This window comes from Pseudomonas sp. VA159-2, assembly GCF_024126635.1.
GTDB classification, from domain to species: domain Bacteria; phylum Pseudomonadota; class Gammaproteobacteria; order Pseudomonadales; family Pseudomonadaceae; genus Aquipseudomonas; species Aquipseudomonas muyukensis.
This window is the reverse complement of record NZ_JAMYBV010000003.1, coordinates 1-113,723: the sequence shown is the minus strand read 5'-3', so window position 1 is coordinate 113,723 and position 113,723 is coordinate 1. Positions and strand designations below refer to the sequence as shown.

General features: G+C 63.7%; 106 protein-coding genes (1 of these 106 running past the window's edge). 68 read left to right on the top strand and 38 right to left on the bottom strand.

Annotated elements, in window-relative coordinates; all coding sequences use genetic code 11:
- Positions 1-201, top strand: the 3' portion of a protein-coding gene (locus tag NJG22_RS04135; protein WP_253092792.1) for an NADPH:quinone reductase. The gene continues 777 nt to the left of window position 1, outside the view; 201 of the gene's 978 nt are visible here — the last part of the coding sequence; its start codon lies beyond the left edge, outside the window; it ends in the stop codon at positions 199-201.
- A 118-nt stretch (positions 202-319) separates the two neighbouring features.
- On the opposite strand, the gene NJG22_RS04130 is transcribed toward NJG22_RS04135, so the two are convergent.
- The gene (locus NJG22_RS04130) at positions 320-877 is read right to left on the bottom strand and encodes an L-threonylcarbamoyladenylate synthase (RefSeq protein WP_253092791.1); all 558 of its coding nucleotides are present in this window, start codon (positions 875-877) and stop codon (positions 320-322) included.
- A 39-nt stretch (positions 878-916) separates the two neighbouring features.
- Positions 917-2,014: a DNA-processing protein DprA gene (gene dprA / locus NJG22_RS04125; RefSeq protein WP_253092789.1), complete on the bottom strand. Its 1,098-nt coding sequence runs from the start codon at positions 2,012-2,014 to the stop codon at positions 917-919.
- Between the two features lie 207 nt (positions 2,015-2,221).
- Between dprA and def the strand changes: the two genes are divergently transcribed.
- The 5 genes from def to NJG22_RS04100 are packed head-to-tail and all read left to right on the top strand — an operon-like array spanning position 2,222 to position 6,744.
- The gene (def, locus tag NJG22_RS04120; RefSeq protein WP_038707094.1) at positions 2,222-2,728 is read left to right on the top strand and encodes a peptide deformylase; all 507 of its coding nucleotides are present in this window, start codon (positions 2,222-2,224) and stop codon (positions 2,726-2,728) included.
- A 60-nt stretch (positions 2,729-2,788) separates the two neighbouring features.
- Positions 2,789-3,721 (top strand): methionyl-tRNA formyltransferase, encoded by a 933-nt coding sequence (gene fmt, locus NJG22_RS04115; RefSeq protein WP_253092787.1) that lies wholly within the window; start codon positions 2,789-2,791, stop codon positions 3,719-3,721.
- Positions 3,718-5,028, top strand: coding sequence for a 16S rRNA (cytosine(967)-C(5))-methyltransferase RsmB (gene rsmB / locus NJG22_RS04110; protein WP_253092780.1), 1,311 nt, complete (start codon positions 3,718-3,720; stop codon positions 5,026-5,028). Before fmt ends, rsmB begins: the two co-directional genes overlap by 4 nt.
- A gap of 22 nt (positions 5,029-5,050) precedes the next feature.
- On the top strand, positions 5,051-6,424 hold the full coding sequence (gene trkA, locus NJG22_RS04105; protein ID WP_217851576.1) for a Trk system potassium transporter TrkA: 1,374 nt from the start codon (positions 5,051-5,053) through the stop codon (positions 6,422-6,424).
- Between the two features lie 11 nt (positions 6,425-6,435).
- Positions 6,436-6,744, top strand: coding sequence for a tetratricopeptide repeat protein (locus NJG22_RS04100; protein ID WP_253092778.1), 309 nt, complete (start codon positions 6,436-6,438; stop codon positions 6,742-6,744).
- 116 nt (positions 6,745-6,860) lie between these two features.
- Here NJG22_RS04100 and NJG22_RS04095 read toward each other — a convergent pair whose 3' ends face one another.
- Both NJG22_RS04095 and NJG22_RS04090 read right to left on the bottom strand, forming a co-directional pair.
- A complete protein-coding gene (locus NJG22_RS04095; protein ID WP_253092777.1) occupies positions 6,861-7,748 on the bottom strand; it encodes a lysophospholipid acyltransferase in 888 nt (295 codons plus the stop codon).
- 41 nt (positions 7,749-7,789) lie between these two features.
- A complete protein-coding gene (locus tag NJG22_RS04090; protein WP_253092774.1) occupies positions 7,790-8,341 on the bottom strand; it encodes a DNA-3-methyladenine glycosylase I in 552 nt (183 codons plus the stop codon).
- An 84-nt stretch (positions 8,342-8,425) separates the two neighbouring features.
- On the opposite strand from NJG22_RS04090, the gene glyQ reads away from it, so the two are divergent.
- The 4 genes from glyQ (at position 8,426) to NJG22_RS04070 (ending at position 12,793) form a co-directional block, all read left to right on the top strand.
- Positions 8,426-9,373 (top strand): glycine--tRNA ligase subunit alpha, encoded by a 948-nt coding sequence (glyQ, locus tag NJG22_RS04085; protein WP_011531473.1) that lies wholly within the window; start codon positions 8,426-8,428, stop codon positions 9,371-9,373.
- Positions 9,370-11,424: a glycine--tRNA ligase subunit beta gene (gene glyS, locus NJG22_RS04080; RefSeq protein WP_253092772.1), complete on the top strand. Its 2,055-nt coding sequence runs from the start codon at positions 9,370-9,372 to the stop codon at positions 11,422-11,424. Before glyQ ends, glyS begins: the two co-directional genes overlap by 4 nt.
- Positions 11,425-11,428: 4 nt before the next feature.
- Complete coding sequence (gmhB, locus tag NJG22_RS04075; protein WP_253092770.1) at positions 11,429-11,956, top strand: D-glycero-beta-D-manno-heptose 1,7-bisphosphate 7-phosphatase; 528 nt, start codon at positions 11,429-11,431, stop codon at positions 11,954-11,956.
- Between the two features lie 66 nt (positions 11,957-12,022).
- Positions 12,023-12,793 (top strand): lysophospholipid acyltransferase family protein, encoded by a 771-nt coding sequence (locus tag NJG22_RS04070; protein ID WP_253092768.1) that lies wholly within the window; start codon positions 12,023-12,025, stop codon positions 12,791-12,793.
- 192 nt (positions 12,794-12,985) lie between these two features.
- On the opposite strand, the gene NJG22_RS04065 is transcribed toward NJG22_RS04070, so the two are convergent.
- Positions 12,986-14,605, bottom strand: a complete 1,620-nt coding sequence (locus tag NJG22_RS04065; protein WP_253092766.1) for an MFS transporter — start codon at positions 14,603-14,605, stop codon at positions 12,986-12,988.
- A 97-nt stretch (positions 14,606-14,702) separates the two neighbouring features.
- Complete coding sequence (locus tag NJG22_RS04060) at positions 14,703-16,352, bottom strand: GMC family oxidoreductase N-terminal domain-containing protein (protein ID WP_253092763.1); 1,650 nt, start codon at positions 16,350-16,352, stop codon at positions 14,703-14,705.
- A 154-nt stretch (positions 16,353-16,506) separates the two neighbouring features.
- On the opposite strand from NJG22_RS04060, the gene NJG22_RS04055 reads away from it, so the two are divergent.
- Positions 16,507-17,394: a LysR family transcriptional regulator gene (locus tag NJG22_RS04055; RefSeq protein ID WP_253092761.1), complete on the top strand. Its 888-nt coding sequence runs from the start codon at positions 16,507-16,509 to the stop codon at positions 17,392-17,394.
- Here the strand turns inward: NJG22_RS04055 and NJG22_RS04050 are convergent.
- From NJG22_RS04050 to NJG22_RS04040, 3 genes are read right to left on the bottom strand one after another with little or no spacing between them, the layout of a single operon-like run.
- Entirely contained in the window at positions 17,383-18,201 is an 819-nt protein-coding gene (locus NJG22_RS04050; protein ID WP_253092759.1) for a sulfite exporter TauE/SafE family protein, read from the bottom strand. The genes NJG22_RS04055 and NJG22_RS04050 overlap by 12 nt on opposite strands.
- Positions 18,198-19,478 (bottom strand): FAD/NAD(P)-binding oxidoreductase, encoded by a 1,281-nt coding sequence (locus tag NJG22_RS04045; protein WP_253092757.1) that lies wholly within the window; start codon positions 19,476-19,478, stop codon positions 18,198-18,200. Before NJG22_RS04045 ends, NJG22_RS04050 begins: the two co-directional genes overlap by 4 nt.
- Positions 19,479-19,519: 41 nt before the next feature.
- Positions 19,520-20,404: an MBL fold metallo-hydrolase gene (locus NJG22_RS04040; protein WP_253092755.1), complete on the bottom strand. Its 885-nt coding sequence runs from the start codon at positions 20,402-20,404 to the stop codon at positions 19,520-19,522.
- 246 nt (positions 20,405-20,650) lie between these two features.
- Here NJG22_RS04040 and NJG22_RS04035 point away from each other — a divergent pair, with 246 nt between their 5' ends.
- The gene (locus tag NJG22_RS04035) at positions 20,651-21,952 is read left to right on the top strand and encodes a sigma 54-interacting transcriptional regulator (protein ID WP_253092753.1); all 1,302 of its coding nucleotides are present in this window, start codon (positions 20,651-20,653) and stop codon (positions 21,950-21,952) included.
- A gap of 78 nt (positions 21,953-22,030) precedes the next feature.
- Here NJG22_RS04035 and gyrB read toward each other — a convergent pair whose 3' ends face one another.
- Genes gyrB through dnaA form a run of 4 tightly spaced genes read right to left on the bottom strand, consistent with a single transcriptional unit; the run spans position 22,031 to position 28,241 of the window.
- A complete protein-coding gene (gene gyrB / locus NJG22_RS04030) occupies positions 22,031-24,451 on the bottom strand; it encodes a DNA topoisomerase (ATP-hydrolyzing) subunit B (protein WP_253092751.1) in 2,421 nt (806 codons plus the stop codon).
- Positions 24,452-24,455: 4 nt separating this feature from the next.
- Positions 24,456-25,559, bottom strand: a complete 1,104-nt coding sequence (gene recF, locus NJG22_RS04025; RefSeq protein ID WP_217851602.1) for a DNA replication/repair protein RecF — start codon at positions 25,557-25,559, stop codon at positions 24,456-24,458.
- 14 nt (positions 25,560-25,573) lie between these two features.
- Complete coding sequence (dnaN, locus tag NJG22_RS04020; RefSeq protein ID WP_134689112.1) at positions 25,574-26,677, bottom strand: DNA polymerase III subunit beta; 1,104 nt, start codon at positions 26,675-26,677, stop codon at positions 25,574-25,576.
- Positions 26,678-26,717: 40 nt separating this feature from the next.
- A complete protein-coding gene (dnaA, locus tag NJG22_RS04015; RefSeq protein ID WP_253092748.1) occupies positions 26,718-28,241 on the bottom strand; it encodes a chromosomal replication initiator protein DnaA in 1,524 nt (507 codons plus the stop codon).
- 579 nt (positions 28,242-28,820) lie between these two features.
- Here dnaA and rpmH point away from each other — a divergent pair.
- The 25 genes from rpmH to hcnC all read left to right on the top strand — a co-directional run bounded on the left by rpmH (position 28,821) and on the right by hcnC (position 52,817).
- The gene (gene rpmH / locus NJG22_RS04010) at positions 28,821-28,955 is read left to right on the top strand and encodes a 50S ribosomal protein L34 (RefSeq protein ID WP_003253163.1); all 135 of its coding nucleotides are present in this window, start codon (positions 28,821-28,823) and stop codon (positions 28,953-28,955) included.
- 13 nt (positions 28,956-28,968) lie between these two features.
- On the top strand, positions 28,969-29,373 hold the full coding sequence (gene rnpA / locus NJG22_RS04005) for a ribonuclease P protein component (protein ID WP_134689227.1): 405 nt from the start codon (positions 28,969-28,971) through the stop codon (positions 29,371-29,373).
- Entirely contained in the window at positions 29,366-29,611 is a 246-nt protein-coding gene (gene yidD, locus NJG22_RS04000) for a membrane protein insertion efficiency factor YidD (protein WP_011536514.1), read from the top strand. The genes rnpA and yidD overlap by 8 nt, the downstream gene beginning before the upstream one ends.
- Before the next feature lie 2 nt (positions 29,612-29,613).
- Complete coding sequence (gene yidC / locus NJG22_RS03995; protein ID WP_253092746.1) at positions 29,614-31,299, top strand: membrane protein insertase YidC; 1,686 nt, start codon at positions 29,614-29,616, stop codon at positions 31,297-31,299.
- Between the two features lie 87 nt (positions 31,300-31,386).
- The gene (gene mnmE / locus NJG22_RS03990) at positions 31,387-32,757 is read left to right on the top strand and encodes a tRNA uridine-5-carboxymethylaminomethyl(34) synthesis GTPase MnmE (protein ID WP_253092744.1); all 1,371 of its coding nucleotides are present in this window, start codon (positions 31,387-31,389) and stop codon (positions 32,755-32,757) included.
- A 503-nt stretch (positions 32,758-33,260) separates the two neighbouring features.
- Entirely contained in the window at positions 33,261-35,153 is a 1,893-nt protein-coding gene (gene mnmG / locus NJG22_RS03985) for a tRNA uridine-5-carboxymethylaminomethyl(34) synthesis enzyme MnmG (protein ID WP_253092742.1), read from the top strand.
- Entirely contained in the window at positions 35,150-35,800 is a 651-nt protein-coding gene (gene rsmG / locus NJG22_RS03980; protein ID WP_253092740.1) for a 16S rRNA (guanine(527)-N(7))-methyltransferase RsmG, read from the top strand. Before mnmG ends, rsmG begins: the two co-directional genes overlap by 4 nt.
- A gap of 18 nt (positions 35,801-35,818) precedes the next feature.
- Positions 35,819-36,610 (top strand): ParA family protein, encoded by a 792-nt coding sequence (locus NJG22_RS03975; RefSeq protein ID WP_217851613.1) that lies wholly within the window; start codon positions 35,819-35,821, stop codon positions 36,608-36,610.
- Between the two features lie 9 nt (positions 36,611-36,619).
- Complete coding sequence (locus NJG22_RS03970) at positions 36,620-37,492, top strand: ParB/RepB/Spo0J family partition protein (protein WP_134689119.1); 873 nt, start codon at positions 36,620-36,622, stop codon at positions 37,490-37,492.
- Between the two features lie 149 nt (positions 37,493-37,641).
- A complete protein-coding gene (locus tag NJG22_RS03965; RefSeq protein ID WP_008092225.1) occupies positions 37,642-38,049 on the top strand; it encodes a F0F1 ATP synthase subunit I in 408 nt (135 codons plus the stop codon).
- Between the two features lie 16 nt (positions 38,050-38,065).
- The gene (gene atpB, locus NJG22_RS03960; RefSeq protein WP_253092738.1) at positions 38,066-38,935 is read left to right on the top strand and encodes a F0F1 ATP synthase subunit A; all 870 of its coding nucleotides are present in this window, start codon (positions 38,066-38,068) and stop codon (positions 38,933-38,935) included.
- A gap of 144 nt (positions 38,936-39,079) precedes the next feature.
- Positions 39,080-39,337, top strand: coding sequence for a F0F1 ATP synthase subunit C (gene atpE / locus NJG22_RS03955; RefSeq protein WP_003097235.1), 258 nt, complete (start codon positions 39,080-39,082; stop codon positions 39,335-39,337).
- A 58-nt stretch (positions 39,338-39,395) separates the two neighbouring features.
- The gene (locus NJG22_RS03950) at positions 39,396-39,866 is read left to right on the top strand and encodes a F0F1 ATP synthase subunit B (RefSeq protein ID WP_023383136.1); all 471 of its coding nucleotides are present in this window, start codon (positions 39,396-39,398) and stop codon (positions 39,864-39,866) included.
- Between the two features lie 12 nt (positions 39,867-39,878).
- On the top strand, positions 39,879-40,415 hold the full coding sequence (locus tag NJG22_RS03945; protein ID WP_023628561.1) for a F0F1 ATP synthase subunit delta: 537 nt from the start codon (positions 39,879-39,881) through the stop codon (positions 40,413-40,415).
- 21 nt (positions 40,416-40,436) lie between these two features.
- Positions 40,437-41,981 (top strand): F0F1 ATP synthase subunit alpha, encoded by a 1,545-nt coding sequence (gene atpA, locus NJG22_RS03940; RefSeq protein ID WP_038707082.1) that lies wholly within the window; start codon positions 40,437-40,439, stop codon positions 41,979-41,981.
- 48 nt (positions 41,982-42,029) lie between these two features.
- On the top strand, positions 42,030-42,890 hold the full coding sequence (gene atpG, locus NJG22_RS03935) for a F0F1 ATP synthase subunit gamma (RefSeq protein ID WP_028690020.1): 861 nt from the start codon (positions 42,030-42,032) through the stop codon (positions 42,888-42,890).
- 27 nt (positions 42,891-42,917) lie between these two features.
- Positions 42,918-44,294: a F0F1 ATP synthase subunit beta gene (gene atpD / locus NJG22_RS03930; RefSeq protein WP_028690019.1), complete on the top strand. Its 1,377-nt coding sequence runs from the start codon at positions 42,918-42,920 to the stop codon at positions 44,292-44,294.
- Positions 44,295-44,338: 44 nt separating this feature from the next.
- The gene (locus tag NJG22_RS03925) at positions 44,339-44,758 is read left to right on the top strand and encodes a F0F1 ATP synthase subunit epsilon (RefSeq protein ID WP_011536500.1); all 420 of its coding nucleotides are present in this window, start codon (positions 44,339-44,341) and stop codon (positions 44,756-44,758) included.
- Positions 44,759-44,882: 124 nt separating this feature from the next.
- A complete protein-coding gene (gene glmU, locus NJG22_RS03920; RefSeq protein ID WP_253092736.1) occupies positions 44,883-46,250 on the top strand; it encodes a bifunctional UDP-N-acetylglucosamine diphosphorylase/glucosamine-1-phosphate N-acetyltransferase GlmU in 1,368 nt (455 codons plus the stop codon).
- A gap of 310 nt (positions 46,251-46,560) precedes the next feature.
- Complete coding sequence (locus NJG22_RS03915; RefSeq protein WP_253092734.1) at positions 46,561-47,328, top strand: DeoR family transcriptional regulator; 768 nt, start codon at positions 46,561-46,563, stop codon at positions 47,326-47,328.
- A 12-nt stretch (positions 47,329-47,340) separates the two neighbouring features.
- The gene (gene glmS / locus NJG22_RS03910; protein ID WP_253092732.1) at positions 47,341-49,176 is read left to right on the top strand and encodes a glutamine--fructose-6-phosphate transaminase (isomerizing); all 1,836 of its coding nucleotides are present in this window, start codon (positions 47,341-47,343) and stop codon (positions 49,174-49,176) included.
- Positions 49,177-49,262: 86 nt separating this feature from the next.
- Positions 49,263-49,724 (top strand): hypothetical protein, encoded by a 462-nt coding sequence (locus NJG22_RS03905; protein ID WP_253092730.1) that lies wholly within the window; start codon positions 49,263-49,265, stop codon positions 49,722-49,724.
- A gap of 134 nt (positions 49,725-49,858) precedes the next feature.
- Complete coding sequence (gene hcnA / locus NJG22_RS03900; RefSeq protein ID WP_253092728.1) at positions 49,859-50,173, top strand: cyanide-forming glycine dehydrogenase subunit HcnA; 315 nt, start codon at positions 49,859-49,861, stop codon at positions 50,171-50,173.
- On the top strand, positions 50,170-51,564 hold the full coding sequence (gene hcnB, locus NJG22_RS03895) for a cyanide-forming glycine dehydrogenase subunit HcnB (RefSeq protein WP_253092726.1): 1,395 nt from the start codon (positions 50,170-50,172) through the stop codon (positions 51,562-51,564). The genes hcnA and hcnB overlap by 4 nt, the downstream gene beginning before the upstream one ends.
- Positions 51,565-51,566: 2 nt before the next feature.
- The gene (hcnC, locus tag NJG22_RS03890) at positions 51,567-52,817 is read left to right on the top strand and encodes a cyanide-forming glycine dehydrogenase subunit HcnC (protein WP_253092723.1); all 1,251 of its coding nucleotides are present in this window, start codon (positions 51,567-51,569) and stop codon (positions 52,815-52,817) included.
- A 68-nt stretch (positions 52,818-52,885) separates the two neighbouring features.
- Here hcnC and lpdA read toward each other — a convergent pair whose 3' ends face one another.
- Positions 52,886-54,286: a dihydrolipoyl dehydrogenase gene (gene lpdA, locus NJG22_RS03885; protein WP_253092721.1), complete on the bottom strand. Its 1,401-nt coding sequence runs from the start codon at positions 54,284-54,286 to the stop codon at positions 52,886-52,888.
- A gap of 210 nt (positions 54,287-54,496) precedes the next feature.
- Between lpdA and cfaB the strand changes: the two genes are divergently transcribed.
- Positions 54,497-55,681 carry a C17 cyclopropane fatty acid synthase CfaB gene (cfaB, locus tag NJG22_RS03880; RefSeq protein ID WP_253092719.1) on the top strand — a complete coding sequence of 395 codons (1,185 nt, stop codon included), beginning with the start codon at positions 54,497-54,499 and terminating at the stop codon, positions 55,679-55,681.
- Positions 55,682-55,684: 3 nt separating this feature from the next.
- On the opposite strand, the gene cls is transcribed toward cfaB, so the two are convergent.
- Entirely contained in the window at positions 55,685-57,124 is a 1,440-nt protein-coding gene (cls, locus tag NJG22_RS03875) for a cardiolipin synthase (RefSeq protein ID WP_253092717.1), read from the bottom strand.
- 128 nt (positions 57,125-57,252) lie between these two features.
- Between cls and NJG22_RS03870 the strand changes: the two genes are divergently transcribed.
- Positions 57,253-57,780, top strand: coding sequence for a DUF3617 domain-containing protein (locus tag NJG22_RS03870; protein WP_253092715.1), 528 nt, complete (start codon positions 57,253-57,255; stop codon positions 57,778-57,780).
- A 5-nt stretch (positions 57,781-57,785) separates the two neighbouring features.
- Here the strand turns inward: NJG22_RS03870 and folE2 are convergent, their stop codons facing one another.
- Together folE2 and NJG22_RS03860 are read right to left on the bottom strand one after the other, a co-directional pair.
- On the bottom strand, positions 57,786-58,682 hold the full coding sequence (gene folE2 / locus NJG22_RS03865; protein WP_253092713.1) for a GTP cyclohydrolase FolE2: 897 nt from the start codon (positions 58,680-58,682) through the stop codon (positions 57,786-57,788).
- A 20-nt stretch (positions 58,683-58,702) separates the two neighbouring features.
- Positions 58,703-59,080 (bottom strand): glutamine synthetase, encoded by a 378-nt coding sequence (locus tag NJG22_RS03860; protein ID WP_253092711.1) that lies wholly within the window; start codon positions 59,078-59,080, stop codon positions 58,703-58,705.
- A 109-nt stretch (positions 59,081-59,189) separates the two neighbouring features.
- Here NJG22_RS03860 and zigA point away from each other — a divergent pair, with 109 nt between their 5' ends.
- The 3 genes from zigA (at position 59,190) to NJG22_RS03845 (ending at position 62,054) form a co-directional block, all read left to right on the top strand.
- A complete protein-coding gene (gene zigA, locus NJG22_RS03855; protein WP_253092709.1) occupies positions 59,190-60,398 on the top strand; it encodes a zinc metallochaperone GTPase ZigA in 1,209 nt (402 codons plus the stop codon).
- Positions 60,395-61,015 carry a DUF1826 domain-containing protein gene (locus NJG22_RS03850; protein WP_253092707.1) on the top strand — a complete coding sequence of 207 codons (621 nt, stop codon included), beginning with the start codon at positions 60,395-60,397 and terminating at the stop codon, positions 61,013-61,015. The genes zigA and NJG22_RS03850 overlap by 4 nt, the downstream gene beginning before the upstream one ends.
- 70 nt (positions 61,016-61,085) lie before the next feature.
- On the top strand, positions 61,086-62,054 hold the full coding sequence (locus NJG22_RS03845) for a CobW family GTP-binding protein (protein WP_253092705.1): 969 nt from the start codon (positions 61,086-61,088) through the stop codon (positions 62,052-62,054).
- On the opposite strand, the gene NJG22_RS03840 is transcribed toward NJG22_RS03845, so the two are convergent.
- Positions 62,055-62,447 (bottom strand): DUF3301 domain-containing protein, encoded by a 393-nt coding sequence (locus NJG22_RS03840; protein WP_217851641.1) that lies wholly within the window; start codon positions 62,445-62,447, stop codon positions 62,055-62,057. It abuts the gene before it with no gap.
- A gap of 120 nt (positions 62,448-62,567) precedes the next feature.
- Here NJG22_RS03840 and pdxY point away from each other — a divergent pair, with 120 nt between their 5' ends.
- Complete coding sequence (gene pdxY, locus NJG22_RS03835) at positions 62,568-63,440, top strand: pyridoxal kinase PdxY (protein WP_253092703.1); 873 nt, start codon at positions 62,568-62,570, stop codon at positions 63,438-63,440.
- An 84-nt stretch (positions 63,441-63,524) separates the two neighbouring features.
- On the opposite strand, the gene NJG22_RS03830 is transcribed toward pdxY, so the two are convergent.
- Positions 63,525-64,010 carry an acyl-CoA thioesterase gene (locus NJG22_RS03830; protein WP_023629682.1) on the bottom strand — a complete coding sequence of 162 codons (486 nt, stop codon included), beginning with the start codon at positions 64,008-64,010 and terminating at the stop codon, positions 63,525-63,527.
- A 486-nt stretch (positions 64,011-64,496) separates the two neighbouring features.
- Here NJG22_RS03830 and NJG22_RS03825 point away from each other — a divergent pair, with 486 nt between their 5' ends.
- A complete protein-coding gene (locus NJG22_RS03825) occupies positions 64,497-66,254 on the top strand; it encodes a cation:proton antiporter (protein WP_253092701.1) in 1,758 nt (585 codons plus the stop codon).
- A 168-nt stretch (positions 66,255-66,422) separates the two neighbouring features.
- Here NJG22_RS03825 and NJG22_RS03820 read toward each other — a convergent pair whose 3' ends face one another.
- The 3 genes from NJG22_RS03820 to uvrD form a co-directional block, all read right to left on the bottom strand.
- Positions 66,423-66,830, bottom strand: coding sequence for an SMI1/KNR4 family protein (locus tag NJG22_RS03820; protein WP_253092699.1), 408 nt, complete (start codon positions 66,828-66,830; stop codon positions 66,423-66,425).
- A 113-nt stretch (positions 66,831-66,943) separates the two neighbouring features.
- Positions 66,944-67,792, bottom strand: a complete 849-nt coding sequence (locus NJG22_RS03815; RefSeq protein ID WP_134689142.1) for a TIM44-like domain-containing protein — start codon at positions 67,790-67,792, stop codon at positions 66,944-66,946.
- 310 nt (positions 67,793-68,102) lie between these two features.
- The gene (gene uvrD, locus NJG22_RS03810) at positions 68,103-70,286 is read right to left on the bottom strand and encodes a DNA helicase II (RefSeq protein WP_253092697.1); all 2,184 of its coding nucleotides are present in this window, start codon (positions 70,284-70,286) and stop codon (positions 68,103-68,105) included.
- Positions 70,287-70,525: 239 nt separating this feature from the next.
- Here uvrD and NJG22_RS03805 point away from each other — a divergent pair, with 239 nt between their 5' ends.
- A complete protein-coding gene (locus NJG22_RS03805; protein ID WP_253092695.1) occupies positions 70,526-73,402 on the top strand; it encodes an EAL domain-containing protein in 2,877 nt (958 codons plus the stop codon).
- On the opposite strand, the gene zwf is transcribed toward NJG22_RS03805, so the two are convergent.
- Positions 73,399-74,841: a glucose-6-phosphate dehydrogenase gene (gene zwf, locus NJG22_RS03800; protein ID WP_253092693.1), complete on the bottom strand. Its 1,443-nt coding sequence runs from the start codon at positions 74,839-74,841 to the stop codon at positions 73,399-73,401. The two genes, NJG22_RS03805 and zwf, sit on opposite strands and share 4 nt — an antisense overlap.
- A gap of 103 nt (positions 74,842-74,944) precedes the next feature.
- On the opposite strand from zwf, the gene hexR reads away from it, so the two are divergent.
- The gene (hexR, locus tag NJG22_RS03795) at positions 74,945-75,811 is read left to right on the top strand and encodes a transcriptional regulator HexR (RefSeq protein ID WP_023630201.1); all 867 of its coding nucleotides are present in this window, start codon (positions 74,945-74,947) and stop codon (positions 75,809-75,811) included.
- A 98-nt stretch (positions 75,812-75,909) separates the two neighbouring features.
- Complete coding sequence (locus tag NJG22_RS03790) at positions 75,910-76,128, top strand: PA3496 family putative envelope integrity protein (RefSeq protein ID WP_253092692.1); 219 nt, start codon at positions 75,910-75,912, stop codon at positions 76,126-76,128.
- Here NJG22_RS03790 and NJG22_RS03785 read toward each other — a convergent pair.
- Positions 76,070-77,017, bottom strand: coding sequence for a LysR family transcriptional regulator (locus NJG22_RS03785; RefSeq protein ID WP_253093084.1), 948 nt, complete (start codon positions 77,015-77,017; stop codon positions 76,070-76,072). The two genes, NJG22_RS03790 and NJG22_RS03785, sit on opposite strands and share 59 nt — an antisense overlap.
- A gap of 204 nt (positions 77,018-77,221) precedes the next feature.
- Here NJG22_RS03785 and NJG22_RS03780 point away from each other — a divergent pair, with 204 nt between their 5' ends.
- Together NJG22_RS03780 and oadA are read left to right on the top strand one after the other, a co-directional pair.
- The gene (locus NJG22_RS03780) at positions 77,222-78,637 is read left to right on the top strand and encodes an acetyl-CoA carboxylase biotin carboxylase subunit (protein WP_253092690.1); all 1,416 of its coding nucleotides are present in this window, start codon (positions 77,222-77,224) and stop codon (positions 78,635-78,637) included.
- 11 nt (positions 78,638-78,648) lie between these two features.
- The gene (gene oadA / locus NJG22_RS03775; RefSeq protein ID WP_253092688.1) at positions 78,649-80,457 is read left to right on the top strand and encodes a sodium-extruding oxaloacetate decarboxylase subunit alpha; all 1,809 of its coding nucleotides are present in this window, start codon (positions 78,649-78,651) and stop codon (positions 80,455-80,457) included.
- 145 nt (positions 80,458-80,602) lie between these two features.
- Here the strand turns inward: oadA and NJG22_RS03770 are convergent, their stop codons facing one another.
- The 3 genes from NJG22_RS03770 to NJG22_RS03760 are packed head-to-tail and all read right to left on the bottom strand — an operon-like array spanning position 80,603 to position 82,370.
- On the bottom strand, positions 80,603-81,274 hold the full coding sequence (locus NJG22_RS03770) for a GNAT family protein (protein WP_253092686.1): 672 nt from the start codon (positions 81,272-81,274) through the stop codon (positions 80,603-80,605).
- A gap of 7 nt (positions 81,275-81,281) precedes the next feature.
- Entirely contained in the window at positions 81,282-81,728 is a 447-nt protein-coding gene (locus NJG22_RS03765; RefSeq protein ID WP_253092684.1) for a GNAT family N-acetyltransferase, read from the bottom strand.
- Between the two features lie 12 nt (positions 81,729-81,740).
- Positions 81,741-82,370 carry an FMN-binding negative transcriptional regulator gene (locus NJG22_RS03760; RefSeq protein ID WP_253092682.1) on the bottom strand — a complete coding sequence of 210 codons (630 nt, stop codon included), beginning with the start codon at positions 82,368-82,370 and terminating at the stop codon, positions 81,741-81,743.
- Between the two features lie 90 nt (positions 82,371-82,460).
- Here NJG22_RS03760 and NJG22_RS03755 point away from each other — a divergent pair, with 90 nt between their 5' ends.
- Entirely contained in the window at positions 82,461-83,978 is a 1,518-nt protein-coding gene (locus NJG22_RS03755) for a PLP-dependent aminotransferase family protein (RefSeq protein WP_253092681.1), read from the top strand.
- Between the two features lie 74 nt (positions 83,979-84,052).
- On the opposite strand, the gene NJG22_RS03750 is transcribed toward NJG22_RS03755, so the two are convergent.
- The 4 genes from NJG22_RS03750 to aspA form a co-directional block, all read right to left on the bottom strand.
- Positions 84,053-85,156, bottom strand: coding sequence for a polyamine ABC transporter substrate-binding protein (locus NJG22_RS03750; RefSeq protein WP_253092679.1), 1,104 nt, complete (start codon positions 85,154-85,156; stop codon positions 84,053-84,055).
- Positions 85,157-85,158: 2 nt separating this feature from the next.
- Positions 85,159-86,199 (bottom strand): histone deacetylase family protein, encoded by a 1,041-nt coding sequence (locus NJG22_RS03745; protein WP_253092677.1) that lies wholly within the window; start codon positions 86,197-86,199, stop codon positions 85,159-85,161.
- A 150-nt stretch (positions 86,200-86,349) separates the two neighbouring features.
- Positions 86,350-87,342, bottom strand: coding sequence for an AraC family transcriptional regulator (locus NJG22_RS03740; RefSeq protein WP_253092675.1), 993 nt, complete (start codon positions 87,340-87,342; stop codon positions 86,350-86,352).
- 307 nt (positions 87,343-87,649) lie between these two features.
- Positions 87,650-89,074, bottom strand: a complete 1,425-nt coding sequence (aspA, locus tag NJG22_RS03735) for an aspartate ammonia-lyase (protein ID WP_134689158.1) — start codon at positions 89,072-89,074, stop codon at positions 87,650-87,652.
- Positions 89,075-89,255: 181 nt separating this feature from the next.
- Between aspA and NJG22_RS03730 the strand changes: the two genes are divergently transcribed.
- The 5 genes from NJG22_RS03730 (at position 89,256) to NJG22_RS03710 (ending at position 92,860) form a co-directional block, all read left to right on the top strand.
- Positions 89,256-90,185 carry a LysR substrate-binding domain-containing protein gene (locus NJG22_RS03730; protein WP_253092673.1) on the top strand — a complete coding sequence of 310 codons (930 nt, stop codon included), beginning with the start codon at positions 89,256-89,258 and terminating at the stop codon, positions 90,183-90,185.
- A gap of 171 nt (positions 90,186-90,356) precedes the next feature.
- Positions 90,357-90,848, top strand: coding sequence for a 5-(carboxyamino)imidazole ribonucleotide mutase (purE, locus tag NJG22_RS03725; protein ID WP_134689160.1), 492 nt, complete (start codon positions 90,357-90,359; stop codon positions 90,846-90,848).
- Positions 90,849-90,858: 10 nt separating this feature from the next.
- Positions 90,859-91,941, top strand: coding sequence for a 5-(carboxyamino)imidazole ribonucleotide synthase (locus NJG22_RS03720; protein ID WP_253092671.1), 1,083 nt, complete (start codon positions 90,859-90,861; stop codon positions 91,939-91,941).
- Between the two features lie 96 nt (positions 91,942-92,037).
- Positions 92,038-92,283 carry a GlsB/YeaQ/YmgE family stress response membrane protein gene (locus NJG22_RS03715; RefSeq protein ID WP_023629866.1) on the top strand — a complete coding sequence of 82 codons (246 nt, stop codon included), beginning with the start codon at positions 92,038-92,040 and terminating at the stop codon, positions 92,281-92,283.
- Between the two features lie 43 nt (positions 92,284-92,326).
- On the top strand, positions 92,327-92,860 hold the full coding sequence (locus tag NJG22_RS03710) for a DUF3299 domain-containing protein (RefSeq protein WP_253092668.1): 534 nt from the start codon (positions 92,327-92,329) through the stop codon (positions 92,858-92,860).
- Between the two features lie 118 nt (positions 92,861-92,978).
- Here NJG22_RS03710 and NJG22_RS03705 read toward each other — a convergent pair whose 3' ends face one another.
- Positions 92,979-93,875 (bottom strand): D-hexose-6-phosphate mutarotase, encoded by an 897-nt coding sequence (locus NJG22_RS03705; RefSeq protein ID WP_253092666.1) that lies wholly within the window; start codon positions 93,873-93,875, stop codon positions 92,979-92,981.
- Positions 93,876-93,948: 73 nt separating this feature from the next.
- Positions 93,949-94,347, bottom strand: coding sequence for an acyl-CoA thioesterase (locus NJG22_RS03700; protein ID WP_003253317.1), 399 nt, complete (start codon positions 94,345-94,347; stop codon positions 93,949-93,951).
- Between the two features lie 361 nt (positions 94,348-94,708).
- Here NJG22_RS03700 and NJG22_RS03695 point away from each other — a divergent pair, with 361 nt between their 5' ends.
- The 8 genes from NJG22_RS03695 to NJG22_RS03660 all read left to right on the top strand — a co-directional run bounded on the left by NJG22_RS03695 (position 94,709) and on the right by NJG22_RS03660 (position 105,272).
- Positions 94,709-95,998, top strand: coding sequence for an MFS transporter (locus NJG22_RS03695; protein ID WP_253092664.1), 1,290 nt, complete (start codon positions 94,709-94,711; stop codon positions 95,996-95,998).
- Positions 95,999-96,237: 239 nt separating this feature from the next.
- Positions 96,238-97,236 carry a phosphate ABC transporter substrate-binding protein PstS gene (locus NJG22_RS03690; RefSeq protein ID WP_134689165.1) on the top strand — a complete coding sequence of 333 codons (999 nt, stop codon included), beginning with the start codon at positions 96,238-96,240 and terminating at the stop codon, positions 97,234-97,236.
- 148 nt (positions 97,237-97,384) lie between these two features.
- Positions 97,385-99,673 (top strand): ABC transporter permease subunit, encoded by a 2,289-nt coding sequence (locus NJG22_RS03685; RefSeq protein ID WP_253092661.1) that lies wholly within the window; start codon positions 97,385-97,387, stop codon positions 99,671-99,673.
- 17 nt (positions 99,674-99,690) lie between these two features.
- Positions 99,691-101,361, top strand: a complete 1,671-nt coding sequence (pstA, locus tag NJG22_RS03680) for a phosphate ABC transporter permease PstA (RefSeq protein ID WP_253092659.1) — start codon at positions 99,691-99,693, stop codon at positions 101,359-101,361.
- A 72-nt stretch (positions 101,362-101,433) separates the two neighbouring features.
- Positions 101,434-102,267 carry a phosphate ABC transporter ATP-binding protein PstB gene (pstB, locus tag NJG22_RS03675; RefSeq protein WP_011536433.1) on the top strand — a complete coding sequence of 278 codons (834 nt, stop codon included), beginning with the start codon at positions 101,434-101,436 and terminating at the stop codon, positions 102,265-102,267.
- Positions 102,268-102,340: 73 nt separating this feature from the next.
- Positions 102,341-103,111, top strand: coding sequence for a phosphate signaling complex protein PhoU (gene phoU, locus NJG22_RS03670; protein WP_253092657.1), 771 nt, complete (start codon positions 102,341-102,343; stop codon positions 103,109-103,111).
- 163 nt (positions 103,112-103,274) lie between these two features.
- Positions 103,275-104,183, top strand: a complete 909-nt coding sequence (locus tag NJG22_RS03665; protein ID WP_134689169.1) for a response regulator — start codon at positions 103,275-103,277, stop codon at positions 104,181-104,183.
- A 189-nt stretch (positions 104,184-104,372) separates the two neighbouring features.
- The gene (locus NJG22_RS03660; protein ID WP_253092655.1) at positions 104,373-105,272 is read left to right on the top strand and encodes a M23 family metallopeptidase; all 900 of its coding nucleotides are present in this window, start codon (positions 104,373-104,375) and stop codon (positions 105,270-105,272) included.
- 61 nt (positions 105,273-105,333) lie between these two features.
- Here NJG22_RS03660 and NJG22_RS03655 read toward each other — a convergent pair whose 3' ends face one another.
- From NJG22_RS03655 to phoB, 3 genes are all read right to left on the bottom strand, one after another.
- Positions 105,334-106,674 (bottom strand): hemolysin family protein, encoded by a 1,341-nt coding sequence (locus NJG22_RS03655; RefSeq protein ID WP_217851694.1) that lies wholly within the window; start codon positions 106,672-106,674, stop codon positions 105,334-105,336.
- Positions 106,675-106,814: 140 nt separating this feature from the next.
- Complete coding sequence (phoR, locus tag NJG22_RS03650) at positions 106,815-108,086, bottom strand: phosphate regulon sensor histidine kinase PhoR (protein WP_253093083.1); 1,272 nt, start codon at positions 108,084-108,086, stop codon at positions 106,815-106,817.
- Between the two features lie 73 nt (positions 108,087-108,159).
- Positions 108,160-108,849, bottom strand: coding sequence for a phosphate regulon transcriptional regulator PhoB (gene phoB, locus NJG22_RS03645; RefSeq protein WP_003253341.1), 690 nt, complete (start codon positions 108,847-108,849; stop codon positions 108,160-108,162).
- A 175-nt stretch (positions 108,850-109,024) separates the two neighbouring features.
- Between phoB and NJG22_RS03640 the strand changes: the two genes are divergently transcribed.
- Positions 109,025-109,396 carry a hypothetical protein gene (locus NJG22_RS03640; protein ID WP_253092653.1) on the top strand — a complete coding sequence of 124 codons (372 nt, stop codon included), beginning with the start codon at positions 109,025-109,027 and terminating at the stop codon, positions 109,394-109,396.
- Positions 109,397-109,482: 86 nt separating this feature from the next.
- Here the strand turns inward: NJG22_RS03640 and ubiA are convergent, their stop codons facing one another.
- Both ubiA and NJG22_RS03630 read right to left on the bottom strand, forming a co-directional pair.
- A complete protein-coding gene (gene ubiA / locus NJG22_RS03635) occupies positions 109,483-110,373 on the bottom strand; it encodes a 4-hydroxybenzoate octaprenyltransferase (RefSeq protein WP_253092651.1) in 891 nt (296 codons plus the stop codon).
- Positions 110,373-110,930, bottom strand: coding sequence for a chorismate lyase (locus NJG22_RS03630; protein ID WP_253092649.1), 558 nt, complete (start codon positions 110,928-110,930; stop codon positions 110,373-110,375). The genes ubiA and NJG22_RS03630 overlap by 1 nt, the downstream gene beginning before the upstream one ends.
- Before the next feature lie 185 nt (positions 110,931-111,115).
- On the opposite strand from NJG22_RS03630, the gene NJG22_RS03625 reads away from it, so the two are divergent.
- From NJG22_RS03625 to NJG22_RS03610, 4 genes are all read left to right on the top strand, one after another.
- On the top strand, positions 111,116-111,283 hold the full coding sequence (locus tag NJG22_RS03625) for a rubredoxin (protein ID WP_028689962.1): 168 nt from the start codon (positions 111,116-111,118) through the stop codon (positions 111,281-111,283).
- 35 nt (positions 111,284-111,318) lie between these two features.
- A complete protein-coding gene (locus tag NJG22_RS03620; RefSeq protein ID WP_253092647.1) occupies positions 111,319-112,467 on the top strand; it encodes an FAD-dependent oxidoreductase in 1,149 nt (382 codons plus the stop codon).
- 188 nt (positions 112,468-112,655) lie between these two features.
- Entirely contained in the window at positions 112,656-112,952 is a 297-nt protein-coding gene (locus tag NJG22_RS03615) for an HU family DNA-binding protein (protein ID WP_253092645.1), read from the top strand.
- A 133-nt stretch (positions 112,953-113,085) separates the two neighbouring features.
- Complete coding sequence (locus NJG22_RS03610) at positions 113,086-113,460, top strand: helicase (protein ID WP_253092643.1); 375 nt, start codon at positions 113,086-113,088, stop codon at positions 113,458-113,460.
- Positions 113,461-113,723: the final 263 nt, after the last annotated feature.

Here is a 113,723-nt window from a genome sequence, read left to right as displayed (position 1 = left end):
TATGTCACCCGGCCAACACTGGGCAGCTATGCCAACAATGCCGAGAACACCCAGGCCATGGCCGATGACCTGTTCGCGACGATCGCCAGTGGCAAGCTGGTTGTGGATATCCAGCAGCGGTATCCGTTGAGCGAGGCGGCCAAGGCGCAGGCAGAGTTGTCGGCGCGGCGGACCGTTGGCTCGACTGTGCTTCTGCCTTGAGGCTCTGGGGCTGCTGCGCAGCCCTTTCGCGACACAAGGCCGCTCCTACAAGGGATCGCGATTGCCTGTAGGAGCGGCCTTGTGTCGCGAAACGAGGGCGAAGCCCTCGCCAGCGGTATCAACCCGGACGCACAACCTCGCCCGTCACCAGATTGCGAATCACGCTAGGGTTCTTGCGCCCACCCAGCGCCCCACCGAGCACCAGGTCCACCTGCCCATGGAAATACTGCTCCACCCGCAAGCGGCTCTTGGCCGCCGGGCGCCCGGCCGGGTTGCAGGAGGTGGAAATCAGCGGCCCCACCAGCGCGCACAGCTCGCGCACCTGCGGATGGTCGCTGACCCGCAGCGCCACGGTGTCGTGATGGCCGGTGACCCACTCGGGCAGCAGGTCCTGGTGCGGCACCAGCCAGGTATTCGGCCCAGGCCAAGTGGCCGCCATGCGGTCGATCCAGTCCTGGGGGAAATCCTCGAACAAAAAGTCGAACTGGCGAATGTTGTCGGCGATCAGGATCAGGCCTTTATCCACAGGCCGCGACTTGAGCGCCAGCAGGCGGTACACCGCGTCCTCGTTCCACGGGTCGCAGCCCAGGCCCCAGACCGCTTCCGTCGGATAGGCGATCACCGCACCCGCCTTCACCTCACGCGCGGCTTGTTGCACACGCCAACTGCTCACCATTTTCCGTCTCTCCGCATAAACGCCGTGTGCGCAGTGTACTTAGCCGGAACGGGCAAACCAACGCCCGGCTTCATTGCTCACCCGGCCTTCGAGCTCCAGCTCGGTGAGGCTGGCCAGCACCTCGGCCAACGGCTTGCCACTGCTGTGGGCCAGGCCCTCGCTGGTATGCGGCGCGGCATGCAGCAGGGCCAGCAGCGGATGCCGGGGATTACCCACAGGCGCCGGCGGCAGGTTCTGCCAGCCGCGCAAGCTGTCGAGGATCTGTTCCACGCTTTCCACCAGTAGCGCGCCGTCGCGGATCAGCTGGTGGCAGCCCTTGGCGCCGGGGTGGTGGATGGACCCGGGGATCGCATACACCTCCCGCCCTTGCTCGGCCGCCAGCCGCGCAGTGATCAGCGAACCGCTGGCAAGACTGGCCTCGACCACCAGCACGCCCAGCGACAGGCCGCTGATGATGCGGTTGCGCCGGGGGAAGTTGCCGGCCAGCGGCCCGGCATCCAGTGGGTACTCGGAAACCAGGGCGCTGCCCCTGTCGAGAATCGTCCTGGCCAACTCGCGATGGCGCTGTGGATAAAATTTTTGCAAACCCGTGCCGAGCACCGCGACAGTCTGCCCGCCGACCGTCAGCGCGCCCCGATGAGCGGCACCGTCGACGCCCACGGCAAGGCCGCTGGTGATGACGAATCCGGCCTGGGACAGACAACGGGAAAAGGCCCCTGCGGTATCCAGCGCCGGTGCTGAAGCACGCCTGCTGCCCACGATCGCCAGTTGCGGACGCTCCAACAAGGCGGGGTCGCCCGCGACGAACAACAGTGGCGGCGGGTCGTCGATTTCGCCCAGCAACGCCGGGTAGCCAGGCCGGTCCCACATCAGTAAATGCTGGCCCGGACGCTCTAGCCAGGCCATTGCAGCCAAAGCCCCGTCACGCACTTGCGCACTGCGCCGGGCATCTATACTGGCTGCCGACAGCCCCAGCGAACGCCACGCGCTGGCCGGTGCGCTGAGCGCCGACGAGGCACTGCCAAAGGCTTCGATCAGGGTGTGAAAGCGTCGCAAGCCAATATCCGGAAGACGATGCAGACGCAGTCGCGCTTCCAGTTCAGCTGGCGGACAAGGCGACGAATGGACAGTGCTCATGGGAATCTTCCTTGACCAAAACGGGGCCACTGGCGTGGCGCATCCTGTGGATAACTTTGTGGGTAATACTTTGAAAAGCTGTCCATGAAATGGCAGCTATCAAGCCCATAGAGACCCTAGTCGAGCTTTCCCAGGTGCCGAACGCCCCGATTCCCTTTATTATGTGTGCTCAGTTTTCAACCGACCGCACAGTGACTGCCTGACCCTATGGCCATCTTGAACATCCTCGAATTTCCAGACCCGCGCCTGCGTACCATTGCCAAACCGGTAACGGTGTTTGACGACGCCCTGCGCCAGTTGATCGACGACATGTTCGAAACCATGTACGAAGCCCCTGGCATCGGCCTGGCCGCGACCCAGGTCAACGTGCACCAGCAAGTGGTGGTGATGGACCTGAGCGAAGACCGCAGCGAACCGCGCGTCTTCATCAACCCCAGCGTCGAGGAGCTGACCCACGACATGGGCCAGTACCAGGAAGGCTGCCTGTCGGTGCCGGGCTTCTACGAGAACGTCGACCGCCCCCTGCGTGTGCGGGTCAAGGCCCAGGACCGCGACGGCAAGCCCTACGAACTGGAATGCGAAGGCCTGCTGGCCGTGTGCGTGCAGCACGAGTTCGATCACCTCAACGGCAAGCTGTTCGTCGACTACCTGTCGCAGCTCAAACGTGACCGGATCAAGAAAAAGCTGGAAAAGCAGCACCGCCAGCAAGCCTGATCCCCACCTTCCAGAAGGCTTGCTCCGGCAAGCCTTTTTCTTTTTTGCAGCGAGAACACCATGCGCATCGTCTTTGCTGGCACTCCAGAGTTTGCCGCCGAACACCTCAAGGCCCTGCTCGACAGCCCGTACGAGATCGTGGCCGTCTACACCCAGCCCGACCGCCCTGCCGGCCGTGGTCAGAAGCTCATGCCGAGCCCGGTCAAGCAGTTGGCCGTGGCCCATGACATCCCGGTGTTCCAGCCACCAACCCTGCGCAACGCCGACGCCCAGGCCGAACTGGCCGCGCTCAAGCCCGACCTGATGGTGGTGGTTGCCTACGGCCTGATCCTGCCGCAAGCGGTACTCGACATCCCGCGTCTGGGCTGCATCAACAGCCACGCATCCTTGCTGCCACGCTGGCGCGGTGCGGCGCCGATCCAGCGCGCCGTCGAAGCCGGCGACGCCGAAAGCGGCGTGACCGTGATGCGCATGGAAGCCGGCCTGGACACCGGCCCGATGCTGCTCAAGGTGGTCACCCCCATCAGTGCCGACGACACCGGCGGCAGCCTGCACGACCGCCTCGCCGAAATGGGCCCGCCTGCGGTGATCCAGGCCATCGCCGGCCTGGCCGACGGTTCGCTGCTAGGTGAAGTCCAGGACGATGCCCTGGCCACCTACGCGCACAAGCTGAACAAGGACGAAGCGCGCATCGACTGGAGCCGCCCGGCCGTCGAGCTGGAACGCCTGATCCGTGCCTTCAACCCCTGGCCGGTGTGCCACAGCACCCTGGACGGCGAAAGCGTGAAGGTACTCGCCGCCAACTTGTCCACAGCCCAGGGCGCCCCTGGCGAAATCCTGTCGGCCAGCAAAGATGGCCTGGTGGTCGCCTGCGGCGACCAGGCCCTGAGCCTGACCCGCCTGCAACTGCCGGGCGGCAAGGCCCTGAACTTCGCCGACCTGTTCAACAGCCGCCGCGAGAAATTCGCCAGTGGCAAGGTGCTCGGCCAATGAACCCGCGCCTGGCTGCCGCCCGTGCCTTGGCCGCTGTGCTCAGCGGCAAGGCTTCGCTGAACAGCTCGCTGCCGGCGCAGCTGGACAAGGTCGAGGAACGCGACCGTGGCCTGACCCAGGACCTGGCCTTCGGCACCGCCCGCTGGCAGCCGCGCCTGGACCTGCTGGCCGCGCAGCTGCTGCAAAAACCCTTCAAGGCCGCCGACGCCGATGTGCAGGCGCTGCTGCTGGTCGGCCTGTACCAGCTGTTCTACACCCGCATTCCGGCCCACGCGGCCATCGGCGAGACCGTCGGCTGTGCCGACAAGCTGAAAAAGCCTTGGGCCAAAGGCCTGCTCAACGCCGTGCTGCGCCGCGCCCAGCGCGAAGGCGAGGCACTGCTCGCCGGCATGGAACGCGACCCGGTGGTGCGCACCGCCCACCCGCGTTGGCTGCAAAAGTCGCTCAAAGCCTTCTGGCCGGAGCAGTGGGAAGCCATTTGCGCGGCCAACAACGCCCACCCGCCGATGATCCTGCGGGTCAACCGCCGCCATCACAGCCGCGATGCCTACCTGGCACTGCTGGCCGAGGCAGGCGTTGGCGCCAGCGCCTGCCAGTACAGCCGTGACGGTATCGTCCTGGGCGAAGCCTGCGACGTGCGCGGGCTGCCGGGCTTTGCCGAAGGCTGGGTCAGTGTCCAGGACGAAGCGGCGCAGCTGTCTGCCGACCTGCTCGAACTGGCCCCCGGCCAGCGCGTGCTCGACGCCTGCTGCGCCCCCGGCGGCAAGACCTGCCACCTGCTCGAAGCCGAACCGGGCCTGGCCCACATGACCGCCATCGACCTCGAGGCCAAGCGCCTGACCCGCGTGCGCGAGAACCTCGAGCGCCTGCAGCTGGATGCCGAACTGATCGCCTGCGACGCCCGCGACACCGCCAGCTGGTGGGACGGCAAGCCGTTCCAGCGCATCCTGCTCGACGCCCCGTGCTCGGCCACCGGCGTGATCCGCCGCCACCCGGACATCAAGCTGACCCGCCAGGCCGACGACATCCCGGCCCTGGCCACGCTGCAGGGCGAACTGCTCGATGCCCTGTGGCCAACGCTGGAGGTGGGCGGCATGCTGCTGTATGCCACCTGCTCGAGCCTGCCGACCGAGAACACCGAAGTGATCGACGCCTTCCTCGCCCGCACCCCCGGTGCCCGCGAGCTGGACCTGGCCACCGAAGCCGGCCTGCGCCAACCCCACGGCCGCCAGCTGTTGGCCCAGGAAGGCGGCCATGACGGTTTCTACTATGCCAAGCTGATCAAGATCGCCGCTTCACGCGGATAAGAACAAGGGTAGGGAGTAGCGGATGAAGATCATCATCCTCGGCGCAGGGCAGGTCGGCGGCACGCTGGCCGAGCACCTGGCCAGCGAAGCCAACGACATCACCGTGGTCGACACCGATGGCGAGCGCCTGCGCGACCTCGGCGACCGCCTGGACATCCGCACCGTGCAGGGCCGCGCCTCGCTGCCGACAGTGCTGCGCCAGGCCGGTGCCGACGACGCCGACATGCTGGTGGCGGTGACCAACAGCGACGAGACCAACATGGTCGCCTGCCAGGTGGCCTACTCGCTGTTCCACACCCCGACCAAGATCGCCCGGGTACGCGAATCGGCCTACCTGACCCGCGAGGAGTTGTTCGACAACGACCATATCCCGGTGGACGTGCTGATCAGCCCCGAGCAGGTGGTGACCAACTACATCAAGCGCCTGATCGAACACCCCGGCTCCTTGCAGGTGATCGACTTCGCCGAGGGCAAGGCCCAGCTGGTGGCGGTCCGGGCCTACTACGGCGGGCCGCTGGTAGGCCAGCAACTGCGCCAGATCCGCGCGCACATGCCCAACGTCGATACCCGCGTGGCGGCGATCTTCCGCCGCGACCGGCCGATCACCCCGCAAGGCGACACGGTGATCGAAGCCGACGACGAAGTGTTCTTCATTGCCGCGAAGAAGGACATCCGCGCGGTGATGGGCGAGCTGCGACGCATCGACGAGACCAACAAGCGCGTGGTCATCGCCGGGGGCGGGCAGATCGGCGAACGCCTGGCCGAGGCCATCGAGAGCCGCTACCAGGTGAAGATCATCGAGATGAACCCGGCCCGCTGCCGGCAGCTCTCCGACACCCTGGAAAGCACCGTGGTGCTGCAGGGCAGCGCGTCGGACAAGGACCTGATGCTCGAGGAGAACATCGCCGATGCCGATATCTTCCTGGCCCTGACCAACGACGACGAGGCCAACATCATGGCGTCGCTGCTGGCCAAGCGCCTGGGCGCGCGCAAGGTGATGACCATCATCAACAACCCGGCCTACGTCGACCTGGTACAGGGCGGCGACATCGACATCGCCATCAGCCCGCAGCTGGCCACCATCGGCACCTTGTTGGCCCACGTGCGCCGTGGCGACATCGTCAGCGTGCACTCCCTGCGCCGTGGCGCGGCCGAGGCCATCGAGGCGGTGGCCCACGGTGACTCGAAGTCGAGCAAGGTGGTGGGCAAGGCCATCGAGGACATCAACCTGCCGCCGGGCACGACCATCGGCGCGATCATTCGCGAGGACGAAGTGATGATCGCCCACGACGACACCGTGATCGAGTCGGGCGACCATGTGATCCTGTTCGTGGTGGACAAGAAGCATATTCGCGACGTGGAGAAGCTGTTCCACGTGGGCTTGAGTTTCTTCTAGGAGGGAAGGGCATGCGCGAATCGCTGGAGAAAATGCTGGCCAAGGGTGTGGACAACCCGCTGCTGAGGTTCGGCCTGGGCAAGGCCTGGCTGGACGAGGGCAATGGCGCCGAAGCGGCGCTGCACCTGGCAGCTTGTGTGCAGCAGGATCCGAAGTACTCGGCGGCCTGGAAGCTGCTGGGCAAGGCGTATCAGCTCAGCGGCGACCTGGCTGGCGCGCGCAAGGCCTGGGAGGAGGGGATCGTCGCGGCGCAGGCCCATGGCGACAAGCAGGCCGAGAAAGAGATGGCCGTTTTTCTCAAGAAGCTGAACAAGGCTTGAAATCGCCGGGGCTGCTTTGCAGCCCATCGCGACACAAGGCCGCTCCTACAGGAGATCGCGGTCACCTGTAGGAGCGGCCTTGTGTCGCGAAAGGGGCGCAAAGCGCCCCCAGGTCCTCAATACCAGCGCGGCTCGCCAGCCGGGCGCTTCTTGAAGCGCTTCATGCTCCACATGTACTGGCTCGGGTACTCGCGCACATAACGCTCGACCACCTGGCTCATGGCCGCCGCCGATTCATTCACGTCGGTGCTGTACATGGCCTCTGGCGCCGCCTCCAGGAACACCTTGAAGCCCGAGCCATCCGGCAAGCGCAGGGCATGCAGGAACACACCGACCGCCTTGCCGCCGGCGAGCATGTTCGGCACGAACTTGCTGGTCAGCGCCTGGGTGCCGAGGAACGGCACGAACACGCCGGCAGACTCCGCCGGCTCCGGGTCGGCCGGAATCCCTACCTGGCCGCCACGGCGCACTTCCTTGATCACGCTGAGGATGCCTTCCTTGGTCGACGGCGCCACGCGGTTGCCCATCTGCACCCGCTGCTCGCGCAGCAAGTCATCCACCGCCTTGAGCTTGGGTGGGCGGTAGAAGATGATCGGCTTGCACTGGTTGCAGTAGAAGTGATTGAGCACTTCCCAGTTGCCCAGGTGACTGGTGATGCCGACCACGCCCTTGCCCGAGGCCAGGGCCTGCTCCAGCACTTCCAGGCCGTGCACTTCCTTGACCAGGTCGAGCGAACGCTGCGGCGGCCAGATCCAGGCGCAGGCGCTCTCGACGAACGACTTGCCGATGTCCTTCAGCGCACGGCCGACCAGTTGCTCGCGCTCGGCCGGGTCCATCTGTGGGAAGCACTTGGCCAGGTTGATGCGCACGACATTGCGCGAGCCGTTGGGGATTTTCCACATCAGCCAGCCGATCCCGGCGCCGACGCGCTGCACAGCGCCCCAGGGCAGCTTGGCAAACAGGCGCAGCACCCCGACCATCAGGGCGCCCTTGAACTTTTCCACAGGCGAATTCCTTATTTCAGCAAGGCGCGCATTGTAACCTCTCAGCGCACCAAGGCGGCGTAGCGATCGCAATCGGTGGTGTGGTCCATGACCATGCCGGTGGCCTGCATGAAGGCGTAGCAGATGGTCGGCCCAACGAAGGTAAAGCCGGCTTTGCGCAGGGCCTTGCTCATGGCCTTGGCCTCGTCGGTGACCGCCGGGACCTCGCTGCGGCCAGTGAAATGGTTGATCTTCGGCGTGCCCCCGACGAACGACCACAGCCACTCGGCGGGGTTATCCACAGCCAGCCAGGCCTGCGCGTTGCGGCGCACGGCCTTGAGCTTGAGGCGGTTGCGGATGATGCCGGCGTCCTGCATGAGCGCCTCGATGCGCGCGTCGCTCAGGCCCGCCAGTTTCACCGGGTCGAAGTTGTCCAGCACCTGGCGATAGCGCTCGCGCTTTCTCAACACCGTGATCCATGACAACCCCGCCTGGAACCCTTCGAGCAAAAGCATCTCGAAGAGCAACGCCGGGTCGCGCTGCGGCGTTCCCCACTCATGGTCGTGATAGGCCTGATACAACGGATCGTCGGAACACCAAAAGCAGCGTGGCATAAGGCTCCAATAACGTAGAGGGCGAGGCGAATCGGGTTATACTCCCGCTCTTTACATCCGCATCCCCAGATACAGGTGAATTTCGTGAGCCAGCCTACGCCAGCCGTGCGTACCTTCCAAGACCTGATCCTCGCCCTGCAGAACTACTGGGCCGAGCAAGGTTGTGTGGTGCTTCAGCCCTACGATATGGAAGTAGGCGCCGGCACTTTCCACACCGCGACCTTCCTGCGCGCCGTGGGCCCAGAAACCTGGAACGCCGCCTATGTGCAGCCCAGCCGTCGCCCCGCCGACGGGCGGTATGGCGAAAACCCCAACCGCCTGCAGCACTACTACCAGTTCCAGGTGGTGCTCAAGCCGAACCCGGCCAACTTCCAGGAGCTGTACCTCGGCTCACTGAAAGCCATCGGCCTGGACCCGCTGGTTCACGATATCCGCTTCGTCGAAGACAACTGGGAATCGCCGACCCTCGGCGCCTGGGGCCTGGGCTGGGAAATCTGGCTGAACGGCATGGAGGTGACCCAGTTCACCTACTTCCAGCAGGTCGGCGGCATCGAGTGCTACCCGGTCACCGGTGAGATCACCTACGGCCTGGAGCGCCTGGCCATGTACCTGCAGGGCGTGGACTCGGTCTACGACCTGGTGTGGGCCGACGGTCCGTTCGGCAAGGTCACCTACGGCGACGTGTTCCACCAGAACGAAGTGGAGCAGTCGACCTACAACTTCGAGCACGCCAACGTCGAGAAGCTGTTCGAACTGTTCGACTTCTACGAAAGCGAAGCGAACCGCCTGATCAAGCTCGACCTGCCGCTGCCGACCTACGAAATGGTCCTGAAGGCCTCGCACACCTTCAACCTGCTGGACGCCCGCCGCGCCATCTCGGTAACCGAGCGCCAGCGCTACATCCTGCGCGTGCGTACCCTGGCCCGGGACGTGGCGCAAAGCTATCTGCAAGCCCGCGCGCGCCTGGGCTTCCCGATGGCGTCCCCCGAATTGCGTGACGAAGTGTTGGCTAAGCTGGAGGCTGCACAATGAGTGCTCAAGATTTCCTGGTTGAACTGGGCACCGAAGAGCTGCCGCCGAAGGCCCTCGCCTCGCTGGGCGACGCCTTCCTCGCCGGTATCGAGAAAGGCCTGCAGGCCGCTGGCCTGAACTACACCGGCAAGCAGGTCTACGCCGCGCCGCGCCGCCTGGCGGTATTGATCCGCCAGCTGGACGTGCAGCAGCCGGATCGCAGCATCAACATCGACGGCCCGCCCCTGCAGGCCGCATTCAACGCCGAAGGCCAACCGACCCAGGCGGCCCTGGGCTTCGCCAAGAAGTGCGGCGTGGAGCTGTCGGACATCGACCAGAGCGGCCCGAAGCTGCGCTTCTCCCAGCACATCCCGGGCAAGGCCACCAGCAGCCTGCTGCCAACCATCGTCGAAGACTCGCTCAACGACCTGCCGATCCCCAAGCGCATGCACTGGGGCGCCAGCCGCGAAGAGTTCGTGCGCCCAACCCAGTGGCTGGTGATGCTGCTGGGCGATCAGGTGGTCGACTGCACCATCCTCGCGCAGAAGGCCGGCCGTGAATCCCGTGGCCACCGCTTCCACCACCCGGAAAACGTACTCATCACCACCCCGGCCAACTACGTCGAGGACCTGCGCAAGGCCCACGTGCTGGCCGACTTCGCCGAGCGTCGCGAGCTGATCAGCAAGCGCACCGCGGAACTGGCCATGCAGCAGGAAGGCACGGCCATCGTGCCGCCGGCGTTGCTGGACGAAGTGACCGCGCTGGTCGAATGGCCGGTGCCGCTGGTGTGCTCGTTCGAGGAGCGTTTCCTCGAGGTGCCGCAGGAAGCCCTGATCACTACCATGCAGGACAACCAGAAGTACTTCTGCCTGCTGGACAGCGAAGGCAAGCTGCTGCCGCGCTTCATCACCGTGGCCAACGTCGAAAGCCGCGATCCGAAACAGATCGTCGAAGGTAACGAGAAGGTCGTGCGCCCGCGCCTGACCGACGCCGAGTTCTTCTTCAAGCAAGACAAGAAGCAGCCGCTGGAAAGCTTCAACGAGCGCCTGAAGAACGTGGTGTTCCAGGCACAACTGGGCACCGTGTTCGACAAGGCCGAGCGCGTCTCCAAGCTGGCCGCGTTCATTGCACCGCACCTCGGCGGCAGCGCCGCCAACGCCGGCCGTGCCGGTTTGTTGTCCAAGTGCGACCTGGCCTCGGAAATGGTCGGCGAATTCCCTGAGATGCAGGGTATTGCCGGCTACTACTACGCCCTCAACGATGGCGAGCCGCAAGACGTCGCCCTGGCGCTGAACGAGCAGTACATGCCGCGTGGCGCCGGTGCCGAGCTGCCGCAGACCCTTACCGGTGCTGCCGTGGCCATCGCCGACAAGCTCGACACCCTGGTCGGCATCTTCGGCATCGGCATGCTGCCCACCGGTAGCAAGGACCCGTATGCCCTGCGTCGCGCCGCCCTGGGCGTGCTGCGCATCCTGATCGAGAAACAGCTGGACCTGGACCTGACCGCCGCGGTCGAGTTCGCGGTCAAGCAGTTCGGTGCCAAGGTCAAGGCCGCCGGCCTGGCCGAGCAGGTGCTGGAGTTCATCTTCGACCGCCTGCGTGCGCGTTACGAAGACGAAGGCATCGACGTCGCCACCTACCTGTCGGTGCGTGCCCTCAAGCCCGGCTCGGCGCTGGACTTCGACCAGCGCGTGCAGGCCGTGCAGGCGTTCCGCAAGCTGCCGGAAGCCGAGGCCCTGGCCGCGGCGAACAAGCGCGTGTCGAACCTGCTGGGCAAGGCCGAAGGCGCCATCGCCGAGCAGGTCGAACCGAAGTACTTCGACAACGCCAACGAGTTCTCGCTGTACTCGGCCATCCAGCAGGCCGACCAGGCCGTGCAACCGATGGCCGCCGCGCGTCAGTACAACGAAGCGCTGGCTCGCCTGGCCGCGCTGCGCGATCCGGTCGACGCCTTCTTCGAGGCGGTGCTGGTGAACGCCGAGGACGCCAAGGTACGCGCCAACCGTTATGCCCTGCTCAGCCGCCTGCGCGGTCTGTTCCTGGGCGTGGCCGATATCTCGCTGCTGGGGTAAGCCGTTGAAACTGCTGATTCTTGATCGAGACGGAGTGATCAACCATGACTCCGACGCCTACATCAAGTCGCTGGAGGAGTGGATCCCCATTCCCGGCTCGATCGAGGCCATCGCGCAGTTGAGCAAGGCGGGCTGGACGGTGGCTGTTGCCACCAACCAGTCCGGCATTGCCCGTGGCTACTACCCGCTGGCGACCCTCGAGGCCATGCACGCGCGTCTGCGCGCGCTGGTGGCCGAGCAGGGTGGCGAGGTCGGTTTCATCGTGCATTGCCCGCACGGCCCGGACCAAGGCTGCGATTGCCGCAAGCCCAAGCCCGGCATGCTGCGGGCGATCGCCGAGCACTACCAGGTTCCCCTGGCCGGCGTGTGGTTCGTCGGCGACAGTAAAGGTGACCTGGAGGCGGCCCTGGCCGTCGATGCACAACCCGTGCTGGTAAAAACCGGCAAGGGCGAGCGAACCCTGGCAAAGGGCGTTCCGGAAACTACACTGATTTTCGACGATCTGGCAGCCATCGCCAGAGAACTTATTTAAAAGGGTGCGCCTTGACCGGCGCACTTTTCATTAGGCGGGCCATGCCCCGCAACGGTACATGCCACTATGTCGATCCTGCAGGCGATCAGAATCTTTCTTTTTTACCTGCTGTTGGGCACCAGTTCGCTGCTGTGGTGCTCGCTGAGCTTCTTCGTCGCGCCTTTCCTGCCGTTCCCCAAGCGCTACAAGTTCATCAATGTGTACTGGTGCCGCTGCGCATTGTTTCTGGTGCGTACGATCCTGGGCATCAACTACAAGATCACTGGCGCTGAGCATGTGCCGAAAGTGCCTTGCGTGATCCTGTCGAACCACCAGAGCACCTGGGAGACGTTCTTGCTCTCGGCGTACTTCTCGCCGCTGAGCCAGGTGCTCAAGCGCGAACTGCTGTACGTGCCGTTCTTTGGCTGGGCCATGGCGATGCTGCGGCCGATCGCCATCGACCGGAAGAACCCCAAGGAGGCCCTGCGCCAGGTCGCCAGCCAAGGCGACGAGTTGCTCAAGCAGGGCACCTGGGTGCTGATTTTCCCCGAAGGCACCCGCGTGCCCCACGGCCAGATCGGCAAGTTCTCCCGTGGCGGTACTGCGTTGGCGGTGAACGCCGGGCTGCCCGTGCTGCCGATCGCCCACAACGCCGGCAAGTTCTGGCCGCGCGAGGGCTGGGGCAAGCGCCCAGGCACCATCGAGGTGGTGATTGGCGAGCCGATGTACCCCGAAGGCACCGGGCCACGGGCCATCGCCGAGCTGAACGACCGTGCCCAGGCGTGGAACGAGGCGGCCCAACGGGCCATGGGCTCATTGCCGCCCGCGGCGGAAAAGCCGGAACAGCAGCGCGCCTGACGTTTTGTGGATAAGTTGTTAGTAATTTTTGGATTAAACGTCTCGATTGATAGCTAAGTGTTTGAATTAGCTATTTATTTCTCTGTATGACGTTTTTTCGAAAATCGTGCATAAGTTTTTTCGCGCGATAAAAAAACCGGCTTTTACGCCGGTTTTTTTTGTGGGCTCCCAGGTGATATCCCCAGCGCCACCTCACACCTTGTCGATATCCACATCCTTGGTCTCTTTCAGGCAGAAGATCCCCACCACCAGGCTCACCCCGGTGATCAGCACCGGGTACCACAGGCCGTAGAAGATATCCCCGGTGTACACCACCAGCGCGAACGATACCGTCGGCAGGAAGCCGCCGAACCAGCCATTGCCGATATGGTAGGGCAGGGACATCGAGGTGTAGCGAATGCGCGTGGGGAACAGCTCGACCATCACCGCCGCCAGTGGCCCGTAGGTCATGGTGGCGATCAGGATCATGGCGACGATCACCACCACCACCATCACCTGGTTGACGTGGGCCGGGTCAGCCTTGGCCGGGTAGCCGGCGGCATCGATGGCACTGCGCATGGCTGCTTCGTCGAAGCCACTGATGGTCTTGTCGCCAATGCTCACGCTGACCCCACTGCCGGCAGTCTCCACCGAACTGTAGGGCAGGCCCTGCTTGACCAGGAACGTCTTGACCTTGTCGCAAGGGCTGTCGAAACGCGCCTTGCCCACCGGGTCGAACTGGAAGGTGCAGCCTTGCGGGTCGGCGCTGACCACGATCGGTGCCTGGCGGCTGGCCGCGTCGATCTGCGGGTTGGCGTAGTGGCTCAGGGCCTTGAACATCGGGAAGTAGCACAGCGTCGCCAGCAACAGGCCGACCATCAGGATCGGCTTGCGCCCGATGCGGTCCGACAGCCAGCCGAAGAACACGAAGAACGGCGCGCCGATCACCACGCTGATGATCAGCAGGGTATTGGCCTGGGCCGGGTCCATCTTGAGCATCTGGGTCATGAAGAACAGCACGTAGAACTGCGCGGTGTAGAAGGTCACCGCCTGCCCGGCATTGATGCTGAACAACGCCGTGAGCACCACCTTGAGGTTCGGCCAGGAGGTGAAGGACTCGCGGATCGGCGACTTGCTCACCTTGCCCTGGGCCTTCATTTTCACGAAGGCCGGCGACTCGTGCATGCTCATGCGGATCCAGGTGGAAATCGCCAGCAGGAAGATCGAAAGCAGGAACGGCAGGCGCCAGCCCCAGGTCTCGAACTGATCGCCGCTGATGTAACGGCTGGCGAGCACCACGGTCAAAGACAACAGCAGGCCCAGGGTGGCGGTGGACTGGATGAAACCGGTGTGGAAACCGCGCTTGCCGGGTGGCGCGTGCTCGGCCACATAGGTGGCGGCGCCGCCGTATTCACCGCCCAGGGCCAGGCCCTGGAGCATGCGCAGCACCACGAGGATGATCGGCGCGGCGATACCGATGCTGGCGTAGGTAGGCAGCAGGCCGACCGCGAAGGTCGACAGGCCCATCAGCACGATGGTCACCAGGAAGGTGTACTTGCGCCCGATCATGTCACCCAGCCGGCCGAACACCAGCGCGCCGAACGGGCGCACCAGGAAGCCGGCGGCGAAGGCCATCAGGGCGAAGATGAAGGCGGTGGTGTCGTTGACCCCAGCGAAGAACTGCTTGCTGATCACCGCCGCCAGGGCGCCATAGAGAAAAAAGTCATACCACTCGAACACCGTCCCGAGGGATGAGGCGAAAATGATCTTGCGTTCCTCACGGCGGCTGTCGCGGGTGACCGCCGCACCTTGCTCCTGGATGTAGTCCGACATCGTTGCTGTCCTCGGCCCGTGGGCCACAGTGATTATTCTTGTTGTTCCACTGTCGGCGACCTCCGACCGCAGGTCGCCGGTGTTGCACACACCCGGGTCAGGGCGTCGGTATCGCGTTGCTGTCGCTGAGGTGGGTCTGTGTATGCGCGCCCTTGAGGATCAGTTGCGCCGCCTTCTCGGCGATCATCAACGTGGGTGAACAGGTATTGCCGGAGACGATCTGCGGCATGATCGAGGCGTCGGCCACGCGCAGCCCAGGGATGCCGTGCACGCGCAGCTGGCTGTCGACCACGTCGAGGGCGCCACCGCCCATGCGGCAGGTGCCCACCGGATGGAAGATGGTGGTCCCGATCTGCCCGGCGGCCTGGTGCAGGTCTGCTTCGCTGTGCAGGGCAGGGGCGGGCAGGTACTCACGGGGTTCGAAGGCGGCCAGGGCCGGCGCCTGGACGATGCGCCGGGTGAGGCGGATGGCGTCGGCGGCGACGCGCAGGTCCTCGGGGTCGCTGAGGTAGTTGGGGTCGATCAATGGCGCGGCGGCCATGTCCGCCGAGCGGATATCGATACGCCCGCGACTGGCCGGACGCAGGTTGCATACCGAGGCAGTGAAGGCCGGGAAGCGATGCAGCGGCTCGCCGAAGCGCTCCAGCGACAACGGCTGCACGTGGTACTGCAGGTTGGCGGTGGCCTGTTCCGGGCCTGAACGCACGAACGCGCCCAACTGGCTCGGCGCCATGGCCAGCGGGCCGCTGCGGTCGAAGGCGTAGCGTAGGCCCATGCCCAGTTTGCCCCACAGGCTGTTGGCCATCTGGTTGAGCGTGCGGGTGTTCTGGATCTGGTAGATCAGCCGCAGTTGCAGGTGGTCCTGCAGATTGCCACCCACGCCGGGCATGTCGTGACGCACCGCAATGCCCAGGCCTTCGAGCAACTTGCGCGGGCCGATGCCGGAGCGCTGCAGGATACCGGGCGAACCCACGGCGCCTGCGCACAGGATGATCTCGCGGCGGGCGCCGAACTCATGCCACGCGCCTTGCCAACGTGCCTTCACGGCATGGGCCCGGGTGTTGCTGAGCAGCACCTGGTCGACCTGCACGCCGGTCAGCACGGTCAAGTTGGGGCGCTGGCGGATAGGCCGCAGGAATGCCTTGGCCGAGTTCCAGCGCACACCGCTGCGCTGGTTGACCTGAAAGTATCCACACCCTGCGTTGTCGCCGGTGTTGAAGTCGGCAACCTTGGCGATGCCGCTCTGCTCGGCGGCATCGCGGAAAGCATCGAGGATCGGCCAGCTGTAGCGCTGCTGCTCGACCCGCCACTCGCCATCGGCGCCGTGACTGTCGCTGGCGCCGGCAAAGTGGTTTTCGCAGGCCTTGAACAGCGGTAGTACATCTTTCCAGGCCCAGCCGTCGTTGCCTTGCTCGGCCCAGCGATCATAGTCGGCGGCCTGGCCACGCATGTAGATCATGCCGTTGATCGATGAGCAGCCGCCCAGCACCTTGCCGCGCGGATAACCCAGGACACGCCCGTTCAGGCCGGGCTGGGCCTCGGTCTTTAAGCACCAGTCGGTGCGTGGGTTGCCGATGCAGTAGAGATAACCGACCGGGACGTGAATCCACGGGTAGTTGTCGCGGCCACCGGCCTCGAGCAGCAGGACGCGGCAGGCAGGGTCGGCGGACAAGCGGTTGGCCAGCAGGCATCCGGCAGGACCGGCACCCACGACCACGTAGTCGTAGACAGAATCGGCTGATGGCATGTGCAACCTCGCGCCTGATTATTATTCTTGTCCCGACCCATCTTATTGATTATTTTCGCCGGGGAAACACGAGATTTCGCGCAGCCGTTGTGCGTTTTAGCACAACGTTCCGACCCCATCGCGGGGCCTCAGAATGCCTGGACAAGGATGCTCGATGTTCGACTGGAACGATCTGCGGTTTTTCCTCGAGTTGCAGCGCAGCGGCCGCCTGCTGACCGCTGCCAAGCGACTTAACACCACCCACAGCACCGTGGCCCGGCATATCGAGAGCATCGAGAAGCACCTGGGCACCGCGCTGTTCGTCCAGCATGCCCAAGGCTACGAACTCACCCCCTCCGGCCAGGCCCTGCTCAAGCATGCCGAGGCCATGGAGAATACCGCGCTGCTGGCGCAGGAAGAGATCACCCAGGCCATCACCCCGCTGGGCAAGATCCGCCTGGGGGTCACCGAGGGCATCGGCATCATGTTCTTCACCCCGCGCATGAAGTCGCTGTTCCAACGCTACCCGGGGCTGGAGGTGGAGCTGGTGGCCGTGCCGCGTTTCGTCAGCATCCTCAACCGCGAAGCCGAGATCAGCATCCACCTGGAGCGCCCCGCTGCCGACCTGTTGATCACCCGCAAGCTCACCGACTATCGCCTGGCCTTGTACGCCAGCCAGGACTACCTGGACCGCGCACCACCACTGCACAGCCGCGAGGATCTGGCCCGGCACAGCTGGATCGGCTATGTCGACGACCTGCTATTCAGCCAGGAGCTGCTATTGCTCAACAGTTTTTGCCGGGCACCAAACGTGGTGTTTCGCAGCACCAGCGTGATCGCCCAGCAGCATGCCGCCCAGGCTGGGCTAGGTATCGCCGTGCTGCCCAACTACATGGCCGGGCACGACCCGAAGCTGGTGCGCGTGCTGCCCAGCGAAACCCTCCAGCGCAGCTACTGGATCTGCACCCGCCGCGAACTGCACAAGTCGGTACGCCTGCGGGTGGTGTGGGACTATCTGCTGGCGCTGTGCGCCGCCGAGCAGGCTGCGCTGCTAGCCGAGTAGCGCCTTGCCAGCCAGCAACACGGCAGCGCAGCAACCTGCAACCGCGAACAGCTGCTGCAGGCGTGGGCCGGCCAGCTTGCTGGCCAAGGGCCTGGCCAGCAACAGGCCGAGCACCGCACCCACGGCGAACGGCGTGCCGACCCACCAGTGCAGGACCCCGGCCACGCTGGCGCTGACCACACTGCCGGTGGACACCAGGGCGATCACCGCCAGCGAAGTGGCGACGATGCTTTTCATGTCCAGGTTGGTATAGCGGTTCAAGGCCGGGATGATGACGAAGCCACCCCCCACGCCCAGCAACCCCGACAACAACCCCGAGAGCATCCCGGTGAATGCCAGCGCCCGAGCGCAGGGCAGGGTCCAGCGCAGGCGCCCCTGCAACGGGTTGAGCACGCAGGGCATGATCTGCCGCTCGCCACAGGGCGGCTGCCCACGCAACTCGCGCGCGGCCTTGCACCAGATACGCCGGCAGGCGTAGACCAGCACAGCGGCGAAAACCAGCGCCAACGGTGTGTTGGGTAACTGGTGCGCCAACATCAGCCCGAGCGGCGCACAGGCGATGCCGATCAGCGCGATGAACAGTGCCGCCCGATAGCGCACCAAGCCTTGGCGCAGGCCGAGCAAAGCACCGACCGCAGCCGCCAGGCCCACGGCCAGCAAACCGATCGGCGCTGCCTCGACCATGCTCAGGCCAAGCCCGAACACCAGCAGCGGCACGGCGAGGATTCCACCGCCGGCACCGGTCAACGCCAGTACCGCGCCAATGATCGTCCCGAGACCGGCGCCCAGCAGTTGCTGTTCGATCACTGCGACGCCTCGACCAGCAAGGGTTGTGGCTTGGCCAACCATTCCCGGCCCTTGAGCATGGCCTTCCAGTACAGCGGTGGCAGGATCTGCGCCTTGAGCAACCAGGCCAGGCGGGTGGGCTTGCGGCCATCGAGCAACCAACGCGGGAAGCTCGGCGCGACCTTGCCGCCGTAGGTGAACTCGGCCAGGACGATCTTGCCGCGCTCCACGGTCAACGGGCAGGAGCCGTAGCCATCGTACTGGGCCAAGGTCGACAAGCGACCGAGCGCCACCAGTACATTGTTGGCCACCACTGGCGCCTGCTTGCGCGCCGCGGCGGCGGTCTTGGCATTGCTGGTATTGGCCACGTCGCCCAGCGCGTGGACATTGCCGAACTGGCGGTGGCGCAGGGTATGCGGGTCGACGTCCACCCAGCCGGCGGCATCGGCCAGTGGGCTGTGGCGGATGAAATCCGGCGCCACCTGTGGCGGTACCACGTGCAGCATGTCGAAGGTTTCGACGCGAGTCTCGCTGCTGCCGTCGGGGAGGGTACGGATGAACGTGGCGCGCTTGTTCGGACCATCCACCGCCGTCAGGCGATGCTGGTAGTTCAGGTCCACGCCGTACTTGTCGATGTAGCTCATCAGCGCCGGCACATAGTCGGGCACCCCGAACAGCACGGCACCGGCATTGAAGAAGCTGGCGCGCACGTTACCGAGATGGCCGTGGCGCAGCCAGTGGTCGCAGGACAGGTACAACGCCTTCTGCGGCGCGCCGGCGCATTTGATCGGCATCGGCGGCTGGGTGAACAGGGCCCGGCCTTGCTTGAGGTTCTGTACCAGTTGCCAGGTATAGGGCGCCAGGTCGTAGCGATAGTTGGAGGTGACGCCGTTGCGCCCGAGGGTTTCGCCGAGGCCTTCGATAGCCTGCCAATCCAGCTTCAACCCTGGGCAGACCACCAGTTGTTCATAGCTGACGGCGCGGCCATCGTCGAGGATGACCAATTGCCCTTGCGGGTCGAAGCCCTCGACCCGCGCCTTGATCCAGCGCACGCCGCGGGGCAGGGTGGCAGCCATGGTGTGGGCGGTGCTCGGGGCCTTGAACACGCCGGCACCGACCATGGTCCAGCCGGGTTGGTAGTAGTGCACCTCGGCGGGATCGATCAGGGCGATATCCAGCGACGGGTCGCGGGCTATCAGGCTCGAGGCGGTGGCGATACCAGCGGCACCGGCGCCGACAATCACCACCTTATGGTGGTCGGCACGGGAGGTATCGGTAGGGGGCAGCAGGGCAGGCATGGCAAGTGTTCCTTTGACTCTCGTTATGGGTGCAGCGTGGCTTACAACGTGTTCAGCGGAATTTTCAGGTAGCTCACGCCGTTCGCTTCGGGCTCGGGGAACTGCCCGCTGCGCATGTTGATCTGCACCGAGGGCAGGATCAGCACGGGCATGTCGAGGGTCTTGTCGCGGGCTTCGCGCATCTCGACGAAGCTGTCTTCGCTGACGCCTTCATGGATATGGATGTTGTTGGCGCGCTGTTCGGCCACGGTGGTCATGAACCGCAGCTCGCGGCCACCGGGCAAGTAGTCGTGGCACATGAACAGCCGGGTCTGGTCGGGGAAGGCGAGCAGACGACGGATCGAACGGTACAAGGTTCGCGCACTGGCGCCGGGGAAATCGCAGCGGGCGGTACCGTAGTCGGGCGTGAACAGCGTGTCACCGACGAATACCGCGATTTCACCTGCGTCCTCGACCATGTAGCTCATGCATGCGGGCGTGTGCCCAGGGGTATGCAGGGCACGGGCATGCAGGTTGCCGATGCGAAAGCCTTCTTCATCGACCAACAGCACATCGAACTGGCTACCATCGCGGGCGAAGCCAGGCTCGGCGTTGAACAGGGTGCCGAAGACTTTCTGCACCTGGGTGATCTGCGCACCGATGGCGATGCTGCCGCCAAGTTGCGCCTTGAGATAGGCCGCCGCCGACAGATGGTCGGCATGCACGTGGGTATCCAGAATCCACTGCACCTTGGCGCCCAACGCTTCGACCCGGGCAATCAGTTTGTCTGCCGAAACGGTGCAGGTACGCCCGGACTTGGGGTCGTAATCCAGCACGCTGTCGATCAGCGCGCACTGGCGGGTCTCGCCATCCATCACCAGGTAGCTGATGGTCGAGGTCGCTTTGTCGAAGAATTCTTCGACGTGAAGGTTGTTGCCGATGATCATTGCACTCTCCAGTTATCCACCGGGCCTCCTTGAAGGCATAGGCAGTGGAGATTGCTTTATCAAGATACATGCCATGCCTTTCCGATGACCGCCGCCCCCTGTAGGCGCGGCCTTGTGCCGCGATGGGCTGCGCAGCAGCCCCCGATCTGACAGCCGAGGGTGACAGTTGCTGGCAGACGACTGTCAGCCAATGGCAGTGTTTGGCAGTCCTTGCTACCCTCGCCAGGTCCTTCATCTGGTGCTGTCATGCTAGCTGCTCCCCATCCTGCGATCCTCGCACTGGTGTCTTACCTTGAACACGATGTGCTGCCCAGCATCGTGCTCGATACCGACTACAACATCCTCGCCGCCAACGCCGCCTACCGTCGCCAGTTCGGTAGCGAGGCACATGCGCCGATCGGCGAGAAGTGCCATCGGGTTTCGCACCACTATGCCGTGCCTTGCGACCAGGCCGGCGAACACTGCCCACTGCGCAAGTCACTGGACAGCAAGTTGCCCGAGCGCGTACTGCACATCCATCACACGCCGCGCGGTCCGGAACATGTGGACGTGGAACTGCGGCCGATCCTCGATGACCAGGGCAGGGTAGTGGCCTTTGTCGAACGCCTGACCAGCGTCACCCTGGCGTCCGCCCAGCCCCAGGAGCAAGGCCTGGTAGGGCGCGCTCCTGCGTTCAAGAGCGCGGTGGCCAGTTTGCAGCGAGCCGCTCCGGCGCAGATCCCGGTACTGCTGCAAGGTGAGTCGGGCACCGGCAAGGAGCTGTTCGCCCGGGCCTTGCACCTGGGTAGCCCCCGAGCCAACGGGCCGCTGGTGGTGGTCGACTGCACCGGGCTGACCGAATCGTTGTTCGAGAGCGAGTTGTTCGGCTACGAGAAGGGCGCCTTCACCGGTGCCACCCAGCGCAAGATCGGCCTGGCCGAGGCCGCTCACGGAGGTACCTTGTTCCTCGACGAAATCGGCGAGGTGCCACTAACCATGCAGGTGAAGTTACTGCGCCTGATCGAGTCTGGCAGCTTCCGCCCGGTGGGCAGCACCCGCACCGTTCATTCGGATTTCCGTCTGGTGTCGGCGACACACAAGCCATTGAAAGAGATGGCCAGCGAAGGGACCTTCCGGGAAGACCTGTATTACCGCATCAGCGGATTTCCGATTCGGCTGCCATCGTTGCGCGAGCGGGTCGAGGATTTGCCGTTGCTCTGTGAGAGCCTGTTACAGCGCATGGCGGGCAAACAAGCGCCCAAGGTGTCGAGCGAAGCGCTCAAACGTCTTGGTCTGCATACATTCCCAGGTAACATCCGTGAGCTGCGCAACATCCTCGAGCGCGCCCGGTTGTTCGCCGATGACGGTTTGATCCGGCCTGAGCATCTTCCCGAAGAGGTCTATTCAGTGGCCAAAACATCCGGCACACGCAGCCGTGGCATCAGCGAAATGGCCGACCTGGCCCACGCCCTGGAGACCTTCAAAGGCTCACGCAGTGAACTGGCCGAGTATTTGGGCATGAGCGAGCGCACGCTTTACCGTCGATTGAAAACACTTGGCTTGTCGTAGTTCCACGTGGAACATTCTTGCGGATGAAAAAAAAACCAACCCTTGCGGGTTGGTCTTTTTTGTACTGCCTGCAGCTGATCAGAAGTCCAGGTTGGACACCGACAACGCATTGCTTTCAATGAAGTCGCGACGTGGCTCAACCGCATCCCCCATCAGGGTGTTGAACAGCTGGTCAGCGGCAATGGCGTCTTCGATGGTCACCTTGAGCATACGGCGCACAGTCGGATCCATGGTGGTTTCCCACAGCTGGTCCGGGTTCATCTCACCCAGCCCTTTATAGCGCTGGATGGTATGACGCTTGGTGCTCTCGTTCATCAGCCAGTCCAAGCCTTCCTTGAACTCGGTGACCGCCTTGCGACGTTCGCCACGCTGCACGTAGGCGCCTTCGCCCAGCAGGGTGCCGAGCTTGGCTCCGAGGACGACCACGGAACGGTAATCGTTGCTGCCGAAGAACTCACGGTTGAAGGTGACGTAGCTGGCCAGGCCATGGGAGGTGATTTCCACTTCCGGCAGCCAGATATTGCGTTCCTTGTCTTCGCGCAGGCGGGCCACGTAGCTCAGGCCAGATTTCTGGCTGTTGTTCAGGCGCTCCTGGAACTTGTCCAGCCAGGCTTGCATGTCCGCCTGGTTGGCCAGTTGCTCCTGGGTGACTTCCGGCAGGTAGATGAAATGCTCGGTCAGCTCCTGCGGGTACAGGCGCGACAGGCGCTTGAGCGTCTTCATCACGTTGCGGAATTCATTGACCAACGCCTCGAGCTGAACGCCGGATACCGCGGGTGCCGACTCGTCCAGGTGCAGGCTGGCATCTTCCAGGGCCGACTGGGTCATGTATTCTTCCATGGCCTCGTCATCCTTGATGTACTGCTCCTGCTTGCCTTTCTTCACCTTGTACAGCGGTGGCTGGGCGATATAGATGTAGCCACGCTCGACCAGCTCTGGCAACTGACGGAAGAAGAAGGTCAGCAGCAGGGTACGGATGTGCGAACCGTCGACGTCAGCATCGGTCATGATGATGATGTTGTGATAACGCAGCTTGTCGATGTTGTACTCTTCGCGGCCGATGCCACAGCCCAGGGCAGTGATCAAGGTGCCGACCTCCTGGGAGGAGATCATCTTGTCGAAGCGTGCCTTCTCGACGTTGAGGATCTTGCCCTTCAGCGGCAGGATCGCCTGGGTGCGTCGGTTACGGCCTTGCTTGGCCGAACCACCCGCGGAGTCACCCTCCACCAGGTAGAGTTCGGAAAGAGCAGGGTCCTTCTCCTGGCAGTCGGCCAGCTTGCCCGGCAGGCCGGCGATGTCCAGCGCGCCTTTGCGGCGGGTCATCTCACGGGCCTTGCGCGCGGCTTCACGGGCACGAGCGGCATCGATCATCTTGCCGACCACGGCCTTGGCTTCGTTGGGGTTTTCCAACAGGAAGTCGGCGAAGTACTTGTTCATCTCCTGTTCCACGGCGGTCTTCACCTCCGAGGAAACCAGCTTGTCCTTGGTCTGCGAACTGAACTTCGGATCCGGCACCTTGACCGAAATGATCGCGGTCAGGCCTTCGCGGGCGTCGTCACCGGTGGTGGCAACCTTGTTCTTCTTGGCCAGGCCTTCCTGCTCGATGTAGCTGTTAAGGCTACGGGTCAGCGAGGAACGGAAGCCGACCAGGTGGGTACCACCGTCGCGCTGCGGAATGTTGTTGGTGAAGCACAGCAGGTTTTCGTTGAAGCTGTCGTTCCACTGCAGAGCAACCTCAACACCCACGCCATCGTCACGCTGGACATTGAAGTGGAAGACCTGGGAGTTGACCGGGGTCTTGTTGGTATTGAGGTATTCGACGAATGCGCGCAGGCCACCTTCGTAACGGAAGAACTCTTCCTTGCCGGAGCGCTCGTCCTTCAACAGGATGCCGACGCCGGAGTTCAGGAACGACAGCTCGCGAATACGCTTGGCGAGGATGTCCCAGCTGAAGTGAATATTCTTGAAGGTCTCGGCCGAAGGCTTGAAGTGGATGTGGGTACCGGTGGTTTCGCTATCACCCACCACCGCCATTGGCGCTTGTGGCACACCGTGCACGTAGGTCTGTTCCCAGATCTTGCCGCTACGGCGAACGGTGAGCACCAGTTTTTCGGACAGGGCGTTCACCACCGACACACCTACACCGTGCAGACCGCCGGATACCTTATAGGAGTTGTCGTCGAACTTACCGCCGGCGTGCAGCACGGTCATGATGACCTCGGCTGCGGAAACGCCTTCTTCTTTATGCACGTCGACCGGAATACCGCGGCCGTTGTCACGGACGCTGATGGATTCGTCCGGGTGAATGATGACGGTGATGTCATCGCAGTGCCCGGCCAGGGCTTCGTCGATCGAGTTGTCGACCACCTCGAACACCATGTGGTGCAGGCCGCTGCCGTCATCGGTGTCGCCAATGTACATGCCGGGACGTTTGCGTACGGCATCCAGCCCTTTCAGCACCTTGATGCTGGAGGAGTCGTACGTTTGATTTTCGCTCATGCCTTCACTCCCGATGGTCGTGGGTCTGGGTGATACGGCCTTGTTCCACGTGGAACAAGGCGACTGGCGTTTCCGTCTGCCAGCCTTCCCTCAGAAATTCGTGGTCTACACAGGTGATGAACACCTGGCAGTTCAATTCTTCTAGCAAGCGGCACAGGGCACGGCGATGCTGCTCGTCCAGTTCGGACGGCAAGTCATCCACCAGATAAATACACTGGCCGCGGCGAACCTGGCTGACCAGATGCCCTTGGGCAATTCGCAGGGCACACACCACCAGCTTTTGCTGGCCCCGCGAAAGAATGTCAGCTGCGTTGTTCGCGCCCAATCGCAGGCGTAGATCGGCGCGCTGGGGACCGGCCTGGGTATGGCCCATCTGCTGATCGCGAAGCAGGGAGGTGGCGAGGACTTCGTTGAGTTCCCGGTCCTTATCCCAGCCGCGGTAGTAGCTCAGGGTCAGCCCGTCCAGTTCGACCAGCTCGCTCAGGGTCTGCTCGAAGACGGGCTTCAAGGCCTTGATGTAGTTGCGACGGTATTCATCTATTTCCGCACTGGCGAGGCAAAGCTCCCGATCCCAGGCGGCTTGCGAAACGGCGTCCAGTGTACCATGCCGCAGCCACGAGTTCCGCTGCCGCAGGGCCTTCTGCAGGCGCTGCCAAGTGGCCATGAAGCGCGGTTCCACGTGGAACACCCCCCAATCGAGGAACTGGCGGCGTACCTTCGGCGCGCCTTCCAGCAGCCTGAAACTGTCCGGGTTGATCAGTTGCAGCGGCAGCATTTCGGCCAGTTGCGCGGCACTGCGCGCATTCTGGCCGTCAATGCGAATGGTGAACTCACCTTGCCGCTCCCGCGAAACCCCAAGATTGCTGGTGCCACCCTCGGCCAGTTCGACCTGGCCGAACACTGTGCAGGTCGGTTGCTCGTACTGGATGACTGGGTTCAAGCGGGTACTGCGGAACGAGCGCGCCAGCCCAAGCAGGTGCACGGCTTCGAGCACGCTGGTCTTGCCACTGCCGTTGGCGCCGTAAAGGATGTTGATGCGGGGGGAGGGTGAGAGGGTCACCGGGTGCAGGTTTCGCACCGCGGTGACCGAAAGACGTCGAAGGGACATGTCGCCTGCTTAGGTTACAGACGCATCGGCATGACAACGTAGGACGAGTCGTCATTGCCCGCTTCCTGCAGCAAGGCGCTGCTGTTGGAGTCAGACAGAATCAGGCGAACCTGTTCGGTGGTCATGACACCCAGCACGTCCAGCAGGTAGCTGACGTTGAAACCGATCTCCAGCGAGCTGCCGTTGTAGTCTACGCTGATCTCTTCTTCCGCTTCTTCCTGTTCCGGGTTGTTGGCCTGGATCTTCAGCTGGCCGGCGGCCAGCTGCAGGCGAATACCACGGTACTTCTCGTTGGACAGGATCGCGGTACGGCTGAACGCTTCGCGCAGGGCCTGGCGATCACCGATAACCAGCTTGTCACCGCCCTTGGGCAGGACGCGCTCGTAGTCTGGGAACTTGCCATCGACCAGCTTGGAGGTAAAGGTAAATTCACCGGTGGTCGCGCGGATGTGGTGCTGGCCCAGGACGATGCTGACCATGCCTTCCGGATCGGTGAGCAGGCGTGCCAGTTCAAGGATACCCTTGCGTGGCACGATGACCTGGTGACGATCCGCCTGGCCAATCGGCGCCTGCATGGCACACAGGGCCAGACGGTGACCGTCGGTGGCAACGGCGCGCAGGGTATCGGTGGACACCTCCAGCAGCATGCCGTTGAGGTAGTAACGCACGTCCTGCTGGGCCATGGCGAAGCTGGTGCGTTCGATGAGGCGACGCAGCTTGCTCTGTTCCAGGTTGCAGGTCAGCGAGCCTGGGCCTTCTTCCACAGTGGGGAAGTCATTGGCCGGCAGGGTCGACAGGGTGAAACGGCTGCGACCGGCCTTGACCAGCAGCTTCTGCTCGTCGACCTTGATGTCGATCAGCACGTCGCTGGGCAGGCTCTTGCAGATGTCCATCAGCTTGCGCGCCGGGACGGTGATCTCGCCTGGCTCCGCAGGCTCTTCCAGCTGGACGCGGCCAACCAGTTCGACTTCCAGGTCGGTACCGGTCAACGACAGTTGCTGGCCTTGCACGACCAGCAGCACGTTGGACAGTACCGGCAAGGTCTGGCGGCGCTCGACGACGCCGGCGACCAGTTGCAGGGGTTTCAACAGGGCTTCGCGTTGAATGGTGAAATGCATGGTCTAGTCCCTTGCCTTCAATAAGCTGCGCAGACGGCCATCAGGTCGTCAGCGTACGCAGCAGGTTCTTGTAGTCCTCGCGGATGTCCGCGTCGGATTCCTTCAATTCATTGATCTTGCGGCAGGCGTGCAGCACGGTGGTGTGGTCGCGGCCGCCAAACATGTCGCCGATTTCCGGCAAGCTGTGGTTGGTCAGCTCCTTGGACAACGCCATGGCCACCTGGCGCGGGCGCGCCACCGAGCGCGAACGGCGCTTGGACAGCAGATCGGCGATCTTGATCTTGTAGTACTCGGCCACGGTGCGCTGGATGTTATCCACACTGACCAGTTTGTCTTGCAGCGCCAGCAAGTCCTTTAGCGACTCGCGGATCAGCTCGATGGTGATGTCGCGGCCCATGAAATGCGAATGGGCGATCACCCGCTTCAGGGCGCCTTCCAGTTCACGCACGTTGGAGCGGATGCGCTGGGCGATGAAGAACGCGGCATCGTGCGGCAGCTCGACCTTGGCCTGGTCGGCCTTCTTCATCAAGATCGCCACGCGGGTTTCCAGCTCGGGCGGCTCGACTGCCACGGTCAGGCCCCAACCGAAGCGCGACTTCAGGCGTTCTTCCAGGCCTTCGATTTCCTTCGGATAGCGGTCACTGGTGAGAATCACCTGTTGGCCGCCTTCGAGCAGGGCGTTGAAGGTGTGGAAAAACTCTTCCTGGGAACGCTCCTTGCGGGCGAAGAACTGGATATCGTCGATCAGCAGCGCATCGACCGAACGGTAGAAGCGCTTGAACTCGTTGATGGCGTTGAGCTGCAAGGCCTTGACCATGTCGGCGACGAAGCGCTCCGAGTGCAGGTACACCACCTTGGCGTTCGGGTTCTTCTTCAGCAGGTGGTTGCCCACAGCGTGCATCAAGTGGGTCTTACCCAAACCGACACCGCCATAAAGGAACAGCGGGTTGTAGCCGTGCTTGGGGTTGTCGGCCACCTGCCAGGCGGCGGCGCGGGCCAGCTGGTTGGACTTACCCTCGACGAAGGTTTCGAAGGTGAAGGTGCGGTTCAGGTAGCTGGTGTGCTTGAGCGCGCCCTCGACCTGCACCGTGCGCTGCTCGCTGCGCCCGCCGGTGGTCGGCGTTGGCGCAGGTTCGGCCATGCTGTCGAAACTGTCGCGAGAGGTCGGTTCCTCGACGGCCTCGGCTACCTGCGCCGGCTCGGCCACCGGCGCGCTGACCGGCTCGACCGGGCGCGCGACCTGGGCGCTCTGCTGCGCCTGTTGCGCGGCAACCGCGGCGCTGACCGGGGCATTGGGTGCGGCACGTGCCGCCGAGCTGCGGCGGCTGCCTATTAATAAGGAAAGGGCGGGGGCAATACCGCTGCCTTGTTCGCCGAGCAGCTCAAGCAAACGGCCAAGGTACTTTTCATTGACCCAATCGAGAACGAAGCGGTTGGGCGCATAGACGCGCAACTCGTCGCCTTCGGCTTCGACCTGTAGCGGACGGATCCAGGTGTTGAATTGCTGGGCAGGCAGTTCATCGCGCAGAAGCTCCACGCACTGCTGCCAAAGTTCCACTGACACGGATATCCCCTGAGTTGAAAGCCGGATGAGGCAAAAACAAACCGCCATTGTACCGGGCACAGGGTTACTTATCCACACGTGGCGACGGCCACAGGCAGGGTAAAGACGCCAAAATCAGACGGGAATACCGTTTCAGCGTGTGAATAAGCTCTGTGGATAAACGCACCTGAGGGCTATGCACAACCCTGAGTTCAACCCTGTGGATAAAACGCTTGTGGATAAACAGCCTTTTGCTGCACAGGTTGTACCCATGCCCAGCACAGTCACAGCACCCGTTACCGACAAGGTTTTGAAACTCTGTACATAGCATGGATATTGGGCTTAGCCTGGTTATCCACAGAAGGTTATCCACCTAAACTCTTTAAGATCTTCAGAAAAGCTTTTTATATGCCTCTTTGTTTTTTTCAGTAACCGGTGTGTCCGATGATCCAGTGCCCACTGCACGGCATTGGCCCACTCGACCTTCCATAAGGAAAGGCTGGTTGGAAATTGACCTATTGCCTTGCTTTCTCTAGAATCGCCGATCTCTTAAAAAGGGGGCCCTTCCGGCCCGTTGTCGACCAACCCAGGTAACACGCCATGAAACGTACTTTCCAACCAAGCACCATCAAGCGCGCCCGCACCCACGGTTTCCGTGCCCGTATGGCTACCAAGAACGGCCGCGCCGTACTGTCGCGTCGTCGTGCCAAAGGCCGTAAGCGTCTGGCCATTTGATTTTCCGGCACAGGTGGTGAGTCAGGACTTCAGTCGGGAAAAGCGACTGCTTACACCCCGGCATTTCAAAGCGGTCTTCGACTCCCCAACCGGCAAGGTTCCAGGGAAAAACCTGCTTATCCTTGCCCGCGAGAACGGCCTCGATCACCCACGCCTCGGCCTGGTGATCGGCAAGAAAAGCGTCAAGCTCGCCGTTCAACGCAATCGCCTGAAACGCCTGATGCGCGATTCGTTCCGCCTGAACCAGCAGTTGTTGGCTGGTCTGGATATCGTGATCGTCGCGCGCAAGGGGTTGGGCGAAGTGGAAAACCCAGAATTGCACCAACACTTTGGCAAGCTCTGGAAGCGACTGGTTCGCAGTCGGCCCTCTCCAGCGGTCAATGCCGATACCGCAGGGGTAGACAGTCACGATGCGTAAACTGGCACTCGTTCCGATCCAGTTTTATCGTTACGCCATCAGTCCACTGATGGCCAGTCACTGTCGTTTCTATCCCAGCTGTTCCTGTTACGCCTATGAAGCCATCGAAAACCATGGCCTCTTGCGTGGTGGGTGGCTGGCCGTTCGTCGCCTGGGGCGTTGTCATCCGTGGAACGACGGCGGTTTCGATCCCGTTCCACCAGCTCCTTCCTCCCGAACTTCTTCGATAGCCGAGTAATCATGGATATTAAACGCACGATCCTGATCGTCGCCCTGGCAATCGTGTCCTATGTCATGGTCCTCAAGTGGAACCAGGACTATGGCCAGGCTGCCCTGCCGACTCAGCATGCTGCCGCCAGCAATGCCACTGCGTCCCTGCCGGACAGCGTGCCCGCCAGCAACAACGGCGCCAACGCCGATTTGCCGAGCGTCGATGCCCAAGCCGGCAACACTGGCGTGGCGCCAGCGCCCGTTGCGGTCAGCAAGGACCTGATCCAGGTCAAGACCGATGTCCTGAACCTGGCTATCGACCCGGTTGGCGGCGATATTGTCCAGCTGACCCTGCCTAAGTACCCACGCCGTCAGGACCATCCTGAAATTCCGTTCCAGTTGTTCGACAACGGCGGCGAGCGTGTCTACCTGGCCCAGAGCGGCCTGATCGGCAGCAACGGTCCGGACCGCGCCAGCGGCCGTCCGCTGTATGCCACCGAGCAGAAGAGCTACCAGCTGGCCGACGGGCAAAACCAACTGGTGGTCGAGCTGAAGTTCAGCGAAAACGGCGTCAACTACATCAAGCGCTTCAGCCTCAAGCGCGGCGAGTACGACCTGACCGTCAGCTACCTGATCGACAACCAGAGCGCTCAGGCCTGGAGCGGCAACATGTTTGCCCAGCTCAAGCGTGACGCCAGCTCCGATCCGTCGTCGAGCACCGCCACCGGCACTGCCACTTACCTGGGCGCGGCCCTGTGGACAGCTTCCGAGCCGTACAAGAAAGTGTCGATGAAGGACATGGACAAGGGCGGTCTGCAAGAAAACGTGTCCGGCGGCTGGGTCGCCTGGCTGCAGCACTACTTCGTCACCGCCTGGATTCCGAGCAAGTCGGACAACAACGCCGTCCAGACCCGCAAGGACAGCCAGGGCAACTACATCATCGGCTACACCGGCCCGGCCCTGAACGTGCCAGCCGGCGGCAAGGTCGAAACCAGCGCCATGCTGTATGCCGGCCCGAAGATTCAGTCCAAGCTCAAGGAGTTGTCCCCAGGCCTGGAGTTGACCGTCGACTACGGCTTCCTGTGGTTCATCGCCCAGCCGATCTTCTGGCTGCTGCAACATATCCACAGCCTGTTGGGTAACTGGGGCTGGTCGATCATTGTCCTGACCATGCTGATCAAGGGCCTGTTCTTCCCCCTCTCTGCCGCCAGCTACCGTTCGATGGCGCGCATGCGTGCCGTGGCGCCGAAACTGGCCCAGCTCAAGGAACGCTTCGGTGACGATCGCCAGAAGATGTCCCAGGCGATGATGGAGCTGTACAAGAAAGAGAAGATCAACCCGCTGGGCGGCTGCCTGCCGATCCTGGTACAGATGCCGGTGTTCCTGGCGCTGTACTGGGTACTGCTGGAAAGCGTAGAGATGCGCCAGGCCCCATGGATGCTGTGGATTACCGACCTGTCGATCAAGGATCCGTTCTTCATCCTGCCGATCATCATGGGCGCCACCATGTTCATCCAGCAGCGCCTGAACCCGACGCCGCCGGATCCGATGCAGGCCAAGGTGATGAAAATGATGCCTATCATCTTCACCTTCTTCTTCCTGTGGTTCCCGGCTGGCCTGGTGCTGTACTGGGTTGTGAACAACTGCCTGTCGATCGCGCAGCAGTGGTACATCACCCGTAGCATCGAAGCGGCGACCAAGAAAGCTGCCGCTTGACGGGCAACCCGGTTTGCCTGTGAATAAAAACGCCCCCTAGTGGGGCGTTTTTGCTATCTGACGAATTCGTTGTAGAGGCTTTCGAGCATGAACACTGTGCGTGACACCATTGCCGCCATCGCCACCGCCCAGGGCCGTGGCGGGGTCGGTATCGTTCGCTTGTCCGGGCCGTTGGCCAGCCAGGCCGGGCTGGCCATCACCGGCCGCACCTTGACCCCGCGACATGCCCACTATGGTCCGTTTCGCGATAGCGACGGCCTGGTCCTGGACGAAGGCATCGCGCTGTTTTTCCCAGGGCCGAACTCGTTCACCGGTGAGGACGTGCTCGAGCTACAGGGCCACGGCGGCCCGGTGGTGATGGACATGCTGCTGCAGCGTTGCCTGCAGCTGGGTTGCCGCTTGGCGCGCCCGGGCGAGTTCAGCGAGCGGGCGTTTCTCAATGACAAGCTCGACCTGGCCCAGGCCGAAGCCATCGCCGACCTGATCGAAGCCAGCTCCACCCAGGCCGCGCGCAATGCCTTGCGCTCGCTGCAAGGCGCGTTCTCCAAGCGTGTGCACAGCCTGACCGAGGCGTTGATCGCCCTGCGCATCTACGTCGAGGCGGCGATCGACTTCCCCGAGGAGGAAATCGACTTCCTCGCCGACGGCCATGTGCTGCGCATGCTCGACGAGGTGCGCGACGAACTGTCCGGCGTGCAGCGCGAGGCCGGGCAAGGTGCCTTGCTGCGTGACGGCATGACCGTGGTCATCGCCGGTCGGCCGAATGCCGGCAAGTCGAGCTTGCTCAACCAGTTGGCTGGGCGTGAGGCGGCGATCGTCACCGACATTGCCGGCACTACCCGGGACATCCTCCGCGAACATATCCACATCGATGGCATGCCGCTGCACGTGGTCGACACCGCAGGGCTGCGCGATACCGACGACCATGTGGAAAAGATCGGTGTCGAACGCGCCCTCAAAGCCATCGGCGAGGCCGATCGGGTGCTGTTGGTGGTGGATTCCACCGCGCCAGAAGCCAGCGATCCGTTCGCCCTATGGCCGGAATTTCTCGACCAGCGCCCGGACCTGGCCAAGGTCACGCTGATCCGTAACAAGGCTGACCTCAGCGGTGAGCGGGTGGGGATGGAGCAGAGCGACGACGGTCACGTGACCATTACCCTGAGTGCCCGCGACAGCGACATGGGCCTGGAACTGCTGCGTGACCACCTCAAGGCCTGCATGGGCTATGAACAGACCGCCGAAAGCAGTTTCAGCGCCCGCCGCCGACACCTGGAAGCACTGCGCCAGGCCTGTGAGCACCTCGAGCATGGTCGCGCGCAGTTGACCCTGGCGGGCGCCGGCGAGCTATTGGCAGAGGATCTGCGCCAGGCACAGCAGGCGTTGGGGGAAATCACCGGGGCGTTCAGCTCGGATGACCTGCTGGGCCGGATCTTCTCGAGCTTCTGTATCGGCAAGTAATCCACAATTTGCGAAAAAACCAAGGCCGCTCCTTCAGGAGCGGCTTTTTTTTGCCTGTGATTCGCTCACGCAGGGCGTGCTTACCTCGCGAATTCCATCAACAGATGCAATTTGATGCGTATAAGCTCTGTGGAAAACTCGCCTTCAGCTCCGTTGATAACCAGGCTTTTTTTCTGAGGACAACCCCGCCTGTTGATAACCATTACTTTCATCCACAGCTTACACGCGGTTATCCAGACCCCTCAGGCCTATTGGGACACAGGGTTATGAAACCTTGCAGGCACCACCATTATTGGGCTTAAAGCAGTTATCCACATGTGGATAGGTGCCTAAGAATAAACATAAAAACAAAGCTTTTTTAAATTTTTCCTCTTTGTTTTCTTTTACCTGCCATTCATCCACAGCCTGGTCAAATTTTGTTCAGAAGGTTTATCGAAGGGGGCTTAGCCCCTATACTGGTCCGCTTCCCTTCTCTATTCGCAAAAACAGGCACGAGGTGCGTGGTGGATTTCCCTTCCCGTTTTGAAGTGATCGTCATCGGCGGCGGCCATGCCGGTACCGAGGCTGCGCTTGCGTCCGCACGCATGGGTGTGAAGACCCTGTTGCTGACCCACAACGTGGAAACCCTCGGTCACATGAGTTGCAACCCGGCCATCGGTGGCATCGGCAAGAGCCACCTGGTCAAGGAAATCGATGCGCTCGGCGGCGCCATGGCGTTGGCCACCGACAAGAGCGGCATCCAGTTCCGCATCCTGAACAACCGCAAGGGGCCGGCGGTGCGCGCCACCCGTGCGCAGGCCGACCGCGCCATCTACAAGGCGGTGGTGCGCGAGATACTGGAAAACCAGCCGAACCTGTGGATATTCCAGCAATCCTGCGATGACCTGATCGTCGAGCAGGACCAGGTCAAGGGCGTGGTCACGCAAATGGGCCTGCGCTTCTTCGCCGACTCGGTGGTGTTGACCAGCGGCACCTTCCTCGGCGGGCTGATCCACATCGGTCTGCAGAACTACTCCGGTGGTCGCGCCGGCGATCCACCCGCCAACGCCCTGGCCAGCCGCATGCGTGAATTGCCGCTGCGCGTCGGCCGCCTGAAAACCGGCACGCCGCCGCGTATCGATGGCCGTTCGGTGGACTTCTCGGTGATGACCGAGCAACCCGGCGATACCCCTATCCCAGTGATGTCGTTCATGGGCGACGCGCAGATGCACCCACGCCAGGTGAGCTGCTGGATCACCCACACCAATGCCCGCACCCACGAGATCATCGCCTCGAACCTCGACCGTTCGCCGATGTACTCGGGGGTGATCGAAGGCATCGGCCCGCGTTACTGCCCGTCGATCGAGGACAAGATCCATCGCTTCGCCGACAAGGAAAGCCACCAGGTGTTCATCGAGCCGGAAGGCCTGACCACCCATGAGCTGTACCCCAACGGCATTTCGACCTCGCTGCCGTTCGACGTGCAGCTGCAGATCGTCCGCTCGATCCGCGGCATGGAAAACGCCCACATCGTGCGCCCGGGCTACGCCATCGAGTACGACTACTTCGACCCACGCGACCTCAAGTACAGCCTCGAGACCAAGGTCATCGGCGGCCTGTTCTTCGCCGGCCAGATCAACGGCACCACCGGCTACGAAGAAGCCGGCGCCCAGGGCCTGCTGGCCGGGACCAACGCCGCGCTGCGCGCGCAGGGTCGCGAAAGCTGGTGTCCGCGCCGCGACGAGGCATACATCGGGGTACTGGTCGACGACCTGATCACCCTGGGTACCCAGGAGCCGTACCGCATGTTCACCTCGCGCGCCGAGTACCGGTTGATCCTGCGCGAGGACAACGCCGACCTGCGCCTGACCGAAAAGGGCCGCGAGCTGGGCCTGATCGACGACGCCCGCTGGGCGGCGTTCTGCGCCAAGCGCGAAGGCATCGAGCGGGAAGAACAACGTCTGAAGAACACCTGGGTGCGTCCAGGCACCCCGCAGGGCCAGGCCATTGTGGATAAGTTCGGCACGCCGCTGGCCCACGAGTACAGCCTGCTGAACCTGTTGGCCCGTCCGGAGGTCGACTACGCTGGGTTGATCGAAGCGACCGGTGGCGAGGTCATCGATCCACAGGTCGCCGAGCAGGTCGAGATCAAGACCAAGTACGCCGGCTACATCGACCGCCAGCAGGAAGAGATCGCCCGTCTGCGCGCCAGCGAGGACACCCGCCTGCCTGTGGATATCGACTACACCACGATTTCCGGCCTGTCCAAGGAGATCCAGGGCAAGCTCGAGCAGACCCGCCCCGAGACCCTGGGCCAGGCGTCGCGCATTCCGGGGGTTACCCCGGCGGCGATTTCCCTGTTGCTGATTCACTTGAAAAAACGCGGCGCAGGCCGCGAATTGGAGCAAAGCGCTTGAGTTCCCTGGTCACCCCGCAACACGCCGAAGAGTTGTCCACAGGTGCGCGCCAGCTCGGTGTCGAGCTGAGCGCGCAGCAGCACCAGTTGCTACTGGCCTACCTGGCCCTGTTGATCAAATGGAACAAGGCCTACAACCTGACCGCGGTGCGCGACCCGAACGAAATGGTTTCGCGCCATCTGCTCGACAGCCTCAGCGTCATGCCGTTTATCCACAACGACACCCAGCGCTGGCTGGATGTCGGCAGTGGCGGCGGCATGCCGGGCATCCCGCTGGCCATCCTGCACCCGCACAAGCAGGTGACGGTGCTCGACAGCAACGGCAAGAAGACCCGCTTCCTCACCCAGGTGAAGATGGAGCTGAAACTGGACAACCTGACGGTTATCCACAGCCGGGTGGAAGAGGTCCAGCCCGAGCAGCCGTTCTGCGGGATCATCTCCCGGGCCTTCAGCAGCATGGAGAATTTCACCAACTGGACCCGCCACCTGGGTGACGCCCGCACGCAATGGCTTGCAATGAAGGGGCTGCATCCTGCCGATGAACTGGTAGCATTGCCCGCAGACTTCACAGTGGAAAGCGAGCAGGCCCTGACCGTTCCAGGTTGCCAGGGCCAGCGCCATCTGCTGATACTGCGCCGCAAGGCATGACTGGGAACACACGCAACAATGGCTAAGGTATTCGCAATCGCGAACCAGAAGGGTGGTGTGGGCAAGACCACCACCTGCATCAATCTCGCCGCATCGCTGGCCGCGACCAAGCGTCGCGTGCTGCTGATCGACCTCGATCCACAGGGCAACGCCACCATGGGCAGCGGTGTGGATAAACACGAGCTCGAGCATTCGGTGTACGACCTGCTGATCGGGGAATGCGACCTGGCCCAGGCCATGCACTATTCCGAGCATGGCGGCTTCCAGCTGCTGCCGGCCAACCGCGACCTCACCGCCGCCGAGGTGGTGCTGCTCGAGATGCAGATGAAGGAGAGCCGCCTGCGCAACGCGCTGGCGCCGATCCGCGAGAACTACGACTACATCCTCATCGATTGCCCGCCGTCGCTGTCGATGCTGACGCTCAACGCCCTGGTCGCCTCCGATGGCGTGATCATCCCCATGCAGTGCGAGTATTACGCGCTGGAAGGCTTGAGCGACCTTGTGGATAACATCAAGCGCATCGCCGCTCGGTTGAACCCGGCGCTGAAGATCGAGGGCCTGCTGCGGACCATGTACGACCCGCGCCTGAGCCTGAACAACGATGTTTCGGCGCAGCTCAAGGAGCACTTCGGCGACCAGCTGTACGACACGGTGATCCCGCGCAACATCCGCCTGGCCGAGGCGCCGAGCTTCGGCATGCCGGCACTGGCCTACGACAAGCAGTCCCGCGGCGCCCTGGCCTACCTGGCCCTGGCCGGGGAACTGGTACGCCGCCAGCGCCGTCCATCACGCACTGCACAGACAACTTAAGGAATCCGCATGGCCATCAAGAAACGCGGTCTCGGACGTGGGTTGGATGCACTGCTCAGTGGTCCTTCCGTCAGCGCGCTGGAAGCGCAGGCTGTCAAGATCGACCAGAAGGAACTGCAACAGCTGCCGGTCGAGCTGATCCAGCGCGGCAAGTACCAGCCGCGTCGCGACATGGACCCCGAGGCGCTCGAGGAACTGGCGCACTCGATCCGTCTGCATGGCGTCATGCAACCGATCGTGGTCCGCCCGATCGGCGACAACCGCTACGAGATCATCGCCGGTGAGCGGCGCTGGCGCGCCACCCAGCAGGCCGGACTGGACACCGTGCCGGCCATGGTCCGCGAAGTGCCCGACGAAGCCGCCATCGCCATGGCGCTGATCGAGAACATCCAGCGCGAGGACCTCAACCCGCTGGAAGAAGCCCTGGCCTTGCAGCGCCTGCAGCAAGAGTTCGAGCTGACCCAGCAGCAAGTGGCCGATGCCGTCGGCAAGTCGCGGGTCACCGTGGCCAACTTGCTGCGCCTGATTTCGCTGCCCGAGGCGATCAAGACCATGCTCGCCCACGGCGACCTGGAGATGGGCCACGCCCGCGCCTTGCTCGGCCTTGGGGAAGATCGCCAGGAAGAAGGGGCGCGTCACGTTGTCGCACGCGGCCTCACCGTGCGCCAGACCGAGGCACTGGTGCGCCAGTGGCTCAACGGCAAACCTGAGCCGGTCGAATCGAGCAAACCTGATCCGGACATCGCGCGTCTCGAGCAGCGTCTGGCAGAGCGCCTGGGCTCCGCCGTGCAAATCCGCCATGGCAACAAGGGCAAGGGCCAGTTGGTTATCCGCTATAACTCGCTCGACGAGTTGCAAGGCGTGCTTGCTCACATCCGCTGAAACAATTCCCGTTGTAGCGCGCAGTCGGAAATCACTACCGAAGAGTTGAATAGGGGTTAATCCACCCCTATACTCTGCGCGCATTTTGTCGGCACAAATTATGCCAAGTCATTGCTGACGAGGCGGTCGACTTTCGAGGAGCAGTTGTGATGGAAATCCGCACGCCAAACCGCCTGCCTTTCCATCGCTGGGCGGTTTTCCCGGTTCTGCTGGCTCAATTTGTCGTGCTGCTGCTGGCAACCTTGGTGTTGTGGCAGTGGAAAGGGGCGGTCAGTGGATATTCAGGCCTTTGCGGAGGTTTGATTGCCTGGCTGCCCAATGTGTATTTCGCCTGGAAGGCTTTTCGCTTCAGCGGAGCCCGGGCGGCGCAGGCCATCGTCAAGTCGTTCTACGCAGGCGAGGCAGGCAAGATGATTTTGACGGCAGTGCTGTTTGCACTGACCTTCGCAGGAGTGAAGCCATTGGCGCCGTTGGCAGTATTCGGCGTCTTCGTGCTGACCCTTTTGGTCAGCTGGTTCGCGCCCCTGCTGATGAATAAAAGACTTTCGAGACCTTAGGGCGTTTGAGGCAACCATGGCAGAAGAAACCGCTTCGGGTTATATCCAGCACCACTTGCAGAACCTGACCTACGGTCAACTACCAGACGGCAGCTGGGGCTTCGCCCATTCGGCTGCAGAAGCCAAGGCAATGGGCTTCTGGGCGTTCCACCTGGACACCCTGGGCTGGTCCGTTGCGCTGGGTCTGATCTTCCTGTTCATCTTCCGCATGGCGGCCAAGAAGGCGACTTCCGGGCAACCGAGCGGCCTGCAGAACTTCGTGGAAGTGTTGGTGGACTTCGTCAACGGCAGCGTGAAGGACTCCTTCCACGGCCGTAGCCCGGTGATCGCCCCACTGGCGCTGACCATCTTCGTCTGGGTGTTCCTGATGAACGCCATCGACCTGGTACCGGTCGACTGGATTCCGCAGCTGGCCATCCTGATCTCCGGTGATCCGCACATTCCGTTCCGCGCCGTGTCGACCACCGACCCGAACGCGACCCTGGCCATGGCCTTCTGCGTATTCGCCCTGATCATCTTCTACAGCATCAAGGTCAAGGGCCTGGGCGGCTTCATCGGCGAGCTGACCCTGCACCCGTTTGGCAGCAAGAACATCTTCGTGCAGATCCTGCTGATTCCGGTCAACTTCCTGCTCGAATTCGTCACCCTGATCGCCAAGCCGATCTCGCTGGCACTGCGTCTGTTCGGCAACATGTACGCCGGCGAGCTGGTGTTCATCCTGATCGCGGTGATGTTCGGCGCCGGTATCCTGTGGCTCAGCGGCCTGGGTATCGTGCTGCAGTGGGCGTGGGCAGTGTTCCACATCCTGATCATCACCCTGCAAGCCTTCATCTTCATGATGCTGACCATCGTCTACCTGTCGATGGCCCATGAAGATAACCATTAAGACCGCCTGGCGTGTCTGATAGCCTTCCCCGCCGGTTTGGGGGGAGGGCTTAAAAAGTCCGCAAGGGCATGCTGTACCAAACGATTTGTTTTACCGCTTCAAACTAAAAACCTAACCAATACGACGTAAAAGTCGGGAGGAAAGATGGAAACTGTAGTTGGTCTGACCGCTATCGCTGTTGCTCTGCTGATCGGCCTGGGTGCTCTGGGTACCGCCATTGGTTTCGGCCTGCTGGGCGGCAAATTCCTGGAAGGCGCTGCTCGCCAGCCAGAAATGGTTCCGATGCTGCAGGTCAAAATGTTCATCGTTGCCGGCCTGCTCGACGCCGTGACCATGATCGGTGTTGGTATCGCTCTGTTCTTCACCTTCGCAAACCCCTTCGTTGGTCAGATCGCCGGCTAATCACTCGTTTTTTACGAGTTGATTGCTGTGATGAACAAAGACCGAGCGAGGTGTTGGCGTGAACATTAATGCAACCCTGATTGGCCAATCCGTTGCTTTCCTGATTTTTGTACTCTTCTGCATGAAGTACGTATGGCCTCCGGTCATTACTGCTTTGCAAGAGCGCCAAAAGAAGATTGCCGACGGCTTGGACGCTGCCAACCGCGCAGCTCGCGACCTGGAGCTGGCCCAAGAGAAAGCGGGTCAGCAACTGCGTGAAGCGAAGGCACAGGCAGCCGAAATCATTGAGCAAAGCAAGAAACGCGCTGCTCAGCTTGTCGAGGAAGCCCGTGAACAGGCCCGCGTCGAAGCTGACCGTGTGAAGGCTCAGGCTCAAGCCGAGATCGAACAGGAACTGAACAGCGTCAAAGACGCCCTGCGTGCCCAAGTGGGTGCCCTGGCCGTTGGCGGTGCTGAAAAGATCCTTGGCGCCACAATCGATCAAAACGCGCATGCGGAGCTGGTTAACAAACTGGCCGCTGAAATTTAAGCGAGGGCGATCATGGCAGAACTGACCACGTTGGCCCGACCTTACGCTAAGGCTGCCTTCGAGCATGCCCAGGCCCATCAGCAACTGGCCAATTGGTCAGCCATGCTCGGCCTGGCTGCTGCGGTGTCGCAAGACGACACCATGCAGCGCCTGCTCAAGGCCCCGCAACTGACTAGCGCAGAAAAGGCCGCCGCATTCATTGAAGTGTGCGGTGACAAGTTTGACGCCAAGGCACAGAATTTCATTCATGTTGCCGCGGAAAACGAACGTCTCCTGCTTCTGCCGGAGATTTCGACTCTGTTCGACCTGTACAAGGCCGAGCAAGAGAAGTCCGTGGACGTGGAAGTCACCAGTGCTTTTGCGTTGAACCAAGAACAGCAAGACAAACTCGCCAAGGTTCTCAGTGCACGGTTAGGCCAGGAAGTGCGCCTGCACGCGTCGGAGGATGCCAGCCTGATCGGCGGCGTCGTCATCCGCGCTGGCGACCTGGTAATCGACGGTTCGGTTCGCGGGAAAATCGCGAAACTGGCCGAAGCCTTGAAATCTTGAGTTTGAAGGGGCAGCAGAGCAATGCAGCAACTCAATCCTTCCGAAATTAGTGAAATCATCAAGGGCCGCATCGACAACCTCGATGTCGGCTCCCAAGCCCGTAACGAAGGTACCGTCGTTTCGGTTTCCGACGGCATCGTGCGGATCCACGGTCTGGCCGACGTCATGTACGGCGAAATGATCGAGTTCCCTGGCAGCGTATTCGGCATGGCCCTGAACCTGGAGCAAGACTCCGTAGGTGCAGTGATCCTGGGTGCCTATGACACCCTCGCCGAAGGCATGAGCGCCAAGTGCACCGGTCGCATCCTGGAAGTTCCGGTGGGTAAGGAACTGCTGGGTCGCGTCGTCGACGCACTGGGTAACCCGATCGACGGCAAAGGTCCTCTGGGCAACACCCAGACCGACGCGGTCGAGAAAGTCGCTCCAGGCGTGATCTGGCGTAAGTCGGTAGACCAGCCTGTACAGACTGGCTACAAGTCCGTCGACGCCATGATCCCTGTCGGCCGTGGCCAGCGCGAGCTGATCATCGGTGACCGTCAGATCGGCAAGACCGCCATGGCCATCGACGCCATCATCAACCAGAAAGACTCCGGTATTTTCTGTGTTTATGTTGCAGTCGGCCAGAAGCGTTCCACCGTTGCCAACATCGTTCGCAAGCTGGAAGAAGCCGGCGCCCTGGCCAACACCATCGTGGTCGTTGCCAGTGCTTCGGAATCCGCCGCGCTGCAGTTCCTGGCGCCTTACGCCGGCTGCACCATGGGCGAGTTCTTCCGTGACCGCGGCGAAGACGCCCTGATCGTTTACGATGACCTGTCCAAGCAGGCCGTTGCCTACCGTCAGATCTCCCTGCTGCTGCGCCGTCCACCAGGACGTGAAGCGTACCCAGGCGACGTGTTCTATCTCCACTCCCGTCTGCTGGAGCGTGCATCGCGCGTTTCCGAAGAGTACGTCGAGAAGTTCACCAACGGTGCCGTAACCGGCAAGACTGGCTCGCTGACCGCTCTGCCGATCATCGAAACCCAGGCTGGCGACGTTTCCGCGTTCGTTCCGACCAACGTGATCTCGATCACCGACGGTCAGATCTTCCTGGAATCGGCCATGTTCAACGCAGGCATCCGTCCTGCCGTTAACGCCGGTGTGTCGGTATCCCGTGTTGGTGGTGCCGCCCAGACCAAGATCATCAAGAAGCTGTCCGGTGGTATCCGTACCGCCCTGGCCCAGTACCGTGAACTGGCGGCCTTCGCCCAGTTCGCTTCGGACCTGGACGAGGCTACCCGCAAGCAGCTGGAGCATGGTCAGCGCGTTACCGAGCTGATGAAGCAGAAGCAGTACGCGCCAATGTCGATCGCCGACATGGCCCTGTCGCTGTACGCCGCTGAGCGTGGTTTCCTGACCGACGTAGAAGTCTCCAAGGTTGGCAGCTTCGAGCAAGCGCTGATTGCCTACTTCAACCGTGATCACGCCGAACTGATGGCCAAGATCAACGTGAAGGGTGACTTCAACGACGAAATCGACGCGGGCATGAAAGCCGGTATCGAGAAGTTCAAGGCCACCCAGACCTGGTAAGCCGCAGCGGGGGCTCCGGCCCCCGCTTGCTAACCTGATAGGTGATACATGGCAGGCGCAAAAGAGATTCGCAGTAAGATTGCGAGCATCAAAAGCACGCAAAAAATTACCAGCGCCATGGAGAAAGTGGCGGTCAGCAAGATGCGCAAGGCACAAATGCGCATGGCTGCTAGCCGTCCTTACGCGGAGCGTATCCGCCAGGTGATCGGTCATCTGGCCAACGCCAACCCGGAATACCGCCACCCGTTCATGATCGAGCGCCCTGTAAAGCGCGCCGGTTATATCGTGGTGAGCAGTGACCGTGGTCTGTGCGGTGGCTTGAATACCAACCTGTTCAAGGCCCTGGTCAAGGACATGAACGAAAACCGCGAACAGGGCGTTGAAATCGACCTGTGCGTGATCGGCAGCAAGGGTGCGACTTTCTTCCGCATCTTTGGCGGCAACGTCGTAGCCGCGATCAGCCACCTGGGCGAAGAGCCATCGATCAATGATCTGATCGGCTCCGTCAAAGTGATGCTGGACGCCTACCTGGACGGCCGTATCGATCGCCTCTCGGTGGTTTCGAACAAGTTCATCAACACCATGACCCAAAAACCGACGGTAGAGCAGTTGGTACCGTTGGTGGCAACCCCGGATCAGGAACTCAAGCACCACTGGGACTACCTGTACGAACCCGACGCAAAAGAGCTGCTGGACGGCTTGATGGTGCGTTACGTGGAGTCGCAGGTGTACCAGGCGGTGGTCGAGAACAACGCTGCTGAACAAGCGGCCCGGATGATCGCCATGAAGAACGCCACAGACAACGCCGGTGATTTGATCAAAGAGCTTCAGTTGATCTACAACAAGGCGCGTCAGGCTGCGATCACCCAGGAGATCTCGGAAATCGTCGGCGGCGCTGCCGCGGTTTAACGGTTCAAAAATTCAGAGGATCCAGCTATGAGTAGCGGACGTATCGTTCAAATCATCGGCGCCGTCATCGACGTGGAATTCCCACGTGATGCCGTGCCGAGTGTTTACAACGCGCTGAAAGTACAAGGCGCGGAAACCACCCTGGAAGTTCAGCAGCAGCTGGGCGACGGCGTGGTTCGTACCATTGCGATGGGCTCGACCGAAGGTCTGAAGCGCGGTCTGGATGTCGTCGACACCAAGGCTGCCATCTCGGTACCTGTCGGCAAGGCAACCCTGGGCCGTATCATGGACGTCCTGGGCAACCCGATCGACGAAGCCGGCCCGATCGGCGAAGAAGAGCGTCGCGGTATCCACCAGCCAGCGCCTTCGTTCTCGGACCAGGCAGGCGGCAACGACCTGCTGGAAACCGGCATCAAGGTTATCGACCTGGTCTGCCCGTTCGCCAAGGGTGGTAAGGTTGGTCTGTTCGGTGGTGCCGGCGTCGGCAAGACCGTGAACATGATGGAACTGATCCGTAACATCGCCATGGAACACAGCGGTTATTCCGTGTTCGCTGGTGTGGGTGAGCGTACTCGTGAGGGTAACGACTTCTACCACGAGATGAAGGACTCCAACGTTCTCGACAAGGTAGCGCTGGTCTACGGTCAGATGAACGAGCCACCAGGAAACCGTCTGCGCGTAGCGCTGACCGGCCTGACCATGGCTGAGAAGTTCCGTGACGAAGGTAACGACGTTCTGCTGTTCGTCGACAACATCTATCGTTACACCCTGGCCGGTACCGAAGTATCCGCACTGCTGGGCCGTATGCCTTCGGCAGTAGGCTACCAGCCGACCCTGGCCGAAGAGATGGGCGTTCTGCAAGAGCGTATCACTTCGACCAAGGAAGGTTCGATCACCTCCGTCCAGGCCGTATACGTACCTGCGGACGACCTGACCGACCCGTCGCCAGCGACCACCTTCGCCCACTTGGACGCCACCGTCGTTCTGTCCCGTGACATCGCTTCCCTGGGTATCTACCCAGCGGTCGATCCACTGGACTCGACTTCGCGCCAGCTGGACCCGAACGTGATCGGCACCGAGCACTACGAGACCGCGCGTGGCGTTCAGTATGTTCTGCAGCGCTACAAAGAGCTGAAGGACATCATCGCGATCCTGGGTATGGACGAACTGTCCGAAGCCGACAAGCAACTGGTTGCCCGCGCTCGTAAGATCCAGCGCTTCCTGTCGCAGCCGTTCTTCGTGGCCGAAGTCTTCACCGGCTCGCCAGGCAAGTACGTTTCGCTCAAGGACACCATCGCTGGCTTCAGCGGCATCCTCAAAGGTGACTACGACCACCTGCCAGAACAAGCGTTCTACATGGTCGGCAGCATCGACGAAGCGATCGAGAAAGCCAAGAAACTGTAATCCCGGCGCCCCGCAAGGGGCGCTAATCAGGTTGAGGCAAGCAGATGGCTATGACAGTCCATTGCGATATCGTCAGCGCGGAAGGAGAGATCTTTTCCGGCCTGGTCGAGATGGTAGTAGCGCACGGCAACCTGGGCGATCTGGGTATCGCTCCAGGCCACGCGCCGCTGATCACCAATCTCAAGCCTGGTCCGATCACGCTGACCAAGCAAGGTGGCGATCGTGAGGTGTTCTACATCTCCGGTGGTTTCCTCGAAGTGCAGCCGAACATGGTCAAGGTTCTTGCCGACACCGTGCAGCGCGCTGCCGATCTGGACGAAGCTCAGGCTCAGGAAGCCCTCAAGGCTGCTGAGAATGCTCTGAACGCGAAAAGCTCGGACTTCGACTACGGTGCTGCTGCCGCACGTCTGGCCGAGGCTGCAGCTCAGCTGCGTACTGTCCAGCAATTGCGCAAAGGCAAGTAATCCGGCCCTGGCCGCTTACTTTCGCTGCGATTGAGTTAAAGGGTAGCCTCGGCTACCCTTTTTCTTTTTCTAAAAATTCCCTTTTTGGTCACGTCCCTGACCGCTCAGGATTGGTAGCCAGTCAATGTCCCTCGATATCGTCATCCTCGCCGCCGGCCAAGGCACCCGCATGCGCTCGGCGCTGCCCAAGGTGCTGCACCCGGTAGCCGGCAACTCCATGCTCGGTCATGTCATCCACAGCGCGCGCCAACTGCAGCCCAAGGGCATTCATGTGGTCATTGGCCATGGCGCCGAGCGGGTGCGCGAGCGCCTGGCTGCGGACGACCTGAATTTCGTCATGCAGGACAAGCAACTGGGCACTGGCCATGCCGTGGCCCAGGCACTGCCTGCCATTACCGCCGACACCGTGCTGGTGTTGTATGGCGATGTGCCGTTGATCGAGGTGCAAACCCTGCAGCGCCTGCTGGCCAAGGTCAGCGCCAGCCAGCTGGGCCTGTTGACGGTGAACCTGGCCGACCCCAGCGGTTATGGCCGGATCGTTCGGGACGCCCAGGGCCAGGTCATGGCGATCGTCGAGCACAAGGACGCCAGCGAGGCGCAAAAGGCGATCAAGGAAGGCAACACCGGCATCCTCGCCATGCCGGCGGCGCGCCTGGCCGACTGGATGGGGCGCTTGTCCAACAACAACGCCCAGGGCGAGTACTACCTGACCGATGTGATCGCCATGGCCGTGGCCGATGGCCTGGTGGTGGCCACCGAACAGCCCCACGACCCGATGGAAGTGCAGGGCGCCAACGACCGCCGCCAGCTGGCCGAGCTCGAGCGCCATTACCAGCTGCGCGAAGGCCGCCGCCTCATGGCCCAGGGCGTGACCCTGCGTGATCCGGCGCGCTTCGATGTGCGTGGCGAAGTGACCGTAGGCCGCGACGTGCTTATCGATATCAACGTGATACTCGAAGGCCGGGTGGTCATCGAGGACGACGTGCAGATCGGCGCGAACTGCGTGATCAAGGACAGCACCCTGCGCAAGGGCGTGGTGATCAAAGCCAATAGCCATATCGAAGGCACGGTGATGGGCGAGGGCAGCGATGCCGGACCGTTCGCGCGCCTGCGTCCGGGTAGCGTGCTCGAGGCCCGTGCCCATGTGGGTAACTTCGTCGAGCTGAAGAACGCGCACCTGGGCGAAGGCGCCAAGGCCGGTCACCTGAGCTATCTGGGCGATGCCGAGATCGGCGCGCGTAGCAACATCGGTGCTGGCACCATCACCTGCAACTACGACGGCGCCAACAAGTTCCGTACGGTGATGGGCGAGGACGTGTTCATCGGCTCCAACAACTCGCTGGTGGCGCCTGTGCAAATCCAGGCCGGGGCCACCACCGCGGCGGGGTCGACCATCACCCAGACGGTCGAGGCCGGGCAGTTGGGCGTGGCGCGGGCGCGTCAGCGCAATATCGAAGGCTGGAAGCGGCCGGAGAAGCTCAAGAAGAGCTGAGTTATCCACAGCGGTTTCGCTCGAAAGCCGGCTTATGTGAATAAGCCGGCTTTTTATTGGGTGCCGTATCGTGGTCCTTGTGTAGGAGCGGCCTTGTGTCGCGAAAGGGCCGCGAAGCGGCCCCCGCTATTTCTGCCTTTGGGCTGAGATCCTGGGGCCGCTGCGCGCCCCATCGCGACACAAGGCCGCTCCTACAGGGACCGGGTCAGGGTAGAGAAAAACTATCCCCAGCACAGCGGCAGCTTGACGAATCGTTCATCTTAGGTTTTGATTGAATCACTTATCTTTCGAATCGAAACTTAAAGCCGAAATGTCGAAACGTAATACCCCCCAGCGCCGCCACAACATCCTGGCCTTGCTCAACGAGCAGGGCGAGGTGAGCGTCGATGCCCTGGCCAAGCGTTTCGAAACTTCCGAAGTGACCATTCGCAAGGACCTCGCCGCCCTGGAAGCCAACGGCCTGCTGCTGCGCCGCTACGGCGGCGCGGTGACCATGCCCCAGGAACTGCTGGGCGATAACGTCCAGCCGGTGTCCCTGTACAAGCAGGCCATCGCCCGCGCGGCGGTGGGGCGCATCCGCGAACACGCGCGCATCATCATCGACAGTGGCAGCACCACGGCCGCGATGATCCCGCAGCTCGGGCGCCAGCCAGGCCTGGTGGTGATGACCAACTCGCTCAATGTAGCCCGGGCCATCAGCGAACAAGAGCACGAGCCGGTACTGCTGATGACCGGCGGCACCTGGGACCCGCACTCGGAGTCGTTCCAGGGCCAGGTCGCCGAGCAGGTACTACGCTCATACGACTTCGACCAACTGTTCATCGGTGCCGATGGCATCGACCTGGAGCGTGGCACCACCACCTTCAACGAACTGCTGGGGTTGAGCCGGGTCATGGCCGAAGTGGCCCGCGAGGTGATCGTCATGGTCGAGTCGGACAAGGTCGGCCGCAAGATCCCCAACCTCGAGCTGCCCTGGGGCAGCGTCAACACCCTGATTACCGATGACCGCCTGCCCGCCGAGGCACGCGAGCGGATTCAAGCCCGCGGCATCAACCTTATCTGCGCCGCTATCAGCTAGGAGCAACAACATATGTGTGGAATCGTCGGTGCCGTTGCCGAGCGCAATATCACAGCCATCCTCATCGAAGGCCTCAAGCGCCTGGAATACCGCGGTTATGACAGCGCTGGCCTGGCCGTGCTGACCGCGCAGGGCGGGCTTGAGCGCCGCCGTCGCATCGGCAAGGTCAGCGAGCTGGAGGCTGCTGTGGCCGCCGAGCCGCTGGCCGGGCAACTGGGCATCGCCCACACCCGTTGGGCGACCCATGGCGCACCGACCGAGGGCAATGCCCACCCGCATTTCTCCGGCCAGGAAGTGGCGGTGGTGCACAACGGCATCATCGAGAACCACGAAGCGCTGCGTGAAGAGCTCAAGGGCCTGGGCTACGTGTTCAGTTCGCAGACCGACACCGAGGTCATCGTCCACCTGATCCATCACCTGCTCAAGAGCATCCCGGACCTGGCCGACGCGCTCAAGGCCGCGGTCAAGCGCCTGCACGGCGCCTACGGCCTGGCGGTGATCAGCGCCAGCCAGCCAGACCGCCTGGTCGCCGCCCGTAGCGGCAGCCCGTTGGTGATCGGCCTGGGCCTGGGTGAGAATTTCCTGGCCTCCGACCAGTTGGCCCTGCGCCAGGTCACCGACCGCTTCATGTACCTGGAAGAAGGCGACATCGCCGAGATCCGCCGTGACCAGGTCAGCATCTGGGACCAGGCCGGTCGCCCGGTGCAGCGCGAGACCGTGCAGTACCATGAAGGCGCCGAAGCCGCTGACAAGGGTGTGTACCGTCACTTCATGCTCAAGGAGATCCACGAGCAACCGAGCGTGGTGCAACGCACCCTCGAAGGCCGCCTGGGCAAGGACCACGTGATGGTCCAGGCCTTCGGCCCGAATGCCGCCGAGCTGTTCGCCAAGGTGCGCAACGTGCAGATCGTCGCCTGTGGCACCAGCTACCACGCCGGCATGGTCGCCCGTTACTGGCTCGAAAGCCTGGCCGGCATCCCTTGCCAGGTGGAAGTGGCCAGTGAGTTCCGCTACCGCAAGGTGGTGGTGCAGCCGGACACCCTGTTCGTCTCCATTTCCCAGTCGGGCGAAACCGCCGACACCCTGGCGGCCCTGCGCAATGCCAAGGAGCTGGGTTTCCTTGGCAGCCTGGCGATCTGCAACGTCGGTATCAGCTCGCTGGTGCGTGAATCCGACCTGACCCTGCTGACCCTGGCCGGCCCGGAGATCGGTGTGGCCTCGACCAAGGCCTTCACCACCCAGCTGGTATCGCTGATGCTGCTGACCCTGGCCCTTGGCCAGGTGCGCGGCACTCTGGCCGCCGGCGTCGAAGCCGAGCTGGTGGACGAACTGCGCCGCCTGCCGGCCCGCCTGGGTGAAGCCCTGGCCATGGACGCTGTGGTCGAGAAGACCGCCGAGCTGTTCGCCGACAAGCACCACACCCTGTTCCTCGGCCGCGGCGCGCAATACCCGGTGGCGATGGAAGGTGCGCTCAAGCTCAAGGAAATCTCCTATATCCACGCCGAAGCCTACCCGGCCGGCGAGCTCAAGCACGGCCCGCTGGCGCTGGTAGACAGCGATATGCCGGTGGTCACCGTGGCGCCGAACAACGAGCTGCTGGAAAAGCTCAAGTCGAACCTGCAGGAAGTCCGCGCCCGCGGCGGTGAGCTGGTGGTGTTTGCCGACGAGCAGGCTGGCATGAGCAACGGCGAGGGCACCCACGTGATCAATGTCCCGCACATCAACGATGCGCTGGCGCCGATCCTCTACACCATCCCGCTGCAGTTGCTGTCGTACTACGTTGCCGTACTCAAGGGCACCGACGTCGACCAGCCGCGCAACCTGGCCAAGTCGGTGACGGTGGAGTAACACTGCGGCAGTGGTTGTGCCGTATCAATCACAACCCCCGGTCAGCCGGGGGTTTTTCGTTCTCAGGATGAGCAATAAAGATGTTGATGAAACTGGCGCCGAAAAGGCCGCGCAGCCTGCGCAAGTTCTACCTGTCGATAGGCGCGACGCTGGTAATCATGGTGGTCGGCCGCTATTACGCGCTCAAGGCCGAGAAACAACGGGCCGAGCAGCAGGCGCAGTGGATAGAGCAGGTGCTGCAGGAGAACAGCACGCTGCCCAGGCAGATCGATGCGGTCACCCAGCTGGTGCGGGTCGAGTTCGTCTGGGGGGATACGTTGCTCTATGTCTATCACGTTGGCCTGAGCGCCAACCTGCCGTGGGAGCGCCGGGCGAAGATGCAGGAGCGAGCCAGCCAGCAGCTGGAACAGCTGGCTTGCAAGGAGCCGCAAACGCTCGAAGCGATGCGCAGGTTCAAGCTCCGCCAGAAACATCTTTATGTCGCAGACGAAGCGGGCGAGTTGTTCCACGTCGAGCTGCGGCCCGACAAGCTGGTCTGCGCGAGCTGAGGAGCGCCGTGATGTTCATCGCAAGCTCGTCGTTATAGGAAAATTCTGTACGCCGTATCCGGCATGGATCAATGTTTTCCCCCGGTGTTTGCCCTAACGTCCCCCGACCCATCAGTCATCAAGGACGACAGGAAATGCAGACGCTGCAACGAAAGCACGATATCCAGCCATTGGAAGGCGCCGAAATGACCCTTCTGGTCAATGGCTTGCCGACGGTGGCCAGCGCCGGGGAAACCGTCCTCAGCGTGCTCAACGCGGTAGGCCTGCGCCAGGTGGCGCGCAATGATCACGGCCAGCTCAGCGGTGCCTACTGTGGCATGGGCGTCTGCCATTGCTGCCTGGTCCAGATCGATGGCCGCCCCAAGCGGCGCGCCTGCCAGACCGTGGTGCGGGCCGGCATGCGTATCGAGACCGAGGTGAACCGCGTGCAAGAGGAGGCCCATTCATGAGCCTTCGTCCAGTGATCGTCGGCGGTGGTTCGGCCGGCATGGGCGCGGCCATCGAGTTGGCCGACCATGGTGTGGACTGCCTGCTGTTCGACGAGGCTTCCCGTCCCGGTGGCGTGGTCTATCGCGGCCCACTGCGCGCCGGTGTCGACCTGGGCTACCTCGGCCCACGCTACACCAAGGCGCTGAACAAACTGCACGAGGATTTCGCGGCGAGTGCCGCGCATGTCGACCTGCGTTTGAACCACCGGGTGGTCGGTGGTGACGACCAGCGCCTGATGGTGCTAGACGCCGACGAGCGCCTGCACGAGATCGAATACTCGCACCTGCTGCTGGCCGCCGGTTGTCACGAACGCAACGTGCCGTTCCCCGGCTGGACCCTGCCTGGGGTGATCCTGCTCGGTGGCCTGCAGTTGCAGATCAAGAGCGGCGTGGTCAAGCCGCTGGGCAGCACCTTGATTGCCGGTACCGGGCCGCTGCTGCCGCTGGTGGCCTGCCAGCTGCACGCCGCTGGCGCCAAGGTCGCCGGGGTGTACGAAGCCTGCTCGTTCAACCGCATCGCCAAGGAAAGCCTGGCGCTGATGAACAAGCCGCAGCTGTTCCTCGATGGCCTGAGCATGCTTGCCTACATGAAGCTCAACGGCATCCCCATGCACTACGGCTGGGGCGTGGTGGGCGCCACCGGCGAGGATGAGCTGCAAGAGGTCAGCGTCGCGCCCTACACCCAGGACTGGAAACCGGACATGTCCCGCGTCCAGCGCGAGCAGGTGCGTACCCTGGCGGTTGGCTATGGCTTCATTCCGCGAACCCAGCTCAGCCAGCAGCTGGGCCTGGAACATGGTTTCAGCGAAGACGGCTACCTGCGTGCCGAATGCAACGTCTGGCAGCAGAGCAGCCGGCCGAACATCCACCTGGCCGGCGACATGGCCGGGATTCGCGGGGGTGAGGCAGCGATGCTCACCGGGCGAATCGCTGCGGTATCGATGCTCCAGCAAATGGGCAAGCTTGATGCCGAGCAGGCCATCGAACTGCGTGAGCGCTACCTGGGCAAGCTGGCGGCGATCAAGCGCTTCCGCTCCGGGGTGGAGCGCTACACCGCCCGCGGCGCCGCGCAGATCGAGCTGCCGCAGGCCGACACGGTGATCTGCCGGTGCGAGCATGTCACCCGCGAGCAGATCGACCTGGCCCTGGAGCAGGGCGTCGAGGACATGGCCAGCCTGAAGATGCGCACCCGGGTGAGCATGGGCGACTGCCAGGGCCGCATGTGCGTCGGCTACTGCAGCGATCGCTTGCGCAGCAGCACTGGGCGCAAGGACGTGGGCTGGCTGCGTCCGCGTTTCCCGGTCGACCCGATTCCGTTTTCCGCATTCGAACAACTGGGCACGGAGGCCTGAGCATGAACAAGACCTACGACATCATCATTGCCGGCGGTGGCGTGATCGGCGCGTCCTGCGCCTACCAACTGTCCAAGCGCGGCAACCTGAAGATCGCCCTGATCGACTGCAAGCGCCCAGGCAATGCCACCCGCGCCTCGGCCGGCGGGCTGTGGGCGATCGGCGAATCGGTGGGGTTGGGTTGCGGGGTGATCTTCTTTCGCATGATGTCTTCGCGCAGCAAGCGCGAGGCCAACGGCGCGGCGGTGGTGGTCGACTCGAGCACCCCGCACATCCTGCCGGAATGCTTCTTCGACTTCGCCTTGCAGTCCAACGCGATTTATCCACAGCTGCACCAGGAGCTGATCGAGCGCCACGGCATGGACTTCAAGTTCGAGCGCACCGGCCTGAAGTACATCATCCAGGACGAAGAGGACCAGCTGTACGCCGAGCATATCGTCAAGCAGATCCCGCACCTGGCCGACCAGGTGCGCTGGCTCGACCGTGATGCGCTACGCGCATCGGAGCCGGCGGTGACCCTCAAGGCCAATGGCGCGCTGGAGTTCCTCTGCGATCACCAGGTCAGCCCGTTCCGCCTGGGCGATGCCTATATGGAGGCGGCGCGGCAGAACGGTGTCGACCTGTATCCCAACGTGAACATCACCGGCGTGCTGCATGAGGGTTCGCGGATCAAGGGCGTGCGTACCGCCGAGGCCGGCGAGTTCCACTGTCAGACACTGATCAATGCCGCTGGCGCCTGGGCGGCGGAACTGAGCGAATGGGCCACCGGGCAGAGCATCCCGGTAAAACCGGTGAAAGGCCAGATCGTGCTGACCGAGCGCCTGCCCAAGCTGCTCGATGGCTGCATCACCACCAGCGATTGCTACATGGCGCAGAAGGACAACGGCGAGATCCTGATCGGCAGCACCACCGAGGAGAAGGGCTTCGACGTCAGCAACACCTTCCCGGAGATCAATGGCCTGGTGCAGGGCGCGATCCGTTGTGTGCCGCAGCTGGCGCAGGTGAACCTGAAGCGCACCTGGGCCGGCTTGCGCCCGGGTTCGCCGGACGAGCTGCCGATCCTTGGGCCTGTGGATAATGTCGAGGGTTATTTCAACGCCTGTGGACATTTCCGTACCGGCATCCTCACCTCGGCAATTACCGGGGTGTTGCTCGATAAAGTTGTCCACAATGAGGCGTTGCCGCTGGATATCACGCCGTTCCTGGCGTCGCGCTTCCGTGAAACTGTGGATAAACAGCAAGCCCACGGCTGACAGGACCGCCAGCCTTGCTGGCGAAACAAGCACCGCGGTAGAGGGCCACCGGGGTGCGAGGCCTTGGCTCAGATCTGCATCGCCTTGCCATCCACATTCATTGCCGCCTGGCGCAAGGCCTCGGAGCGGGTCGGGTGCGGGTGGCAGGTGAGGGCGATGTCCTCGGCCGAGGCCGAGAACTCCATGGCCACGCAGAACTCACCGATCATCTCGCTCACGCTCGGGCCGACCAGGTGCACGCCCAGCACTTCATCGGTCGTGGCATCGGCGATGACCTTGGCGAAGCCTTCGGTCTCGTGGTTGATCTTCGCCCGGCTGTTGGCGCTGAAGGGGAACTTGCCGACCTTGTAGGCGCGGCCCTCGGCCTTGAGCTGCTCTTCGGTCTTGCCGACGCTGGCCAGTTCCGGGCGGGTGTAGATGACGCCCGGGATGAGGTTGTAGTTGACCTCGTGGGGCTTGCCGGCGATGCGCTCGATGCACGACACCGCTTCATCCTCGGCCTTGTGCGCCAGCATCGGGCCGGAGGTGACGTCGCCGATCACCCAGATCCCGGGCACCGTGCTGCGGTGATGGTCGTTGGCGAGCATGCCGCGCTTGTCGGTGGCCAGCCCGACGCTTTCCAGGTTCAAGCCCTGGGTGTACGGGCGGCGACCGATGGCCACCAGCACGTAGTCGGCTTGCAAGGTTTCGGCGGTGCCACCGGCGGCTGGCTCCAGGGTCAGGCTGACGCCATCGGCCGAGGCCGTGGCCTGGGTCACCTTGCTGCCCAGCTTGAAGGTCATGCCTTGCTTGGCCAGGGCCTTCTGCAGGGTCTTGGCGGTTTCCTCGTCGGTGCCTGGGCAGATGCGGTCCAGGTACTCGATCACCGTTACCTCGGCGCCCAAGCGCCGCCAGACCGAACCCAGCTCCAGGCCGATCACGCCGGCACCGATCACGATCAGGTGCTTGGGCACCTGCGGCAACGACAGGGCGCCGGTGGAGTCGATGATGCGCTGGTTATCGATGGTTACCCCCGGCAGAGGCGTGGGCTCGGAGCCGGTGGCGATGACGATGTCCTTGGCCTGCAGGGTGGTTTCGCTGCCATCCTCGGCCTTGACGATAACCTTGCCGACGCCGTCCAGACGGCCCCAGCCCTTGACCCAGTCGACCTTGTTCTTGCGCAACAGGTACTCGATGCCCTTGGTCAGGCCGGTCACGCTTTGGTCTTTCTGTTTCATCATCTGGGCCAGGTTGAGGGTCGGCTTGACCTCGATCCCCAGGTGGGCGAATTCCTCGCCGCTGGCGGCCTCATACAGCTCGGAGGCGTGCAGCAGTGCCTTGGACGGCATGCAGCCGACGTTCAGGCAGGTGCCGCCGAGGGTAGCACGCCCCTCGACGCAGGCCACGCTCAGGCCCAGCTGGCCGGCACGAATCGCCGCGTTGTAGCCGCCGGGGCCGCCGCCGATGATCACCACGTCATAGGATTTCATGGGTTTTACTCCGAGAGTGTGAGGAAGCGAAGAGGGCACAAGGTTAATCCGCGATCGGCAGATTGTATACAATCTGTTGATTTTCACGATCCACAACGGTTCGACCATCGTCGTGTTTCACGGAAACTTCCTACGAATGAACTACCCTGATCCGGTGGCGTCCGACAAAAGAGGTGTGACGCCTGGTATCAACGAAAGGGAGGGTCATGAATGCTTGCGCAACTTCCACCTGCGTTGCAGAGCCTGCACTTACCTTTGCGCGTCAAGCTGTGGGATGGCAACCAGTTCGACCTGGGGCCCAGCCCGCAGGTCACCATCCTGGTCAAGGAACCCCAACTGATCGCCCAGCTCACCCACCCTAATCTGGATGAACTGGGTTCTGCCTTCGTCGAAGGCAAGCTGGAACTGGAAGGCGATATCGGCGAGGTCATCCGGGTCTGCGACGAGTTGAGCGAAGCCTTGCTCACGGATGAAGAGGAAGACTTGCCAACCCGCACCGCCCATGACAAGTCCACCGACGCCGAAGCCATCTCCTACCACTACGACCTGTCCAACGCGTTCTATCAACTGTGGCTCGATCCGGACATGGCCTATTCCTGCGCCTACTTCAAGGAGCCGGATAACACCCTGGCCCAGGCCCAGCAGGACAAGTTCGACCATCTGTGCCGCAAGCTGCGCTTGCAGGCCGGTGACTACCTGCTCGACGTCGGCTGCGGCTGGGGCGGGCTGGCGCGTTTTGCCGCCCGCGAGTACGGCGCCAAGGTGTTCGGCATCACCCTGAGCAAGGAGCAGCTCAAGCTCGGTCGCCAGCGGGTCAAAGAGGAGGGCCTGGCCGACAGGGTCGAGCTGCAGGTTCTCGACTACCGCGACCTGCCCCAGGACGGTCGCTTCGACAAGGTGGTCAGCGTCGGCATGTTCGAACATGTCGGCCACGCCAACCTCGAACTGTATTGCCAGCGGTTGTTCGGCGCGGTGCGTGAAGGGGGCCTGGTGATGAACCATGGCATCACCGCCAAGCATGTCGATGGCCGTCCGGTCGGGCGCGGCGCCGGAGACTTCATCGACCGCTATGTGTTCCCCCATGGCGAGCTGCCGCATATCTCGATGATCAGCGCGCGTATCTGCGAAGCGGGCCTGGAGGTGGTCGATGTCGAGAGCCTGCGCCTGCACTACGCCAAGACCCTCAACCACTGGAGCGAGAACCTGGAGAACCAGCTGCACCGCGCCGCTGCGCTGGTGCCGGAAAAGACCCTGCGCATCTGGCGCCTGTACCTGGCAGGTTGCGCCTACGCCTTCACCAAGGGCTGGATCAACCTGCACCAGATCCTCGCCGTGAAACCTTACGCCGACGGCCACCACGACCTGCCGTGGACCCGTGAGGACCTCTACCGCTGAGCGTTACAGGATCGGTGAAATCAGCCGTGCGATGCGCATCCCCAGTTGTTGCAGGCGGTGCGTGTCGCGGCTGTCCTCCGCGGTGATCTCCCGGGCCTGCGCGAAATCCCGCTCCAGCATCTGCTCGACCTGATCGGCGAAGGCGCGGTCCACGGTCAGCAAGGTGATCTCGAAATTCAGGCGGAACGAGCGGTTGTCCAGGTTAGCGCTGCCGATGGCGCTGATTTCGTCGTCCACCAGCACCACCTTCTGGTGCAGGAAGCCCGGTTGATACCTGAACATGCGCACCCCGGCACGGACGGCTTCGAAGGCGAACAGGCTGGAGGCGGCGTAGACGATGCGGTGGTCGGGGCGCGACGGGATCAGGATGCGCACATCCACGCCGCGCAGCACCGCCAGGCGCAGGGCGGCGAAGATCGCCTCGTCGGGGATGAAATAGGGGCTGGTGATCCATACCCGGCGGGTGGCCGAATGGATCGCCTCGAGGAAGAACAGCGCGCAGGTTTCCTGGGGGTCGGCCGGGCCACTGGCCAGGGCCTGGCACAGCACGCCGTCCTCGGGGTAGGTGTCTGGCAGGATCAACGGGGGCAGCTGGCGCGTGGCCCAGTACCAGTCCTCGGCGAACGACTCCTGCAGGCAGGCCAGCACTGGGCCGCTGACTTGCACATGGGTGTCGCGCCATGGCGACAGCTTTGGATGGGCGCCGAGGTATTCATCACCGACATTGTGCCCACCGAGGAAACCCAGCAGGCCATCGACCACCACGATCTTGCGGTGGTTGCGAAAGTTGACCTGGAAGCGGTTGAACCAGCCTCGGCGCGTGGCAAAGGCCTGGATCTGCACTGCGCCATCGCGCAGCGCCTGGCTGTAGCTGGCCGGCAGGGCGTGGCTGCCGACCCGGTCATACAGCACGAACACCCGCACCCCTTCGGCTGCCTTGCGCAGCAGCAGCTGTTGCAGCTCCCGCCCCAGGGCGTCGTCGTGGATGATGAAGAACTGCACCAGCACGGTGTCGCGGGCGGCGCGGATCGCCGCGAAGATCGCCTCGAAGGTGGCCTCGCCGTCGATCAGCAGCTTCACCTCGTTGTTGGCCAGGCACGGCATGCGGCCCAGCTTGGGCATCGCGCGCAGGGCTGCGTAGCTGTCCGACTCGCGGGCGGTGAGCGCTTCCTCCACCCAGGGCCGCCAGTTCAGGTTGGCCATGGCCACGTGCATTTCCTGGTTGGCCTGACGCCGCGCCTGGATGTAGGCATAGAAGGAACGGGCGCCGAACACCAGGTAGGGGATCAGGGTGAAGTAGGGAATGAACAGCAAGGACATGGCCCAGGCGATCGCACCCTGGGCGGTGCGCACGGTGAACACCGCATGCAGCGCGGCGGCGATGCCGAGCAGGTGAATCAGGCCGAGCACGTAACCGAAGAAGTAGGGGCTGTGGTAATCCATACGCATCCTGCTTGCCGTGAGCACTGCCGCTAACAGACCACGTTCCAGGGGGCGGCTGCAACCCGCAGGCGATTTTGGCGTCTAACGGCTAGTCCGGCCGGAGCCGGTATTTTTTGGAGCCTTGACCCATGAAGATTCGCCTGCCACTGCTTGCCCTGATGTTCGGCCTGGGCAGCCCGCTGGTTCACGCGCAGATGCTGCAACCTGGCTTGTGGGAGCTGACCACCAGCAACATGCAGGTCGATGGCAAGCCACTGCCGGACATGGCGTTCATGCTCGGGCAGTTGAAGAACCTGCCACCTGAGCAACGGGCGATGATGGAGGGGGCCTTGGCCAAGCAGGGCATCACCGTGGGCGGCAAGGGTGTGCGCTCCTGCCTGACCCCAGAGCAGGTCAAGACCGATGACATTCCCTTGCAGGACCCACAGTCGGGCTGCTCGCAGAAGATCACCGAGCGCACCGGCAATGTCTGGAAGTTCCAGTTCAGTTGCCCGAAAGCCCAGGGCCAAGGCCAGGCCACTTTCCTCAGTGATCGTGAGTTCCTGACCAAGGTCAATGGCACCTTCAATGCGTCCGGTGTGCAGCAGCAGGGCAGCATGGACACCCGGGCGGTGTGGTTGGGCAATGACTGCGGGGCCGTCAAGCCCCGAAGCTGAGCGGCCTACGCCGAGCCATCGAGCCAGGCATAACGACTCTCGGCCACCGCATCGTGGGCATGCAGGCTCTCTGCATGTTCCACGCGCACGCTAAACCCCCGTACCCACTTCAGCTGGCGCAGCGCCTGGTGCAGGCGCCGCGCGGCATCCTCGCAGAACATCAGGTTCTGGCCGTTGGCCAGGGCGAAGGCTTGTTCATCGGCGCGCTTTACCGCTGTCTGCACCGCAGTACCCAGTGCCGCCTCGGCTTGGTCGATCAGCTCCGCGAGCCTGATACCGTCCCCGACAAGTCGCACCTGCAACTTGGCCAAGCTCCGCTGGCTATGGGGCGTGGCGACAATGCCGTTACTGCTGCCAAGCCACTGGCGAACCTCGTCGCGGTTCAGCGGCTGACCGGCAAAGTCCTTGTCGAACTGCGCCTGAATCAGTTGCCTGGCCAGTGCCGCCGAGCAAGGGCAGGTCGAGGAGTAGGGGATGTGCACCGATAGTTCCACGTGGAACATTTCATTTTCCAAACGGGCATCCAGGCTCACCGGGTAGCGTTTCCAACCAGCCAGTGGGCTGACCAGCGCCGGGCGCTTGAGCAGATGATCGAAGCTCAGGCGCAGGTAGGCCCTGTGCGACAGGCCGGCATGGCTGGCCAAAAACTGCCCAAGGATGTCGTGCAAGCCTCGCGTCGTCAGTGCTTGCTGTTCAAGCGCCTCCAAGGCCAGGTACAGCCGTGACATATGTATGCCCCGCGAGGCGCCATCGTCGAGGCTTACCCCGGCATCGGCGTAGGCGGTCACGTTGCGCCCATCAATCAACAGCGGCAGGGCGATGCCGCACATGCCGACCCAGTCCAGGGGCAGGGCTTGCTGGCTGCTCTGGGCGGCAACATCGGGAAGGGTAAGGCTGGTCATGGAAGCATCCTGTGGGTGGTTCAACGGCAACCGCCGATGAGGCTGCAGTGCAAATTGAAGCGTTCGCCGCTGGAGCTGGAGACCCGATTGCGCGTGGTCCAGCCGATGCGTTGGCTGTAACCGACCCAGGCTTCACCATCACTGGCCAGCCCGCTGAAGAAGGTCAGGCCGCCATAACGGCTGTTGGTTTGTGCCCAGAGGCGTTTGCTCGCTGCTTCATAGCCGCGCAGATAGAAGGTGCTGCCTTCGGTGCGCACGCTGTAGTAATTGCCCTTGCTGTCCTGGCAGGCGAGCAGGGTGGCACTGCGTGTGCACAACGCCAGGTCACTACGAGGCATGGCAGGGAGTTGCAGGGGCAGTGCGAGCAACAGCAAGGCGACGATGCCAGGTAGTTTCATGACGCTCTCCAGTCGACCGTTCGGCAACACGGCTTGGCGAAATTGTATTGTTATAATATAACATTATGCAATGCATCGCTTCGAATGCGCCTGCCCGATGAGGTCCGTCATGCCCAACCGTCTTCCTGTCACCGTGCTGTCCGGCTTTCTTGGCGCCGGCAAGAGCACGCTGCTCAACCATGTGCTGCGCAACCGTGACGACCTGCGCGTCGCGGTAATCGTCAACGACATGAGCGAAATCAACATCGACGCCAGCGAGGTGCAGCGCAACGTCAGCCTTAACCGCGCCGAAGAGAAACTGGTGGAGATGAGCAACGGTTGCATCTGCTGCACCCTGCGTGAAGACCTGCTGGAAGAAGTGGCCCGCTTGGCCGGTGAAGGTCGCTTCGACTACCTGCTGATCGAGTCGACCGGCATCTCCGAGCCGCTGCCGGTGGCCGAAACCTTCACCTTCCGTGACGAGCAGGGCCGCAGCCTGAGCGACATGGCGCGGCTGGACACCATGGTCACGGTGGTCGACGGCCTGAATTTCCTGCGCGACTACCAGGCCGCCGACAGCCTCGCCAGCCGCGGGGAAACCTTGGGTGAGGAAGACGAACGTTCGATCAGCGACCTGTTGATCGAGCAGGTCGAATTCGCCGATGTGCTGCTGCTGAGCAAGATCGACCTGATCAGCCAGGCCGAGCGCGAGGAGTTGATCGCCATTTTGCGCAGCCTCAATGCCCGGGCGCAGATCGTGCCGATGGTGATGGGCCAGGTGGCGTTGTCGCGGATCCTCGACACCGGGCTGTTCGACTTCGACCAGGCGGCCCAGGCCCCAGGCTGGTTGCAGGAGCTGCGCGGCGAGCATGTGCCCGAAACCGAGGAGTACGGCATTGCCGCGAGCACCTGGCAGGCACGCCGGCCGTTCCATCCGCAGCGCTTCTTCGATTTTATCCACAGGCCCTGGAGCAATGGCCGGTTGCTGCGTTCCAAGGGCTTCTTCTGGCTGGCCAGCAAGTTCCAGGAGGCCGGCAGCTGGTCCCAGGCCGGCGGCATGATGCGCCATGGCCTGGCCGGGCGCTGGTGGCGGTTCGTGCCACGCGAGCAATGGCCCCAGGATGAAGAGAATAGCGCGGCGATCCTCAAGCAGTGGACGGTGGAAGCCGGCGATTGCCGCCAGGAACTGGTGTTCATTGGGCAGAACATCGATTTTGCGCAGTTATCCACAGAGCTGGAGGCTTGCCTGCTGACTGATGCAGAAATGGACCTGGGGCCGATGGGCTGGTTGCGCCTGGCTGACCCGTTCGGTGCCTGGCACGAGGAAGCGGCGGCATGAGCCCTGTGCGCAACCGCCAGGTGTTCGCCGACTCGCCGCGGGTGCTGACCGAGATCCTCGCCGATGACGTCAACCTGGCGACCTGGCAGCGCCGTCTGCCGGCCCAGGTGGAGGACTTTGCCGGGCTGGTGCTGAGCCAGGGCCAGATGCTGGCCGATGAGCGGGTGGTCGAGGTGGACGAACACCAGGTCCCGGTGCTGCCGGGGCTGCTCAGGGAGGCCTCGGACATGCATGGCTATGCGGGTTTCGTCGCCGATGTGGTGTGGCTGGTCGAAGCCTTTACCTGCCTGCTCGGGGCGCGGCGTATCGGCTTGCGTGTGCGCGTGCTGGAGGGCGCCATGTGCCCGCGTTTTCACGTGGACCATGTGCCGTTGCGGTTGTTGAGCACTTACGCCGGGGCTGGCAGCGAGTGGTTGGAGGAAGGGCGGCTGGATCGGGCGCGGTTGCAGTTCGAGCCGGCGCCTGTGGATAACATTCAGCGGCTGGCAGCGGGAGAGGTGGCGCTACTCAAAGGGGAGCGTTGGCTGGGCAATGAGGGCGGTGGGCTGATCCACCGTTCGCCACCGACGCCTGCCGGTGAGCGGCGCTTGTTGTTGAGCCTGGATTGGCTGGCGTGAGTGCCGGCGTGGGGCCAGCCACCTTGGCAGCAGGTTAGACTGACGCAACCCTTATCGCCGATAGCCAATCATGCTGCATAACATCCTCACCCATGTGATCGCCGGCCCCCTGGGCGCCGGCAAGACCAGCCTGCTCCGCCAATTGCTCGACCAGCGCCCGGCGAACCAGCGCTGGGCCGTGCTGGTCAACGAGTTCGGCCAGATCGGCCTGGACGCCGCCTTGCTCAGCCGTGACGACGCCGGCATCGCCATTGGCGAGGTGGCCGGCGGTTGCCTGTGCTGCGTCAACGGCGCACCGTTCCAGGTAGGCCTCGCCCGCCTGCTGCGCAAGGCCCGCCCCGATCGGCTGTTGATCGAGCCGTCAGGCCTTGGCCATCCGCTGCAACTGTTGGAACAACTGCGCCAGGCGCCATGGAGCGGGGTGCTGGCGGTACAGCCGCTGCTGATGGTGCTGGATGGCGCGGCGCTGGCGCGTGGGGAGGGTTTGCCGCCTGCCCAGCACCAGGCCCTGCAGCAGGCGGGGCTGCTGGTTATCAACAAGGCGGATGCTGTGGATGAGCCGACACGCTTGTTGATAACTGCCCAGTTGCCCGAGGTACCGGCCATCTGGACCACGTTTGGCGCGCTTGCCCTCGAGGCGTTGCCAGCGTCGCTGGCGCAGGCTTGCCCAGCGCCGGCGACCTTGCCTGTGGACAACGGCACGGCGCCGCTAGCTGCGCTGTGGACAGACCCTCGCCAGCCCATCCGCCAGGCCCAGCAGGGTGATGGCGGCTGGAGCAGCGGCTGGCGCTGGCACCCCAGCCAGCGCTTCGATGACGCGGCATTGGGCCGGGTCCTTGAACAATGGCCGTGGCGTCGGGCCAAGGGGGTTATCCACAGCGCGGCTGGCTGGATGTCGTTCAACGGCCTGGACAGGGGAGCGCTGGACTGGCGCCCGAGCGAATGGCGCAACGACTCGCGGATCGAGCTGATCTTCGCTCAGCCACAATCTTTGCAGGCCCTGCACGCTGCGATCGAGGCCTGTCGCCTGGACCACTGATCAGTTGCGCCAGCGGTTATGCTCCTGGCGCCACTGCTGCATCTCGATGACATTGTCGGTGCGTGGCGGGGTCTTGATCTCGAAGGGGTAGGGCGCCAGTTCGATCTGCATGGTGTGGGCACCGAACTGGGTGACGGTGCCGGGGTGGCGCTGTTCGCCGGTGACGGTGAACTCGAAGTTGTAGATGCGCGCCAGGCGCTTGCGGCCATTGGCGTCACGCACCAGGCCGATGCGCTTGAGCGCCACGGCGTCGTCGAGCAGTTCCAGGTCGAGCTTGGCGCAATGCTGTTTGACCCGCGCCAGGGCCTTCTCGCGCAGTCCGTGGTTGTGCCACAGCCAGGCGCCCGCGGTCGCCACCAGCAGCAGGACGAAGAGGTTTTCCAGGGTCAGCATTTGCGTAAGCTCCAGACAGGTCGATCCAGCTTAACTGCGTCTCTGGCCTGTCGTACAGATGGCAATCGGGTTCATACTGCGGGCCGCACACTTATTCACACAGTTTCGGAATTGTCCTGCATGAAACGTACGCCGCACTTGCTCGCCATTCAGTCCCATGTGGTCTTCGGACACGCTGGCAACAGCGCTGCGGTGTTTCCCATGCAGCGGGTCGGGGTCAATGTCTGGCCGCTCAATACCGTGCAGTTCTCCAACCACACTCAGTATGGACAGTGGTCGGGGGAAGTGCTTGCCCCGGCGCAAATTCCAGCGTTGGTGGAAGGGATTTCCAATATCGGTGAACTGGGCCACTGCGATGCGGTGTTGTCGGGCTACCTGGGCAGCGCCGAACAAGGCCGGGCGATCCTGGCCGGGGTCGAGCGGATCAAGGCGGTCAACCCCAAGGCCCTGTACCTGTGCGACCCGGTCATGGGGCATGCCGAGAAAGGCTGCATCGTGCCGGCCGAGGTCAGCGAGTTCCTGCTCGAAGAGGCTGTGGCCAGGGCCGACATACTCTGCCCCAACCAGCTCGAACTGGACAGCTTCTGCGGCCGGCGCGCCGAGTCACTCCAGGACTGCGTAGGCATGGCCCGTGGCTTGTTGGCGCGTGGGCCGCGCGTGGTGCTGGTCAAGCACCTGAACTACCCAGGGCGCGCCGCCGACGCCTTCGAAATGCTGCTGGTGACGCACGAGGGAAGCTGGCACCTGCGCCGGCCCTTGCTGGCTTTCCCACGTCAGCCGGTCGGAGTGGGCGATCTGACCTCGGGGTTGTTCCTGGCCCGGCTGCTGCTGGGGGACGGTGACGTGCAGGCGTTCGAGTTCGCGGCGGCGGCAGTGCACGAAGTGCTGCTGGAAACCCAGGCCTGCGCCAGCTACGAACTGCAACTGGTGCGGGCCCAGGATCGCATTGCCCACCCGCGGGTGCGTTTCGAGGCGCAGCGGGTTGCTTGCTGATTGACCGGCGCAGCCGTTGCCAGGCACCGCGTCGCCGGGTGCGCCAGCAAGGCTGGCGCCTACGGGAAGAGCAACAACTCAGGGTCAGATCGAATCGGTCTTGAGGTTCTGGTAGCGCTGTTCCAGCTCCTGGCGAATCTGGCGGCGCTGCTGGCCCTGGAGGAAGCGGCGCTTCTCTTCGCTGCTCTGTGGCTGGCGCGGCGGCACTTTCACCGGACGGCGGTCGTCGTCCACCGCGACCATGGTGAAGAAGCAGCTGTTGGAATGGCGCACCGAGCGCTCGCGAATGTTCTCGGTGACCACCTTGATGCCCACTTCCATCGAGGTGTTGCCGGTGTAGTTGACCGATGCCAGGAAGGTGACCAGTTCACCGACATGCACCGGCTCGCGGAAGATCACCTGGTCCACCGACAGGGTCACCACATAGGTGCCGGCATAGCGGCTGGCGCAGGCATAGGCGACCTCGTCGAGGTACTTGAGCAGGGTGCCGCCGTGTACGTTGCCAGAGAAGTTGGCCATGTCCGGTGTCATCAGGACGGTCATGGTCAGCTGGGCGTTTCCAGGTTCCATAGAGAGCTCACGGTGAATTTGCGCTGAATCGGGGCGGGTATCTGCAGACACTTCTGTTCCCCTCTTTGAGGTTTCCCATCCTGGTACGGGACGTCGGCTGACGCTCCATCGTCACGCTGATCTTGCCATCGGCGGTGCTAGTGTGGTGTTTCACAAATAACGACCATAATTCACGGTGCTTTTTGCGCCCATGCTGCGTTGTCGCTCCTCGCCGTAGCTGGGCTACGACTCGTCGCGACGCCTTGCTTGGGCACAAAAATCACTCGCGAATTATGGGTCGTATTTGCAAAACACCACACTAGATCTGCCGATCTGTTTCTGCATATTGCACCGGCAATTTGCGGCAAGGCGCGATGTTAACCTGACAGGGCCCACGCAATGTGGGCTTTATGCGTCCATCACGACAGTATGTGCCTGCTCCGCGCCCTGGCCCTTTCCAGGGGAGGAACGGTTCGACCCCTGCACCCCGACAAGGAGTATCACGCCATGCATGCCATCAGCTTCATCCAGGATCTGGCGGTGATCATGCTGGTCGCCGGGGTGGTCACCATTCTCTTTCACCGGCTCAAGCAGCCGGTGGTGCTGGGCTACATCGTCGCCGGCTTCATCATCGGCCCGCATACGCCGCCATTCGGCCTGATCCACGATGAAGACACCATCAAGACCCTCGCCGAACTGGGGGTGATCTTCCTGATGTTCTGCCTGGGCCTGGAATTCAGCCTGCGCAAGTTGTTCAAGGTCGGTGCCACGGCGTTCATCGCCGCCTTCCTGGAAATCGTCCTGATGATCTGGATCGGTTTCGAGATCGGTCGCTGGTTCGGCTGGAACACCATGGACTCGCTGTTCCTCGGCGCGATCCTGGCGATCTCCTCGACCACCATCATCGTCAAGGCACTCAACGACCTGAAGATGAAGAACGAGCGTTTCGCCCAGCTGATCTTCGGCGTGCTGATCGTCGAGGACATCCTCGGCATCGGCATCATCGCCCTGCTGTCGGGCATCGCGGTCAGCGGCACGGTGAGTTCTGGCGAGGTGTTCTCGACGGTGGGCAAGCTGTCGCTGTTCATGATCGTCGCGTTGGTCATCGGCATCCTGCTGGTGCCGCGGCTGCTGGCCTACGTGGCCAAGTTCGAAAGCAACGAGATGCTGCTGATCACCGTGCTGGGGCTGTGCTTCGGTTTCTGCCTGCTGGTGGTCAAGCTGGAGTACAGCATGGTGCTGGGTGCCTTCCTGATCGGCGCGATCATGGCTGAATCGCGCCAGTTGCTGAAGATCGAGCGCCTGATCGAACCGGTTCGCGACCTGTTCAGCGCTATCTTCTTCGTTGCCATCGGCCTGATGATCGACCCTTCGATCCTGCTCGAATACGCCTGGCCAATCGTGGTAATCACCTTGGCGGTGGTATTGGGCAAGATGCTTTCGTGCGGCATGGGCGCGTTCATTGCCGGCAACGACGGGCGCACGTCGCTGCGGGTGGGCATGGGTCTTTCGCAGATCGGCGAGTTCTCCTTCATCATCGCCGCCTTGGGCATGACCTTGCAGGTCACCAGTGACTTCCTCTACCCGGTGGCGGTGGCGGTATCGGCCATCACCACCTTGCTCACGCCGTACCTGATCCGCGCCGCCGACCCGCTGTCGCTGAAGCTTGGCAAGGTGGTGCCCAGCCGCCTGGCACGGGTGCTGTCGCTGTATGGCGAGTGGCTGCGCAGCATTCAGCCCCAGGGCGAAGGGGCCATGCTGGCGGCGATGATCCGGCGCATTTTGCTGCAGGTGGGGGTCAACCTGGCGCTGGTCATCGCGATCTTCTTCAGCGGTGGTTACTTCGCTGGACGGATTGGCGCCTGGCTCGGCGAGTGGGTCGCTGATGCCGGTCAGCAGAAGGCGCTGATCTGGGGCGCGGCGTTGTTGCTGTCGCTGCCGTTCCTGATTGCCGCGTATCGCAAACTCAAGGCGCTGTCGATGCTGCTGGCAGAGATGGGGGTCAAGCCGGAGATGGCCGGCCGGCACACCCAGCGGGTCCGGCGGGTGATTGCCGAGGTGATACCGCTGTTGTCGCTGCTGGTGATCTTCCTGCTGCTGTCGGCCTTGTCGGCGAGCATTCTGCCCACCAGCGAGCTGCTGCTGATCATCGTGGTGGTGGCGGCGGTGGTGGTGGCGCTGCTGTGGCGCTGGCTGATTCGCGTGCATACGCGCATGCAGGTGGCCTTGCTGGAAACGCTGGAAAACAACCGCGAGCCGCACTGAGCGGTAAGCGCTTTCTGCGCGAGTGTTCACCGTCGTCCGAGGGGATGGAGCGGTAGCGATGTCGCCAGGCGCAGAAAGCCTGGCGATAGTAGGCGCTTTAATGGCTATAAGCCATTATTTTTCCTGGGTTTATTCTATCGATGACATCCCATTACACAGGGACGGTAATCAGCTCTCCAGCCAGACATCCCGCACCCAGTGCCATACCGACTCCCAGCTTTCCTCGGTGACGATCTCTTCCTCCGCGGACCACAGCACCACGGTGCCGTCTTCCTCGACGCAGTAGTAGTCGTCGCCGTCCTGGCAGATCGGGATCAGGTCGCGCGGCACGCCAGAGTCCCAGGCATTGGCTGCTACGTCCGGCAGGTAGGTGTGGGATTGCGGATCGGTGACGGTCACCGGTTCCAGGCTGCCATACACCACGTCACTGACGGTCAGCAGGTATTCCTTGAACACGAAGGGGATGTTGATGAACAGCTGTTCCTCGATCTCCACCAGTTGATCTTCGTCCGGCAGCTCCAGCGGCACCGGTACCGGCTCGTTGGCTTCACGGAGTTGTTCGATCACTTCTTCCACGGTTCACATCCTCTGACCTTATGACAACGTTGCGCGTTATACCCTAGTAGGCCGCTCTGGCAAAAGCAAAAACCCCGGGACAGGCCCGGGGTTTTTTGTGCAACGTGCGACGGTTAACCGTTTTGACGGATACCGGCCAGCAGCCAAGGCTGGTTTTCGCCATGGGCACGGACCATGTGCCAGCTTTCGCTGAAGGCTTCGCCCTGGTCGAAGCGCGAAGTCTTCGACACGCCACGGAAGGTCAGGGTGGCGTCGGTTTGGTCGGTGCGCTCGTCGACGCCGTCCAGTTGTACATCGAGGTCGTCGATGTAGGTGGACTGGAAGCCTTCACCCTGCTCAGCGCGCTCGCGCTTGAGGAAGTCGAGCATCTGCGGGGTAACGAACTCGGCGATCTTGTCCATTTCGTTGGCGTCCCAGTGCTGCTGCAGCGACTGGAAGTGCGAACGGGCGGCGGCCAGGAAGCTGGCTTCGTTGAACCAGGCCGGGGCGTTGATCGCCGGGGCGGCGGCCGGCGCGGCGGAACCCCCGAAGATCGACTGCGGGGCGGCCTGCGGCTGGGCTTCGCGCTGGTACGGGGCGTGGCCGGCGGCAGCGTGTTGCGGCTGCTGCTGGCGGCGGCGCGCGGCGATGAAGCGGAACACCAGGAAGGCGATCAGGCCCATGATCAGGAAGTCGAGGATCTGCATGCCCTGGAAGCCGTCGCCCATGAACATGGAGGCCAGCAGGCCGCCTGCGGCGAGGCCGGCCAGCGGGCCCAGCCAGCGCGAAGCGCCGCTGGCGGCAGCCGGTGCGCGGCCTGGAGCGGTAGGCGCGGCGGCAGGCGTGGTCGGGGTGGCCTGGCGGGTCTGGTGGATAGGCGCGGAGCCCGAGCTCTTGCCACCACCGAAGCGCTTGGCGTTGGCGTCGAGGCTCAGCGTCAGGCCGACGCAGAGCGCCAGAGCGATGCTAAGAAAACGTTGCATAAGATGGGGGTTCCCGTTTGTGTGGATTGCACGCGCGTCATGGTGCACATGAACTGACAGACATAGCCAGCGACAAGATGTTTCGAGCTTTTGCCTGATTGGCCGGATCTACGCGTTCACCTGTAGGTGATCGCCCCGGCCTTTGAGCTAGGGAACTGCCTGTGGGAGCGGCTTTGCCGAGGCGTCGGACCGGTCGGAAAAGGGCGCGCAGCGGCCGCAGATTCCGAGCCACCATTGAAATTGCGGGGGCTGCTGCGCAGCCCTTTCGCGACGCAAGGCTGCGCCTACAGAGGCGTGTCGTTCGATTCGGTCAGATAGCTTCCAGCTTGGCGTAACCGAGCATAAGCCACTTGCTGCCTTCGGAGAAATTCACCTGCACCCGGGCCTGGGCGCCGGACCCCTCGAAGTTGAGGATCACGCCCTCGCCGAATACCGCATGCTGCACCCGTTGCCCCAGGTTGAATGCGGTCTGCGGGATGTTGGCATTGGCGAACAGGCTGCTGGCGGGTGCCTTGGCGCCGCCGAAGGGGCGGCTGACAGTGTTCGACAGGCGTACCTCCTGCACCAGCCCGGCCGGGATCTCGCGGACGAAGCGCGACACCTTGTTGTAGGTCTCGCTGCCATACAGGCGCCGGGTCTCGGCGTAGGTCATCACCAGCTGACGCATGGCCCGGGTGATGCCGACATAGGCCAGGCGGCGCTCCTCTTCGAGGCGCCCGGGCTCTTCCAGGCTCATCTTGTGCGGGAACAGGCCTTCCTCCATGCCCACCAGGAACACGTAGGGGAACTCCAGGCCCTTGGCGCTGTGCAGGGTCATCAGCTGGATGCTGTCCTCGTGCTCGTCGGCCTGGGTGTCGCCGGCCTCCAGCGAGGCGTGGCCGAGGAAGGCCGACAGTGGCGACAGGTCGGCGTCTTCGTCGCTGGTCTCGAAGTTGCGCGCGGCGCTGACCAGTTCCTCAAGGTTTTCCACCCGGGCCTGGCCTTTCTCGCCCTTTTCTTCCTGGTGGTAGATGATCAGCCCGGACTGCTCGATGACGGTCTGGGTCATCAGGTGCAGCGGCATGTCCAAGACCTTGGCAGCGAGGTTCTCGAGCAGCTCGATGAACGCGCCCAGGGCGCTGGCGGCACGGCCCTTGAGGGCCTTGGCGGCGAGCAGCTGGCACATGGCGTCCCACATCGACAGCTGGCTGTGGCGGGCGTGCTCGCGGATCGCCTCGACGGTTTTCTCGCCGATGCCGCGTGGCGGCACGTTGATCACCCGCTCCAGCGCGGCGTCGTTGCCGCGGCCTTCGAGCAGGCGCAGGTAGGCCATGGCGTTCTTGATCTCGGCGCGCTCGAAGAAGCGCTGGCCGCCATAGATGCGGTAGGGCACGCGCTCGCGCAGCAGGGCTTCTTCGAGCACCCGCGACTGGGCGTTGGAGCGGTACAGGATGGCGATCTCGTTGCGCGCGCTGCCCTGCTTGATGATGCTTTCGATGGTCTCGACCACGTAGCGCGCTTCGTCGTGCTCGTTGTACGCGGCATACAGCGTGAGCGGCTCGCCCTCGCCCATGTCGGTCCACAGCTCCTTGCCCAGGCGCCCGCTGTTGTTGGCGATCAAGGCGTTGGCGGCCTTGAGGATGCCGCCGGTGGAGCGGTAGTTCTGCTCCAGGCGGATCAGCTCGGCGTCGGGGAAGTCGGCGGTGTACTGGTGGATGTTCTCGATCTTCGCCCCGCGCCAGCCGTAGATCGACTGGTCGTCGTCGCCCACCGCCATCAGGCTGTCGCCGCCGCTAGCGAGCAGGCGCAACCAGGCGTACTGCACGGCGTTGGTGTCCTGGAACTCGTCCACCAGGATATGCCGGAAGCGGCGCTGGTAGTGCTGCAGCAGGTCTGGCTGGTCGCGCCACAGGTCGAGGGCGCGCAGCAGCAGTTCGGAGAAATCGATGACCCCGGCGCGATCACAGGCCTGTTCGTAGGCCACATAGATGTCGCGCATGGTGGCCAGGAACAGGTCGCCGCTGGCCTGGATATGGCGCGGGCGCAGGCCCTCGTCCTTCTGCCCGTTGATGAACCACTGGACCTGGCGCGCCGGCCACTTCTGCTCGTCCAGGCCCATCTCGCGGATCACCCGCTTGATCAGGCGCTGCTGGTCGTCGCTGTCGAGGATCTGGAAGTTCTGCGCCAGGCCTGCTTCCTGCCAGTGGGCGCGCAGCAAGCGATGCGCCAGGCCGTGGAAGGTACCCACCCACATGCCGGCTGGGTTGATACCCAGCAGTTGCTCGATACGCTGGCGCATTTCAGCCGCGGCCTTGTTGGTGAAGGTCACCGACAGGATCGAATGCGCCGAGGCCTGTTCGACCTGGATCAGCCAGGCGATACGGTGCACCAGCACCCGGGTCTTGCCCGAGCCGGCGCCGGCCAATACCAGTTGGCGCCCCTGCGAGGCGGCTACGGCCTGGCGTTGGGCGTCGTTGAGGGAGTTCAGCAGGAGGGAGAGGTCATCATTGTGCATCCGGGCATTCTATGGCCGCGCGCAGGCAGGGGCAAACGCCGGCGGCGCAAATCGCCCCGCGCGCGTCCAACCGTTCATCGGAGGCGCTGGCCAGGGCCCGTGGTTGAGCGGTCGCAGTTAGACGGATGGGACATTTTCGAAATCATGACGCAGAGCAGTTTGGTCCGGGGCGACGCTTGTGTATGCTCGCTGCACATTTGCGGTCAGCCATAACAAGAACAGCACAAGAATCCAGCCATATGACCCAGGATTGCATGGCGATCGGAGCATCGCCGCAGACGACACGGAGCGTTCGCAGGCAATTCGCCACGCAGTTGTCGATCGAGCGTACCCGCCTGCTTTATCAGGGCTCCCTGCTGCCCACGCTGTTCATGCTGCTCAACGGCCTGCTGTGCGCCTGGTTGCTATGGAGCCCTGCGCGCTACCTTCTGGTGGGCGTGTGGCTGGCCTGGCTGCTGGCGCTGGTGGCGCTGCGGGTGATCCAGGTGGCGGCCTTCGAAGGCGCCACCCCGGCGCGCCAGGCCAAGCCGGCCTGGCGGCGCATGTTTTTGCTCGGTTCGGCCTTCAGTGGCCTGACCTTGGCCTGCGCGGCCATCGCCCTGGCGCCAGTGGACAATTTCGTGCAACAGGCCTGGGTGTTCGGCCTGCTTGGCGCGGCGGCGCTGTCGGCCAGCGTCGCCTACGCCGTGAGCCTGCCGGCATTTCTCAGCTTCGCCTTGCCTTGCCTGTTGCCGCCGATCGCCTTCCTGTTCGTCTACGACACCGGCCACTTGCGTGGCTGGGGCTGGCTTGGCTTGATCCTGCTGGCGGCGTTCGTGGTGGTGGCCTGGCAGGTCAACCGGCTGATCGAGCGCGGCCTGCTGCGACGCTTCCAGAACCAGGCGCTGATCGAACACCTGCAAAGCGCCCAGCGCCACGCCGAGGACCTCAACCACCAGCTCAGCGGCGAAGTGCGCCAGCGCCGCCAGGCCGAGGACGAACTGCGCCAGGCCCAGGCAGGCCTGGAGCAGCGGGTGGCCCAGCGCAGCCACGAGCTGGACCTGGCCATCCAGGCCCTGAGCAAGAGCGAGCAACGCCTGGCCCTGGCACTGCAAGCCAGCGAGCTGGGCCTGTGGGATTGGAACCTGGAGACCGACGAGGTCCACCACACCCAGCTGCACGCGCTGTTCGGCCTGGATGCCGAGCAGGTGCGCACGGTGGCCGCCGACCTCAAGCCGCGCCTGCACCCCGATGACCTGCCGCTGTTGCGCCGGACCCTGGTCGAACACCTCAAGGGCCGTACCGAGGACTACCGCGTCGAGTACCGCGTGCGCCACGCCCAGGGCCACTGGTGCTGGATCGAGGACCGCGGCCGGGCGGTGGAGAGCGACGCCGCGGGCAAGGTCCTGCGCATGCTTGGCACGCGCCGCGACATCACCGCGCAAAAAGAACAGGAAGAGCAGCAACGCCTGGCCGCCACGGTGTTCGAGGCGGCCAGCGAAGGCATCGCCATCCTCGATGCCGAGTTCCAGTTGTTGGCGGTCAACCAGGCGTACTGCGACGTCACCGGCTATGGCCGCGCCGAACTGATCGCCCGCAATGCCCTGGAGCTGCCTTGCAGCCGCGATGCGCGGCGCCACAGCCAGGCCATCGACCAGGCGCTGGAGCAGCAGGGGCGCTGGCAGGGCGAGCTGGTCGAGGCGCGCAAGAACGGCGAGCTGTATCCGCAATGGCTGCAGCTCAACAGCGTGCGTGACGGCCGGGGCAAGATCGTCAATATCGTCGGCTTCTTCACCGACCTGTCGGCGCGCCGTGAGTCGGAAGAGCGGCTGCGCTACCTGGCGCATTACGACGAGCTCACCGGGCTTGCCAACCGCGCGCTGTTCCGCCTGCGCCTGCACGAGGCGGCGCAGCGCATCCGCCTGAACGGCCGGAGCCTGGCGCTGCTGCACGTCGACCTGGACCGCTTCAAGCTGCTCAACGAAAGCCTGGGCCACGAGCTGGCCGACCAGTTGCTGAAGAAGATGGCCCAGCGCCTGGCCAATGCGGTACCCGAGGCCGACACCGTGGCGCGGCTGTCCGGCGACGAGTTCGCGGTGCTGTTCGATGGCTACACCAACCTGTCCAGCCTGGTGCGGGTCACCACCCGCTTGCTGGACAAGCTGCGCGTGCCGCAACGGGTAGGCGGCCATGAGGTGGTGATCAGCGCCTCGGTGGGTATCAGCCTGCTGTCGGACGCCAACTTCGACCTCAATGCACTGCTCAGCCAGGCCGACATGGCCAAGCAGCATGCCAAGCACCTGGGCGGCGACAGCTTCCAGTTCTACACCGAGAGCCTGCGCGCCAGCACCCTGGAGCGCTTGCAGCTGGAGAACCAACTGCGCAAGGCGATCGACGAGGGGCAGTTGCTGGTCTACTACCAGCCCAAGCTGTGCCTGCGCACCGGCCAACTGCATGCGGCCGAAGCACTGGTGCGCTGGCAGCATCCGCAGTGGGGCATGGTGCCGCCCGGCGAGTTCATTGGCCTGGCCGAGGAAACCGGGCTGATCGCGCCGATGGGCGAATTCGTCCTGCGCCAGGCCTGCTGGCAGGCTTGCGAATGGCTACGCGAGGGCATGGAGGTGCGGGTCTCGGTCAACCTGTCGGTGTACCAGCTGCGCCAGGGCAAGCTGGTCAGCCTGGTGCGCCAGGTGTTGCAGGAGTCGGGGCTGGCACCGCATCTGCTGGAACTGGAACTGACCGAGAGCCAGTTGATCGACAGCGTCGAGCACATCATCGTCACCTTCGAGCAGCTGCATGCCCTGGGGGTGAAGCTGGCCATCGACGACTTCGGTACCGGGTACTCGTCGTTGAGCTACCTCAAGCGCTTCCCGGTGGACTACGTGAAGATCGACCAGGCGTTTATCCGGGGGTTGCTCGAAGGCAGCCAGGACGCGGCCATTACCCGGGCGATCATTGCCATGGCCAAGAGCCTGCAACTGAAGGTGGTGGCCGAAGGCGTGGAGACCCGTGAGCAGTTGCAGTTCCTGCATGAGCACGGTTGTGACGAGGCACAGGGCTACCTGATCAGCCGGCCAGTGGATGCGACCGCGTTCCGCGCGCTGCTTGACCGTCCGATCCCCGACCTGTTGCGCTAGAGGTGCCAGGCCTGGCCCTGGCGCGCCAGCAGGCTGTTGGCCTGTTCCGGGCCATTGCTGCCGGCGGGGTAGGGGCGTGGCGCCTGGAAGTGCTCTGCCCAGCCCTGCAGGATCGGGTCGATCCAGGCCCAGGCCGCCTCGACTTCATCGCGGCGCATGAACAAGGTCGAATCGCCCTCCAGTACATCCAGCAGCAGGCGTTCGTAGGCCTCCCAGCGGCGGGTCTGGGCGAAGGCCTGGGCCAGGTTGAGGTCCAGCTCCACCGGCGCCAGGCGCATGCCCTTGCCTGGGCTCTTGGTCATCATGCGCAGGCTGATGTGCTCGTCCGGCTGCAACTGGATCAGCAACTGGTTGACCTGCCCGCCACTGAACAGCTCGTGGGGCACGGGCTTGAACTGGATCACGATCTGCGACGAACGCCGCGCCATGCGCTTGCCGGTGCGCAGGTAGAACGGCACCCCAGCCCAGCGCCAGTTGTCGACGTGCGCCTGCACCGCGACGAAGGTCTCGGTATCGCTGTCGTTGTCCACATCCTTCTCGAAGTAGTAGGCCGGGACTTCCTGGCCGCCGATCTTGCCGGCGGCGTACTGGCCGCGCACGGTCTTGTCCTGCACGTCCTGGCCGGTAATGGGCTTGAGCGCGCGGAGGATCTTCACCTTCTCGTCGCGCACCGCCTCGGCCTCGAACTGCGCCGGCGGCTCCATGGCCACCAGGCACAGCAACTGCAGCAGGTGGTTTTGCAGCATGTCGCGGGTGGCGCCGGCGCGGTCGTAGTAGGCGCCGCGGTTCTCCACGCCTAGGGTCTCGCACACGCTGATCTGCACATGATCGACCTGGCTGTTGCGCCACACCGGCTCCAGCAGGGCATTGGCGAAGCGCAGCGCCATGAGGTTCTGCACGGTCTCCTTGCCCAGGTAGTGGTCGATGCGGAACACCTGGGACTCGTCGAACACCGCGCCGATCGCCTCGTTGATGGCGGTGGCCGATTCCAGCGAATGGCCGATGGGCTTCTCCAGCACGATGCGTGCCTCGCTGTCGGCCAGGCCGGCGATGCGCAGGTGGGTGGCGATGGGCACGAACAGCGTGGGCGCGGTGGCCAGGTAGTAGATGCGGGTCAGCCCGCCGGGCTCGCCCAGGTAGCGGGCCAGGCGACCGAAGTCGGCACTTTGCGCGGCATCCATGGGGAAGTAGTCCAGCCGCGCCGAGAAGCGCTGCCAGACATCCTCGTCGAAATCCTGGCGGGCGATCTGCGCCCGGCAATGGCGCTCGGCGAGCTTGACGTAGTCGTTGCGCGGCAGTGGCCGCCGGGCCAGGGCGATGATCCGCACGGCATTGTGCAGACGGGCCTCGCGATACAGGTGGTAGAGCGCCGGCAGTAGCTTGTGCAGGGCCAGGTCGCCGGTACCGCCGAAAACCAGGATGTCGCAAGGAATAGTCAAACCACCACTCTCCACGTTCGTTTAGCTGGGCGGGTTGGCAAGCATGTAGTATAACTACAAGAAAGCTACATCCCGGCACGCCGATCATAACCGAGTCCAGCCCGTGAATCTGTTGCAACATATCGACCAATCGCGGCACCTGCTGCGCAAATCGGAACTCAAAGTGGCCGACCACGTGCTGCTCGATCCGGCTGCCGTCATGCACAGCTCGATGGCCGACCTGGCGCACAGCGTGGGGATCAGCGAGCCGACCATCGTGCGTTTCTGCCGGGCGATCGGTTGCTCGGGCTTCCAGGACCTCAAGCTCAAGCTGGCGCAGAGCCTGGCCGCCGGCGCCAGCTTCGGCCAATTCGCCATCCATGAAGACGACTCGGTCGCCGACTACAGCCTGAAGATCTTCGACACCACCCTGCACACGCTGATGGAAGTGCGCGAGCACCTCGATCCACAGGCCTTGCAGCAGGCGGTGACGGCCATGGCCCAGGCCCAGCGCGTGGAGTTCTACGGGTTCGGCGCGTCCGGGGCGGTGGCGGCCGATGCCCAGCACAAGTTCTTCCGCCTGTTGCTCAGCGCCGCGGCCTATTCCGACCCGCACATGCAGGCGATGTCGGCGGTGACCTTGAAACCGGGCGACGTGGCCGTGTGCATCTCGCAGTCGGGGCGTTCGAAGGATCTGCTGATCACCGCCAACCTGGTGCGCGAGAGCGGCGCCAACCTGATCACCCTGTGCCCGAGCCAGACGCCGCTGGCCGAACTGTCGACGGTCAACCTGGCCATCGACGTGCACGAAGACACCGAGATCTACACCCCGCTGACCTCGCGCATCGCCCACCTGGTGGTGATCGACGTGCTGGCCATGGGCGTGGCCATGGCCCGCGGGCCGAGCCTGGTCAACCACCTCAAGAGCGTGAAGCGCAGCTTGCGCAGCCTGCGTTTGTCGCCGAAGTCGATCAAGGCTACCGACGACTGAGCGATGCAGATTTCATCATTTCGTCACCGTTCCTCCGCCAAACCGTAAACCGCCAAGGCCAGTCTGAAACTCCCCGCATCCTATCTGGGAGACAGGCAATGGCACGTGAACACGATGGCTCGTATCAACCCAACGCCAGGGCTCGCAAGCAGCAGGAAAAGGACCAGCGCCGCATGGAGTTCCGCCGCGCGATCGAAAGCTACTGCGACCGCCGCGAACTGCTGCGCTCGCTGGCCGACTACCCCGAGCTGCAGGACATCACGGTGTGGCAGGTATCGGCGGCAACTTCCCCGAAAAACGCTCAACAAGCCCGCTGATCTGCGCCCGTTCGCCGCGGATGAACGCCTGGAACGCCAAGGCCACCGGTGACTGGCGCTTGGCTTTGGCCTGCACGATGCACCAACTGCGGTACAGCGGCAGCTCCTCCACCGGCAGCTCCTTGAGCACGCCGGTGGCCAGCTCCAGGTTCACCGCATGGCGGGTCAGCAGGGCGATGCCCAGCCCGGCCACCACGCATTCGCGCTGCGAATCGGTGGAGGCCACCTCCAGGGTCTGGCTGAAGTGCACGCGCTTGTCCTTGAAGTATTCCTCGCAGGCCTTGCGTGTCCCCGAGCCTTGTTCGCGGACCAGCAAGGTATGCGGCTCGAGGTCTTGCAGGCGCAGGCTTGGCAGTTGGCACAGCGGATGCGCCGGCGGCGCCACCGCAATGATCGGGTTGTTGAGAAAGGGCAGGAACTCCAGGCCCATGTCCTGGGGCACCATCGACATGATGATCAGGTCGTCGCGGTTGTCCGACAGCCGGCGGATTGCCTGGGCCCGGTTGACCACGGTCAGGGTCAGGTTGACCTCCGGATGGCGTTGCTTGAAGGCGGCGAACAGGTGTGGCACGAAGTACTTGGCGCTGGACTCGATCGCCAGTTTCAACTGACCCTGCAGTGAGCCCTGCAGGTCCGACAACTGCATGTCGAGGTTCTCCAGGCGCCCGAAGATATCGCGGCTGGCGCGTTGCAGCGCTTCGGCGGCCTCGGTCAGGTAGAGCTTCTTGCCGACGTACTCGAACAGCGGCTGGCCCACCAGTTCCTCGAGCTGGCGGATCTGTAGACTTACGGCGGGTTGCGTCAGTGCCATCTCTTCGGCGGCCCGGCTGTAGGAGCGCAGATCACACACCTCGTTGAAGATCTGCAATTGACGCAAAGTCATACGCATCAAGGACTTACGCATTTTCTCCTGGGCTCCGGCAAAACCTTGTTACCTCACTATAAGCTTTTGCTAATACTGCCTCTAACAAATATTGATTTTTGTTTATCGACCTTCAGCGCTAGGGTGAATATGCGACTGGCCAGCGACGTCTGGTCACGCGCCGACCGGTAAAACCGGATCGTCTGTTCCTACGGCTTTGGGAAGACTCCAGTGATAAAAAAAATCCTGATCGCCAACCGGGGTGAAATCGCAGTTCGGATCGTGCGTGCCTGCGCCGAAATGGGCATTCGCTCTGTGGCGATCTATTCCGACGCCGACCGTCACGCCTTGCACGTCAAGCGCGCCGACGAGGCCTACAGCATCGGTGCCGAGCCGCTGGCCGGCTACCTGAACCCGCGCAAGCTGGTGAACCTCGCTGTGGAAACCGGCTGTGACGCCCTGCACCCGGGCTATGGTTTTCTGTCGGAAAACGCCGAACTGGCGGAGATCTGCGCCGAACGCGGGATCAAGTTCATAGGCCCGTCCGCCGAGGTCATTCGCCGCATGGGCGACAAGACCGAAGCGCGCCGCACCATGATCGCGGCTGGCGTGCCGGTGACCCCGGGCACCGAAGGCAACGTCGCCGATATCCACGAGGCCCTGCGCGAAGGCGATCGCATCGGTTACCCGGTGATGCTCAAGGCCACCTCCGGTGGTGGCGGGCGTGGCATCCGCCGCTGCAACAGCCGTGAAGAGCTGGAACAGAACTTTCCCCGGGTGATTTCCGAGGCCACCAAGGCGTTCGGCTCGGCGGAAGTGTTCCTGGAAAAATGCATCGTCAACCCCAAGCACATCGAGGCGCAGATCCTCGGTGACAGCTTCGGCAACGTGGTGCACCTGTTCGAGCGCGACTGCTCGATCCAGCGGCGCAACCAGAAACTCATCGAAATCGCCCCAAGCCCGCAGCTGACCCCAGAACAGCGCGCCTACATCGGCGACCTGGCGGTGCGCGCGGCCAAGGCGGTGGACTACGAGAACGCCGGTACCGTGGAGTTCCTGCTCGCCGATGGCGAGGTGTACTTCATGGAGATGAACACCCGGGTGCAGGTGGAACACACCATCACCGAGGAAATCACCGGCATCGACATCGTCCGCGAACAGATCCGCATCGCCTCCGGCCTGCCGCTGTCGATCAAGCAGGAAGACATTCAGCACCGCGGCTACGCCCTGCAGTTTCGCATCAACGCCGAAGACCCGAAGAACAACTTCCTGCCCAGCTTCGGCAAGATCACCCGCTACTACGCCCCGGGCGGCCCGGGTGTGCGCACCGACACGGCGATCTACACCGGCTACACCATCCCGCCGTTCTACGACTCCATGTGCCTGAAGCTGGTGGTCTGGGCGTTGACCTGGGAAGAAGCCATGGACCGCGGCCTGCGAGCCCTGGACGACATGCGCGTGCAAGGGGTGAAGACCACCGCCGCGTACTACCAGGAAATCCTGCGCAATCCGGAATTCCGTAGCGGTCAGTTCAACACCAGCTTCGTCGAAAGCCACCCCGAACTGACCAACTACTCGATCAAGCGCAAACCCGAAGAGCTGGCCCTGGCCATCGCCGCCGCCATCGCCGCCCACGCAGGCCTGTGAGGAACCGAATAATGTCCAAGAAAATCTTTGTTACCGACACGATCCTGCGCGACGCCCACCAGTCCTTGCTGGCCACCCGCATGCGCACCGAAGACATGCTGCCGATCTGCGACAAGCTCGACAAGGTCGGCTACTGGTCGCTGGAAGTCTGGGGTGGCGCCACCTTCGACGCCTGCGTGCGCTTCCTCAAGGAAGACCCGTGGGAACGCCTGCGCAAGTTGCGCAACGCGCTGCCCAACACCCGCCTGCAGATGCTCCTGCGTGGGCAGAACCTGCTGGGCTACCGTCATTACAGCGACGACGTGGTCAAGGCCTTCGTCGCCAAGGCCGCGGTCAACGGCATCGATGTGTTCCGCATCTTCGACGCCATGAACGACGTGCGTAACCTGCGCGTGGCCATCGAGGCGGTCAAGGCCGCTGGCAAGCACGCCCAGGGCACCATCGCCTACACCACCAGCCCGGTGCACACCATCGACGCCTTCGTGAAGCAGGCCAAGCAGATGGAAGCCATGGGCTGCGACTCGGTGGCGATCAAGGACATGGCCGGCCTGCTGACCCCGTTCGCCACCGGCGAGCTGGTCAAGGCGCTGAAGGCCGAGCAGTCGCTGCCGGTGTTCATCCACTCCCACGACACCGCCGGCCTGGCCGCCATGTGCCAGCTCAAGGCGGTGGAAAACGGCGCCGACCATATCGACACGGCGATCTCCAGCTTCGCCTGGGGTACCAGCCATCCGGGCACCGAGTCGATGGTCGCCGCGCTCAAGGGCAGCGAGTTCGACACCGGCCTGGACCTGGAGCTGCTGCAGGAGATCGGCCTGTACTTCTACGCCGTGCGCAAGAAGTACCATCAGTTCGAGAGCGAATTCACCGCCGTGGACACCCGCGTGCAGGTCAACCAGGTGCCGGGCGGAATGATTTCCAACCTGGCCAACCAGCTCAAGGAGCAGGGCGCGCTCAACCGCATGAACGAAGTGCTGGCGGAGATCCCACGGGTGCGCGAAGACCTCGGCTTCCCGCCGCTGGTGACCCCGACCTCGCAGATCGTCGGCACCCAGGCGTTCTTCAACGTGCTGGCCGGCGAGCGCTACAAGACCATCACCAACGAAGTGAAGCTGTACCTGCAGGGTGGCTATGGCAAGGCCCCGGGGGTGGTCAACGAGCAACTGCGGCGCCAGGCCATCGGCAGCGAGGAAGTGATCGACGTGCGCCCGGCCGACCTGCTCAAGCCGGAAATGGCCAAGCTGCGCGCCGATATCGGCGCCCTGGCCCACAACGAAGAAGACGTGCTGACCTTCGCCATGTTCCCCGACATCGGGCGCAAGTTCCTCGAAGAGCGCGAAGCCGGCACCCTGACCCCCGAAGCGCTGCTGCCGATCCCCGAAGCCGGTGCCGCTACCGCGGTGGGTGGCGAGGGCGTGCCCACCGAGTTCGTCATCGACGTGCACGGTGAGACCTACCGCGTCGACATCACCGGCGTCGGCGTCAAGGCCGAAGGCAAGCGCCACTTCTACCTGTCCATCGACGGCATGCCCGAAGAAGTGGTGTTCGAACCGCTCAACGAGTTCGTCGGCGGTGGCGGCAGCAAGCGCAAGCAAGCCAGCGCGCCGGGCCATGTCAGCACCAGCATGCCGGGCAATATCGTCGATGTGCTGGTCAAGGAAGGCGATGGGGTCAAGGCCGGCCAGGCGGTGCTGATCACCGAGGCGATGAAGATGGAGACCGAAGTGCAGGCGGCTATCGCCGGCAAGGTCGTGGCGATCCATGTGGCCAAGGGCGACCGGGTGACGCCGGGCGAGATCCTGATCGAGATCGAAGGCTGACAGACGCCTTCATCTGCAAGCGGTTAACCTCTGGGGAGCTAAGGCTCCCCTTTTTTTGCTGGAAAAGTGGCCTGTTCGCCGGCAAGCCGGCTCCTACAACCATGGCACTGCCCTTGTAGGAGCCGGCTTGCCGGCGAACAGGTCATCAGCCTTTGCGGCAAGCTTCCAGCGTGCGCAACTGCCCGCCCGGCTGCTGGTTCTCCTCGCTCAACCAGCACTCGAACCCCGCCGCCACCGCCGGCCATTGTGCATCGATGATCGAATACCACGCCGTGTCCCGATTGCGATCCTTGACCACCATGTGATTGCGAAATACCCCTTCGAAGACAAAGCCAAAGCGCTCGGCCGCGCGCTTGGACCGGGCGTTGGCGTCGTTGCACTTCCACTCCAGCCGGCGGTTGCCCAGCGCGAAGCCCAGCTTGCCCAGCAGGTAGACCGCCTCGGTGCCTTTGGGCGAGCGCTGCATGGCCGCGCCGAAGGCGATGTGGCCGATCTCGAAGCGGCCCTGCTCGGGCACGATCGACATGTAGCTGAGAATGCCCTGCACCTGGCCGCTGGCACGGTCGATCACGCTGTAGAACAGCGGATCGCGGCTGGCGGCGTTGTTGTCGAGCCAGCGCTGGAAGCTGGCGCGTTCGGTGAACGGGCCATAGGGCAGGTAGTCCCACAGCAGCGGGTCCGAGCCCGGCCCTTGCAGCACGTCCCAGAGGTCGTCGCCATGGCGCGCCGGGTCGAGCTTCTCCAGGCGGATGAAACGGCCTGCGAGGGGCTCGGCCTTGGGGGTACCGGCAGGTGTCCAGTTCAATGCATCGCTCATGGTCGGCCTACAGTGCCTTGCGAAATTGGATGAAGCCCGGGCGCTCGGCAACCTGCTGGTACAGGCTGATGGCGGTGGCGTTGGTTTCGTGGGTCAGCCAGTGCACTTTGCTGCAGCCGGCGGCCTTGGCCGTGGCGTACACCTGCTCGATCAGCTGGCGGCCGATGCCCAGGCCGCGCTGCGTACTGTCGACATAGAGGTCTTGCAGGTAGCAGGAAGGCTCGATGCTCCAGTTGGAACGATGGTAGATGAAGTTGACCATGCCCACCGCCTTGCCATCGACCCAGGCGAGTGTCGAGTGGGTTGGCTCGTTGGGGTCGAGCAGGCGCTGCCAGGTACTGGCGCTGACGCTGTCGGCCAGTTCGGTCTGGTAGAAGCGCAGGTAGGCCTGCCACAGGGGCAGCCAGGCTGGGTGGTCGTCGGCGCCGACCGGGCGCAAGGTAACGCGGGTCATGGGGCTTTTCCTTCAGAGATCGCGCATCTGCGCGGCGAGTTGGTTGTCCAGGTAGTCGGTGCTGGCCGCCAGGCCCGCGCGCACGCCGGCGATATCCTCGGCCGAACGGTTCTGGCTGAGTTTGCGCGCGCCTTGCAGGCGGGTGATGGGCAGGCGGATGCCGACGATGGCGCGGAGCATGCCGTCGAGGTAGTCGGCAGGGGCGTCGGTGGTTTTCCAGGGGGTGTCGTGCCCCTGTTCGTGGCGATCGGTCAGGCGGCTGACAATCGCCAGCAACGCTGTGGCGTCGTGGACTACTTCGACCTGGCCATGGGCGTGAACCGCCGTGTAGTTCCAGGTAGGCACCGTTCTGGGGTTGTCGTGCTTGCTTGGGTAGTAGCCTGGGCTGACATAGGCATCGGCGCCGGGAAACACCAGCAGCGCTTCACCGCCTTGCGCCAGGTCCTGCCACTGCCGATTGGCCCGGGCCAGATGGCCGTAGACGGTGCCGAACTCACCTTCGTCCGGGGCGAGCAGCACTGGCAAGTGGCTGGCCAGCAGGCCCTGTTCGCCGTGGCTTACCAGCATGGCCAGGCGGGTCTGCTGCATGTGCAGGTGCAGCCGACAGAGGTCGTGTTCCTGGTGCGCTTTGCTGTTGTACATGGGAAGGGTCCTTGTCGAATGACCTCATGCTAGGCAGGCTATTGGTTCTGTGTAAGAGCCATTCACGGTAGTTTTCATAGGTCCAATACCATGCGCGAAGCGTCCCATGCCTTGCCGTTCGATCCTGCCGGCATCGTCCTCGACCGGCGTCGCGGCCTTAGCCAGCAGCTGTACCAGGCCTTGCGCGCGCGGGTGCTGGACGGTCGCCTCGGCAGTGGTACCCGCTTGCCTGCCACCCGCGACCTGGCGGCGATCCTGGGGTTGTCGCGCAATAGCGTGGTGCGGGCGTACGACCAGTTGTACGCCGAAGGTTTCATTGAAAGTCGGGTGGGCGACGGCACCTATGTCAGCCAGCTGGAAAAACTATCCACACAACTGTCCACAGGGTTATCCCTGGGTTTATCAACAGGTTTATCCACATTTTCGCCTTTTGATACTGAGGATTTATCCAGCTTTGCAGCTGCCAGCGTGCCCTTGCAGGGTCTGAAAAAACACCATTTGCCGCCGCCTAAAAGTGGCGCTCCACGTGCGTTCCGGGTGGGCGTGCCGGCCTACGATCTGTTCCCGTTCGATGTGTGGGCCAAGCTGCATGCGGGTTTCTGGCGAAACCCCGATCCTTCGGCGCTCGGCTACGGCGACCCGGCGGGCGAGCTCGCGCTGCGTGAGCTGATTGCCACTTACTTGCGTCGTTCGCGGGGGCTCTCCTGCACCGCTGAACAAATTTTGATCACCCATGGCGCCCAAGAGGCCATCAGCCTTTGTGCACAGTTGCTGTTGCAGCCGGGTGACGCCGTGGCTGTGGAAAACCCGGGGTACCGCGCGGCGGGGCACGCGTTTGCCCTGGCCGGGGCACAGCTCAGGGGCATGCCGGTGGACGACGAGGGCATGGATTGCACGGGCCTGGCGGATTGTCGCTTGGCCTATGTGACGCCGGCCCACCAGTACCCGACGGGGGTCACCATGAGCCTGGCAAGGCGCCTGGCGCTGCTGGCCTGGGCCGAGCGGGAACAGGCCTGGATCATCGAGGACGACTATGACGGCGAGTACCGCTACAGCGGCGCGCCACTGGCACCGCTGGCGACCTTGGATCGGCAAGGCCGGGTGCTGTATGTCGGCACCTTTGGCAAGATTGCCTTCCCCGCGCTGCGCCTGGGCTACCTGGTATTGCCCATGCCCCTGGCGCAGGCATTCAGCCGTGGTCGGGCCTTGGCGGTGCGCCACTCGGAGGTGGGCACCCAGTGGGTGATGGCGCAGTTCATGGCCCAGGGGCATTTCCAGCGGCATATCCGGCGGATGCGGCGTGCGGCGCTGGCGCGGCGCGATGTGCTGATGGCCGGCTGGCCGCTGGATGTGCCGGGATTGGGGGCGATGCCGGAGGTGGCGGCGGGGCTGCATGTGAAAGTGGATGTGGATAACTTTGCGCGGGAGCAGGCCCTGGTAGCCCAGGCGCAGGCGGTCGGGGTGGAGGTGAATCCGCTGAGTTCATTCTGGCTGGAGGACAGCCAGGTGCCTGTGGATAACCGCGCCGGGCTGGTGCTCGGGTTCGCCGCAGTGCCGCAAGCCCAGGTGGCGGACGCGTTGATGCGCCTGCGCAGGGCCTGGAAATAGCGATCACGGGGCAAGCCCGCTGCCACGCATGCCATGCACAGGTATGCGTGGCAGCAGGCTTGCCCCGCGATGCTTCAGGTCCCGGACTTGATCTTGGTCCAGGCCCTGGTCCGCGCCCGCTCGGCATCCCGCGGCAACGGCTTGAGGGTATACAGCTTGGCCATCATCTCTGCCGTCGGGTACAGGTTGGGGTTATTGCGGATCGCCGGGCTGACCTTGTCGGTGGCGTCCTTGTTCGGGTTGGGGTAACCGACGAAATCGCTGATCGGGGCGATGACCTCGGGGCGTAGCAGGTAATTGATGAAGGCGTGGGCATCCTGCGGGTTGGCCGCGTTCTTCGGGATCGCCAGCATGTCGAACCAGATCGGCGCGCCTTCCCTGGGTAGGCGCATGTCCACCACCACGCCGTTGTTCGCCTCGCGCGCCCGGTTGGCGGCCTGGGAGAAACTGCCCGAATAACCCACCGCCACGCAGATGTCGCCATTGGCCATGTCGGCCATGTACTTGGAGGAGTGGAAGTAGGTGACGTACGGGCGGATCTTCAGCAGCAGGGCCTGGGCCTTCTGGTAGTCGGCCGGCTTGCCGCTATTGGGGTCCAGGCCCAGGTACGCCAAGGCCAGCGGCAGGATCTCCGACGGCGAGTCGAGCAGCGCCACGCCGCACTGCTTGAGCTTGGCGATGTTCTGTTCCTTGAAGATCAGCTCCCAGCTGTCCAGTGGCGCGTCATCGCCCAGCGCCGCCTTGACCTTGGCGGGGTTGAAGCCGATCAGCACGGTGCCGTACATGTAGGGCACCGCGTGCTGGTTGCCGGGGTCGTTGCGCTCGATCAGCTTCATCAGCGCCGGGTCCAAATGCTGCCAGTTGGGCAGCTTGGCGCGATCCAGCGGCTGGAACACACCGGCTTCGATCTGTTTGGCGAGGAACACGTTGGAGGGCACCACCACGTCATAGCCGGAGTTGCCGGTGAGTAGCTTGGCCTCCAGCGCCTCGTTGGTGTCGAAGATGTCGTAGACCAGTTTCACGCCGCTGTCTTGCTGGAAACCGGTGAGGGTCTGCGGGGTGATGTAGTCAAACCAGTTGAAGACCCGCAAGGTGCGCTGGTCGGCATGGGCCTGGAGCGCGCCGGCGAGCAGGCCGGTGGCGATGAGCGGGGCGAGCAGACGCTTGATTCGGACCATGTTCAGGCTCCTGGCTGGGCGTGCTGGAAGCCTTCCAGCACATTGACCGCGTTGATGCCGATTTGTGCCACGGCATAGCCACCTTCCATCACGAACAGGGTGGGCTTGCCGAGCCTGCCGATGCGCTCGCCCATGGCCAGGTAATCCGGGCTGTCCAGCTTGAACTGGGAGATCGGATCGTCCTTGAACGTATCCACGCCAAGGGAGATCACCAGCACCTCGGGGTCATAGCGCTCGATGCGCTGGCAGGCGTCTTCCAGGGCGGCGCTCCAGGCGCTCCAATCGCTACCGGCGGGCAACGGGTAGTTGATGTTGCAGCCTTCACCCGGGCCTTCGCCGGTTTCGTCGGCATAGCCGAGGAAAAACGGGAACTCGTCCTGCGGGTCGCCGTGGATCGAGGCGAAGAACACATCGTTGCGGGCGTAGAAAATGTCCTGGGTGCCGTTGCCGTGGTGGTAGTCGACATCGAGGATGGCCACCTTGCGCCGGCCCTGGTCGAGGAAGGCTTGGGCGGCGATGGCGGCGTTGTTCAGGTAGCAGTAGCCGCCCATTACCTCGGCGGCGGCGTGGTGCCCAGGCGGGCGACACAGGGCGAAGGCCGCGCGGGCGCCTTGCTGGATCGCGGCCTGCGCGGTCAGCGCCACTTGGGCGGCGCTGTAGGCGGCCTGCCAGGTGCCGGCGGTGATCGGCGCGCCGGCGTCGAAGCTGTAGTAGCCGAGCTCGCCGTGCAGGCCGCTGGGTTTGACCTGGCGCAGGGTGCGTGCGGGCCAGGTGAACGGCAGCAGGTCGCCTTGCTGGCCGAGGGCCGCCCAGCGGGCCCAGGCACCTTCGAAGAAGTCCAGGTAGCCGGCACTGTGGATGCGCAGCAGCGGGGCGCGACCGAAATCGCTTGGACCCTGCACGGGGCCGAGGTTGCGCTGCTTGACCTGCTCCAGGACGTGGTCGGCACGGGAGGGCATTTCAAAGCAGGGCATCAGCTTGCCGTCGATCAGCTCGCAGCGGCCATGGTGCAGGCGGTGGTCATCGGAATAGATCGTCAGCATTTATTGTTCTCCGGTAGGGCTGGCGTGGAGCAAGTGTGCTGGGCAGCCAGGTGAGGGAGAACGATGGGAACGGCCAAAAGGGGATAGATGTGGCCAAGCCATCCTGGCCGACCCTATCGCGGGCTTGCCCCGCGATGAGGCCGGTGCCGGTCAACCGCGAAAGTGGCTGGGCGCCACGCCGCTCCAGCGCTGGAAGGCATGGCGAAAACTCGCGGTTTCGCTGAAGCCGAGGCGTTCGGCGATGCGGTAGATGGGCATCTGGTCCTCGGCCAGCAATTGCTTGGCCCGCTCGAAGCGCAGCTCGTCGAGCAGCTGTTGATAACTGCTGCCCAACGCCTGCAAGTGCCGGCGCAAGGTGCGCGACGAGCAGTTCATCTGCCGTGCCAGGCCCTCCAGCCCGGGCGCCGCCTCCAGCTGCTGGAGCAGCAGTTGGCGAATCCGCCCCAGCCAGGCCTGGCGCCCGGTGAACTCCAGGTTCAAACGCCGGCAGCGTTCGCTCATCGCCTTGTGGGTGATCGGGTCGGCCAGCGGCAGCGGCATGTCCAGCCAGCGCCGTTCGAAGGCGAAGGCGTTGTCGCCAGCATCGAAACCCTGCGGGCAGGCGAATGCACCGGCGTAGAGCGCGTGGTAAGCGGGGCGGGGGTGTTCGAAGCGCGCCGCCAGCAACGGCAGCGGGCGCCCCAGCAGGTCGTCGCAGATCACCTTGAGCGACCCCAGGCAGAACTCGGCATTGAACGCGGCCAGGCCCGGCGCGTCGTGGTGCTCGCTGGCGCTGAGCCAGATGCGCTGGCCATCGTCCACCAGGCGCAGCTGGAAGACTGTTCCCAGCAGTGCCGGAAAGCGCAGCGCCAGGCGCAGGGCGTCACCCAAAGTGGCACTGGAGAGCAGGGCGTAACCGAGCATGCCGTAGCACGACACATGCATGCGCCGGCCCAGCTCCAGGCCGATGTCCGCGCGGCGGGCCACGGCGTTGGCGCAGACCTGCAGTTCCTGCTGGGTGGTGATGCGGGCGTCGGCGTGGCCCAGGTCGGCCGGGCCAATGCCGCTGCCGGCGAGCATCTGCTGCGGGTCGACGCCGTCCTCCTGGAACACCTTGAGAATCAGCGAAACCGCGTTGAGGGTGGTGAGGTGGCTGTGCAGCATGCTCGGCATCCCGTTGGGCTGAGAAGCTTCAGAGAGCAAGTTATATGCCGCTCGAGACGCACAACCCCTGTAGGAGCGGCCTTGTGTCGCGAAAGGGCCGCAAAGCGGCCCCGACGATCGTTGCTTCAATGCTGAAATCCCGGGGCTGCTATGCAGCCCTTTCGCGACACAAGGCCGCTCCTACAGAGATGGCACAGGGGTTGAAGCGCAGGTATAAAAAAAGGGCCCGGAGCGTGCGCTCGGGCCCTTGAAAGGTTGAGAGGTGTCTAGTCCCTCGACCTGGTGAGACTGTTTGCAGCGGCCTGGGTTACGCCTTCAGCGGAACCAGACGGGGAGCGATCATGTTTTCCGGACGCAGGATGTCGTTGAGCATCGCTTCGTCCAGCAGCTTCTCTTCGCGCACCAGTTCCAGCACGCCGCGGCCGGTTTCCAGGGCGACGCGGGCGATACGGGTGGCGTTTTCGTAGCCGATGTACGGGTTCAGGGCGGTGACCAGGCCGATCGAGTGCTCGACCAGTTCACGGCAGCGCTGTTCGTTGGCGGTGATGCCGACGATGCAGTGCTCGCGCAGCATGTCCATGGCACGTTGCAGCAGGCGGATAGAGTCGAAGATCTTGTAGGCGATCAGCGGCTCCATCACGTTCAGCTGCAACTGGCCACCTTCGGCGGCGACGGTCAGGGCCAGGTCGTTGCCCATGATGGCGAAGGCCACCTGGTTGACGGCCTCGGGGATCACCGGGTTGACCTTGCCTGGCATGATCGAGCTGCCTGGCTGGCGCGCCGGCAGGTTGATCTCATTGATGCCGGTGCGTGGGCCGCTGGACAGCAGGCGCAGGTCGTTGCAGATCTTCGACAACTTGACCGCGGTGCGCTTGAGCATGCCGGAGAACAGCACGAAGGCGCCCATGTCGGAGGTGGCTTCGATCAGGTCGGCGGCCGGGACCAGCGGCTGACCGCTGATGGTCGCCAGGCGCTGCACGGCCAGGGCCTGATAGCCAGGGTCGGCGTTGATGCCGGTGCCGATGGCGGTGCCGCCCAGGTTGATTTCGGTCAGCAGTTCCGGGGCCAGCGAGCGCAGGCGCTGCAGGTCTTCGGTCATGGTGGTGGCGAAGGCGCGGAATTCCTGGCCCAGGGTCATCGGCACGGCGTCTTGCAGTTGGGTACGGCCCATCTTCAGGACGTGGTCGAACTCTTTGCCCTTGGCAGCGAAGGCCTGGATCAGGCTGTCGAGGCTGGCCAGCAGGGCGTCGTGGCCCAGCAGCAGGCCCAGACGGATCGCGGTCGGGTAGGCGTCGTTGGTCGACTGCGCCATGTTCACGTCGTTGTTCGGGTGCAGGTACTGGTACTCACCTTTCTGGTGGCCCATGTGCTCCAGCGCGACGTTGGCGATGACTTCGTTGGCGTTCATGTTGGTGGAGGTGCCGGCACCGCCCTGGATCATGTCCACCACGAACTGTTCGTGGAAGTCACCCTTGATCAGGCGGGCACAAGCTGCGCTGATGGCAGCGTGCTTGGCATCGCTCAGGTGCCCCAGCTCACGGTTGGCGTCAGCAGCGGCCTGCTTGACCATCGCCAGGCCGACTACCAGTTTCGGGTAGTGCGACAGCGGAACGCCGGAGAGGTGGAAGTTGTTGGCAGCGCGCAGGGTCTGGATGCCGTAGTAGGCATCGGCAGGGACTTCAAGGGTACCAAGCAGATCTTTTTCGACGCGGAACGATGCAGCGGAAGACATGATAGATATCATCTCGATTTTGACCCGGCACCTGCCGGAATGGCGCCAATCCTAGGGCTGCGCAGATTTTGCGGCCAATGCTGTTGCACGCTAACCTATGCGCAAACGGCATACGGTTTGATGTGACGCCGATTGACAATCGAGCGTGTTCCATTTTGGTGCACGCGTTGCGGAGTAGTCGATGAACCTCGAAAGCAAGTGGCTGGAAGACTTCAGTGCCCTGGCCTCTACCCGTAGTTTTTCGCAGGCGGCAGAGCGCCGTTTCGTCACCCAGCCGGCCTTCAGCCGGCGCATTCGCAGCCTGGAGGCGGCGCTGGGTCTGACCTTGGTGAATCGTTCCCGCACCCCCATCGAATTGACCGAGGCCGGACAGCTGTTCCTGGTCACTGCGCGCACCGTTGTCGATCAGTTGAGCGAAGTGCTTCGCCACTTGCACCACCTCGAAGGTGGCCAGGGCGAGGTGATCCAGGTGGCCGCCGCGCACTCGCTGGCATCAGGCTTTTTCCCCCGTTGGGTGGCACAGCTGCGCAACGATGGGTTGAACATCGCCACCCGCCTGGTTGCGACTAACGTCGGAGATGCGGTGCATGCCCTGCGCGAGGGGGGCTGCGACCTGATGCTGGCGTTCTACGACCCGGACGCGGCGTTGCAGATGGACGCCGAGATCTTCCCTTCCTTGCATATGGGCAACACCGAAATGCTCCCGGTGTGCGCGGTGGGCGCCGACGGCAAGCCGCTGTTCGATCTGGAAGGCGAGGGCAGCGTGCCGCTGCTGGCCTACAGCGCCGGTGCCTTCCTTGGCCGTTCGGTCAACCTGCTGCTGCGCCAGCGCAACCTGCGCTATACCACTGTCTATGAGACGGCCATGGCCGACAGCCTCAAGAGCATGGCCCTGGAAGGCATGGGCATCGCCTGGGTGCCGAAACTGTCGATGCGCGGCGAACTGGAGCGGGGCGAGCTGGCGATCTGCGGTGGCAGCCAGTGGCATGTGCCGCTGGAAATCCGCCTGTACCGCTGCGCCCTGGTGCGCAAGGCCAACGTGCGCTTGTTGTGGCGCAAGCTGGAGGGCGGTTCAGTTGACCCGAAAGTCAGCCAAACCCCCGAAAAATAAGGCCGACAGTTGGTCGCCGGGGGTGCCGTGATCGTCCATCGTTACGCTATACTGCGCGGCCCCTCGACCGGATAGATCCGGTCATGATCAGCAAACAAGCCACGCCGGTCGTCCCGCGTGGCTTGTTGTTTTTTGACGCGCCTGCGGGCGCACAAGCGAAGAGGCTCGACGATGAGTGCACTGGTTGGCGTGATCATGGGCTCCAAGTCCGATTGGTCCACCCTTAGCCACACCGCCGATATGCTGGAAAAACTCGGCATTCCCTACGAAGTGAAGGTGGTTTCCGCCCACCGCACGCCGGACCTGCTGTTCCAGTACGCCGAGGAGGCCGAAGGCCGCGGCATCGAGGTGATCATCGCCGGTGCCGGTGGCGCTGCCCACCTGCCAGGCATGTGCGCCGCCAAGACCCACTTGCCGGTGCTGGGCGTGCCGGTGCAGTCGTCGATGCTGTCGGGTGTCGACTCGCTGCTGTCGATCGTGCAGATGCCGGCCGGCGTACCGGTTGCCACCCTGGCCATCGGCAAGGCCGGCGCGATCAACGCGGCGTTGCTCTCGGCGAGCATCCTCGGTGCCAAGCACCCGCAGTTCCACGCGGCGCTCAAGCAGTTCCGCACCGAGCAGACCGACACCGTGCTGGACAATCCAGACCCGCGTCAGGCTTGAGGCTGAAGATATGAAGATCGGTGTAATCGGTGGTGGCCAGCTGGGCCGCATGCTGGCCCTGGCGGGCACCCCGCTGGGCATGAACTTCGCCTTCCTCGACCCGGCGCCGGACGCCTGCGCCGCACCGCTGGGCGAGCACCTGCGCGCCGACTACGGCGACCAGGACCACCTGCGCCAGCTGGCCGAAGAAGTCGACCTGGTGACCTTCGAGTTCGAGAGCGTGCCGGCCGAAACCGTCGCCTTCCTCTCGCAGTTCGTGCCGGTGTACCCGAGCGCCGAAGCGCTGCGGATCGCCCGCGACCGCCTGTTCGAAAAGAGCCTGTTCCGCGACCTGGGCATCCCGACCCCGGCGTTCGCCGACATCCTTTCGCAAGCCGATCTCGACGCCGCCGTGGCCAGCATCGGCCTGCCGGCCGTGCTCAAGACCCGTACCCTGGGCTATGACGGCAAGGGCCAGAAGGTCCTGCGCAAGCCCGAGGATGTAGTCGGTACCTTCGCCGAACTGGGCAGCGTGCCGTGCCTGCTGGAAGGCTTCGTGCCGTTCACCGGCGAGGTCTCGCTGGTGGCTGTGCGGGCCCGTGATGGCGAAACGCGTTTCTACCCGCTGGTGCACAACACCCACGACAGCGGCATCCTCAAACTGTCGGTGGCCAGTGAGGCGCACCCGTTGCAGGCTCTGGCCGAAGACTATGTCGGCCGTGTGCTGCAAAAGCTCGACTATGTCGGCGTGATGGCCTTCGAGTTCTTCGAGGTCGATGGCGGCCTGAAGGCCAACGAGATTGCCCCGCGCGTGCACAACTCCGGGCACTGGACCATCGAAGGCAGCGAGTGCAGCCAGTTCGAGAACCACCTGCGCGCCGTGGCCGGCCTGCCGCTGGGCTCGACCGCCAAGGTCGGCGAAAGCGCCATGCTCAACTTCATCGGCGAAGTACCGGCGGTGGACAAGGTCATTGCCATCGACGACTGCCACCTGCACCACTATGGCAAGGCGTTCAAGGTCGGCCGCAAGGTCGGCCATGCCACCCTGCGCTGCACCGACATGGTCACGCTCAAGGCCAAGATTGCCGAAGTAGAGGCGTTGATCGCCGGCTGATCGAACTTCTGCCAGGCAATGCCGCTCTGAGATGGCAACATGCCAAAGCGCTGACTAGGCTTTGGCTTGTTCCATTTTCACCACAGAGGGATTGCCATGGGCATCATTGGAACCATCTTCATCGGCCTGATCGTCGGCCTGCTGGCGCGCTTCCTGAAACCCGGGGACGACAGCATGGGCTGGATCATGACCATCCTCCTCGGCATTGCCGGCTCGCTGGCCGCCACCTATGGCGGGCAGGCACTGGGCATCTACCAGGCCGGGCAGGCCGCAGGCTTCTTCGGCGCCCTGGTCGGCGCGATCATCCTGCTGGTGATCTACGGCTTCATCAAGAAACGCTGAATTCCCGCTAGAATGCCCGGCAATTCATCCTGAGTTGCCGAGCATGCGTGCGCTTTTTCTCCTTCCCCTGCTGCTGGCCAGTACCCTGGCCCATGCCGAACTGCCCGAGACCGACTGGCTGGAGCTGATGCCCAAGTCGGACCAGAAGGCCCTCGAGCAGATGCCCGAGATCGACCACAATTCCCCCGAAGCCCTGGGTACCTTCACCGCCAAGGGCGGCTTGAAGCAGGGCAAGGGTTTGCCCGCGGTGATGTATTCGACCAAGACCGTGGCCGCGATGAACGGCAAGCAGATTCGCCTGGGCGGCTATCCGGTGCCGCTGGAGAGCGATGCCAAGGGCAACAGCACGCTGTTCTTCCTGGTGCCCTACCCAGGGGCGTGCATCCACGTGCCACCGCCGCCGCCGAACCAGCTGGTGCTGGTGCGTTATCCGAAAGGGCTGAAGATCGACGATATCTACACGCCGCTGTGGGTGACCGGCCTGTTGAAGGTGGAGACGGTCAGCAATGACCTGGCGGATGCGGCGTATGCGCTGGAGGCGGGGCAGGTGAGGGTGGTGGAGGATGCCGACCTGTAACGCATTGCGGGGCTGCTTTGCAGCCCATTGCGACACAAGGCCGCTCCCACAGGGATCACGCGAGTCCTGTGGGAGCGGCCTTGTGTCGCGAAAGGGCCGCGTAGCGGTCCCGGAAACCTCAGAGCACTTCGCTACCGATCGCCACGCTCATCGCATGGCTCGCCCCCGGCTTGAGCACCACCACATCATCCAGCACATTCGCCGTCTCGATGCACAGCATGCGCTGCCAGCCGTCGTCGGCCATGTCCGGCAGGTCGCGGGCGCGGTCGGTCCAGGGGTTCCAGATCACCGCGGTGCGTGAACCGCCGGCCTGCAGGGTGATGCGGCGGTTCCAGTGCGGGTCGATGATGGCCAGTCTTTCGGGGGCGTTCAGGTAGATGCGGTCGGTCTCGCCCGCGAAACCCAGGTTGCCCTGCTGCTTGCGCTGCTCCCAGTTGGCCAGGGTTTCGATATAGGCCAACCCGTCCACGCCTTCCACCTGGACCTGGCGCACGTCGCTCACCGCGAAATAGCTGTGCAGGGCTTGGCTCAGGGTGACATCGGTGTTGCCAAGGTTATAGCTGCTGAGGGTCAACTGCAGTTGCTGGCCCAGTTCCACCACCAGCTTGAGCTCGACTTGGTGCGGCCAACCCGGCAGATCGCCCAGGGCCTCGGGCAGCGCGAACTCGATGCGCAGGGTGGCGCCGGTTTCCTCGACATTCAGCAATTGCCAGTCGCGCCCGCGCACCAGGCCGTGGGCCGGTGCTTGCCCGCCTTGGTACAGGGCTTTGACCGAGTCGGGGTTACGCTCGAAGATGCCGAACCAGGGCCAGCACACCGGGGCGCCGGCGCGCACCGACTTGCCCTGGCGGAAGATGGCCTGGTCGCTCAGCCACAGCAGCGGCGGTTGGCCGATCTGCTGGTAGCTGAGGACTTGCGCGCCCTGCTGGGCGATCAGTAGTTCGGCGTGGTCGCTGGTGATGCGCCAGCAGTTGAGTTCGCCGTGTAGCTCGGTGTCGACCTGGAAGTTAGCCATTGCGCTCGTCTCATGGATTGCCTGTCGGGTCGTTGGACCCGGTGACGTGCAATGAGTTTACCGCTCGCTCGGCTTAGCGACGAGGCACCGAACGGGTACGGCCACTGCCGTCGATGGCGACGAACACGAACACCGCTTCGGTGACCTTGCGCCATTCGCTGGACAGTGGGTCGTCGCTCCACACCTCGACCATCATCTGGATCGAGCTGCGGCCGATTTCCAGGGTCTGGGTATAGAAGGAAAGCTGCGCGCCCACCGCCACCGGCACCAGGAAGGCCATGCGGTCGATGGCCACCGTGGCCACTCGGCCACCGGCGACGCGGCTGGCCATGGCGGTGCCGGCCAGGTCCATCTGGGCGACCAGCCAGCCGCCGAAGATATCGCCGAAACCGTTGGTTTCGCGCGGCAGCGCGGTGATCTGCAAGGCCAGGTCGCCCTGCGGGATGGGATCTTCTTGTTCGAGCTCAATCATGCGGTGGGGCCTCTGACCCGTGACGCTTCGTTGGTGGCGCAGTAATGGACGCCGTAAAAACGATTCAGCAGCACGCATACTACGCTGATTTCGCTTCGGGAGGCGGCCGAAGGGAGACTCTGCGAAACAGTCCGACGATACTGACCGACGTTTTCGCACAATATCCCTCAGTAGAAGCAACCTTTTCCTACGAGCGGGCAGTATATATACCCGCACAGCCAGCGACGACCGCGCATTCATGAATATCTGTAGGGATTTTGTACCGCTATGAGCGCGGCTCGGCAATTTGCTATCTTCGCTGCCTGACCTCCGAGAAGCCGCATGCCAAGCGGTCCGCAGACCTATAAGAGAAACAACAGCGATGACCTCCGTGCAGACCCGTATCGAGCAGCCATCCCGGCCGCTGTCCCGCAGTGACTACAAGACCCTCTCGCTGTCCGCCCTGGGCGGTGCCCTGGAGTTCTACGACTTCATCATCTTCGTGTTCTTCGCCACGGTGGTGGGCACGCTGTTCTTCCCGGCCGACATGCCCGAGTGGCTGCGCCTGATGCAGACCTTCGGCATCTTTGCCGCCGGCTACCTGGCGCGGCCGCTGGGCGGCATCGTCATGGCCCACTTCGGCGACCTGCTAGGGCGCAAGAAGATGTTCACCCTGAGCATTTTCCTGATGGCCGTGCCGACCCTGGTGATGGGCCTGCTGCCGACTTATGCACAGATCGGCCTGTGGGCGCCGATCCTGCTGCTGCTGATGCGGGTGATCCAGGGCGCGGCCATCGGTGGCGAGGTGCCGGGAGCCTGGGTGTTCGTGTCCGAGCACGTGCCGGCGCGCAACACCGGCTACGCCTGCGGCACCCTGACCGCCGGGCTGACCTCGGGCATCCTGCTCGGCTCGCTGGTGGCGACGCTGATCAACACCCTGTACAGCCCGGATGAAGTGGCGGACTACGCCTGGCGCATCCCCTTCCTGTTGGGTGGCGTGTTCGGCTTCTTCGCGGTCTACCTGCGCCGTTGGTTGCACGAAACCCCGGTGTTCGCCGAGATGCAGGCGCGCAAGGCGCTGGCCGAAGAACTGCCGCTGCGCGCGGTGCTGCGCGACCATCGTGGCGCGATCATCCTGTCGATGTTGCTCACCTGGCTGCTGTCGGCTGGCATCGTGGTGGTGATCCTGATGACCCCGGCGCTGCTGCAGAGCCTGTACCACGTCAGCCCCACCGATTCGCTCAAGGCCAACAGCCTGGCCATCGTCCTGCTCAGCGTCGGCTGCATCGGCGCCGGCAGCCTGGCCGACCGCTTTGGCGCCGGGCGGGTGTTCATCGTCGGCAGCCTGGCGTTGCTGGCCTCGTCCTGGGCCTTCTACCACAGCCTGCCGAGCCGTCCGGACCTGCTGTTCCCGCTGTATGCCCTGACCGGCCTGTGCGTGGGTATCGTCGGTGCGGTGCCCTATGTGATGGTCAAGGCGTTCCCTCCGGTGGTGCGTTTCAGTGGGTTGTCGTTCTCCTACAACCTGGCCTACGCGATTTTTGGCGGGCTGACGCCGATGGTGGTGACCGCGCTGCTGAAGTTCAGCCCCATGGCGCCGGCCTATTATGTGGCGTGCCTGTGTGCCGTTGGTCTGCTGGTGGGCCTGTATCTGCTTGCCAACAAACGCTGAGCCGAGCGAATCACGCAGACCTGTAGGAGCGGTGTACTTCAGAGCCTGACTCTTCGCGTAAAAGCGCAGCCCTAAGGGTCAGGTAATCCCTTCCGAAACATCCTGAAAAGGCCATCCCGGTACTCGGTGATGGCCTTTCATCCAATTGTCATATTCGAGTCATAGAGTGTTCATGCGGCCTGCAGATACTTGGGCCCGTTCCATCACAAACCCCACGATATTCCTGCTAGGAGCAAGGCATGAAACTGAAGCGTTTGATGGCGGCCCTGACCTTTGCCGCCGCTGGCGTCGCTGCCGCCAATGCGGTCGCCGCTGTCGACCCAGCCATCCCGACCTACACCAAGACCACCGGTGTATCGGGCAACCTCTCCAGCGTCGGTTCCGACACCCTCGCGAACCTGATGACCCTGTGGGCCGAGGCCTACAAGAAGGAATATCCGAACGTAAACATCCAGATCCAGGCCGCCGGCTCGTCCACCGCGCCACCCGCGCTGACCGAAGGCACCGCCAACCTGGGCCCGATGAGCCGCAAGATGAAGGACGTCGAGCTGCAGGCCTTCGAGCAGAAGTACGGCTACAAGCCGACCGCCATTCCGGTTGCCGTCGACGCCCTGGCCGTGTTCGTGCACAAGGACAACCCGATCAAGGGCCTGACCATGGCTCAGGTCGACGCCATCTTCTCCTCCACCCGCCTGTGCGGTGGCAAGGCTGACGTGAAGACCTGGGGCGACGTGGGCGTGACCGGCGACCTGGCCAACAAGCCAGTGCAGCTGTTCGGCCGCAACTCGGTATCGGGCACCTACGGCTACTTCAAGGAAGAAGCCCTGTGCAAAGGCGACTTCAAGCCTAACGTCAACGAACAACCCGGCTCGGCTTCGGTCGTGCAGTCGATCAGCTCCTCGCTGAACGGCATCGGCTACTCGGGCATCGGCTACAAGACCGCCAGTGTCAAGACCGTGCCACTGGCCAAGAAAGAAGGCGGCGCCTTCGTCGAAGACAACGAAGCCAACGCCCTGAATGGCACCTACCCGCTGTCGCGCTTCCTGTACGTCTACGTCAACAAGGCGCCGAACAAGCCGCTGGCCCCGCTGGAAGCCGAGTTCGTCAAGCTGGTGCTGTCGCAGGCCGGCCAGCAAGTTGTCGTGAAGGACGGCTACATCCCGCTGCCTGCCAAGGTGGTCGACAAGACCCTGGCTGACCTGGGCCTGTCCCACGCTGGCAATGTTGCAAAGAAGTAATTAGGCAGTAACCGGAAGAGGTCGGCAGCGAATGCGCCGGCCTCTTTCCATGAATTCGTCAGTCCGAGGCCAGGGCTCCTGCGCGTCGGGCTTTGTTGCGTCACTGCACTGTCATGTTTTTGTCATACGGGACCGCTAGGGTGTGCGCATGAATGATCTGGCCAACTCCACCATGACCCAAAATTCTCCTCCCGTGCGGATTGACTTCAATACGCCCGAGTTGCAACGCAAGCGCCGCCTGCGCGCCCTCAAGGATCGCCTGACCCGCTGGTACGTCCTGGTGGGCGGGCTGGCCGTGCTGGCGGCGATCACGCTGATCTTCTTCTACCTGGCCTACGTGGTGCTGCCGCTGTTCCAGGGCGCCGAGCTGACCAGCAAGAAAGCCCTGGAGCCGACCTGGCTGCAGCAGGATGCCGGCAAGCCGCTGCTGATCGCCCTCGAGGAGCAGAACCTGGTGGGCATGCGCGTTTCCGACAAGGGCCAGGCGCTGTTCTTCGACACCAAGACCGGTGCCGAGGTGAAGCGCGTCGACCTGCCGCTGCCGGCCGGTGCCCAGGTCAGTTCGATCAGTACCGACCAACCGGGTAGCCCGCTGGTGGTGCTGGGCCTGTCCAACGGCCAGGCGATCGTGTTCCACCACACCTACAAGATCACCTACCCGGACAACAAGAAGACCATCGAGGCGGGCATCGACTTCCCCTATGGTCAGGACGCCTTCACCCTCGACGATCAGGGCCGTGCGCTGGAGCACGTGAGCGTCAACGTCAATGGCGAGACCTTGCTGCTGGCCGGCTCCACCGGTTCGCACCTGCAGGTCATCGAGCTGGCGCGTACCGAGAACATGATGACCGGCGAGGTCACCACCGAGCAGCACCGCATCGAGCTGCCGCAGATGACCGAGACGGTGAAGAACATCTTCATCGACCCGCGCCAGCAGTGGCTGTACGTGGTCAACGGCCGGGCCAGCGCCGATGTCTTCAACCTGCGCGACAAGAGCCTCAACGGGCGCTACAAGCTGTCCGAGAACGGCGACACCGAAATCACCGCGACCGCCCAGCTGGTCGGCGGCATCTCGCTGATCTTCGGCGATTCCAAGGGTGGCCTGAGCCAGTGGTTCATGGCCCGCGACCCGGACGGCGAGTCGCGCTTCAAGCTGATTCGCAGCTTCCAGCTGGGCAAGGCGCCGGTGGTGCAGATCGACGCCGAGGAGCGCCGCAAGGGCTTCATCGCCCTGGACAGCGATGGCAAGCTCGGCGTATTCCACAGCACCGCGCACCGTACCCTGCTGGTCGAGCCGGTGGCTGAGGGCGCGGGTGTTCTCGCCCTGTCGCCGCGCGCCAACCGCGTCATCATCGAAGCGGGCGGCAAGCTGCTGCCCCTGAGCCTGCGCAACCCGCACCCTGAGATCTCCTTCAGCGCGCTGTGGGGCAAGGTCTGGTACGAGAACTACGACGAGCCCAAGTATGTCTGGCAGTCGACCGCCTCGAACACCGACTTCGAACCCAAGCTGAGCCTGTCGCCGCTGACCTTCGGTACGCTCAAGGCCGCGTTCTACGCGATGATCCTGGCCGCGCCGCTGGCCATCGCCGCGGCGATCTACACCGCCTACTTCATGGCCCCGGGCATGCGCCGCAAGGTCAAGCCGGTGATCGAGCTGATGGAGGCGATGCCGACGGTGATCCTCGGCTTCTTCGCCGGCCTGTTCCTGGCGCCGTACCTCGAAGGCCACCTGCCGGGCGTGTTCAGCCTGTTGCTGATCCTGCCGATCGGCATCCTGGTCGCCGGTTTCGCCTGGAGCCGCCTGCCGGAGTCGATCCGCCTGCGCATCCCGGATGGCTGGGAAGCGGCGATCCTGATCCCGGTCATTCTCGCGATCGGCTGGTTCGCCCTGTCCATGAGCCCGTTCCTCGAAAGCTGGTTCTTCGGCGGCGACATGCGCCTGTGGATCACCAACGACCTTGGCATCACCTACGACCAGCGCAACGCCCTGGTGGTCGGTATCGCCATGGGCTTTGCGGTCATCCCGAACATCTACTCCATCGCCGAGGACGCCGTGTTCAGCGTGCCGCGCAGCCTGACCCTGGGCTCCCTGGCCCTGGGCGCGACGCCGTGGCAGACCCTGACCCGCGTGGTCATCCTCACCGCCAGCCCGGGTATCTTCTCGGCGCTGATGATCGGCATGGGCCGCGCGGTGGGCGAGACCATGATCGTGCTGATGGCCACCGGCAACACCCCGGTGATGGAACTGAACCTGTTCGAGGGCATGCGCACCCTGGCCGCCAACGTGGCCGTGGAAATGCCCGAATCGGAAGTCGGCGGCAGCCACTATCGTGTGCTGTTCCTCGCCGCCCTCGTGCTGCTGATGTTCACCTTCGTGATGAACACCTTGGCCGAGCTGATTCGCCAGCGCCTGCGCAAGAAATACTCGTCGCTTTGATAGAAAGGTAGAGATCCGTGAAAAAGGATTCCCTCAAAGGCTGGTTCAAGAGCGGCGCCCCAGGCGTCTGGATCAGCGGTGGCGCGGTCGCCATGGCGGTGATCATGACCGTCGGCCTGCTGGCCGTGATCGCCGTGCGCGGCCTGGGCCACTTCTGGCCGGCCGACCTGATCCAGGCTACCTACAAGGTGCCGGGCCAGGCCGACCATGTGATCATCGGTGAAGTGGTCCAGAAAGAAGAAGTCCCCCGTGAACGGCTCAAGGGCGCCGGTTTGCCGGTGCCCGACCAGGGCCCGGAGTTCATGACCCGCGAGCTGGTCAAGGTCGGCAACCGCGACCTCAACGGCAGCGACTTCACCTGGCTGGTCGGCGACTGGCTGGTGGACCCGCAAAAGCCGGCCGACCTGATCGCCCTGGAGCGCCGCGAGTGGGGCAACTTCTACGGCTACCTGGTCAGCGTCAAGGAAGAAGGCCGCGTGGTCGCCCAGGGCCCCGAGGCCTGGAACGAGCTGCAGGCCCGTCTCAAGCGCGCCAGCGAGCTCAACGACCAGCTGGTGAAGCTGGAGAAGAAGGACATCGGCGCCATCAACCATGGCCTCGAACGCCTGCGCCTGCACAGCCGCAAGCTGGAGCTGGACGGCAAGCTGGATGCCGCCGCCCAGGCCGACATGGACGCTGAACGCGCCGAGCTGAACAACCGCTACAAGGCCATCGAAGAGCGCCTGACCGGCCTGCACCAGGCCTTCGCCCGCGACAGCCTGGTGGCCCGCGACGGCAATGGCCGCGAAGTGGAGATCAACCTGAGCAAGGTGGTCCACGCGATCCAGCCGAACGCCATGTCCGGCCTGACCAAGATGGGCGCCTATTTCAGCAAGGTGTGGGAGTTCCTCAGCGACGACCCGCGTGAGGCCAACACCGAAGGCGGGATCTTCCCGGCCATCTTCGGCACCGTGATGATGACCCTGATCATGGCCGTGATCGTTACCCCGTTCGGCGTGCTGGCCGCAGTGTACCTGCGCGAATACGCCAAGCAGGGCCCGGTGACCCGGCTGATCCGCATCGCGGTGAACAACCTGGCCGGCGTACCGGCGATCGTCTACGGCGTGTTCGGCCTGGGCTTCTTCGTCTACGTGCTGGGCGGCTCGATCGACCGGCTGTTTTTCCCCGAGTCGCTGCCGGCGCCGACCCTGGGTACCCCCGGCCTGCTGTGGGCCTCGCTGACCCTGGCGCTGCTGGCGGTGCCGGTGGTGATCGTGGCCACCGAGGAAGGCCTGGCGCGTATCCCGCGTACCGTGCGCGAGGGCTCGCTGGCCCTGGGCGCGACCAAGGCCGAGACTCTGTGGAAGATCGTCCTGCCGATGGCCAGTCCGGCCATGATGACCGGCATGATCCTCGCCGTGGCCCGTGCTGCCGGCGAAGTGGCGCCGTTGATGCTGGTGGGCGTGGTCAAGCTGGCGCCGTCGTTGCCGCTGGATGGCAACTACCCGTACCTGCACCTGGACCAGAAGATCATGCACCTGGGCTTCCACATCTACGACGTCGGCTTCCAGAGCCCCAACGTCGAGGCCGCGCGGCCGCTGGTGTACGCCACCGCGCTGCTGCTGGTGCTGGTGATCGCCACCCTCAACCTCTCGGCGGTGTGGATCCGTAACCACCTGCGCGAGAAGTACAAGGCCCTGGACCACTGATCCTGATTGCAAGCGTGCCGCCCGAACAACGGGCGGCCCTTTGAAACGAATTGATAGCGTATGGAGTTGACCATGCAGCATGAATCCCACGCCCACGGCATCGACATGTCGGCCCTGGGCCGCGACAAGCAGAGCCTGCGCCTGGCCGAAGAGACCGTGGCCATCGAAGTCCCCGGCCTGTCCCTGTTCTACGGCGACAAGCAAGCGCTGTTCGACGTCAGCATGAACATCCCCAAGCAGCGCGTGACCGCCTTCATCGGCCCGTCCGGCTGCGGCAAGTCGACGCTGCTGCGCACCTTCAACCGCATGAACGACCTGGTCGATGGCTGCCGCGTCGAAGGTGCCATCAACCTGTACGGCAACAACATCTACCGCAAGGGCGAGGATGTGGCCGAGCTGCGCCGCCGCGTGGGCATGGTGTTCCAGAAGCCCAACCCGTTCCCCAAGACCATCTACGAGAACGTGGTCTACGGCCTGCGCATCCAGGGCATCAACAAGAAGCGCGTGCTCGACGAGGCCGTGGAATGGGCGCTCAAGGGCGCCGCGCTGTGGGATGAAGTGAAGGATCGCCTGCACGACTCGGCCCTGGGCCTGTCCGGCGGACAGCAGCAGCGCCTGGTGATCGCCCGGACCATCGCCGTGGAGCCGGAAGTGCTGCTGCTCGACGAACCGTGCTCGGCGCTGGACCCGATCTCGACGCTGAAGGTCGAAGAACTGATCTACGAATTGAAATCCAAGTACACCATCGTCATCGTGACCCACAACATGCAACAGGCGGCCCGCGTTTCGGACTACACCGCGTTCATGTACATGGGCAAACTGGTCGAATTCGGTGATACCGACACCCTGTTCACCAACCCGGCGAAGAAGCAGACCGAAGACTACATCACCGGTCGCTACGGCTAAGACCGGCAAGGTAGGAACGCCAGGGAACGACACGAACGACTTGAAGCCTGCAGCTGCTTCGCGGAGCGAAACGATGATCAACAAAGAAAGCCTTACCCACCACATCTCCCAGCAGTTCAATGCCGAGCTCGAAGAGGTGCGCAGCCACCTCCTGGCCATGGGCGGCCTGGTCGAGAAACAGGTGAACGACGCGGTCACCGCGCTGATCGAGGCCGACTCGGGCCTGGCCCAGCAGGTGCGCGAGGTCGACGAACAGATCAACCAGATGGAGCGCAACATCGACGAGGAATGCGTGCGCATCCTCGCTCGTCGCCAGCCGGCGGCCTCCGACCTGCGCCTGATCATCAGCATCTCCAAGTCGGTGATCGACCTCGAGCGCATCGGCGACGAGTCGACCAAGATCGCCCGCCGCGCCATCCAGCTGTGCGAGGAAGGCGAGTCGCCACGCGGCTACGTCGAGGTGCGCCACATCGGCGACCAGGTGCGCAACATGGTCCGCGATGCCCTGGACGCCTTCGCCCGCTTCGACGCCGACCTGGCGCTGTCGGTGGCCCAGTACGACAAGACCATCGACCGCGAGTACAAGACCGCGCTGCGCGAACTGGTCACCTACATGATGGAAGATCCGCGCTCGATCTCCCGCGTGTTGAGCGTGATCTGGGCCCTGCGTTCGCTGGAGCGCATCGGCGACCACGCGCGCAACATCTCGGAACTGGTGATCTACCTGGTGCGCGGCACCGACGTGCGCCACATGGGCCTCAAGCGCATGAAGGCCGAGGTGCAGGGCGCAGCGTTCGATGACGGCGAAATCGCTAATGTTCCGGCTGAACCGGACGATAAATAAGGTTGCTCCCGAGCATGAACGCCCGGCACTCGCCGGGCGTTTTCGTTTGCGGTCGAGCACCAGCAGGCACCCGCGAACCGTGTGAGAAGTCCCGGCGTGACCAGTGGTTTGGCAAATGGCCATCAGTCGGCGGTATGCTAGTCGGGATTCAAGAGGAGTATCGATGAGTAAAGTCAATGTACTGGTTGTGGATGACGCGCCGTTCATCCGCGATCTGGTGAGGAAGTGCCTGCGAAATGCCTTCCCGGGCATGGTGATCGAGGATGCGGTCAACGGCCGCAAGGCCATGGCCATGCTGAGCAAGGAACGTTTCGACCTGGTCCTGTGCGACTGGGAAATGCCGGAGATGTCCGGCCTCGAACTGCTGACCTGGTGCCGCCAGCAGGAAGAGATGAAGACCATGCAGTTCATCATGGTGACCAGCCGTGGTGACAAGGAAAACGTGATCCAGGCTATCCAGGCCGGTGTTTCCGATTTCGTCGGCAAGCCGTTCACCAACGAGCAGCTGTTGACCAAGGTGAAGAAGTCGCTGACCAAGATCGGCAAGCTCGACAGCCTGATGGCCAGCGCGCCGGCGCGGGTCAACTCGGCGTTTGCCAACGACTCGCTGAGCGCCCTGACCGGCGGTCGCCCGGAAGCGGCCAAGGTCGCCGCGCCGGCCGTGGCAGCAGCGCCGGCGGCCAAGCCGCTGATCAACGCGCCGACGCCCAAGAGCGCCGCCGCTTCGGCGCAGAGCGGCCGTGGCCAAGGCCAGTTGCGCCTGGCCAGTGGCACCCAGCCGTGCGTGATCAAGGCCCTGAGCCTCAAGGAGGCGCTGCTGGTGGTGCGTCGCAGCGCCAACCTGCCACAGGTGCTCGAAGGTGCGGTGCTGGATCTGGAGCAGGGCGAGAACGCCGAGACCGCGCGGCTGAACGGCTACCTGCACGCCATCGCGGCGCTGGAGCCCAAGCCTGAGAGCGACTGGCTGCAACTGACCTTCAAGTTCGTCGACCAGGATGCGCAGAAGCTCGACTACCTGTCGCGGCTGATCGCCCGGGGCACCGCGCAGAAGCACTTCACCCCAGGCGCCTGATATCGGTTTGCTGCCCTGACCCCGTAGGAGCCGGCTTGCCGGCGAACACCGGCGCAGCCGGTGCCAGGCACCGCGACGCTTGCTTGGCCAGCAAGGCGGGCTCCTACTGGTCACCCGACCAACTGTCATATCCCTCTCAAATCCGGCTGCTAGGCTTCGACAGAACACAACTGTCAAAAAGCCACCATCATGCCGCCCGTCCGCCTGCTGCTGTTCTGTGCCTTGCTCACGGCCTCGGCGTCGAGCCTGGGCATGACCATCTACAAGACCACCGATACCTTTGGCGTGGTCTCCTATTCCGACCGCCCCAGCCCGGGTGCCAGGGCTTTCGTGTTCCGCGAGCCGATGGTCGAGCGCCTTGACGGCCAGGTGCGGCTGAAGACCGAAGTCCTGGCCAGTGGCGTGCGCTTTGTCGCACGCAACGAGCTGTTCGTGGCAATGGAAGTGGAGCTGCGGGTCGAGCGCCTGGCCAATGCCCAGGGCGGTAATGCGCCTCGCATCGTCCGGCGCCTGGTGCCGCCGCGCTCGACCCAGGTGCTCAGCGTGGTGCAGGCCCGCCAGGGCGGGCGGCTCAGGTACGCCACCCAGTTCCGCTACGCCATGGGCGATCCGGGCCAGCGCCCGCAGGGCTACCGCTACCCGTTTCCGTGGAAGGGCGGGCCGTTCCGCCTGAGCCAGGGGCCCAATGGCCGTTTCAGCCATTTCGGGCCCAAGGGCCGCTACGCCATGGACATCGCCATGCCCGAAGGCACGCCGATCATTGCCGCCCGCGGCGGGGTGGTGGTGAAGATCGAGAACAACCAGAGCGGGCGTGGCACCAACCCGTCGGGCAATTTCGTCAGGATCCTGCACCCAGACGGCACCATGGGCGTGTACCTGCACCTGATGCGCGGTTCGGTGGTGGTGGGCGAGGGGCAGCGCGTGGCCCAGGGGCAGGCGTTGGCCAAGTCGGGCAATACCGGCAACAGCAGTGGGCCGCACCTGCATTTCGTGGTGCAGCGCAACGTGGGTTTGGCACTGGAGTCGATACCGTATCAGTTCGACCGACCGCTTGGCGGGTTGCCGGACTTTACCGCCGGCAACCCCTAAGCACGCTGTCGCTGTGGAAGCGCTAGCCGGAGCAAGCGCTACGCCAGCCTGAAGAAGGGACTCAATCCAGCTTGAGCACCTTGGCCAGCACGATCTTCGGCCCTTTCATCTTCTTGATGATGATGCGCAGGCCTTCGACCTCCAGCACTTCCTCTTCCTCGGGCACCCGCTTGAGGGTCTCGTAGACCAGCCCGGCCAGGGTTTCCGCCTCGATATGGTCCAGGTCCACGCCCAGCAGGCGCTCGACCTTGAACAGCGGGGTGTCGCCACGCACCAGCAGCTTGCCCGGCTGGTAGGCGAGGATGCCGCGCTCGGTCTTGCGGTGCTCGTCCTGGATATCGCCGACCAGCACTTCCAGCACGTCTTCCATGGTCAGGTAGCCGATCACCTTGCCGTCGGCTTCCTCGACCAGCACGAAGTGCGCGCCGCCCTTGCGGAACTGCTCCAGCAGCTGGGACAGCGGCATGTGCCGGGAAACGCGCTCCAGCGGGCGCGCGAGGTCTTCGAGGTCGATGGTCTCGGGCAGGTGATCCAGCTCGGCCAACTCCAGCAGCAGGTCCTTGATGTGCAGCAGGCCGGTGAATTCCTCGCGCTCGGCATCGTACACCGGGTAGCGGCTGAACTTGTGCCGGCGCAGCAGCGCGAGGATCTCCTTGAGCGGCGCGCGGGCATCGATGCTGACCATGTCCTCGCGCGAGTTGGCCCAGTCGACCACCTCCAGCTCGCCCATCTCCACCGCCGAGGCCAGCACGCGCATGCCCTGGTCGCTCGGGTCCTGGCCGCGGCTGGAGTGCAGGATCAGCTTGAGCTCCTCGCGGCTGTAGTGGTGCTCGTGGTGCGGGCCCGGCTCGCCTTGCCCGGCGATGCGCAGGATGGTGTTGGCGCTGGCGTTGAGCAGGTAGATGGCCGGGTACATCGCCCAGTAGAACAGGTACAGCGGCACGGCGGTCCACAGCGACAGCAGCTCGGGCTTGCGGATTGCCCACGACTTGGGCGCCAGTTCGCCGACCACGATATGCAGGTAGGAGATCACGAAGAAGGCGACGAAGAACGAGATCGCCTTGATCAGCTCTGGGGTGTCGACGCCGACATAGGCCAGCAGCGGCTCGAGCAGGTGGGCGAACGCCGGCTCGCCGACCCAGCCCAGGCCTAGCGAGGCCAGGGTGATACCCAGCTGGCAGGCCGAGAGATAGGCGTCGAGTTGGTTGTGCACCTTGCGCAGGATGCTGCCGCGCCAGCCATGCAGCTCGGCGATGGACTCGACGCGGGTGGCGCGCAGCTTGACCATGGCGAACTCGGCGGCGACGAAGAAGCCGTTGAGCAGCACCAGGAACAAGGCGAAGAGAATCATGCCGAAATCGGCGAACAACGAGGTGAGGCTGATACCAGGGGAAGGGTCCATGATGGAGTTTTTACGGGGTCCGTCTTTGAGAATGGAAGAAAAAAAGTGCCAGCGATGGCTGGCACAGGGGATCCAATGTAGCGGTTGGAGGCGCAAAAGCAAAGGGGAGGCGTCCTGTCGCGGGGCAAGCCCGCCAACGTTCATTCCCGATTCGTGACCAATTGCGCCGGCGCGAAGTGGCAGGTGAAGGTGCTGCCATGCCCCGGCACGCTGCTGATTTCCAGGCGGCCACGGTGGCGCATCAGCACGTGCTTGACGATCGCCAGGCCAAGCCCGGTGCCGCCGGTGTTGGAAGCGCGGCTGGAGTCGACGCGGTAGAAGCGCTCGGTCAGGCGGGGCAGGTGCTTGGCGTCGATGCCCACCCCGGAGTCCTGCACGCTCAGGTGCGCGCCCTGTTCGTCGGCCCACCAGCGGATGCGGATATTGCCTTGGTCCTGGGTGTACTTGACGGCGTTGAACACCAGGTTGGAGAAGGCGCTGCGCAGCTCCGACTCACTGCCTTTGAGGCGAATGCCGGGGGTCGCTTCCAGGGTGATGCGCTGGTTGCGCGGGCCGGACAGCGCCTGGGCGTCGTTCTTGATGGCGCCGAGCAAGCTATCGACCAGCACCGGCTGGTTGTCCGACGGGTAGTCGGTGGCTTCGAGCTTGGCCAGTAGCAGCAGGTCGTTGAGCAGCGTCTGCATGCGCGCGCCTTGCTGGTTCATTTGCTGCAGGGCGCGGCTCCAGCGTGGGTTCACCTCCTCGACATTGTCCAGCAGGGTCTCCAGGTAACCGGTGATCACCGTCAGCGGCGTGCGCAGCTCGTGGGAGACGTTGGCGACGAAGTCCTTGCGCATCTGCTCGAGCTGGTGGATGCGGGTGACATCGCGCACCAGCATCAGGTGTTCGTTGTTGCCATAGCGGGTGAGGTGCAGTTGCACGCGCAGGCGATCGTTGATCGGCGAGGGGATTTCCAGCGGTTCGGCGTAGTTCTGCGACTCGAAGTACTCCTTGAACCGGGGGTGGCGGACCAGGTTGGTCACCGGTTGGCCACCGTCCTGCGGGGTCTTGAAGCCCAGCAGGGTCTCGGCGGCGCGGTTCCACCATTCGAGGTTGCCGTCGCTGTCGAGCATGATCACCGCGTCGCGCAGCGCGGCGGTGGACTCCTGGACCCGGTCGATCACCGCCTGCAGGCGGCCGCGCACGCGTTGGTCGCGGCGTTGCAGGTGGTAGATGCTGTCGAACACTTCGCCCCACAAGCCGTAGCCGTCGGGTGGTGCTTCGTCGGGTTGGTGGTTGCGCAGCCAATCGTGCAGGCGCAGCAGTTGCTTGAGCGTCCAGGCCAGGTAGAGCGCCAGGCCGATGGCCAGGCACCAGCCGTAATAGCCGCTGACCAGGCCGCCGATCAGGCAGGCGGTGATCAGCAGCAACATGTGGCGAATCAGGGTCGCGTGCCAGTTCTGGTTCAATTGACAGTCCTTGTACAGCGGGCGCCAGGGGCTTCGCTCAGCTTTTGGTCGAGAAGCGATAGCCGGTGCCGCGGACGGTTTGTACCAGATTTTCGTAGGCTTCACCCAGTGCCTTGCGCAGGCGCCGGATGTGCACGTCGACAGTGCGCTCCTCGACGTAGACGTTGCCGCCCCAGACCTGGTCGAGCAGCTGGCCGCGGGTGTAGGCACGCTCCTGGTGGGTCATGAAGAACTGCAACAGGCGGTATTCGGTGGGGCCCATCTCGGCGGGCTTGCCGTCGATGGTCACCCGGTGGCTGATCGGGTCGAGCAGCAGGCCGCCCACCTCGATGGGGGCCTCGCTGTCGCTCGGGCCGGTGCGGCGCAGCACGGCCTTCAGGCGCGCGACCAGTTCGCGGGGCGAGAACGGCTTGGTGATGTAGTCGTCGGCGCCGACTTCCAGGCCCTGGATCTTGTTGTCCTCTTCGCCCTTGGCGGTGAGCATGATGATCGGGATGTCGCCGGTCAGCTCGTCGCGCTTGAGGCGTCGGGCCAGTTCGATGCCCGAGGTGCCCGGCAGCATCCAGTCGAGCAGGATCAGGTCCGGCTTGCGGTCGACGATGATGGCGTGGGCCTGCTGCGAGTTCTCCGCCTCGAGGCAGTCATAGCCGGCCATTTCCAATGCAACGGCGATCATCTCGCGGATAGGCGCTTCGTCGTCGACGATCAGAATGTTTCTGCCAACCATGCTCAATTACCTCTCCCAGGAACGATGTCTTGGCCCGCATTAGATAACGGAATTATTGCAGCTGTGTGACAGCTCATGGGCGGTTCTGGCGACATGGCGTGACTGGACTAGGCTTCTAGGGGCCGCCAAGGCGGCGGGCAACACTTCTTCCACCCCCGAAACGATGGTGATTCCAATGACACGACATACGCTGAGCTGGATGGCCCTTTGCGCTGCGCTGGCAGTGCCGGGGGTGGCGTCGGCTCATCACGCCATGGAGAAGGACGGCATGTGGGTCGATCACGACGGCATGACCCTGTACACCTTCGACAAGGATGCTGGCGGCAAGTCCGTGTGCAGCGGCGAATGTGCCAAGAATTGGCCGCCGCTGATGGTCAAGAAGGACGACGAGGCGCCGAAGGACAAGTGGAGCCACGTCACCCGCGACGATGGATCGATGCAGTGGGCCTACGATGGCAAGCCGTTGTATACCTTCGTCAAGGACAAGAAGGCCGGGGATACCACCGGCGATGGCATGAAGGACGTCTGGCACGTGGCCAAGCCCTGAGCCAGTGATGCCCTGTTCGCCGGCAAGCCGGCTCCTGCAACATCAGCTTGTAGGAGCCGGCTTGCCGGCGAACGAGGCCGGTGGCGTCAGCGCACGGCGTAATCCAGTACCACCCCGATGAAGATCAGCATCCCCGCCCAATGGTTGTGCAGGAACGCCTTGAAGCAGGCGTCGCGGTCCAGCTTGCGCGTCGACCAGTACTCCCAGGCAAAGCACACGGCCGCTGCCAGCAGCCCCAGGTGGAACCAGCCGCCCAGCTCGAAACGGTTGCCGGCCAGCAACAGGCAGCCCAGCGACAGCAGCTGCAGGGTCAGGATGATCACCCGGTCGGCCTCGCCGAACAGGATCGCGGTGGATTTCACCCCGATCTTCAGGTCGTCGTCACGGTCGACCATGGCGTAATAGGTGTCGTAGCCCACCGTCCACAGCAGGTTGGCCAGGTACAGCAGCCAGGCACTGGCCGGCAGCTCGCCGCCAGCAGCGGTGAAGGCCATGGGGATGCCCCAGGAGTAGGCCGCGCCCAGCACCACCTGTGGGTAGTAGGTGTAGCGCTTCATGAACGGGTAGCAGAACGCCAGGGCCACCGCGCCGAACGACAGCCACACCGTGGCGGCGTTGGTGCACAGCACCAGCAGGAAGCTCACCGCCACCAGCACCGCGAACAACGCCAGGGCCTCGCGCGGCTTGACCCGGCCGCTGGCCAGTGGCCGGTCGGCGGTGCGCTTGACGTGGCCATCGACCTTGCGGTCGGCGAAATCGTTGATGCAGCAGCCCGCGGCGCGCATCAGCACCACGCCGAGGGCGAAGATCAGCACGTTCTTCAGGCTCGGCGCGCCGTTGCCGGCGATCCACACCGCGACCAGGGTCGGCCACAGCAGCAAGTAGATACCGATGGGGCGGTCCATGCGGCTGAGCTGGATGAAGTCCCAGGCCCTGGGGTGCAGGCGATTGAGCGACTTGAGCAGGTTCAGGTACATCAGTGGTTCGCCTCCTGGGCCGCAGCCCACAGGGTCGGCAGGAAGATCTCGGCCACCAGCAGGTCGAGGCCGGCGCGCTCGAAACGTGAGCGCCGGCCCCACAGCCCGGCCTGGGCGGCCTCGGCGGGGAGCCAGGCCTGTGGATAACGGCAGGCTTCGATGGGATGGCGGACGAACGCCTGATCGCAGAACAGCAGCTCACCGAGCGAGCGGCTGCCCAGGGTTTCCAGGTCGAGGCCACCGCGCTCCAGGACGCAGCGCCCGGCCACGCTGCGGGCGAACACCCACGGCTGGCCATGGCCACGCAGGTACACCTCGCGCACCCAGCCTTGTGCGCCGGGCGCCAGGCCCAGGGCCGCGCATTCGTCGTCGCGCAGCGCCTGCCAGCCCTCGAACAGGGGCGTGACGCTGAAGTGGTCGTGGGAGAGGCGGGTCAGGCGGCGGGTCAGGGAGCCTTCGTCGAACAGCCAGTCCAAAGTCGGCTGGTCGAGCGTATTCGCCAGCTGTGGATACGGCAGCCACGCGACAGCGGCTGCTTGCGGGGTTTCGTACGGCACGTCGGTATGCTTGATACAGGCCAGAGAGGCGGCGAGCTTAGCATGTTTGCCCTTGTGGCTTGCATCCTGCCAGCAGGGCCAGTAAAAAAGCCCACCAAAGATTGCGCGATGGTCTTGCAGCGGGTTGTCCCGCGCCCACCATCAGCGGCAACGCACTCCCGAGCCTGACCAAGGAACAGCATCGAATGAAAAAGTGGCAATGCATTGTCTGTGGCCTGATCTACGACGAAGCCCAAGGCTGGCCGGATGACGGCATCGCCCCCGGCACCCGCTGGGAAGATGTGCCGGAAGATTGGCTGTGCCCCGACTGCGGCGTGGGCAAGAGCGACTTCGAAATGATCGCCATCGGCTGATCGAACCCTCAAGTTCTGAATAAGGAATGCACGACATGACGTCTCCTGTGGTGATCATTGGCACCGGCTTGGCCGGCTACAACCTGGCGCGCGAGTTTCGCAAGCTCGACGGCGACACGCCTTTGTTGCTGATCACCGCCGATGACGGTCGCTCGTATTCCAAACCCATGCTTTCCACCGGCTTCGCCAAGCACAAGGACGCCGACGGCCTGTGCATGGCCGAGCCTGGCGCCATGGCCGAGCAACTCAAGGCCGAGATCCGCACCCACACCCGCATCAGCGGCATCGATCCGGGCCACAAGCGCCTGTGGATCGGCGAGGAGGCGGTCGAGTACCGCGACCTGGTGCTGGCCTGGGGCGCGCAGACCGTGCAGGTGCCGGTCGAAGGCGATGCGGGCGAGCTGATCTTCCCAATCAACGACCTGGAGGACTACGCACGCTTTCGCGCCGCCGCCGCGGGCAAGCAGCGTGTACTGATCCTCGGTGCCGGCCTGATCGGTTGCGAATTCGCCAATGACCTCAGCCTGGGCGGCCTGCAGTGCGAGGTCGTCGCCCCCTGTGAACAGGTGATGCCGACCCTGCTGCACCCGGCGGCGGCGGCGGCCGTGCAGGCAGGCCTGGAAGGGCTGGGCGTGCGTTTTCACCTCGGTCCGGTGCTGACCCGCCTGCTACGTGCAGGGGAGGCGCTCGAGGCGCACCTGTCCGATGGCAGCGTGCTCCCCTGCGACTTGGTGGTGTCGGCCATCGGCTTGCGTCCACGCACCGACCTGGCGGCGGCGGCGGGCTTGCAGGTCAACCGTGGCGTGGTGGTCGACCGCCAGCTGCGCACCTCCCACGCCAATATCTTCGCCCTGGGCGACTGCGCCGAGGTCGACGGCATCAACCTGCTGTACGTGATGCCCTTGATGACCTGCGCCCGCGCCCTGGCCCAGACCCTGGCGGGCAATCCGACCACGGTCAGCTACGGGCCGATGCCGGTCACGGTGAAGACCCCGGCTTGTCCCTTGGTGGTCTCGCCACCGCCTGCCGGCCATGAGGGTACCTGGGTGGTCGAAGGGAGCGGCGCCGACCTCAAAGTGCTCTGCCACGGCGCGGATGGGCAGTTGCTGGGCTATGCCCTGACCGGCGGCGCGGTCATGGAAAAACTGGCTTTGAATCGGCAGTTACCCGCCCTCATGGCGTAAATAGCGGGCGTTCTGTCGGAATTATCCTGTTCTTGCCGCGACAATGGCCGCCCAGATACTGGCGCGGCCCTGGCCGGCGTGCCATCCTCACTGACGTCTACCGCAGGCTAGAGCCTGCGGTGCCTTGAGCGCTGCTCGATTCGGCAGCACGGCATAACAACAAGAAATCCCGTCAAAGAGGCTTCACTATGCGTAAACCAGAACTCGCCGCCGTCATCGCCGAAAAGGCCGATCTGACCAAGGAAAAGGCCAATATTGTCCTCAACGCGATTCTCGACAGCATCACCGGCGCGCTCGACAAGGACACCGTCACCCTGGTTGGTTTCGGCACCTTCGAAAAACGCCACCGTGGCGCCCGCACCGGCAAGAACCCGCAGACCGGCGAGCCGGTGAAGATCAAGGCCAGCAACACCGTCGCCTTCAAGCCGGGCAAGAACCTGCGTGACAGCGTCAACGCACCGGCCAAGCCTGTCAAGAAAAAGTGATCGACAAGCGATCGAGACGGGCGCCTTAAGGCGCCCGTTGCGTTTCTGGTAAGCAAATGCGGCGAACTTGCATAAACAGGGCGAGAAACGGATAAACTGCGCGACTCAGTCACTTTTCATTCGAGGCGTGTTGATGAAGTTTCGCTTTCTTCTCTGGGCCATGGGCTTGCTGATGGCCAAGGCCAGCCGCAACAACCCGGCGTTCCAGCAGCAGTTGCAGGACAAGGACCTGGTGTTCCAGATGCAGACCCTCGACGGCAAGGTGGCCCGGCACTTCATCGTCAAGGACTTGCGCATCACCAGCCAGGGTGGCCTGCACCCGCAGCCGGCTTTCGCCATCGCCTTCAAGGACGCCGCTTACGGGTTCGCCACGCTGCAGGCCGGTAACAAGCAGCTGGCGTTCATGCAGGGGATCCAGGACAAGAGCATCCAGATCAAAGGCAATCCGGCGCTGGTGATCTGGTTCCAGGGCTTGATGAAGTACCTGAAGCCGAAGAAGAAAGCCTGAAATTTCAGGTGCAGGGCTTCTCTGCAGGAGCGGCCTTGTGCAGCGAATAGGCCGCTTCTACGGGGATATGACCACTCCAATTCAAGATTGCCGGGGGGTCGCTTTGCGACCCTTTCGCGACACAAGGCCGCTCCTACAGGAGGGCGCGGTCGCCTGTAGGCGCGGCCTTGTGCAGCGAATGGGGCGCTTCTACGGGGATATGACCACTCCAATTCAAGATTGCCGGGGGGTCGCTTTGCGACCCTTTCGCGACACAAGGCCGC

Coding starts and splice junctions, on each gene's coding strand:
- NJG22_RS04130 (WP_253092791.1), bottom strand. CDS start 877: ATGGTGAGCAGTTGGCGTGTGCAACAAGCCGCGCGTGAGGTGAAGGCG.
- dprA (WP_253092789.1), bottom strand. CDS start 2,014: ATGAGCACTGTCCATTCGTCGCCTTGTCCGCCAGCTGAACTGGAAGCG.
- def (WP_038707094.1), top strand. CDS start 2,222: ATGGCCATCTTGAACATCCTCGAATTTCCAGACCCGCGCCTGCGTACC.
- fmt (WP_253092787.1), top strand. CDS start 2,789: ATGCGCATCGTCTTTGCTGGCACTCCAGAGTTTGCCGCCGAACACCTC.
- rsmB (WP_253092780.1), top strand. CDS start 3,718: ATGAACCCGCGCCTGGCTGCCGCCCGTGCCTTGGCCGCTGTGCTCAGC.
- trkA (WP_217851576.1), top strand. CDS start 5,051: ATGAAGATCATCATCCTCGGCGCAGGGCAGGTCGGCGGCACGCTGGCC.
- NJG22_RS04100 (WP_253092778.1), top strand. CDS start 6,436: ATGCGCGAATCGCTGGAGAAAATGCTGGCCAAGGGTGTGGACAACCCG.
- NJG22_RS04090 (WP_253092774.1), bottom strand. CDS start 8,341: ATGCCACGCTGCTTTTGGTGTTCCGACGATCCGTTGTATCAGGCCTAT.
- glyS (WP_253092772.1), top strand. CDS start 9,370: ATGAGTGCTCAAGATTTCCTGGTTGAACTGGGCACCGAAGAGCTGCCG.
- NJG22_RS04070 (WP_253092768.1), top strand. CDS start 12,023: ATGTCGATCCTGCAGGCGATCAGAATCTTTCTTTTTTACCTGCTGTTG.
- NJG22_RS04065 (WP_253092766.1), bottom strand. CDS start 14,605: ATGTCGGACTACATCCAGGAGCAAGGTGCGGCGGTCACCCGCGACAGC.
- NJG22_RS04060 (WP_253092763.1), bottom strand. CDS start 16,352: ATGCCATCAGCCGATTCTGTCTACGACTACGTGGTCGTGGGTGCCGGT.
- NJG22_RS04055 (WP_253092761.1), top strand. CDS start 16,507: ATGTTCGACTGGAACGATCTGCGGTTTTTCCTCGAGTTGCAGCGCAGC.
- NJG22_RS04045 (WP_253092757.1), bottom strand. CDS start 19,478: ATGCCTGCCCTGCTGCCCCCTACCGATACCTCCCGTGCCGACCACCAT.
- NJG22_RS04040 (WP_253092755.1), bottom strand. CDS start 20,404: ATGATCATCGGCAACAACCTTCACGTCGAAGAATTCTTCGACAAAGCG.
- NJG22_RS04035 (WP_253092753.1), top strand. CDS start 20,651: ATGCTAGCTGCTCCCCATCCTGCGATCCTCGCACTGGTGTCTTACCTT.
- gyrB (WP_253092751.1), bottom strand. CDS start 24,451: ATGAGCGAAAATCAAACGTACGACTCCTCCAGCATCAAGGTGCTGAAA.
- recF (WP_217851602.1), bottom strand. CDS start 25,559: ATGTCCCTTCGACGTCTTTCGGTCACCGCGGTGCGAAACCTGCACCCG.
- dnaN (WP_134689112.1), bottom strand. CDS start 26,677: ATGCATTTCACCATTCAACGCGAAGCCCTGTTGAAACCCCTGCAACTG.
- rpmH (WP_003253163.1), top strand. CDS start 28,821: ATGAAACGTACTTTCCAACCAAGCACCATCAAGCGCGCCCGCACCCAC.
- yidD (WP_011536514.1), top strand. CDS start 29,366: ATGCGTAAACTGGCACTCGTTCCGATCCAGTTTTATCGTTACGCCATC.
- yidC (WP_253092746.1), top strand. CDS start 29,614: ATGGATATTAAACGCACGATCCTGATCGTCGCCCTGGCAATCGTGTCC.
- mnmE (WP_253092744.1), top strand. CDS start 31,387: ATGAACACTGTGCGTGACACCATTGCCGCCATCGCCACCGCCCAGGGC.
- NJG22_RS03975 (WP_217851613.1), top strand. CDS start 35,819: ATGGCTAAGGTATTCGCAATCGCGAACCAGAAGGGTGGTGTGGGCAAG.
- NJG22_RS03970 (WP_134689119.1), top strand. CDS start 36,620: ATGGCCATCAAGAAACGCGGTCTCGGACGTGGGTTGGATGCACTGCTC.
- NJG22_RS03965 (WP_008092225.1), top strand. CDS start 37,642: ATGGAAATCCGCACGCCAAACCGCCTGCCTTTCCATCGCTGGGCGGTT.
- atpB (WP_253092738.1), top strand. CDS start 38,066: ATGGCAGAAGAAACCGCTTCGGGTTATATCCAGCACCACTTGCAGAAC.
- atpE (WP_003097235.1), top strand. CDS start 39,080: ATGGAAACTGTAGTTGGTCTGACCGCTATCGCTGTTGCTCTGCTGATC.
- NJG22_RS03945 (WP_023628561.1), top strand. CDS start 39,879: ATGGCAGAACTGACCACGTTGGCCCGACCTTACGCTAAGGCTGCCTTC.
- atpA (WP_038707082.1), top strand. CDS start 40,437: ATGCAGCAACTCAATCCTTCCGAAATTAGTGAAATCATCAAGGGCCGC.
- atpG (WP_028690020.1), top strand. CDS start 42,030: ATGGCAGGCGCAAAAGAGATTCGCAGTAAGATTGCGAGCATCAAAAGC.
- atpD (WP_028690019.1), top strand. CDS start 42,918: ATGAGTAGCGGACGTATCGTTCAAATCATCGGCGCCGTCATCGACGTG.
- NJG22_RS03925 (WP_011536500.1), top strand. CDS start 44,339: ATGGCTATGACAGTCCATTGCGATATCGTCAGCGCGGAAGGAGAGATC.
- glmU (WP_253092736.1), top strand. CDS start 44,883: ATGTCCCTCGATATCGTCATCCTCGCCGCCGGCCAAGGCACCCGCATG.
- NJG22_RS03915 (WP_253092734.1), top strand. CDS start 46,561: ATGTCGAAACGTAATACCCCCCAGCGCCGCCACAACATCCTGGCCTTG.
- glmS (WP_253092732.1), top strand. CDS start 47,341: ATGTGTGGAATCGTCGGTGCCGTTGCCGAGCGCAATATCACAGCCATC.
- NJG22_RS03905 (WP_253092730.1), top strand. CDS start 49,263: ATGAAACTGGCGCCGAAAAGGCCGCGCAGCCTGCGCAAGTTCTACCTG.
- hcnA (WP_253092728.1), top strand. CDS start 49,859: ATGCAGACGCTGCAACGAAAGCACGATATCCAGCCATTGGAAGGCGCC.
- hcnB (WP_253092726.1), top strand. CDS start 50,170: ATGAGCCTTCGTCCAGTGATCGTCGGCGGTGGTTCGGCCGGCATGGGC.
- hcnC (WP_253092723.1), top strand. CDS start 51,567: ATGAACAAGACCTACGACATCATCATTGCCGGCGGTGGCGTGATCGGC.
- lpdA (WP_253092721.1), bottom strand. CDS start 54,286: ATGAAATCCTATGACGTGGTGATCATCGGCGGCGGCCCCGGCGGCTAC.
- cfaB (WP_253092719.1), top strand. CDS start 54,497: ATGCTTGCGCAACTTCCACCTGCGTTGCAGAGCCTGCACTTACCTTTG.
- cls (WP_253092717.1), bottom strand. CDS start 57,124: ATGGATTACCACAGCCCCTACTTCTTCGGTTACGTGCTCGGCCTGATT.
- NJG22_RS03870 (WP_253092715.1), top strand. CDS start 57,253: ATGAAGATTCGCCTGCCACTGCTTGCCCTGATGTTCGGCCTGGGCAGC.
- folE2 (WP_253092713.1), bottom strand. CDS start 58,682: ATGACCAGCCTTACCCTTCCCGATGTTGCCGCCCAGAGCAGCCAGCAA.
- NJG22_RS03860 (WP_253092711.1), bottom strand. CDS start 59,080: ATGAAACTACCTGGCATCGTCGCCTTGCTGTTGCTCGCACTGCCCCTG.
- zigA (WP_253092709.1), top strand. CDS start 59,190: ATGCCCAACCGTCTTCCTGTCACCGTGCTGTCCGGCTTTCTTGGCGCC.
- NJG22_RS03850 (WP_253092707.1), top strand. CDS start 60,395: ATGAGCCCTGTGCGCAACCGCCAGGTGTTCGCCGACTCGCCGCGGGTG.
- NJG22_RS03845 (WP_253092705.1), top strand. CDS start 61,086: ATGCTGCATAACATCCTCACCCATGTGATCGCCGGCCCCCTGGGCGCC.
- NJG22_RS03840 (WP_217851641.1), bottom strand. CDS start 62,447: ATGCTGACCCTGGAAAACCTCTTCGTCCTGCTGCTGGTGGCGACCGCG.
- pdxY (WP_253092703.1), top strand. CDS start 62,568: ATGAAACGTACGCCGCACTTGCTCGCCATTCAGTCCCATGTGGTCTTC.
- NJG22_RS03830 (WP_023629682.1), bottom strand. CDS start 64,010: ATGGAACCTGGAAACGCCCAGCTGACCATGACCGTCCTGATGACACCG.
- NJG22_RS03825 (WP_253092701.1), top strand. CDS start 64,497: ATGCATGCCATCAGCTTCATCCAGGATCTGGCGGTGATCATGCTGGTC.
- NJG22_RS03815 (WP_134689142.1), bottom strand. CDS start 67,792: ATGCAACGTTTTCTTAGCATCGCTCTGGCGCTCTGCGTCGGCCTGACG.
- uvrD (WP_253092697.1), bottom strand. CDS start 70,286: ATGCACAATGATGACCTCTCCCTCCTGCTGAACTCCCTCAACGACGCC.
- NJG22_RS03805 (WP_253092695.1), top strand. CDS start 70,526: ATGACCCAGGATTGCATGGCGATCGGAGCATCGCCGCAGACGACACGG.
- NJG22_RS03790 (WP_253092692.1), top strand. CDS start 75,910: ATGGCACGTGAACACGATGGCTCGTATCAACCCAACGCCAGGGCTCGC.
- NJG22_RS03785 (WP_253093084.1), bottom strand. CDS start 77,017: ATGCGTATGACTTTGCGTCAATTGCAGATCTTCAACGAGGTGTGTGAT.
- oadA (WP_253092688.1), top strand. CDS start 78,649: ATGTCCAAGAAAATCTTTGTTACCGACACGATCCTGCGCGACGCCCAC.
- NJG22_RS03770 (WP_253092686.1), bottom strand. CDS start 81,274: ATGAGCGATGCATTGAACTGGACACCTGCCGGTACCCCCAAGGCCGAG.
- NJG22_RS03765 (WP_253092684.1), bottom strand. CDS start 81,728: ATGACCCGCGTTACCTTGCGCCCGGTCGGCGCCGACGACCACCCAGCC.
- NJG22_RS03760 (WP_253092682.1), bottom strand. CDS start 82,370: ATGTACAACAGCAAAGCGCACCAGGAACACGACCTCTGTCGGCTGCAC.
- NJG22_RS03755 (WP_253092681.1), top strand. CDS start 82,461: ATGCGCGAAGCGTCCCATGCCTTGCCGTTCGATCCTGCCGGCATCGTC.
- NJG22_RS03750 (WP_253092679.1), bottom strand. CDS start 85,156: ATGGTCCGAATCAAGCGTCTGCTCGCCCCGCTCATCGCCACCGGCCTG.
- NJG22_RS03745 (WP_253092677.1), bottom strand. CDS start 86,199: ATGCTGACGATCTATTCCGATGACCACCGCCTGCACCATGGCCGCTGC.
- NJG22_RS03740 (WP_253092675.1), bottom strand. CDS start 87,342: ATGCTGCACAGCCACCTCACCACCCTCAACGCGGTTTCGCTGATTCTC.
- aspA (WP_134689158.1), bottom strand. CDS start 89,074: ATGTCTTCCGCTGCATCGTTCCGCGTCGAAAAAGATCTGCTTGGTACC.
- NJG22_RS03730 (WP_253092673.1), top strand. CDS start 89,256: ATGAACCTCGAAAGCAAGTGGCTGGAAGACTTCAGTGCCCTGGCCTCT.
- purE (WP_134689160.1), top strand. CDS start 90,357: ATGAGTGCACTGGTTGGCGTGATCATGGGCTCCAAGTCCGATTGGTCC.
- NJG22_RS03720 (WP_253092671.1), top strand. CDS start 90,859: ATGAAGATCGGTGTAATCGGTGGTGGCCAGCTGGGCCGCATGCTGGCC.
- NJG22_RS03715 (WP_023629866.1), top strand. CDS start 92,038: ATGGGCATCATTGGAACCATCTTCATCGGCCTGATCGTCGGCCTGCTG.
- NJG22_RS03710 (WP_253092668.1), top strand. CDS start 92,327: ATGCGTGCGCTTTTTCTCCTTCCCCTGCTGCTGGCCAGTACCCTGGCC.
- NJG22_RS03705 (WP_253092666.1), bottom strand. CDS start 93,875: ATGGCTAACTTCCAGGTCGACACCGAGCTACACGGCGAACTCAACTGC.
- NJG22_RS03700 (WP_003253317.1), bottom strand. CDS start 94,347: ATGATTGAGCTCGAACAAGAAGATCCCATCCCGCAGGGCGACCTGGCC.
- NJG22_RS03695 (WP_253092664.1), top strand. CDS start 94,709: ATGACCTCCGTGCAGACCCGTATCGAGCAGCCATCCCGGCCGCTGTCC.
- NJG22_RS03690 (WP_134689165.1), top strand. CDS start 96,238: ATGAAACTGAAGCGTTTGATGGCGGCCCTGACCTTTGCCGCCGCTGGC.
- NJG22_RS03685 (WP_253092661.1), top strand. CDS start 97,385: ATGAATGATCTGGCCAACTCCACCATGACCCAAAATTCTCCTCCCGTG.
- pstB (WP_011536433.1), top strand. CDS start 101,434: ATGCAGCATGAATCCCACGCCCACGGCATCGACATGTCGGCCCTGGGC.
- phoU (WP_253092657.1), top strand. CDS start 102,341: ATGATCAACAAAGAAAGCCTTACCCACCACATCTCCCAGCAGTTCAAT.
- NJG22_RS03665 (WP_134689169.1), top strand. CDS start 103,275: ATGAGTAAAGTCAATGTACTGGTTGTGGATGACGCGCCGTTCATCCGC.
- NJG22_RS03660 (WP_253092655.1), top strand. CDS start 104,373: ATGCCGCCCGTCCGCCTGCTGCTGTTCTGTGCCTTGCTCACGGCCTCG.
- NJG22_RS03655 (WP_217851694.1), bottom strand. CDS start 106,674: ATGGACCCTTCCCCTGGTATCAGCCTCACCTCGTTGTTCGCCGATTTC.
- phoR (WP_253093083.1), bottom strand. CDS start 108,086: ATGTTGCTGCTGATCACCGCCTGCCTGATCGGCGGCCTGGTCAGCGGC.
- phoB (WP_003253341.1), bottom strand. CDS start 108,849: ATGGTTGGCAGAAACATTCTGATCGTCGACGACGAAGCGCCTATCCGC.
- NJG22_RS03640 (WP_253092653.1), top strand. CDS start 109,025: ATGACACGACATACGCTGAGCTGGATGGCCCTTTGCGCTGCGCTGGCA.
- ubiA (WP_253092651.1), bottom strand. CDS start 110,373: ATGTACCTGAACCTGCTCAAGTCGCTCAATCGCCTGCACCCCAGGGCC.
- NJG22_RS03625 (WP_028689962.1), top strand. CDS start 111,116: ATGAAAAAGTGGCAATGCATTGTCTGTGGCCTGATCTACGACGAAGCC.
- NJG22_RS03620 (WP_253092647.1), top strand. CDS start 111,319: ATGACGTCTCCTGTGGTGATCATTGGCACCGGCTTGGCCGGCTACAAC.
- NJG22_RS03615 (WP_253092645.1), top strand. CDS start 112,656: ATGCGTAAACCAGAACTCGCCGCCGTCATCGCCGAAAAGGCCGATCTG.
- NJG22_RS03610 (WP_253092643.1), top strand. CDS start 113,086: ATGAAGTTTCGCTTTCTTCTCTGGGCCATGGGCTTGCTGATGGCCAAG.